The sequence below is a fragment of the Mesocryomonas lacus genome (genome assembly GCF_055730135.2).
In genome coordinates this window covers 1-113,461 of sequence record NZ_JBUZWE020000004.1, presented here as the reverse complement: position 1 = coordinate 113,461, position 113,461 = coordinate 1, and the positions used below count along the sequence as shown (strand labels likewise).

At 64.3% G+C, this 113,461-nt stretch carries 109 protein-coding genes (1 of these 109 cut by a window edge); 49 read left to right on the top strand and 60 right to left on the bottom strand.

From position 1 onward, the window contains the following. The 3 genes from ACZLZY_RS07850 to ACZLZY_RS07840 all read left to right on the top strand — a co-directional run. Window positions 1-233: the 3' end of a sterol desaturase family protein gene (locus ACZLZY_RS07850; protein WP_472933677.1), read on the top strand. Its footprint begins 757 nt before the window's first position; 233 of the gene's 990 nt are visible here — the last part of the coding sequence; its start codon lies beyond the left edge, outside the window; the stop codon is at window positions 231-233. Beyond that, complete coding sequence (locus tag ACZLZY_RS07845) at window positions 230-1,387, top strand: GNAT family N-acetyltransferase (RefSeq protein WP_472933676.1); 1,158 nt, start codon at window positions 230-232, stop codon at window positions 1,385-1,387. Before ACZLZY_RS07850 ends, ACZLZY_RS07845 begins: the two co-directional genes overlap by 4 nt. A 280-nt stretch (window positions 1,388-1,667) precedes the next feature. Then, window positions 1,668-3,200, top strand: coding sequence for a glucosamine inositolphosphorylceramide transferase family protein (locus ACZLZY_RS07840; protein ID WP_472933675.1), 1,533 nt, complete (start codon window positions 1,668-1,670; stop codon window positions 3,198-3,200). Between the two features lie 61 nt (window positions 3,201-3,261). Here ACZLZY_RS07840 and ACZLZY_RS07835 read toward each other — a convergent pair whose 3' ends face one another. Together ACZLZY_RS07835 and ACZLZY_RS07830 are read right to left on the bottom strand one after the other, a co-directional pair. Further along, entirely contained in the window at window positions 3,262-4,530 is a 1,269-nt protein-coding gene (locus ACZLZY_RS07835; RefSeq protein WP_472933674.1) for a polysaccharide biosynthesis protein, read from the bottom strand. Then, a complete protein-coding gene (locus ACZLZY_RS07830; protein ID WP_472933673.1) occupies window positions 4,527-5,684 on the bottom strand; it encodes a glycosyltransferase family 4 protein in 1,158 nt (385 codons plus the stop codon). The genes ACZLZY_RS07835 and ACZLZY_RS07830 overlap by 4 nt, the downstream gene beginning before the upstream one ends. Before the next feature lie 158 nt (window positions 5,685-5,842). Here ACZLZY_RS07830 and ACZLZY_RS07825 point away from each other — a divergent pair, with 158 nt between their 5' ends. Both ACZLZY_RS07825 and ACZLZY_RS07820 read left to right on the top strand, forming a co-directional pair. After that, window positions 5,843-7,123 carry a DUF1972 domain-containing protein gene (locus ACZLZY_RS07825; protein ID WP_472933672.1) on the top strand — a complete coding sequence of 427 codons (1,281 nt, stop codon included), beginning with the start codon at window positions 5,843-5,845 and terminating at the stop codon, window positions 7,121-7,123. Continuing rightward, a complete protein-coding gene (locus ACZLZY_RS07820; RefSeq protein WP_472933671.1) occupies window positions 7,120-8,403 on the top strand; it encodes a glycoside hydrolase family 5 protein in 1,284 nt (427 codons plus the stop codon). Before ACZLZY_RS07825 ends, ACZLZY_RS07820 begins: the two co-directional genes overlap by 4 nt. Here ACZLZY_RS07820 and ACZLZY_RS07815 read toward each other — a convergent pair. From ACZLZY_RS07815 to bluB, 3 genes are all read right to left on the bottom strand, one after another. Next, window positions 8,369-9,610, bottom strand: a complete 1,242-nt coding sequence (locus tag ACZLZY_RS07815) for a VpsF family polysaccharide biosynthesis protein (RefSeq protein ID WP_472933670.1) — start codon at window positions 9,608-9,610, stop codon at window positions 8,369-8,371. The two genes, ACZLZY_RS07820 and ACZLZY_RS07815, sit on opposite strands and share 35 nt — an antisense overlap. Before the next feature lie 94 nt (window positions 9,611-9,704). Continuing rightward, window positions 9,705-11,810 carry a GumC family protein gene (locus tag ACZLZY_RS07810; RefSeq protein WP_472933669.1) on the bottom strand — a complete coding sequence of 702 codons (2,106 nt, stop codon included), beginning with the start codon at window positions 11,808-11,810 and terminating at the stop codon, window positions 9,705-9,707. Window positions 11,811-12,096: 286 nt separating this feature from the next. Continuing rightward, window positions 12,097-12,744, bottom strand: a complete 648-nt coding sequence (bluB, locus tag ACZLZY_RS07805) for a 5,6-dimethylbenzimidazole synthase (RefSeq protein WP_472933668.1) — start codon at window positions 12,742-12,744, stop codon at window positions 12,097-12,099. Window positions 12,745-13,067: 323 nt separating this feature from the next. Here bluB and ACZLZY_RS07800 point away from each other — a divergent pair, with 323 nt between their 5' ends. The 3 genes from ACZLZY_RS07800 (at window position 13,068) to ACZLZY_RS07790 (ending at window position 14,243) form a co-directional block, all read left to right on the top strand. Next, window positions 13,068-13,562, top strand: coding sequence for a DUF3597 domain-containing protein (locus ACZLZY_RS07800; protein ID WP_472933667.1), 495 nt, complete (start codon window positions 13,068-13,070; stop codon window positions 13,560-13,562). Between the two features lie 93 nt (window positions 13,563-13,655). Continuing rightward, window positions 13,656-13,910 (top strand): hypothetical protein, encoded by a 255-nt coding sequence (locus tag ACZLZY_RS07795; protein ID WP_472933666.1) that lies wholly within the window; start codon window positions 13,656-13,658, stop codon window positions 13,908-13,910. A gap of 3 nt (window positions 13,911-13,913) precedes the next feature. Further along, on the top strand, window positions 13,914-14,243 hold the full coding sequence (locus ACZLZY_RS07790; protein WP_472933665.1) for a hypothetical protein: 330 nt from the start codon (window positions 13,914-13,916) through the stop codon (window positions 14,241-14,243). Between the two features lie 144 nt (window positions 14,244-14,387). Here the strand turns inward: ACZLZY_RS07790 and ACZLZY_RS07785 are convergent, their stop codons facing one another. Then, window positions 14,388-14,582: a hypothetical protein gene (locus ACZLZY_RS07785; protein WP_472933664.1), complete on the bottom strand. Its 195-nt coding sequence runs from the start codon at window positions 14,580-14,582 to the stop codon at window positions 14,388-14,390. Window positions 14,583-14,672: 90 nt separating this feature from the next. On the opposite strand from ACZLZY_RS07785, the gene ACZLZY_RS07780 reads away from it, so the two are divergent. After that, a complete protein-coding gene (locus ACZLZY_RS07780) occupies window positions 14,673-14,852 on the top strand; it encodes a DUF2934 domain-containing protein (protein WP_472933663.1) in 180 nt (59 codons plus the stop codon). A gap of 126 nt (window positions 14,853-14,978) precedes the next feature. On the opposite strand, the gene ACZLZY_RS07775 is transcribed toward ACZLZY_RS07780, so the two are convergent. The 6 genes from ACZLZY_RS07775 to ACZLZY_RS07750 all read right to left on the bottom strand — a co-directional run bounded on the left by ACZLZY_RS07775 (window position 14,979) and on the right by ACZLZY_RS07750 (window position 21,077). After that, window positions 14,979-16,019: an ABC transporter substrate-binding protein gene (locus tag ACZLZY_RS07775; RefSeq protein WP_472933662.1), complete on the bottom strand. Its 1,041-nt coding sequence runs from the start codon at window positions 16,017-16,019 to the stop codon at window positions 14,979-14,981. A gap of 53 nt (window positions 16,020-16,072) precedes the next feature. Then, complete coding sequence (locus tag ACZLZY_RS07770; protein ID WP_472933661.1) at window positions 16,073-16,861, bottom strand: ABC transporter permease; 789 nt, start codon at window positions 16,859-16,861, stop codon at window positions 16,073-16,075. Further along, window positions 16,858-17,700: an ABC transporter ATP-binding protein gene (locus ACZLZY_RS07765; RefSeq protein ID WP_472933903.1), complete on the bottom strand. Its 843-nt coding sequence runs from the start codon at window positions 17,698-17,700 to the stop codon at window positions 16,858-16,860. The genes ACZLZY_RS07770 and ACZLZY_RS07765 overlap by 4 nt, the downstream gene beginning before the upstream one ends. A gap of 187 nt (window positions 17,701-17,887) precedes the next feature. Then, entirely contained in the window at window positions 17,888-18,817 is a 930-nt protein-coding gene (locus ACZLZY_RS07760; RefSeq protein WP_472933660.1) for a hydroxymethylglutaryl-CoA lyase, read from the bottom strand. Further along, window positions 18,814-20,061: a CaiB/BaiF CoA transferase family protein gene (locus ACZLZY_RS07755; RefSeq protein WP_472933659.1), complete on the bottom strand. Its 1,248-nt coding sequence runs from the start codon at window positions 20,059-20,061 to the stop codon at window positions 18,814-18,816. The genes ACZLZY_RS07760 and ACZLZY_RS07755 overlap by 4 nt, the downstream gene beginning before the upstream one ends. An 83-nt stretch (window positions 20,062-20,144) precedes the next feature. Further along, entirely contained in the window at window positions 20,145-21,077 is a 933-nt protein-coding gene (locus ACZLZY_RS07750; protein ID WP_472933658.1) for a LysR family transcriptional regulator, read from the bottom strand. Window positions 21,078-21,688: 611 nt separating this feature from the next. On the opposite strand from ACZLZY_RS07750, the gene bcsA reads away from it, so the two are divergent. The 5 genes from bcsA (at window position 21,689) to ACZLZY_RS07725 (ending at window position 29,987) form a co-directional block, all read left to right on the top strand. Beyond that, window positions 21,689-23,902 carry a UDP-forming cellulose synthase catalytic subunit gene (gene bcsA / locus ACZLZY_RS07745; RefSeq protein ID WP_472933657.1) on the top strand — a complete coding sequence of 738 codons (2,214 nt, stop codon included), beginning with the start codon at window positions 21,689-21,691 and terminating at the stop codon, window positions 23,900-23,902. Between the two features lie 14 nt (window positions 23,903-23,916). Then, window positions 23,917-26,274, top strand: coding sequence for a cellulose biosynthesis cyclic di-GMP-binding regulatory protein BcsB (locus ACZLZY_RS07740; RefSeq protein WP_472933656.1), 2,358 nt, complete (start codon window positions 23,917-23,919; stop codon window positions 26,272-26,274). Then, window positions 26,271-27,338: a family 8 glycosyl hydrolase gene (locus ACZLZY_RS07735; RefSeq protein WP_472933655.1), complete on the top strand. Its 1,068-nt coding sequence runs from the start codon at window positions 26,271-26,273 to the stop codon at window positions 27,336-27,338. Before ACZLZY_RS07740 ends, ACZLZY_RS07735 begins: the two co-directional genes overlap by 4 nt. Further along, window positions 27,329-29,401 carry a tetratricopeptide repeat protein gene (locus ACZLZY_RS07730; protein WP_472933654.1) on the top strand — a complete coding sequence of 691 codons (2,073 nt, stop codon included), beginning with the start codon at window positions 27,329-27,331 and terminating at the stop codon, window positions 29,399-29,401. The genes ACZLZY_RS07735 and ACZLZY_RS07730 overlap by 10 nt, the downstream gene beginning before the upstream one ends. Window positions 29,402-29,525: 124 nt before the next feature. Further along, window positions 29,526-29,987 carry a hypothetical protein gene (locus ACZLZY_RS07725; RefSeq protein WP_472933653.1) on the top strand — a complete coding sequence of 154 codons (462 nt, stop codon included), beginning with the start codon at window positions 29,526-29,528 and terminating at the stop codon, window positions 29,985-29,987. A gap of 249 nt (window positions 29,988-30,236) precedes the next feature. Here ACZLZY_RS07725 and ACZLZY_RS07720 read toward each other — a convergent pair whose 3' ends face one another. Beyond that, the gene (locus tag ACZLZY_RS07720) at window positions 30,237-30,950 is read right to left on the bottom strand and encodes a L,D-transpeptidase (protein WP_472933652.1); all 714 of its coding nucleotides are present in this window, start codon (window positions 30,948-30,950) and stop codon (window positions 30,237-30,239) included. Window positions 30,951-30,994: 44 nt separating this feature from the next. Beyond that, on the bottom strand, window positions 30,995-32,041 hold the full coding sequence (locus ACZLZY_RS07715) for an EscU/YscU/HrcU family type III secretion system export apparatus switch protein (protein WP_472933651.1): 1,047 nt from the start codon (window positions 32,039-32,041) through the stop codon (window positions 30,995-30,997). Window positions 32,042-32,184: 143 nt separating this feature from the next. Here ACZLZY_RS07715 and ACZLZY_RS07710 point away from each other — a divergent pair, with 143 nt between their 5' ends. After that, window positions 32,185-32,985: a tetratricopeptide repeat protein gene (locus ACZLZY_RS07710; protein WP_472933650.1), complete on the top strand. Its 801-nt coding sequence runs from the start codon at window positions 32,185-32,187 to the stop codon at window positions 32,983-32,985. Between the two features lie 20 nt (window positions 32,986-33,005). Here the strand turns inward: ACZLZY_RS07710 and ACZLZY_RS07705 are convergent, their stop codons facing one another. From ACZLZY_RS07705 to ACZLZY_RS07675, 7 genes are all read right to left on the bottom strand, one after another. Beyond that, a complete protein-coding gene (locus tag ACZLZY_RS07705) occupies window positions 33,006-33,434 on the bottom strand; it encodes a hypothetical protein (RefSeq protein WP_472933649.1) in 429 nt (142 codons plus the stop codon). A gap of 19 nt (window positions 33,435-33,453) precedes the next feature. Then, window positions 33,454-34,794, bottom strand: coding sequence for a type II and III secretion system protein family protein (locus ACZLZY_RS07700; RefSeq protein ID WP_472933648.1), 1,341 nt, complete (start codon window positions 34,792-34,794; stop codon window positions 33,454-33,456). A 97-nt stretch (window positions 34,795-34,891) separates the two neighbouring features. Then, window positions 34,892-37,060, bottom strand: coding sequence for a type III secretion system export apparatus subunit SctV (gene sctV, locus ACZLZY_RS07695; RefSeq protein ID WP_472933902.1), 2,169 nt, complete (start codon window positions 37,058-37,060; stop codon window positions 34,892-34,894). A gap of 5 nt (window positions 37,061-37,065) precedes the next feature. Then, window positions 37,066-37,401, bottom strand: coding sequence for a type III secretion apparatus assembly chaperone SctY (sctY, locus tag ACZLZY_RS07690; RefSeq protein WP_472933647.1), 336 nt, complete (start codon window positions 37,399-37,401; stop codon window positions 37,066-37,068). Continuing rightward, complete coding sequence (locus tag ACZLZY_RS07685; RefSeq protein ID WP_472933646.1) at window positions 37,398-37,769, bottom strand: hypothetical protein; 372 nt, start codon at window positions 37,767-37,769, stop codon at window positions 37,398-37,400. The genes sctY and ACZLZY_RS07685 overlap by 4 nt, the downstream gene beginning before the upstream one ends. 34 nt (window positions 37,770-37,803) lie before the next feature. Then, window positions 37,804-38,745, bottom strand: coding sequence for a SctD/MshK family protein (locus ACZLZY_RS07680; RefSeq protein ID WP_472933645.1), 942 nt, complete (start codon window positions 38,743-38,745; stop codon window positions 37,804-37,806). A gap of 156 nt (window positions 38,746-38,901) precedes the next feature. After that, complete coding sequence (locus ACZLZY_RS07675) at window positions 38,902-39,066, bottom strand: hypothetical protein (protein WP_472933644.1); 165 nt, start codon at window positions 39,064-39,066, stop codon at window positions 38,902-38,904. Window positions 39,067-39,430: 364 nt separating this feature from the next. Between ACZLZY_RS07675 and ACZLZY_RS07670 the strand changes: the two genes are divergently transcribed. The 13 genes from ACZLZY_RS07670 to ACZLZY_RS07610 all read left to right on the top strand — a co-directional run bounded on the left by ACZLZY_RS07670 (window position 39,431) and on the right by ACZLZY_RS07610 (window position 49,248). Beyond that, on the top strand, window positions 39,431-40,075 hold the full coding sequence (locus ACZLZY_RS07670; protein WP_472933643.1) for a secretin N-terminal domain-containing protein: 645 nt from the start codon (window positions 39,431-39,433) through the stop codon (window positions 40,073-40,075). Window positions 40,076-40,242: 167 nt separating this feature from the next. Then, window positions 40,243-40,458, top strand: a complete 216-nt coding sequence (locus tag ACZLZY_RS07665) for a hypothetical protein (RefSeq protein WP_472933642.1) — start codon at window positions 40,243-40,245, stop codon at window positions 40,456-40,458. A gap of 141 nt (window positions 40,459-40,599) precedes the next feature. Then, window positions 40,600-41,043 (top strand): hypothetical protein, encoded by a 444-nt coding sequence (locus tag ACZLZY_RS07660; RefSeq protein ID WP_472933641.1) that lies wholly within the window; start codon window positions 40,600-40,602, stop codon window positions 41,041-41,043. 44 nt (window positions 41,044-41,087) lie between these two features. Then, entirely contained in the window at window positions 41,088-41,864 is a 777-nt protein-coding gene (gene sctJ, locus ACZLZY_RS07655; protein ID WP_496253574.1) for a type III secretion system inner membrane ring lipoprotein SctJ, read from the top strand. Then, complete coding sequence (locus tag ACZLZY_RS07650; RefSeq protein ID WP_472933639.1) at window positions 41,864-42,541, top strand: hypothetical protein; 678 nt, start codon at window positions 41,864-41,866, stop codon at window positions 42,539-42,541. The genes sctJ and ACZLZY_RS07650 overlap by 1 nt, the downstream gene beginning before the upstream one ends. Then, window positions 42,538-43,119, top strand: a complete 582-nt coding sequence (locus ACZLZY_RS07645; RefSeq protein ID WP_472933638.1) for a FliH/SctL family protein — start codon at window positions 42,538-42,540, stop codon at window positions 43,117-43,119. The genes ACZLZY_RS07650 and ACZLZY_RS07645 overlap by 4 nt, the downstream gene beginning before the upstream one ends. After that, a complete protein-coding gene (locus ACZLZY_RS07640; protein WP_472933637.1) occupies window positions 43,116-44,450 on the top strand; it encodes a FliI/YscN family ATPase in 1,335 nt (444 codons plus the stop codon). Before ACZLZY_RS07645 ends, ACZLZY_RS07640 begins: the two co-directional genes overlap by 4 nt. Next, window positions 44,447-44,932, top strand: a complete 486-nt coding sequence (locus ACZLZY_RS07635; protein ID WP_472933636.1) for a hypothetical protein — start codon at window positions 44,447-44,449, stop codon at window positions 44,930-44,932. Before ACZLZY_RS07640 ends, ACZLZY_RS07635 begins: the two co-directional genes overlap by 4 nt. Beyond that, window positions 44,932-45,990: a type III secretion system cytoplasmic ring protein SctQ gene (gene sctQ, locus ACZLZY_RS07630; RefSeq protein WP_472933635.1), complete on the top strand. Its 1,059-nt coding sequence runs from the start codon at window positions 44,932-44,934 to the stop codon at window positions 45,988-45,990. Before ACZLZY_RS07635 ends, sctQ begins: the two co-directional genes overlap by 1 nt. After that, window positions 45,983-46,639, top strand: coding sequence for a type III secretion system export apparatus subunit SctR (sctR, locus tag ACZLZY_RS07625; RefSeq protein WP_472933634.1), 657 nt, complete (start codon window positions 45,983-45,985; stop codon window positions 46,637-46,639). Before sctQ ends, sctR begins: the two co-directional genes overlap by 8 nt. 4 nt (window positions 46,640-46,643) lie before the next feature. After that, a complete protein-coding gene (locus ACZLZY_RS07620; RefSeq protein WP_472933633.1) occupies window positions 46,644-46,913 on the top strand; it encodes an EscS/YscS/HrcS family type III secretion system export apparatus protein in 270 nt (89 codons plus the stop codon). Between the two features lie 8 nt (window positions 46,914-46,921). Next, window positions 46,922-47,746: a type III secretion system export apparatus subunit SctT gene (gene sctT, locus ACZLZY_RS07615; RefSeq protein WP_472933632.1), complete on the top strand. Its 825-nt coding sequence runs from the start codon at window positions 46,922-46,924 to the stop codon at window positions 47,744-47,746. Further along, window positions 47,743-49,248 carry a hypothetical protein gene (locus tag ACZLZY_RS07610; protein ID WP_472933631.1) on the top strand — a complete coding sequence of 502 codons (1,506 nt, stop codon included), beginning with the start codon at window positions 47,743-47,745 and terminating at the stop codon, window positions 49,246-49,248. The genes sctT and ACZLZY_RS07610 overlap by 4 nt, the downstream gene beginning before the upstream one ends. Window positions 49,249-49,370: 122 nt before the next feature. Here ACZLZY_RS07610 and ACZLZY_RS07605 read toward each other — a convergent pair whose 3' ends face one another. The 9 genes from ACZLZY_RS07605 to ACZLZY_RS07565 all read right to left on the bottom strand — a co-directional run bounded on the left by ACZLZY_RS07605 (window position 49,371) and on the right by ACZLZY_RS07565 (window position 60,570). Then, window positions 49,371-52,754 carry a type III effector HrpK domain-containing protein gene (locus tag ACZLZY_RS07605; protein WP_472933630.1) on the bottom strand — a complete coding sequence of 1,128 codons (3,384 nt, stop codon included), beginning with the start codon at window positions 52,752-52,754 and terminating at the stop codon, window positions 49,371-49,373. Window positions 52,755-52,919: 165 nt separating this feature from the next. After that, the gene (locus ACZLZY_RS07600; protein WP_472933629.1) at window positions 52,920-53,651 is read right to left on the bottom strand and encodes an SH3 domain-containing protein; all 732 of its coding nucleotides are present in this window, start codon (window positions 53,649-53,651) and stop codon (window positions 52,920-52,922) included. A 40-nt stretch (window positions 53,652-53,691) separates the two neighbouring features. Beyond that, window positions 53,692-54,060: a curli-like amyloid fiber formation chaperone CsgH gene (gene csgH, locus ACZLZY_RS07595; protein ID WP_472933628.1), complete on the bottom strand. Its 369-nt coding sequence runs from the start codon at window positions 54,058-54,060 to the stop codon at window positions 53,692-53,694. Between the two features lie 7 nt (window positions 54,061-54,067). Continuing rightward, on the bottom strand, window positions 54,068-54,754 hold the full coding sequence (locus ACZLZY_RS07590) for a hypothetical protein (RefSeq protein ID WP_472933627.1): 687 nt from the start codon (window positions 54,752-54,754) through the stop codon (window positions 54,068-54,070). Between the two features lie 51 nt (window positions 54,755-54,805). Beyond that, window positions 54,806-55,306 (bottom strand): hypothetical protein, encoded by a 501-nt coding sequence (locus ACZLZY_RS07585; RefSeq protein ID WP_472933626.1) that lies wholly within the window; start codon window positions 55,304-55,306, stop codon window positions 54,806-54,808. A gap of 117 nt (window positions 55,307-55,423) precedes the next feature. Further along, entirely contained in the window at window positions 55,424-56,947 is a 1,524-nt protein-coding gene (locus ACZLZY_RS07580) for a hypothetical protein (protein ID WP_472933625.1), read from the bottom strand. 195 nt (window positions 56,948-57,142) lie between these two features. Beyond that, window positions 57,143-58,336, bottom strand: a complete 1,194-nt coding sequence (locus ACZLZY_RS07575) for a hypothetical protein (protein ID WP_472933624.1) — start codon at window positions 58,334-58,336, stop codon at window positions 57,143-57,145. 560 nt (window positions 58,337-58,896) lie between these two features. Further along, window positions 58,897-60,054, bottom strand: coding sequence for a CsgG/HfaB family protein (locus ACZLZY_RS07570; protein WP_472933623.1), 1,158 nt, complete (start codon window positions 60,052-60,054; stop codon window positions 58,897-58,899). A 42-nt stretch (window positions 60,055-60,096) separates the two neighbouring features. Beyond that, window positions 60,097-60,570 carry a curli assembly protein CsgF gene (locus ACZLZY_RS07565; protein WP_472933622.1) on the bottom strand — a complete coding sequence of 158 codons (474 nt, stop codon included), beginning with the start codon at window positions 60,568-60,570 and terminating at the stop codon, window positions 60,097-60,099. A gap of 670 nt (window positions 60,571-61,240) precedes the next feature. Between ACZLZY_RS07565 and ACZLZY_RS07560 the strand changes: the two genes are divergently transcribed. From ACZLZY_RS07560 to ACZLZY_RS07545, 4 genes are all read left to right on the top strand, one after another. Then, window positions 61,241-62,488: a glycosyltransferase family 2 protein gene (locus ACZLZY_RS07560; RefSeq protein WP_472933621.1), complete on the top strand. Its 1,248-nt coding sequence runs from the start codon at window positions 61,241-61,243 to the stop codon at window positions 62,486-62,488. Then, window positions 62,485-63,198: a class I SAM-dependent methyltransferase gene (locus tag ACZLZY_RS07555; protein WP_472933620.1), complete on the top strand. Its 714-nt coding sequence runs from the start codon at window positions 62,485-62,487 to the stop codon at window positions 63,196-63,198. The genes ACZLZY_RS07560 and ACZLZY_RS07555 overlap by 4 nt, the downstream gene beginning before the upstream one ends. 2 nt (window positions 63,199-63,200) lie before the next feature. Beyond that, window positions 63,201-63,635 carry a GtrA family protein gene (locus ACZLZY_RS07550; protein WP_472933619.1) on the top strand — a complete coding sequence of 145 codons (435 nt, stop codon included), beginning with the start codon at window positions 63,201-63,203 and terminating at the stop codon, window positions 63,633-63,635. Between the two features lie 169 nt (window positions 63,636-63,804). Further along, on the top strand, window positions 63,805-64,953 hold the full coding sequence (locus ACZLZY_RS07545; RefSeq protein WP_472933618.1) for a glycosyltransferase family 4 protein: 1,149 nt from the start codon (window positions 63,805-63,807) through the stop codon (window positions 64,951-64,953). On the opposite strand, the gene ACZLZY_RS07540 is transcribed toward ACZLZY_RS07545, so the two are convergent. Next, a complete protein-coding gene (locus tag ACZLZY_RS07540) occupies window positions 64,886-66,616 on the bottom strand; it encodes a hypothetical protein (protein ID WP_472933617.1) in 1,731 nt (576 codons plus the stop codon). The genes ACZLZY_RS07545 and ACZLZY_RS07540 overlap by 68 nt on opposite strands. Window positions 66,617-67,047: 431 nt before the next feature. Here ACZLZY_RS07540 and ACZLZY_RS07535 point away from each other — a divergent pair, with 431 nt between their 5' ends. From ACZLZY_RS07535 to ACZLZY_RS07485, 11 genes are all read left to right on the top strand, one after another. Beyond that, entirely contained in the window at window positions 67,048-68,397 is a 1,350-nt protein-coding gene (locus tag ACZLZY_RS07535; RefSeq protein WP_472933616.1) for a tyrosine-type recombinase/integrase, read from the top strand. Between the two features lie 75 nt (window positions 68,398-68,472). Beyond that, a complete protein-coding gene (locus ACZLZY_RS07530) occupies window positions 68,473-68,808 on the top strand; it encodes a hypothetical protein (RefSeq protein WP_472933615.1) in 336 nt (111 codons plus the stop codon). 104 nt (window positions 68,809-68,912) lie between these two features. Then, window positions 68,913-71,012: an AAA family ATPase gene (locus ACZLZY_RS07525; protein ID WP_472933614.1), complete on the top strand. Its 2,100-nt coding sequence runs from the start codon at window positions 68,913-68,915 to the stop codon at window positions 71,010-71,012. Window positions 71,013-71,014: 2 nt separating this feature from the next. Then, complete coding sequence (locus ACZLZY_RS07520) at window positions 71,015-71,203, top strand: hypothetical protein (protein ID WP_472933613.1); 189 nt, start codon at window positions 71,015-71,017, stop codon at window positions 71,201-71,203. Next, complete coding sequence (locus tag ACZLZY_RS07515; RefSeq protein ID WP_472933612.1) at window positions 71,200-71,442, top strand: hypothetical protein; 243 nt, start codon at window positions 71,200-71,202, stop codon at window positions 71,440-71,442. The genes ACZLZY_RS07520 and ACZLZY_RS07515 overlap by 4 nt, the downstream gene beginning before the upstream one ends. A gap of 87 nt (window positions 71,443-71,529) precedes the next feature. Then, complete coding sequence (locus ACZLZY_RS07510; protein WP_472933611.1) at window positions 71,530-72,477, top strand: metallophosphoesterase; 948 nt, start codon at window positions 71,530-71,532, stop codon at window positions 72,475-72,477. A gap of 17 nt (window positions 72,478-72,494) precedes the next feature. Next, window positions 72,495-73,454, top strand: a complete 960-nt coding sequence (locus tag ACZLZY_RS07505; RefSeq protein ID WP_472933610.1) for a metallophosphoesterase — start codon at window positions 72,495-72,497, stop codon at window positions 73,452-73,454. A 64-nt stretch (window positions 73,455-73,518) separates the two neighbouring features. Next, window positions 73,519-73,755 carry a hypothetical protein gene (locus tag ACZLZY_RS07500; RefSeq protein ID WP_472933609.1) on the top strand — a complete coding sequence of 79 codons (237 nt, stop codon included), beginning with the start codon at window positions 73,519-73,521 and terminating at the stop codon, window positions 73,753-73,755. 48 nt (window positions 73,756-73,803) lie between these two features. After that, window positions 73,804-74,469 (top strand): SOS response-associated peptidase, encoded by a 666-nt coding sequence (locus ACZLZY_RS07495; RefSeq protein ID WP_472933608.1) that lies wholly within the window; start codon window positions 73,804-73,806, stop codon window positions 74,467-74,469. Between the two features lie 20 nt (window positions 74,470-74,489). Next, entirely contained in the window at window positions 74,490-75,344 is an 855-nt protein-coding gene (locus ACZLZY_RS07490) for a hypothetical protein (protein ID WP_472933607.1), read from the top strand. 25 nt (window positions 75,345-75,369) lie between these two features. Next, window positions 75,370-76,023, top strand: coding sequence for a hypothetical protein (locus tag ACZLZY_RS07485; RefSeq protein WP_472933606.1), 654 nt, complete (start codon window positions 75,370-75,372; stop codon window positions 76,021-76,023). A gap of 66 nt (window positions 76,024-76,089) precedes the next feature. Here the strand turns inward: ACZLZY_RS07485 and ACZLZY_RS07480 are convergent, their stop codons facing one another. Beyond that, on the bottom strand, window positions 76,090-76,281 hold the full coding sequence (locus ACZLZY_RS07480; protein WP_472933605.1) for a hypothetical protein: 192 nt from the start codon (window positions 76,279-76,281) through the stop codon (window positions 76,090-76,092). A gap of 334 nt (window positions 76,282-76,615) precedes the next feature. On the opposite strand from ACZLZY_RS07480, the gene ACZLZY_RS07475 reads away from it, so the two are divergent. Further along, window positions 76,616-77,221, top strand: a complete 606-nt coding sequence (locus ACZLZY_RS07475; RefSeq protein WP_472933604.1) for a cyclic nucleotide-binding domain-containing protein — start codon at window positions 76,616-76,618, stop codon at window positions 77,219-77,221. A 3-nt stretch (window positions 77,222-77,224) separates the two neighbouring features. Here the strand turns inward: ACZLZY_RS07475 and ACZLZY_RS07470 are convergent, their stop codons facing one another. Further along, window positions 77,225-80,404 carry a type ISP restriction/modification enzyme gene (locus ACZLZY_RS07470; RefSeq protein ID WP_472933603.1) on the bottom strand — a complete coding sequence of 1,060 codons (3,180 nt, stop codon included), beginning with the start codon at window positions 80,402-80,404 and terminating at the stop codon, window positions 77,225-77,227. Between the two features lie 191 nt (window positions 80,405-80,595). Between ACZLZY_RS07470 and ACZLZY_RS07465 the strand changes: the two genes are divergently transcribed. Then, window positions 80,596-82,014 carry an SIR2 family protein gene (locus tag ACZLZY_RS07465; RefSeq protein WP_472933602.1) on the top strand — a complete coding sequence of 473 codons (1,419 nt, stop codon included), beginning with the start codon at window positions 80,596-80,598 and terminating at the stop codon, window positions 82,012-82,014. Beyond that, window positions 82,014-82,802 carry a DUF6508 domain-containing protein gene (locus ACZLZY_RS07460; RefSeq protein ID WP_472933601.1) on the top strand — a complete coding sequence of 263 codons (789 nt, stop codon included), beginning with the start codon at window positions 82,014-82,016 and terminating at the stop codon, window positions 82,800-82,802. Before ACZLZY_RS07465 ends, ACZLZY_RS07460 begins: the two co-directional genes overlap by 1 nt. A 576-nt stretch (window positions 82,803-83,378) precedes the next feature. Here ACZLZY_RS07460 and ACZLZY_RS07455 read toward each other — a convergent pair. Then, window positions 83,379-83,708, bottom strand: a complete 330-nt coding sequence (locus ACZLZY_RS07455) for a hypothetical protein (RefSeq protein WP_472933600.1) — start codon at window positions 83,706-83,708, stop codon at window positions 83,379-83,381. Window positions 83,709-83,883: 175 nt separating this feature from the next. Here ACZLZY_RS07455 and ACZLZY_RS07450 point away from each other — a divergent pair, with 175 nt between their 5' ends. Further along, window positions 83,884-84,432 (top strand): SspB family protein, encoded by a 549-nt coding sequence (locus tag ACZLZY_RS07450; protein ID WP_472933599.1) that lies wholly within the window; start codon window positions 83,884-83,886, stop codon window positions 84,430-84,432. Window positions 84,433-84,458: 26 nt separating this feature from the next. On the opposite strand, the gene ACZLZY_RS07445 is transcribed toward ACZLZY_RS07450, so the two are convergent. From ACZLZY_RS07445 to ACZLZY_RS07395, 11 genes are all read right to left on the bottom strand, one after another. Continuing rightward, window positions 84,459-84,977 carry a hypothetical protein gene (locus ACZLZY_RS07445; RefSeq protein WP_472933598.1) on the bottom strand — a complete coding sequence of 173 codons (519 nt, stop codon included), beginning with the start codon at window positions 84,975-84,977 and terminating at the stop codon, window positions 84,459-84,461. 59 nt (window positions 84,978-85,036) lie between these two features. Beyond that, window positions 85,037-85,603 (bottom strand): hypothetical protein, encoded by a 567-nt coding sequence (locus ACZLZY_RS07440; RefSeq protein ID WP_472933597.1) that lies wholly within the window; start codon window positions 85,601-85,603, stop codon window positions 85,037-85,039. Then, window positions 85,600-85,776: a hypothetical protein gene (locus ACZLZY_RS07435; RefSeq protein WP_472933596.1), complete on the bottom strand. Its 177-nt coding sequence runs from the start codon at window positions 85,774-85,776 to the stop codon at window positions 85,600-85,602. Before ACZLZY_RS07435 ends, ACZLZY_RS07440 begins: the two co-directional genes overlap by 4 nt. Before the next feature lie 24 nt (window positions 85,777-85,800). Next, window positions 85,801-86,013 (bottom strand): hypothetical protein, encoded by a 213-nt coding sequence (locus ACZLZY_RS07430; protein WP_472933595.1) that lies wholly within the window; start codon window positions 86,011-86,013, stop codon window positions 85,801-85,803. A gap of 229 nt (window positions 86,014-86,242) precedes the next feature. Continuing rightward, a complete protein-coding gene (locus ACZLZY_RS07425) occupies window positions 86,243-86,380 on the bottom strand; it encodes a hypothetical protein (protein WP_472933593.1) in 138 nt (45 codons plus the stop codon). Then, window positions 86,377-86,688 carry a hypothetical protein gene (locus ACZLZY_RS07420; protein ID WP_472933592.1) on the bottom strand — a complete coding sequence of 104 codons (312 nt, stop codon included), beginning with the start codon at window positions 86,686-86,688 and terminating at the stop codon, window positions 86,377-86,379. The genes ACZLZY_RS07425 and ACZLZY_RS07420 overlap by 4 nt, the downstream gene beginning before the upstream one ends. Then, on the bottom strand, window positions 86,685-87,044 hold the full coding sequence (locus ACZLZY_RS07415) for a hypothetical protein (RefSeq protein WP_472933591.1): 360 nt from the start codon (window positions 87,042-87,044) through the stop codon (window positions 86,685-86,687). The genes ACZLZY_RS07420 and ACZLZY_RS07415 overlap by 4 nt, the downstream gene beginning before the upstream one ends. After that, complete coding sequence (locus tag ACZLZY_RS07410; RefSeq protein ID WP_472933590.1) at window positions 87,041-87,280, bottom strand: hypothetical protein; 240 nt, start codon at window positions 87,278-87,280, stop codon at window positions 87,041-87,043. Before ACZLZY_RS07410 ends, ACZLZY_RS07415 begins: the two co-directional genes overlap by 4 nt. Continuing rightward, window positions 87,280-87,801 carry a lysozyme gene (locus tag ACZLZY_RS07405; protein ID WP_472933589.1) on the bottom strand — a complete coding sequence of 174 codons (522 nt, stop codon included), beginning with the start codon at window positions 87,799-87,801 and terminating at the stop codon, window positions 87,280-87,282. The genes ACZLZY_RS07410 and ACZLZY_RS07405 overlap by 1 nt, the downstream gene beginning before the upstream one ends. Continuing rightward, on the bottom strand, window positions 87,798-88,022 hold the full coding sequence (locus ACZLZY_RS07400) for a DUF7940 domain-containing protein (RefSeq protein ID WP_472933588.1): 225 nt from the start codon (window positions 88,020-88,022) through the stop codon (window positions 87,798-87,800). Before ACZLZY_RS07400 ends, ACZLZY_RS07405 begins: the two co-directional genes overlap by 4 nt. Next, the gene (locus ACZLZY_RS07395; protein WP_472933587.1) at window positions 88,019-88,357 is read right to left on the bottom strand and encodes a hypothetical protein; all 339 of its coding nucleotides are present in this window, start codon (window positions 88,355-88,357) and stop codon (window positions 88,019-88,021) included. Before ACZLZY_RS07395 ends, ACZLZY_RS07400 begins: the two co-directional genes overlap by 4 nt. 378 nt (window positions 88,358-88,735) lie before the next feature. Here ACZLZY_RS07395 and ACZLZY_RS07390 point away from each other — a divergent pair, with 378 nt between their 5' ends. After that, the gene (locus ACZLZY_RS07390) at window positions 88,736-92,779 is read left to right on the top strand and encodes a bifunctional DNA primase/polymerase (RefSeq protein WP_472933586.1); all 4,044 of its coding nucleotides are present in this window, start codon (window positions 88,736-88,738) and stop codon (window positions 92,777-92,779) included. Window positions 92,780-93,759: 980 nt separating this feature from the next. Here ACZLZY_RS07390 and ACZLZY_RS07385 read toward each other — a convergent pair. The 12 genes from ACZLZY_RS07385 to ACZLZY_RS07330 all read right to left on the bottom strand — a co-directional run bounded on the left by ACZLZY_RS07385 (window position 93,760) and on the right by ACZLZY_RS07330 (window position 106,785). Continuing rightward, window positions 93,760-94,287 (bottom strand): hypothetical protein, encoded by a 528-nt coding sequence (locus tag ACZLZY_RS07385; RefSeq protein ID WP_472933585.1) that lies wholly within the window; start codon window positions 94,285-94,287, stop codon window positions 93,760-93,762. 276 nt (window positions 94,288-94,563) lie between these two features. Beyond that, window positions 94,564-95,307: a hypothetical protein gene (locus ACZLZY_RS07380; protein WP_472933584.1), complete on the bottom strand. Its 744-nt coding sequence runs from the start codon at window positions 95,305-95,307 to the stop codon at window positions 94,564-94,566. A 6-nt stretch (window positions 95,308-95,313) separates the two neighbouring features. Beyond that, entirely contained in the window at window positions 95,314-96,105 is a 792-nt protein-coding gene (locus tag ACZLZY_RS07375; protein ID WP_472933583.1) for a GGDEF domain-containing protein, read from the bottom strand. Beyond that, window positions 96,102-97,859: a putative bifunctional diguanylate cyclase/phosphodiesterase gene (locus ACZLZY_RS07370; RefSeq protein ID WP_472933582.1), complete on the bottom strand. Its 1,758-nt coding sequence runs from the start codon at window positions 97,857-97,859 to the stop codon at window positions 96,102-96,104. Before ACZLZY_RS07370 ends, ACZLZY_RS07375 begins: the two co-directional genes overlap by 4 nt. Window positions 97,860-98,049: 190 nt before the next feature. Further along, the gene (locus tag ACZLZY_RS07365; protein WP_472933581.1) at window positions 98,050-98,847 is read right to left on the bottom strand and encodes a (S)-acetoin forming diacetyl reductase; all 798 of its coding nucleotides are present in this window, start codon (window positions 98,845-98,847) and stop codon (window positions 98,050-98,052) included. 197 nt (window positions 98,848-99,044) lie between these two features. Further along, a complete protein-coding gene (locus tag ACZLZY_RS07360; RefSeq protein ID WP_472933580.1) occupies window positions 99,045-100,640 on the bottom strand; it encodes a bifunctional aspartate transaminase/aspartate 4-decarboxylase in 1,596 nt (531 codons plus the stop codon). 42 nt (window positions 100,641-100,682) lie between these two features. Next, on the bottom strand, window positions 100,683-102,392 hold the full coding sequence (gene aspT, locus ACZLZY_RS07355) for an aspartate-alanine antiporter (protein ID WP_472933579.1): 1,710 nt from the start codon (window positions 102,390-102,392) through the stop codon (window positions 100,683-100,685). 114 nt (window positions 102,393-102,506) lie between these two features. After that, entirely contained in the window at window positions 102,507-103,427 is a 921-nt protein-coding gene (locus ACZLZY_RS07350) for a universal stress protein (protein ID WP_472933578.1), read from the bottom strand. Between the two features lie 125 nt (window positions 103,428-103,552). Next, window positions 103,553-103,777, bottom strand: a complete 225-nt coding sequence (locus tag ACZLZY_RS07345) for a c-type cytochrome (RefSeq protein ID WP_472933577.1) — start codon at window positions 103,775-103,777, stop codon at window positions 103,553-103,555. A gap of 83 nt (window positions 103,778-103,860) precedes the next feature. Beyond that, window positions 103,861-105,477, bottom strand: coding sequence for an oleate hydratase (locus ACZLZY_RS07340; RefSeq protein WP_472933576.1), 1,617 nt, complete (start codon window positions 105,475-105,477; stop codon window positions 103,861-103,863). Between the two features lie 374 nt (window positions 105,478-105,851). After that, entirely contained in the window at window positions 105,852-106,043 is a 192-nt protein-coding gene (locus ACZLZY_RS07335) for a hypothetical protein (RefSeq protein WP_472933575.1), read from the bottom strand. A 94-nt stretch (window positions 106,044-106,137) separates the two neighbouring features. Beyond that, on the bottom strand, window positions 106,138-106,785 hold the full coding sequence (locus ACZLZY_RS07330; protein ID WP_472933574.1) for a BON domain-containing protein: 648 nt from the start codon (window positions 106,783-106,785) through the stop codon (window positions 106,138-106,140). 321 nt (window positions 106,786-107,106) lie between these two features. Here ACZLZY_RS07330 and ACZLZY_RS07325 point away from each other — a divergent pair, with 321 nt between their 5' ends. Further along, window positions 107,107-107,718 (top strand): hypothetical protein, encoded by a 612-nt coding sequence (locus ACZLZY_RS07325; protein ID WP_472933573.1) that lies wholly within the window; start codon window positions 107,107-107,109, stop codon window positions 107,716-107,718. A 42-nt stretch (window positions 107,719-107,760) separates the two neighbouring features. On the opposite strand, the gene ACZLZY_RS07320 is transcribed toward ACZLZY_RS07325, so the two are convergent. The 3 genes from ACZLZY_RS07320 to ACZLZY_RS07310 form a co-directional block, all read right to left on the bottom strand. Next, entirely contained in the window at window positions 107,761-108,408 is a 648-nt protein-coding gene (locus tag ACZLZY_RS07320; protein ID WP_472933572.1) for a BON domain-containing protein, read from the bottom strand. A gap of 112 nt (window positions 108,409-108,520) precedes the next feature. Continuing rightward, on the bottom strand, window positions 108,521-112,891 hold the full coding sequence (locus ACZLZY_RS07315) for a chemotaxis protein CheB (RefSeq protein WP_472933571.1): 4,371 nt from the start codon (window positions 112,889-112,891) through the stop codon (window positions 108,521-108,523). A 185-nt stretch (window positions 112,892-113,076) separates the two neighbouring features. After that, window positions 113,077-113,461, bottom strand: a 385-nt coding sequence (locus tag ACZLZY_RS07310) for a hypothetical protein (RefSeq protein WP_472933570.1), incomplete at its 5' end; no start/stop codon positions are given.

Sequence of the window (113,461 nt, the reverse complement as noted above, 5' to 3'; positions counted from 1 at the left end):
ACTACGACAAGAATTTCGGCCTCCTGTTCTCGTTCTGGGACCGGCTGTTCGGCACGCTCTGCGTTCCCGAGCGCGACGAGGACTTCAAGTTCGGATTGGTGGACCGGGACGTCAGGGACTACCAGTCGCTGTCCGGGCTCTACCTCCTGCCGCTGAAGAAGATGGGACGCCTGATCGCCAAGGGGTACCGCCGCCGCGTCAAGCCGGCCGCGCAGCCCGAAACCCTCTCGTGAACGGCGCGGCGCCGGCAGTCTTTGCAGACTCCGGGCCTGCACCGGAGCGGCTGGAGATCGTCCGCACCGCCGATCGCCTCACGGCGGTCGCCGACGCCTGGCACGGGCTCTGGTCCGAGGCCGGGGCGCTGATTTTCCAGAGCCCGCACTGGATCGGCGCCTGGTGGCGGACGCTGCCGGACCCCGAGCGGCGCAAGCTCATGATCGTCCTCGCCTGGCAGAACGAGCGGCTCATCGCCGTGCTGCCGCTCGCGACCTGCCGCCGGCGCGGCTTGCGCCTCCTGGAATGGGCGGCGAAGGACCATACCGACTACGGCGACGCGCTTCTCGCGCCCGGCGCCGATGCGGCCGTCCTGTCGCGGATGTGGGATCACCTCTCGGCGGCCGGTGGCTTCGATCTCGTCTACCTCAACCGCCTCCTGCCGAGCGCCACGGCCCGCGCGCTGCTGGCGCCGGGGCGCCGCAGCCGGCTGCGGCCGCATCACCGGGCCGAGACCAGCTACCGCGTCGCAGGCCCCTTAACCAATGGTGCCGCCTGGCTGCAGGGACATTCCAAGAAGACCCGGCAGAACTATCGCCGCGGCCAGAAATCCCTCGGCGAGACCGGCACGCTGGCGTTTCGCTTGCTGCCGCTAGACGCGCCGCGCGGCCCCATCCTGGAGCGCCTCGGCGTGTTCAAGCGGCAATGGCTCGCCACCACCGGCAACCGCTCCGACCTCTACGACGACGGCGCGCAGACGCTGTCGGCGCTCGTCGACGTCCTCGCCGAGGCCGGAATCCTGCGGATCTTCGTGCTCGAATGCGAGGGCGCCGTCATCGCCATCTCCATCAACTTCGAACAGGCCGGCACGATGATGGCCTTCGTCACCAGCTACGACCCGGCGGTCGAGCGCGGCTCGCCCGGCATGGTGTTGATGATGGACTACATCCAGTGGTCCATCGACCACGGGATCGGCATGGTCGACTTCCTCTGCGGCGCCGAGCCGTTCAAGCAGCGTTTCGCCAATACCAGCGTCCGGCTGGATTCGGTCATCGGCCAACGGACCTTGCCGGGCGCGCTGGCCGTGATCGCCGAGCGCTCGGCCGAGACCCTCCGCGTTCTGCGGGCACGGCAGGCGCGTCCGGTCTCGGTGTCGGTGGCTGAAGATGCTTAGGGTGAATGCGGGGGTGCCGGTACAGTTCTATCGCGCCAGCTTCGCGCATTCTGCCGAAGCCACACTCGCCTAGATTGTGCGGGCGTGTCGACCTTGGCGATGAATTTGGAGCAATTCGGCACTGGTATGCTTTGGATTGCGGCTGGTATCGCGGCAAAGGGCTCGCCTTTGCTGCATTCTTCAGCGGGACTGAGCGTTTCGTTTCACCTTCCTCGTCTGCGGGAAAGGGCGTGAGCGACGCAGGCGGCCGGACCGCCCACCTCTGCGCTTGGGAAAAAGCATGGTGAGAGAACAGGCGCTCCGGGTGCGGGTCTTGCTGCAGGCGCAGGCGCTGCGGCAATGGCAGCTCGACCTGCTCGAGCGGATGTCGGCCGCGTGCGGGCTGGCGGTGGAAGCGGTGCTCGTGGACGACGGATCGGGTCTGCCGGCCGGGGCCGAGCGGATCTTCCGCCTTGAGGCCGCCGCCTACGGCCTTTCGCCGCCCGCCGCCAGCGCGTGTGTCCTGCCCGGCGCCTTCGCCGAATTCGATAAGGGCGCGGCAAGGCCGGACCTCATCCTCGACCTTACCGATGGCGGGTCTCGCTCACCCGAAGACGCCGCCGAGGCATTGGACCGCACGCGCCGCTGGCGTCTGACCTATGACGGCGTCGCGGGCGAGGGCGGACTTCTCGCCTCCGTCCTCGCGCATCACGCCCCGGTCGCCGAAATCCGCGAGGGCGCCGATCTCGTCATCGCCGCCCGGCTCGGAACGGAGAACCCGGGTGTGACGCGCGAGGCTTTCGAGGACGGGCTGTCGCGCGTCATCACCGTGATCCTCTCGGCCGTTGCCACGCTGCGGGCGCCAGCAAGGACACCGGCTCCGGCGATCGCCTATGCCACGCCCTGCCACCACAACTTGCAGCCCGGGCGCCTCGCGGTGCGGGCCGCCAAGACCGTCGCGCGCGCCGCGGTCCGCCACAGCTACAGACTGTGCTTCGCCTCGCCGCACTGGCGAGTCGGCTGGCGCCGGATCGACGGCCCGGATCTCATCGACCGGCCGCAGCATCCCGCCGGCGGGTGGACGGACCTTCCCGACGACGGAAAGCGGTTCTATGCCGATCCCTTCGCCATCGAGCACCAGGGCCGGACCTTCCTCTTCGTCGAGGATTTCCAGCATGCCCTCGGCCGGGGCATCATCTCCGTGGTGGAAATGGGCGCGGAGGGTCCGATCGGCCGGCCCGAGCCTGTGCTCGAGCAGCCTTGCCATCTCTCCTATCCCTTCGTCTTCGCGGCCGAGGGCGAGATGTGGATGATTCCGGAAAGCAGCGGCGCGGGCACCGTCGATCTCTACCGCGCGACCGCCTTTCCCGGCGGCTGGGTCAAGGAGGTGACGCTGCTCTCCGGGATCATCGCGAGCGACGCCACGCTCATCGAGCGCGACGGGCGCTTCTGGATGTTCGCGACCGTCCGTGACGGCAATGCCGGGGCGTTCTCCGACGTGCTGCACCTCTGGTCGGCGGAGAGCTTCCGCGGCCCTTTCCGCCCGCATGCCGGCAACCCGGTGCTGATCGACATCGCCGCGGCGCGGCCTGCCGGCCGCATGGTCGAGCGCGACGGCGTCCTCTGGCGCCCGGTGCAGGACTGCCGCAACGGCTATGGCGCGGCGCTCGGGCTGGCGCGGGTCGAGCGGCTCGACGATGGCGGCTTCGCCCAGACGGTGGAGACGATCTTGAGGCCTGGTCCCGGCTGGCCCGGCCGGCGCCTGCACACCCTCAACCGCTCGGGCTCCTTCGAGTTCATCGATGGTTCCGCCCCGGCACCGCGGCGCTTCTGACTTCGGCCGATAGGCTTTGTTTCAGAGGCCTTCGGTCTGCGACGGCATCTTGCGCACTGTGTCAGGAAGAGGCGGGGGCGGACCGTCCGGCGGGCTGCCAGTCCGCCCGGGAGCGGTTGACCGCTGCCCAGCAGCACACGAGGACAAGGATCTCCGAGGCAAGGCTTCCGGCCAGCGAATAGACCGGCGTTGTCAGCACCAGCAGCACGGCCACCAGCGCCATGCCGAGGACCGCGCTGACAGCGCTGATCGCCGCCAAGGTGCGAAAGCGGTGGCGGACCTCCAGAAGGATCTTCGGCATGACGTACAGGAGCGGCGCCATGGAGATGCACCAGGCAAGGCCCGCGATCAGCGTTCGCGGCTGGCCGTCGAAGATCGGCGTCGCCAGCATCGGCATGCCCACGGCTACCGCGAGGCCGTAGACGACGCCGATGCCACCGGTCGCCACCGTCCAGCGGCGCGTCAGGGCGGCGGCCCGCCCCCCTTCGCCGCGGGCGGTGAGGGCGGAGAGCTCCGGCTGGATCATGTTCGCGAGCGCCGAGGAGACCAGCCGTAAGGGGGCGAAGAACACCAGCATCGCGGCCACCGGCGCATAGGCGGCCGGACCGGCGATCGCGGCGATCAGCAGCACCTGGCCTTGCGCCTGGATGTTGCCCATCGTCGTTCCCGCCGTCGACCAGGCGATCTGCCGCGACATCCGGGCGTAGTGGCGCAGCCGTTGCCGGCGGTAGGTGAGGCGCGGCCGCTGGCGCTGCAGCAGCAGCGCGGCGAGGATGGCGATGGCATTGGCCAGCGCCAGCACCAGGAACACGCCCTGCAGCGGGTCGACGGCCGGCAGCCCTGTCAACAGGACGGCCGACAACAGGGCGCCGCTGGCGGTGAAGGCCATGTCGCTGAGGCTGGCGAGCCCCTGGTTGTTCTTGGCGAACATCGTGCTGCGCAGTGAGCTGCGGAGAGACCAGAGCCCGACGAACAAGCCGCCCGCCACCGCATCGGCCTGCAGCCAGAAATGCAGAACCAGCGCGACGATCAGCCCGATCAGCACGGCATAGGCGAGTGCTGCGGAGCCGAGCGCCACCTCGTGCGGCAAGGTGCGGCGCGTGCCGGCATGCGGCGGGATCAGGAGCGCCGCGGGCATGCCGACCAGCGAGCGCATGTAGGTCAAGGACAGCCCGCCCATTAGGAGGACGATGGCGAAGACGCCGTAATCGTTCGGCGAGAGGGCATGCATCAGGACGATGCTGAGCCCGAAATGAAACGCGCTCTGCATGATCTCGCCGCCCAGCATGATGGCCGAGCGCTTGCCGAGGTGGATCAGTTTGGAGATCATGCCGCTGAAGTCTCGCCCGTCGCCGGCTGAGAGTTCTCGGCTTGCGCCGCCATCTCCGAGATCAGCGACGCGATGGCCGCCGAGACCGCCTCGGCGCTGAATACCGTCTCGTAGCGCCGGCGACCGGCGGCGGCAAAGCTTGACCAGGCCGCCGGGTTCTCGATTATGTCGGCAAGGTTTGCCGACAGCGCGGCCGCATCGTCCGGCGGGACCAGCCAGCCGGTGACGCCGTCCTCGACGATCTCCGCCAGTCCGCCGATGGCGGAAGCCAGTGGCGGCCGCCCGTAGGCCATCGCCTCGATGGCGACGCGCCCAAGCGATTCCGGTCGGCGCGACGGGATGGCGAGAATGTCCGCCCACTCGAAATGCGCCGAGGGGTCGGGCGTGAAGGGGGAGAAGGCGATGGTGCGGGTGAGGTCCTTTGCCGCGACGAGATCCCGCAGCGCCTGCTCGCGCGCCGGGTCCTCGAACGCATCGCCGACGACGCGCACCGCGAGCCGCGCCTTGAGGTCGGCCGGCAGACGGTCGACGGCGTCGATCAGCACTTCCTGCCCCTTGATCCGATTGATCCGGCCGAGCATCAGCACGTTCAGCCCCTGTCCGGCGTCGCGCGGAGCGCGAGGCGGCTGCGCGGGGATCGGGATGCCGTTGTAGATGATGCGCGTCGGCGTTGCCGGCGGAAGGGCGTAGGCATCGCGCGTCGCGCGGGAGTTGAAGACGATCCGTGCACGGCTCCAGAGCAGGAGCCGGCGAAACACCGCCATCGCCCGCCCTTCCGGGATCTCGTGCACGTGGAGCGCCGCCTTGCCGGGAAATAGCCGCGACGCCAATGTGTAGTCGATTACTACCGTCGTATTGATGTAAATGATATCGGCGTGCCGGAAGCGGCGGACCGCGCGCGCCACGGCCAGCGGAAGCCGTACCGACGCGGTGACGAGCATGCGGACGAGGCCGCGCCGACGAAGGATGAAGAGCGGTTCGAAGGTGATGCGGGTCGCCAGCTTACGCAGCGGTTCCACGATGGGGCCGTCGCGTGGCAGGACGACCTCGATGTCTTCAGCAGGATAGGCCGCGCGCATGGCCGCAACGCTTTCGATAAAGCTGCGGTCGGAGCCGTAGAGTTCATAGCCTTGATGAACGCAGACAATTTTCATACAATTCTCAAGTTCTTGAGCGGCGTGAGCTAACGGTGCGCTTATTAATGAGTATTGATGCCCGTGATGAGGCGTATTTAAGGATGATGACGGAAGCTTTTATAGCTTATGTACTCGTGCGGTGATAGGCGGGATGCCTGCATGAAGGAATTTCAATCGTGCCCATTGATAAACACTCCGTGCTCATTTTGGGAACGCGCGGCGTGCCGGCATCGCACGGCGGCTTCGAGACGTTTGCCGAAAACCTCGCGCTGTTTCTAGCCCGGCGCGGCTGGGATGTCGGCGTCTATTGCCAGGAGGAGGTTCTGGCCGGCGAGGATGAGAGCATCGTCTCGCATCGCTGGAACGGCGTCGAGCAGATCGTCGTCAAGGTCGCGGCCAAGGGGCCGGCGGCGACGCTGCTGTTCGACTGGCGCTGCATCCGGCATGCCGCAGGTCGGTCCGCCGTCTGCCTCGTCCTCGGCTATAACGGCGCCGTCTTCCTGCCCTACCTTCGGATCCGCGGCCGGCGCCTCCTCACCAACATGGATGGCATCGAATGGCGCCGCGAGAAATGGGGCCCGCTGGTCAAGGCCTGGTTCTGGGTCAACGAGTGGATCGCCGCCTGGACGTCGAACCGTCTCATCGCCGATCATCCGGCGATCCAGGACCATCTGGCGCGCCGCCGCCCGCGCAGCGCCAGCGTGATGATCCCCTACGGCGCCGACGTGTTTCACGAGGCCCCGACCGAGCCTGTCGAGGCCCTTGGCCTGACCCCCGGGCGCTATCTGGTCTCGATCGCCCGCCTTGAGCCCGACAACAGCATCCTCACCATGGTCGAGGCCTTCTCGCGCCAGCGGCGCGGGGCAAGGCTGGTAGTGCTCGGCACGCTCGACGAGGCCAATGCCTATCACCGCGCCATTCAGGCCGCGGCCAGCGACGAGGTGCTGTTCCCCGGCGCGATCTACGAGGCCGAGACCGTGCGCGCGCTGCGCTTCCATGCCGCCGCCTATCTGCACGGCCACATGGTCGGCGGCACCAATCCCTCGCTCGTCGAGGCGCTGGCGGCCGGCAATGCGGTGATCGCGCATGACAACCCCTTCAACCGGTGGACGGCCGGCCAGGCCGGGTCCTTCTTCGCCGATGCCGACAGCTGCGAGCGGTTGATGCAGGCCGCCCTCGAAGGCGGGCGTTCCCAAGGCGAAACCCGTGCGATCGCCCATGCCGAGGCGGCCCGCTTCGACTGGACGGAGATCCTCGAGACCTATGAGCGCGAGATCATCGCGCAGGAGCGGCCCTTGCGGCGCGGTGCGGCCCGGCGCCCGACCGAGGTCATGCAACGCGACGCTCCCCGCATCGTGGTGCCCGAGGTGCGCGCGCCGCTGGCTGTCGCGGGCAAGGCTGCGGCCGCGCCGGACGAAGAAAAGCGCGTCGCCAGCGGATCGCTTCGGCCGCGATGAGCGCCGGCGGGACGGGGTGGAGCCGCCGCCGCTTCCTCGCCGCCGCCGGCACCGCGGCGGCGCTGCTGCCGCTCGCCGTTCCCGCGAAGGCTGCCCCGCCGGCGCCTTCCACCGCGGCGCCCGCGGTCTTTCGGCGCGGGATCAGCACCTGGCCCTGGTTCTCGCTGACCACCGAATACCCGGCGCCTCGCACCGACTATGCCTGGCCACCGTTCCAGGCGGATCGTCCGGTGCCGACCTCGGCCGATCTTATGGCTCTGCGGTCGGCGGGCTTCGATTTCATCCGCTTGCCGGTCGATCCCGGGCCGTTTCTCGCCTTTTCCGGCCGCCGCCGCGCCGCGCTCCTCGCCGAGCTCTTCGACGCAGTGCGCCTCGGCCTGTCGGCCGGCCTTAGCGTCATCATCAACCTGCAGGCGAATGCCGCGACGCACTATTGGCGGCCCGAGCAGATGTTTGCGAGCGTCGACGCGCCGGCCTTCGACGCGTTCCGCCGTCTGGTCGGCGATGTCGCTGCCGGCCTTGCCGGGTTCCCACAGGACCGCGTTGCGCTGGAGCCGGTGAACGAGCCTTTCCAGGCCTGCGGTGCGCGGGAATGGCAGGCGGTGCAGCGCTCGCTTGTCAGGGCGTCGCGGGGGGCGGCGCCGGACCTCACCTACGTCGCGACCGGCGCCTGCGGCAGCATGGTGTCGGGTTTTGCTGAGGGGCAGCCGCAGGCGGCGACCGATGGCGGGCCGATGCTCTTCACCTTCCACTTCTACGAGCCCTACCTCTTCACCCACCAGGGCGCGCCGTGGATGTCGGAACCGGTCTACCGCGCGCTCAACGCCGTGCCCTGGCCGGGATCGGCCGGCAACCTCGAGGGCACGCTCGCCGCTGTGCGCCGGCAGATGGCCGCCGATCGCGACACCCCGGCGGCGGAAAAGGCCAGCGCCTATGCCGAGACCGAGGCCGTGCTCCGGCAATATTTCGAGGCGCGGCCGGACCGCGGCTTCATCGATGGCTTCTTCGCCGACATGCGCGCCTTCGCCGACCGCAACGCCATTCCGCGCGACCAGGTCCTGCTCGGCGAGTTCGGAGCGTTGAAGAGTGGCGGGCGCTACGTCGCGGCGGATCCGGACGACCGCGCGCGCTACGTCGGCGATGTCCGCCGCGCGGCCGAGGAGAGCGGCTTCGGCTGGGCGTTCTGGAACCTTTTCGACGGGCTCGGCATGATGGACGAGACCACCCGCCGGCTGGATCCCGCCATCACGTCGGCGCTGGGTCTCGCGGCGCCGGGCTGAGCGCCCGAGAGGGTGGGTAGAAGCACAGCATCATCACCGCGAACTTCGTCAGCAGCGTCGTCTTGGCGCCGATGCTCTCGGCGGTGTTGAGGAGGATGACGAAGCCCAGCATCGGCAGGAAGATGCCGCGGCGGGTGAACTTCGCGATCTCGAACAGGAACCACGTCACCGCAATGGTCTGCAGCACGGTGATCAGCGCGCCCTGGTAGAGGAGGGTTCTGACGATCGGGTTCTCGATGCCCCATTCCAGCCCGTTGATCCGCCGGACGCTGTCGACGAAGGCGGCGTCCGGGCCGAAGATGATGTCGCTCGCCGGCAGGTAGCCGAAGATGTCGAACATCTTCACCCGCGCATTGGCGCTGCCGCCGTCCTCGACGAAGCGGTCGGTCAGCGTCGAGAAGAAGCCGGAGACGGCGAGGCCGCCGAGCGCGATCGGCAGCATGGTGAGGATCAACGCTACCGCAGCGACCGCGAGCAGCGGAATGCGCCCGCTCGACAGCGCCCGGTGCGCGGCGACGACGAGGTAGCCCCCGCCGAGCACCAGCGTCACCACCATGCCCGAGCGCCCGCCGAAGGCGACGAGGGCGAGGCACTGCAAGGCGAAGAGGACGAGGCGCGTCGGCCCGGACAGCGTGCCGCCGCCGCTGATCACCGCCAGCGCATAGGGCGCGGTGATCAGCGCATTGGCGAGCGGATGGCCCTGCAGCGCCGAGGAGCGGAGGTCCGTCTCGAACACCGCGCCGTCGAAGCGGTAGGGAAAGAACAGGTGCCCGCTCGCCAGTTCGACCAGCGCCATCACTGCGTTCACCGTCATGACGACGTGGATGAGAAGCTCGGCGTCGCGAAAACTGCGGTCGGTGAAGCGCGCCATCATCATCACGACGAGGGCGGCCGGCAGGAAGGTATCGAGGAGGCCGGCCATGCCCGGCCCGTGGCGGAGTACCGTCTGCACGAAGGTGATGAGGGTCGCGACCACGAGGAAGACGCTGGCCGGCCGGCGGGCCGCAACGTCGAGGATATAAGCGACAATATTGCCGGAGGTGAGGGTCATCCAGCCGAACAGGAGGATCATCAAATAAGTCGACGGGTGGATCTTCGAGGCGCCGCTGCCGCTGAGGCCTTCGTAATTGATGCCGAGGTCCCAGAGCAGGCCGCCGGAGACCGCGAACAGCACCGCCAGCGTGACGATCACCAGAAGGCGCGTCACCGGGCGGCGAGGGGACTTCGTTGTCGACAGCCCGATGCTTCCGGCCGGCGGCAGGTGGCTCCGCGGCGGGAAAGGACGGGCCGCTGGCGTCATCTCAGACGAGCGACGCCGGCTTGATCAACAGCGTCGCCGAAATCCGCCGGCCGAGCGTCGACAGGACGTCGGCTGCCATCGTGACCTCCTCGCGGCGCGTGGCGCCAAGCCGCGCCACGAACACCACCTCGTCGGCGCCGCCGGCGATCGGCAAGGCGCCGAGATCCTCGGTGATGACGCAGCCGTCGATGAGCACGAGGTCGAACCGGCTGCAGGCTTCCGCGAGCACGCGTTCGAACCCGTTGCCGCCGCCGCCGGGGATCACGCCTTGGCCGCGGCCGAGCACGGCAAGGCCGGTCGCGTGGTCGATGGTGATCGCCGAGGCCAGCGACTGCTCGCCGCGCAGAATCTCCAGAAGCCCCGGCGATTGCGGGTTCGACAGCTCGACCGAGCTGCCGTCGATGAACAGCACGCGCTTCGACAGCCGCAGCGCGATCGTCGCCAGCATCAGCACGATGGTGACGCGCTCCTCGTTCTCGCCGTCGCCCGAGGTGAGGAAGATGCTGCGGCCGCCGCCGGACGCGCCTTGCAGCAGCTGCAGTGCGCGGGCCATCGCGACGTCCGTTTCGCGGTGGAACGAGCGCCGGGCCCGCGACCGCGGCCAGGACCAGCGGCGGCGACGGGCCCGGTCGAGCGAGATCAGCCCGAGTTCGGACGCCCCTGAAATGCGGCGCATGTCGATGCGCGAGACGATGGTCGGCGCGCGGTATTCCGCCAGCAGCGCGGCAAAGACGCCGAGGCCGAGCCCGGCGGCGGCGGCCGCGACGACGAACAGCGTTGTTTTCGGCCAGCTCTTGTCGAGCGGCGGCAAGGCCCAGGAGATGACCCGCGCATTGGTGGAATCGATGCCGGACTGGTCCCCGGTCTCCTGCGCGCGCTGCGAGAAGGAGGCATAGACCGTGCGGTTCACGTCGAGGTCGCGCTCCAGCGCCCGCATGCCGATCAGCAGCTGGTCGCTCTCGGCCTTCTTCACCTTGGCGGCGGCGAGAGCGTCGGCGAGCGACTTTTCGTAGGCGAGCGCCCGCGCATAGTCGTTCGAGCTCGACCGCTTCAGCCGCGCCAGCTCGCCGGCGATCAGCTGGCGGAGGTCCGACAGCTGCAAAGCGGCATTGCGCAGCGATGGGTGCCGCGGGCCGAACTGGCGCTGCAAGGCGGACATCTGCTGCACCAGCGTCGCCTCCTGGCTGCGCAGCTGGGAGATGGTCGCCGAGGTCATCGCCTCGGCGGTCGCCGCATCGTCGCTGGACCGGCGGATGCGCGTGCGCAGGAGAGCCGTGCTCGCTTCCGCCGCACTCAGCTGCGAGGCGAGCCGCGCCAGTTCCTGGTCGCTGACGAGGAGGTTGTTCGCCTCGACGATGCCATTCTCGGCCTTGTAGCGCTCGAGCGCGCTTTCCGCCTCGCGCACCTTGTCGCGCTGCCTTTCAAGGCCGCCCGTCAGCGACTGCGATGCCTCGACCGCTGCGTCGGTGCGCGCCTGCGCCTGGTCCGCGAGGTAACTTTTCAGAATGGCGTTGACGATCTCGGCGGCCTTGTCGGGATCGCGGGCGGTCATCGCGACATCGATGACGAAGACCTTGTCGGCGCGCTGGATGCCGAGCTTCTGGCGGATCGCCCGCAGCACGATGGCGCTCGCCTCGCCCTTCGGCGCCGCGGCCGGCGGCAGGCCGAGGAGGCTGCGCAGGGTGCCGCCGAGCGAGGCGATGGTGCTGGGGCGGACGCCGAACTCGTCGTCCTCCTCGAGGTTCAGCATCTCGATGGCGCGCAAGAGGACGCCCGAGGATTCCAGCACCTTGGTCTGGCTCTCGACCTGCGCCACGCCGCCATCCGGCGACATCGCCGCCGGGTTGACGTCGTTGGCGACGACCACGCGGTCGCGCGGGTCGATCAGGATCTGTCCGTGCGCGGAATACTGCGCCGGCGTCAGCAGGCCGTAGGCGGCAGCCAGAGCGACGAGGACGGCAGCGACGGCCGCGACCAGCAGGCGGCGGCGCCAGATGATCCACCAGATATCGGCGACCTCGACGGAGGCGTCCGGCGCCTCGCGCGGTCGCGGCAAGGCCGACATCGGAAGCGCCGGTTCACTTTGGGTCAGGGCAGAACGCGTCATGACATTCCGACCGGTAACCGCCGCGGCGCATTTCGGGCGGACGCCATGCTACACCTCTGCCGCGGAAAAGGACGAACAGGCTCGACCTTAGTATCCCTAGGTTAACATTCTGCACAAACCCGGGCCGAGCGCCATGCCCAGCAGGCTTTGCGATCGAGTGTTTGACGTAGCCGGCGCTTATTTGTCGACCGGCGTCGCCTCTTCTGCCTCCACTCCATTGAAGCGCCCCGAAGCTTGGGCCTTTCGTCGAGGGCCAGGCCTAGCTGGCGGGAGTTCCCAGCGACAATCACCGTTTGAAAATGCGGCTGGCCACAGGCTGCCGGGCCTCCCAGCCTTCGGTCTCGAGTTCGGGAATGTCGGCAGGGCGCCGGGGATAACCGAGGCAGAAATAGCCGATCAGAGTCCAGCCTTCTGGCACGTCGAGCGTCGCAGCGACGGCGCGGGGGTCGAGGATCGAGACCCAGCCGAGGCCGATGCCGACGGCGCGCGCGGCGAGCCACAGCGTATGCGCCGCCATCGCCGCGGAGTAGCGGATCGTTTCCGGCATGGTCGCCTTGCCGAGGCCGGCGCCCTGGCGCGTCGTTTCCTCGGCGAAGATCGCGAGGTGGCACGGCGCCTGGCTCAGCCCTTCGAGCTTCAGCCGGGCGTAGAGGCTTGCCTGTCCGCCGTCGTACTCGGCCAGCGCGGCGGCGTTGCACGCCTCGAAGTTTTCCCGGATGGCGGTCCGGCGCGCGGCGTCGTCCACCAGCACAAAGCGCCAAGGCTGGCTGAGGCCGACCGAGGGCGCGAGATCCGCAAGTTCCAGCAGGCGCACGAGGATCTCCGGTGCCACCTTGTCCGGCCGGAAATGACGGACGTCGCGACGCCACCGCAGGAGGAGTTCGATCTGCGCAAGGAACGCCTCGTCGAAGATCGGTCCACCGTCATCCGTCACGCTTTTGCCCGCCTCAGAAAATCTTCTCGCGCCGTCAGAGCATATCTCGCCGCCCGGGTCCCGCGGAAATCCGGTGCGGGGGCGCTGGTATCCGCCTGGTTGCGGCCGCCGGCCGGGCAAGCCGCACGCTGTCATCTCGATCCTCGCCGTCCCGGAAGAGGCAGGGAGATGGACCGACCCGGCGGACAGGTCAGCCGTCGCTATCTCGCCCGCGAGACTGGAGCACGGCAGGGCTAAGTCTCGACGGTTTTGCCGAGATGGGGCGGAACGGGGGCGGTTGGCTGCCGTTCAGACTGCACCCTCAAACGGACGGACATTTCAAAATGAGCATTTTCGACAAGATCAAGAACGCCCTGTTTCACCGCCATGCAGAGGCTGCCGAGACCCCGGCTGCCGCAACGCCCCCGACGGCAGGAGCAGCACCTGCCCCGACACAGGCCGTCTCGCCGTCGTCGCCGAACGCGCCGACGAGCGTCGTTGCCGAAGCTGCCCCGACGCCCGCACCCGCCGTGGGCGCACCTTCGACGCCGGCGGCCTCTGCGCCCGCCGCAGTGCCGGCGGACGTCGACGTTGCCGCCATCATGGATGCCGCGGTGAAGAAGTCCGGCCAGACGCTGAACTGGCGCACCTCGATCGTCGACACGCTGAAGGCGCTGGGCCTCGACAGCGACATCGCCGCTCGCAAGGAGCTGGCGAAGGAGCTGAACTACACCGGTGACACCGGCGACAGCGCCACGATGAACGTCTGGCTGCAGAAGGCGGTCATGAAGAAGCTCTCGGAGAACGGCGGCAAGGTGCCCGCCGACCTGATGGACTGAGCTTCAGGGCTCGCCTTGGCGGGCCCTCTTACACCGGCATCGGCGACGACCGCCGATGCCGCAACCGACCCAACCACCGCGAAAGTGACCGAGATGTCCCAGACTGATCACTCCGACAAGGCGTTGTCGATCCTGACCTTTGCTGCCTACCACGCGCTGTCGAGCGGCGAGACCGTCGGTCAAGTCGTCATCGATGACGGCAACGGTCATGTCGCCGATCCCGACGGCCTGAGCGAACTCGCAGACGCTGACCTTATCGAGATCGATGGCACGAGGGCTCGCTTCACGAGCGCCGGCGAAGCCAAGCTCGCGGCTGTCATCGCCGCGATCCGCGCGGCAAAGGGCTGACTGATGCCCGATTATCCCGGCACGCCGGACGGGCGATACTTCGTCGTCCGCGGCCGGCTCTGGCGCTGCAGCAATCCCGGTCTTGCGCCAGAGCACCGACAGGATCTGGTCAAGGACCTGATGAAGGCGCGCCGCGCCGTTAGGGATGCCAAGGGTGACGCCGCAGCCGTTGCTGCTGCGCGCCAGCATGTGGACGAGGCCAAGACGGCCCTCGGCGAGCGTGGGCCGGTGTGGTGGGCGAATGGGGCGCCCGATTACAACCGGCACATGGTGAAGAATACCCCCTATGCCGACTGGTTTGCGGCGCTCACTCCCTCTGCAATAGCGGCGTGAGAGGCTGTATTGGCAAGGTAAGCCAACGCGGCGAATTGGCCTTTGCCAAAGGGGATGATGCTGGTCCCGTTTGTTGGCAGAGGCCGATGCTCCCTCGCGGTCCGGCGTGCCGGTGCCGCGAAGATAGTGAAGTCGTAGCGTTTTCTAAAGGCTTGGAAAAAACTTGCCGAGATCGACAGGAGATACGCCGTCGGGCGTCTCCATCACAGCGAAGCGGCCGTCCGGGTCGTCCTTCCACTGGGCGATGTTTTCCTCGGTGATGGTGAGGGTCAGATCCCCGAAACTCGCGGGGCCGGGGGTCTCGGTGGAGGCTACGTCTTTCCAACTGACAGTCGACATTGAGGCTCGTCCTTGCTGCGCTAATTCAACAGCTTAACACCGCGAGCCGGTTAAGGCTCCGGTCGGAACGTAGTAATTGGGATGGTGATGATGACGATTGATAACACCCCGAAAGTTCGCGACAGGGCGTACCACCTCTGGGAGGAGGCCGGCAGGCCGCAGGGCCGTGAGCATGAGTTCTGGGCGCATGCCGCGCAGGAGATCGAGGGAGAGAGCGACCTGCAGCACAGGACTTCGGATGGCAACCCCGCCGGCGGCGAGCGGCGCTAGTCCATCCGGTGATCTGAAGGGCTCGGCCCGCAAGGGGAGTTCAAGGCTTTACCGCCGGTGCCCATCAAGGCGCCGGCGGTCTCACGCGGTTGGTGGCGGCTGCGAAAGTGCTTCGGCCTTTCGCCTTCAACCTTTCGCCGCCTTCACAAAGCGGTCGTCGAAGGTCTGTGCGAACGTCAACTCGGCATTGCCGAACTCGGCAGGCTCCAGCGTCTTCAGCATGGCCAGCATGGAGGTGAAGCCGTCCTCGGTGATCAGGCCATCGGGCGAATACATCGGCCGGGCCTTCTCGAACGCGGTTTTGTAGAATTCGCGGTCGCCGAAGAGATAGTCCTCAGGGACGGTGTCCGCGACCTCGTCGGGCGTCGCCGACTGCAGCCAGGCCAGCGACTTCAGGAAGGCATTGACGATGCGCTGCGTCGTCACCGGATTGGCTTCGACGAAGTCGTGGCGGAGGTAGACGGTCGCTGCCGGGTTGGTGCCGCCGAACAGCTGGCGGGTGCCTTCTTCGGTCCGCGTATCGATGAGCGGCACGATGGCGCCGTCAGCCTCAAGCCGCGACGTCACAGGATCAAGGTGCGACAGGCCGGCGATCTCCCCGCGCTTGACCGCCGCCACCGCGCTGGTGCCGCCGCCGATGCCGACGATCGAGACGTCGTCTGGCTTCAGGCCGGCCTTGACCAGCGCGTATTGCAGCATCAGGGCCGTGGAAGAGCCCGGCGCCGTGACGCCCATGGCGCGACCCTTCAAGTCGGCGATCGACTTGATCTCGCCGGCGAGCTCCTTGCGGATGGCGATGGTGATGCCGGGAAAGCGGCCAAGGTCAGCGACGGCGCGGATGTCCTGGCTGCGGTGCTGCATGCGCAGCGTGTGCTCATAGGCACCGGTGACGACATCGACCGATCCGCCGACCAGCGCCTGCAGGGATTTCGCCCCGCCGCCGAAATCATTGATCGCGACCGTCAGGCCTTGCTCCTCGAAGAAGCCACGCCGCTCGGCGATCGTCAGCGGCAGATAGTAGAGCAGCGGCTTGCCGCCGACGCCGAGCGTCAGCGAGGGCTTTTCGATCGCCGCGCCCGCATCCTGCGCGTAGGCAGGCAGTCGGGCGGACAGGGCGGCGAAGGCCGCGGCGCTGGCGCCAGCGGCCAGGAATTCTCTGCGTTTCATGTTGAAAGCCCCTCCCAAGGCCATGTTTTAGTTCTGGATCGAACGGCGATAGCTCAGCTGGTCGACACCTGCGCCTGCGGGCGCCAGACCAGCAGCCGGTCCTCGACGACCGTCACGAGGGCATCGATGACCAGCACGAAGCCCATCAGCACGAACATGCCGGCAAAGACGCCGGTGACGTCGAACACGCCCTCGGCCTGCTGGATGAGGTAGCCGAGGCCCGCCGAAGAGCCGAGATACTCGCCGACCACCGCACCGACCATGGCAAAGCCAACCGCCGTGTGCAGCGACGAGAACATCCAGGACAGGGCGGAGGGCAAATAGACGTGGCGCAGCAGCTGGCGCTCCGTCATGCCAAGCATGCGGGCGTTCGACAGCACTGTCTGGTTCACTTCCTTCACGCCCTGGTAGACGTTGAAGAACACGATGAAGAAAACGAGGGTGACGCCGAGCGCGACCTTCGACCAGATCCCAAGACCGAGCCAGAGCGCGAAAATCGGCGCAAGGACCACGCGCGGCAAGGCGTTCGCTGCTTTCACATAGGGATCGAAGACCATCGCGAGGAGCGGCTTTCTGGCGAACCAGAAGCCGATCGCGACGCCGCCGAGCGAGCCGATCGCAAACGCCAGCGTCGACTCCGTCAGCGTGATGCCAAGATGATACCAGATCGATCCGGAGACGAACCACTCGACGATGCGCGCGCCAACGTCGATCGGCGTGGCGAAGAAGAAGCGGGCATCGGCAGGGTTGCCGAAGAGGCTCGTCGCGGTGAACAGGTGCCAGACCAGCAGCACCGCCACGCCCACCGAGATCTGCAGCAGAAGAAGAATCGGCCTCGTCATGCCGGCAGTCCGTTTGTCTGGCGATAGCCCTTCACGACCTCTTCCTTCAAGGCGTTCCAGATCTCGCGGTGGATGTCGTGGAAGAGCGGGTCGAGACGCACATCGGCGATCTCGCGCGGCCGGCTGATCGGGATCTCGTAATCGCCGATGATGCGCGCCCGCGGACCGGCCGACATGATGACGACGCGGTCCGAAAGCGCGATGGCCTCCTCGAGGTCGTGCGTCACGAACATCACCGCCTTGCGCTCCGCCGACCAGAGGTCGAGCAGCAGCCCGCCCATGATGACGCGCGTCTGCGCGTCGAGCGGGCCGAAAGGCTCATCCATCAGAAGGATGCGCGGGTTGCGGATCAGCACCTGGGCAAGCCCGACGCGCTTGCGCTGTCCGCCCGAGAGCATGTGCGGATAGCGGTCGGCGAAAGCCGAGAGGCCGACGCGGGCCAGCCATTCGCGGGCGCGTTCCTCGGCCTCGCGCTTTGCGGTCCCCGCGATGGTCAGCGGGATCGCCACATTGTCGAGCACCGTCTTCCAGGGCATCAGGGCGTCCTGCTGGAAGAGATAGCCGGCCTCGCCGTTGAGGCCGGAAAGGCCTTGCCCGTAGATTTTCACGGCGCCGGCGGAGGGTTTTAGCAAGCCCGCCGCGGCGTTGAGCAGCGTGGACTTGCCGCAGCCGGTCGGGCCGACGACGGCAACGAACTCGCCCTCGCGCACTTCGAGATCGGTCGGGGCGACGGCCTCGAAGCGGCTGCCATTGGCAAGCCGGAACGCGATCTCGACCTGCGACAGGCCGATCGCCTGCGCCCGGCCCGGCGCCACGGATGCGGCCGAGTGCGCGCGCATAGTGTCGGCAGTGCTCAGCATGCCGCCGAACTCCGCAATTTTTCGAGATGCCACGGCCTCCCGGCGCGTGACGCGTAGAAATAATTCATCGCCGTCCTCCCGACGTCGTCAGATGTTCAGCCTAGATGATCGTCGGGCTTAAGGAACATGCGTTTGGGCGGAACGCGCGTTTCCCACCGGAGAATGCTCAGGCGGCGCAGGCCTCGGGCCGCGAGCGCAGCGCATCGCGCACCCGTCCGCCGGACTGGGCGCCCGGCAGCCGGGCAGCGTCCTCGGCAACGCGACGCAAGGCCTCGATATCGACCCCCGTCGAGACGCCCATCCGTTCGAACATCCAGGCGACATCTTCGGTCGCGACATTGCCCGTCGCCCCCGGCGCGAACGGACAGCCGCCGAGCCCGCCGGCAGCGGCATCGAAGACGCGCACGCCTTCCTCATAGGCGGCAAAGACGTTGGCAAGGCCCAGCCCATAGGTGTCGTGGCCATGCATGGCCCAGTGCCGGACGCCGGGAAAGCGGGCCATGGCCTCGCCGAACAGGCGGCGCATCATGTCCGGCGATGCGCGTCCCGTCGTGTCGCAGAGGCAGATCTCTGCATCCGGGCTCACCGGCACCAGCCGGTCGAGAAGCGCCAGCACCGCCGCCGGATCGACGCGGCCGTCGAACGGGCAGTCGAAGGCGGTGGCAAGACTGAGCCGCAGCGGCACCTCGGGCGGCACGCGGGCCGCGAGACGCTCGTAGTCCTCCGCGGACTCGGTCGGCGACCGCCGCACATTGTTGCGGTTGTGGGCTTCGGAAACCGACAGCACGTAGGCGATCATCGGCGCGCCGGCGGCGAGCGCATCCGTGCCGCGCCGCTCGGTCGGCACCAGAAGCTGGGGCAGGAGGCTTGCCGTGCCGCGCACCGCGCCGAGCACCGCCGGCGTGTCCGCCATCTGCGGCACGGCCGAAGCGCTGACGAAGGACCCGATCTCCATCCGGCGCAAGCCCGCCGCGTTGAGGCGCCGGACAAAGTCGACCTTCACGCTGGTCTCGATGAACGGGCCGATCGGCTGGAAACCGTCGCGCGGCGCGACTTCCACGATCTCCACGTCGGTCTTGCGGTCGAGAAGGTTCATCGCACCACGCCTTGCTCTCTCAGTTCCTGGATCTCGCTGGCGCCGAAACCGGCCTCGCCGAGCACCTCGTCGGTATGTGCGCCGATCGCCGGGCCGGTCCAGCGCACGGTGCCGGGCGCCTCGGGAACGTGCGGCACGATGCCGGCCTGCAGGACCTTGCCGATCAGCGGGTCCTCCACCTCGCGTACCATGCCGCGCGCGCGGTACTGCTCGTCGCTGGCGATCTCGGCGGCATTGAAGCAGAGCGTCGAGGGAATGTCGGCCTCGCGCAGGATCCGGTCGGCCTCGGCGGCATCGAAGCCGCGCGACCAGTCCGCGATGATGCCGTCGAGACGCTCGACATGCCGCAAGCGACCGGGATTGCCGGCAAAGTCCGGATCGTCGGCGAGTTCGGGGCGGCCGATCGTCCGGGCGAAGCGCCGGAACAGCGGGTCCGAGTTCGCCGCGATCAGCAGCCATTTGCCGTCGCGCGTCGGATAGGCGTTGGTCGGCGCCGCGGTCTTGATCCGCGACCCCTGCGGCTGGCGCACCGTGCCGAACACGCCGTATTCGGGCAGCGTGCCCTCCATCATCGAGAGCATCGCTTCGGTCAGCGCGACGTCGAGCGTGAACGGGCCCGGCGCCCCGCCGGCGCGGTCGCGCTGCCAGAGCGCGGCCATGACCCCGAAAGCGGCATAGAGGCCGGCGATCGAGTCGCCTATCGAGATGCCGACGCGGGACGGCGGCAGGTCGGTCTCCTCCGGCGGATGGTTGGTGAGGTAGCGCAGCCCGCCCATCGCCTCGCCGATGACCCCGAAAGAGGCACGGTCGCGATAGGGGCCGTCCTGGCCGAAGCCGGAGATGCGGGCGATCACGAGGTTCGGACGGGCTTCGCGCAGGACCGCCTCGCCAAGGCCCAGCCGGTCGAGTTGCCCCGGCCGGAAATTCTCGACCAGCGCGTCCGCGCTGCCCGCAAGCCGGAGGACGACGCTGCGCGCGCCGGGATGCTTGAGGTCCAGCGACAGGCACCGCTTGTTGCGCGCGTGCATCGACCACCAGGGCGACTGGCCGTTGGCTTGCTCGCCCCATTGCCGGACCGGGTCGCCACCCGGCGGCTCGATCTTGATGACGTCGGCGCCGAGGTCGGCCAGCAGCCGCGTCGCGAAGGGGGCGGCGACGAAATGGCCGAGTTCCAGGATCTTCAGCCCCGCAAGGGGGCCGGTTGCCGCCGTGGACGGCGTGCTCTCATGGTTCGATGCGGTCATGGCTGCTCTCTCCCGTCGCACCCGGTCGGCATGGTGAGCGTCATCTTCCGCGCGGAGCGGGGGAGGGGTCCAGTCGTCTCCGGTCAACCGTCGTTCGCGGCCTGCGAACTGCCGCGCTGGATAAGGTGCGCGCGCAGGAGGCGCGTCGCCTCCGGCAGGCCGGCGGGATCGCGCGAGACGAGCTTCAGCTCGCGCGACGTCCAGGGGTCGGACAGCGGGATCGCCACGAGGTCCATGCCCCGGGCCACCACGGCGAAGGCCCGGTCCGGAATGAGTCCGACGCCGAGGCCGCTCTCCACCATGCGCAGGACGGCGTCGAACCCAGGCACGTGGATGCGCAGCTTCACGTCCCGCCCGGCATGCGCCGCCTCGACGGCCGAGCGGCGGTAGATCGCGCTGTCCTGGTGCAGGCCGATGTGCTCGTAGTCGAGCGTCTCGAGAAAGCCGACGCGGGCGCGGCCGGCGAGCGGATGGTCGCGCCGGACGGCCAGCACCAGCCTATCGCGCCGGTAGGGAGCCGCCACCAGGTCGCGGCTGTCGACGGTGGAGACGCAGAGGCCGATGTCGCCCACGCCCTCCTCGATGCCCTTCACCACGGCGTAGCTGGTGCGCTCTTCCAACTCGATGCGCACGCGCCCGTTCGCCTGGTAGAAGTCGGAGAGGTCCTCGGGCAGAAACTGCACGATCGACGAGATGTTGGCGAGGATGCGGACATGGCCGAGGAGGCCTTGTGCATGGTCGGCCAGTTCTGCCGCCATCTTGTCGACCGAGCGCAGGATCGAGCGCGCATGGTGCAGCAAGGTCTCGCCCGACGCCGTCACCGTCATGCCGCGGGCATGGCGCTGGAAGAGTTCGCTCCCGAGCGTCGCCTCGAGCTCCGCCACGCGCTTGGAAAGCGCCGACGGGGCGATGCCGGCGCGGTCGGCGGCCCGCGTCAGGTGCTCCTCCTCGCAGACCGTCACGAAGAGCTGCAGCGTGACGAGATCGATCCGGCGAGCCAGGGAGGATGAGATCATGGGCGGTTCACAGGCCATACTCGGTGCTCCCTGCTTGTGCGTCGCGCGGACGGCGAGAGCAAGGGGCGAACGCCGATCCGCGCATCGGGGAGGAAGGGAGCCGGCCCTTTCGGCGAAGCGCGCGAACTGGCTTGCCGCCGGCCAGATGGCGCCGGAGGCCGGCCTGCTGCGGCGTCGGCGCAGGCCCGGTCGCGCGGCAGGGCGGCGACCAGAAGACATCGGCCTTGGTCCTCTGATCGACAAGCCGCCTCCCGTCTCCGCTTCCGTATCCATCCGCGCAGTATCGGCTTCTGGTGCTTCCGCACAAACGAGAAGGTGTATTGCTCAATGGTTTCGCGAGGTGGGAGTAAATATAAACCACGGACTTCGTAATCATTAAAAATCTAGAGTAAAAATACAAAGGCCTACGTATCAAAATACAATATTCTAACGCAGTCGATGACCGAGCATAAAATTTGAATGACCTTAAGACATTAACCTTCGGCCGAGTTTGGGAAGAAGATAACGCGTTTTCATTTGCCTGATAGCGATCCAAGATGCTCAGTAGCCAGATACCGAACGGACCTTTCGAGGCCGCGGGAAAAAGCTGCAATCTTGATGAGGTGGATGACATGCGCGTCGTGCTGCTCGGAATTCTATGGCTTGCTTCGGCCCTCGTCGGCCTGTTGCTGATCACGCAGCCGGTCAGTGTTCAGGCGCAGCTCGGCATCGCGCTTTCCGCTATTGCCATCTGTCTGACGATCTATCTCCTCCGGCTGCGCGGGCCCTGGCGCTATGTCTTCCTGGCGACGGCAACCGCGGTGATCCTGCGCTACGCCTACTGGCGGACGACGTCGACCTTGCCGTCGCCGGACCACCTGCTCTACTTCGTCCCGGCGGTCCTCCTCTACGTCGCGGAGATGTACTGCCTGCTGATGCTGGCGATGAGCCTCTTCGTCATCGCCGATCCGATCGAGCGGCCGCGCGCCCGGCAGCTGAGCGACGACGAGCTGCCGACCGTCGACATCTTCGTTCCTTCCTATAACGAGGGCGCCGACATCCTGTCGCTGACGCTCGCCTCCGCCAAGGCGCTGGATTACCCGGCGGACAAGTTCAACGTCTATCTGCTCGACGATGGCGGCACCGACCAGAAGCGCAATTCGCGCGATCCGGCGGTGTCCGGTGCCGCCCACCGCCGCCGCGCCGAGCTGACCGAGCTCTGCCGCCAGCTCGGCGTGCACTACCGGACCCGCGCCGCCAACTTGCGCGCCAAGGCCGGCAACCTCAACAGCGGGCTGTCGGGCACCAGCGGCGACCTCGTCGTCGTGTTCGACGCCGACCATGCGCCGGCCCGCGAATTCCTGCGCGAGACCGTCGGCTACTTCGTCGACGAGGCGAAGCTCTTCCTCGTCCAGACGCCGCACTTCTTCTCCAACCCCGATCCGCTCGAGCGCAACCTCGGCACGTTCGACCGGATGCCGTCGGAGAACGAGATGTTCTACGGCACCATCCAGAAGGGCCTGGACAAGTGGAACGCCGCCTTCTTCTGCGGTTCGGCGGCGGTGCTGCGCCGTGCCGCGCTGGAAGAGGTCGGGGGCTTCTCCGGCGTCTCGATCACCGAGGACTGCGAGACCGCGCTCGACCTGCATTCGCGCGGCTGGAAGAGCCTCTACGTCAACCGCCCGATGATCTCCGGCCTGCAGCCCGATACCTTCTCCAGCTTCATAGGCCAGCGCTCCCGCTGGTGTCGCGGCATGATCCAGATCCTGCTCTTGAAAAACCCGCTGCTGCGCAAGGGTCTCAGCCTGCCGCAGCGCATCTGCTACCTCTCCAGCGCGCTGTTCTGGTTCTTCCCGTTCATGCGCATGGTGTTCATGGCGGCGCCGCTCCTGTTCATCCTCTTCAACCTCAAGATCTACGACGCCTCGGTCGAAGAGTTCGTCGCCTACACCATCACCTACCTCGTCATCGGCGAGATCCTGCGCAACTACCTCTTCGGACAGGTGCGCTGGCCCTGGGTGTCCGAGGTCTACGAGTACGTCCAGTCGGTCTACCTGTTCCGGGCGATCATCAGCGTGCTGATCAACCCGCGCCGCCCGACCTTCACCGTGACGGCCAAGGGTGAGACGCTGCAGGAAACGCGGCTCTCCGAGCTTGCCTGGCCCTATTTCGCGATCGTCGGCGTACTGCTCTTCGCGCTCGGCGTTACCGTCTACCGCTACAACACGGAGCCACAGGTCGGCGGCCTGCTGCTCGTGGTCGGTGCCTGGAACGTCTTGAACCTGTTCGTTGCCGCCGCCGCGCTCGGCGTCGTCACGGAACGCCGCGAGCGCCGGACGTCGCCCCGCCTCGTCTGCCTGCGCGACGCCGTGCTGATGATCGACGGCGTCGAGACGCCGGTCCTCGTCGACGACATCTCGCTCGGCGGTGCCAAGGTCGTCGCAGCGCCCGGAATGGCGGTCCCCTTCGGCGGCTCGCAGCAAAGCCTGATGGTGCTGTCGGCGCGCGACGGCGGTGTCTTCGGCAGCATTCCGGTAACGGTCCAGGACAGTGCCGGCGACGGCGTCATCGGCCTGCGCTTCGATGCGCAAGCGGAGCACTATCCGATCATTGCCGAACTGATGCTGGCCGACATCGGCGCGGTCCGGGCGCAGCGCTCGGCCCGCCAGCGGCGGCAAGGCATCATCGCGGGAACCCTTGGCTTGCTGAAATGGAGCCTTCTCTACCCGCTGGTCGCCACCCATCACCTGATCTTCGACCGCGATGTCCCGGCGCAGGACGCCGATCCCGTCGCGCCCGAAAAGCTGGAGCCGGGCAAGAACCCGCTCGCCACGCCGCTTGCCTGACCTTGGAGAGTGAGATGTCCCGTTATTCTTCGTACTTGAGCAAGAGCCTGGCCGGTCTGTCGCTTGTCGCCCTGACGGCGGTGACCCTCTCGAACGCCGAGGCCGGCGCGCCGTTCGCCATCGCGGGGCCGGCTGCCGTCACCCCCGCCGCGCCGGTGGCGACCAGGCGGCTGGCAACGCTGTCCAGCAGTGCCGAACAGCTGATGATCACCGGCGAGAATGCGACACGCCAGTTTGCGGTCTTCGTGCGGCCCGGCGAGACCACGAAAGCGTCGAAGCTCTCTCTGTCGTACCAGAGCACGGTGTCGATCATGCCGGAGTCCTCGTCGCTGCAGGTCTTTGTCAACGATCGCCCGGTGGCCGAGACCCGCCTGGGGCTCGGCGGCGTCCGCAGCCTGACGGCCGACCTCTCGCCCGGCACCTTGCAGCCCGGCTTCAACCAGGTCCGCATCGTCGTCGATCAGCATCACCGCGTCGACTGCTCCATCGCTGGCACCTATGAGCTTTGGACGGCGATCGACCCGGCGCAGAGCGGCCTCCAGTTCGACGGCGACATCGGGCCGGTCTCGGCGATCGAGGACTTCCCCGCCCTCGCTCGGCTCGATACCGACGGCGTCACGCGGATCCACGGCGTGCTGCCGGAAGGTGCGACGTCGAAGGATATCGAGCGGACCTTGTCGGCGGTCCAGTCGGCCGTGCTGCTCGGCGGCTTCCGCCACCCCTCGGTCGATTTCGGGACAAGCGCCGACGGCGCGGCGCTCGCTGTCGAGGTCGGCATCGACGCCAACCGCCCTGTCGGCAACACCACCATTCCGGCCGTCAGCTTCGAGCCGGGGGCCGCCGGGGGCCCCCCCCGCCTGATCGTCACCGGCACCAGCCCGGACGAGATCGACCGGGGCGTCGCAGGTCTTGCGGCCGCCTCGCAAAGCCACGCGCCGGTCGGCACGCCCGAAGGCCTGCAGGCGCTGCGCGATGCCGGCGGACGGCTGCTCACCGGCGGGGAGGTGGTGACACTGCACGATCTCGGCCTTGCCGACCGGCAGTTCGCCGGCCGGTTCTTCCGCGACAGCGTGCGCTTCCGGCTCCCGGCGGATTTCTACCCGGCCGATTATGCCGAGGGCAGCCTGACGCTGGATGCGAGCTATGCCGCCGGTCTCGACCGGCATGCGCAGCTGGTGATCCGGGCCAATGACCGCGTCATCTCCACTATTCCGCTGAGCTCGAGCAAGCGCGGCCTCATCGATCGACAGAAGATGCGGCTGCCGCTTGGCGCCCTGCAGCCGGGCAGCAACGTGCTGACGTTTGAAGCAATCGTCTCGAACGAAAGCGATGCCGCCTGCGACCCGGCGGCACAGGCGAACCCGCCGACACGGCTGTTCGTCTCCGGCACCTCCGCGCTGACCTTGCCCGTGCTCGCGCGGGTCGGCCACACCCCGGATCTCGCCGCGATGGCGATGGGCGGCAGCAACGGATCGTCCGATCTGTCGCTGCTCGTCGGAGACCTCTCGCCTCAAAGCCTCGGCACAGCGGCGACCTTCACCGCCAAGCTCTCCGCTTCGTCCGGCAAGACCTTCGACACGCATGTCCTCACCGCGATGCCGCGCGAGGCGACCGGCAATCTCGTCGCTTTCGGTACCTTTGCCGGCCTGCCGCGGGAATTGCTGCAGACCGTTCGCCTGGCGCCCGCCGGCCTCGAAAGGAAGGCTGCGCGCGATGGCCTTCTTGTTTCTCCCGCGGATGCAGCGGAGGCCGGCAACGGCTGGAAGCTCCTGTTCAAAGGCGGCGCCGATGAGCCGGCGGCGCGCGGAGCCTCCCCTGCGCCCTCCGACGAGACTAAATTCGATCGTTTCCTCCCAGCCTCCTCCGGGAGCGAAGGTCTCGCCGACACGCTGATGTCGATGGGATCGGCTGCGGCCGACGGCTTCTTCGACTTGATCGGCTTCCAGCAGAACCCGGGCTCCGACACCGGCGATCCCGCAAACTTCTTCCAGCCGGCCGCGGACACGTCGCTGGTGGTCGCCCAGGGATCGGCGCCGGAGCAGCGGGGTGCCGCCTGGACGGTCGTCGCGGCCCGGGATGCGGCGACCCTGTCGGAGGATGTCGGCTTGCTGACGTCGACGGGCCGCTGGGATCGGCTGGCCGGCGCCGTGACCAGCATGAGCGGCGAAGGCAAGGTCATGACGAGCGTTGCCGCCCGCGACGAAGAGCTGTTCGAGACCCAGGCGACCTCGCTCGCCAATGGTCGCCTCGTCATCGCCGGCTGGTTCTCGCGCCATTCCGAAAGCTACATCGTGGCGCTGCTGCTCGCGTGCCTGGCGCTCGGGCTGACCACCAACCTGTTCCTGCGCAACATCGGCGAGAAGCGCCGGTGAGGGCGTTGATTGCGGCAATGGCGACCGTGCTTCTGGTCCTTGGAGGGCCGGCATCGGCGAACGACGCACCGCTGGCGGTGCAGCCGGAGGACTATGTCGTCGGCTCCTGGGAGCTCTACCGCGCCAAGTTCGTCACCGCGGAGGGCCGCATCACCGACGACGACAATGGCATGATCAGCCACAGCGAGGGACAAGGCTACGGACTCCTCTTCGCCGCGGCCGCAGGCGACCGCCCGTCGTTCGACCGGATCTGGAAGTGGACCGAGTCGGAACTCTTGGTGCGCGACGATGCGCTGGCCGCCTGGCGCTGGGATCCCAACGCCTCTCCGCATGTCACCGACAGGAACGACGCGACGGACGGCGACCTTCTGATCGCCTGGGCGCTGCTGCGCGCCTCGGAACGGTGGGGCGTCAGCGCCTTTCGGCGCGAGGCCCGCTCGATCGTCGACGATGTCGTCGACCTCGCGGTCATCGACAGCCGCTACGGCAAGATCCTTTTGCCGGCCGTGGCAGGCTTCGACGCGGCCGCGCAGCCGGACGGCCCGGTGGTCAATCTGTCCTATTGGGTGTTTCCGGCGATCGAGGAACTCAGCGCCATCTCGCCGAAACTCGCGAAGGCCAAACTCCTGGAGAGTGGCCTCGCCCTCACGAAAGCCGCCCGTTTCGGTCCGGCGGCCTTGCCGAGCGACTGGATCGCGCTTGGCGGCGGCACCGCGGCGCCGGCGAAGAACTTCCCCGCCCAGTATGCCTACAACGCGGTGCGCGTGCCGCTCTACCTCGCCTGGACTTCACGCGTTGACGACGCCTTGCTGATGCCCTTCGCCGACGCCTGGACGGCGACCGGCACGATCGCCCCGCGCGTCGTCGACGTCGCCAATGGCGAGACCGTCAACCCGATGGCTGGACCCGGCTATCTCGCCATCGCCGACCTGATGGCCTGCAGCCTGAAGCGAAAGGCGCATGCGGCCGCCGCCGCGGCCTTCGTGCCGACCAGCTACTATCCCAGCACTCTCCACATCCTCAGCCTGATGGCGCTTTCGGAAAGGTATCCGCAATGTTTGTGAGGAAGACGCTTCTTCTCGCCTCGATCGCCGCCATCGGCGTCTCGGTCGCCACGGCGCAGCAGGCCGGGAGCAACAGCCAGATCGCGGGGCTCGCCCTGTCGGATCCCTTCAGCGCGCCGCCGCTGCCGCCCGTTGCCGTTGCCGCGCCGGCCGCGCAGTCCGATGCCGCGGCGCTGGCTTTCGGCGCCGCGCCGGCGCCCGGCGCCGCCGCCTTCTTGCCGGCACCCGGCCTCGGGGCTGCGCCGAGCCCTGGTCTCCCAACGCCCGTCGCCATCGCGCCGGCACCGGTCCCCGTGGCGAAGGGCTTTGCCATCGGCACCGCGCCCCCGCCGGCCGCCGCAACGCCCATGGCCAACCCCTTCGCTCCGGTCCGCGCGGCGACAACGCCCGCCACCAGCGGCGGCGCCGGGGACGCTCCCGCCGCCGCCTCGGCCAATGATGCCGACGATACCGCGCTTCGCTATTACGCCGCGCAGCGCGATCTCGTTCGGGTCGGCGCCGAAATCCGGCGGCTGAAGACCCTCTACCCGAACTGGGCCCCGCCGAGCGATCTCTTCGCCCCGCGCGGCGGCGCCGACGAGCAGCCCTTGTGGGCGCTGTTCGCCAAGGGCGAGTTTGCTGCGATCGAGGCCGAGATCGAGCGGATCAAGACGGAAAAGCCTGGTTGGGCGCCGACCGACGACCTCGCGCAGAAGCTCGCGGACGGCAAGGCCCGTCAGGCGGTGGCGCGCGCTGCCGCCGCCGGCGACTGGACGGGGGCGATCGCGGTGGCGCAGTCGCGTCCGAGCCTTCTCGTCTGCAGCAGCATCGACGTTCTCTGGACCGTCGGCGAAAGCTTCGCGCGGATGTCCGACATGGCCCGCGCCTACGATCTCTACGCCTATGTTCTGGCCAATTGCGACGGCGCGCCGGAGCGCCTCGCCACGTTCCAAAAGGCCAGCGCCTTGCTGCCGGCGGAAGGCGTCACCGCGCTCCTGTCCTATTCGCGGGTTCTGCCGAACGGCCAAGGCGAGTTCGACAGCCTGCGCTTCGACAGCCTGCGCCAGCGCATGGGGGAGATCAGCTCCGGCAAGACGGCGCAGCTTCCGCCCACCGAGGAACTGCTAGCCTATGCCGACTATGTCCGCCGCTCCCGCTCGGCGTCCGACATGGGACTGATCGGCTGGTACCTCTTCGGGCAGGAGAACTGGCAGCGGGCGGCGGAGTGGTTCCAGGCCGGCATGGCGGCAGGTGGCGACGCCAAGCTGACCGAAGGCTACATTCTTGCGCTGCGCAATGGCGACCACGTTGCCGAGGCGCAGGACATCGCGGCAGAGAACTACAGAAACTCGCCCGAGATCGCCAAGATCTACGTCGAGATGGTGTCCGACGACCTGACGGCCGACGACGGCGCGAAGAAGATGCCGGACGCGGCGGTGGCGCGCTTCGAGACGATCGTCGAGGACCTGCGATCGCCCTTGGGGGCACAGTCGCTCGGCTGGCATCTCGTCTATGCCAAGGACTATCAAGGCGCCCGGGAATGGTTCCAGCGCTCGGTCGACTGGAAACCGACGGAGGAAGCCGTGATCGGCCTTGCCGTCGTCGCGACGCGGCTGAAGCAGCCAAGCGAACTGAAGAAGATCAAGGCCGCGTACGCGGCGGACTTCCCGGCCGTCGCCGAGTTCAAGGACGCCGTCAGGCAAGCCTCGCGGACGGCATCCGGGGCGAAGGGGGGGCGGTCTTCCGCCGCGAACGGTCGCGGCAGCGGCAAGGAACGGGGCGGGTCCGGCGACCCGCTGATGGCGGAGGCCAACCGTCTCTACCAAGAGGGCGACTTCCAGGGCACGCTGCAGGCGCTCGACCAGCGGGAGGCCCGCAGCGGCAAGGAATATGGCGCCGAGCTCCTGCGCGGCTGGGCCAATCACCGGCTCGGCCGCTGGACGGAAGCGCGAAAGGTCTTCCTCGCCCAGGACAAGCAGCGCTCCACCAAGGATACCCGCTTCGGCATCGGCGCGACCAGCAATTCGCAGTACCGGATGTGGTCCGACAGCGAGAACAAATGCAAAGTTTGGTCGAAATGCTAGAGCGGAGAATAAAACATCAGCCGGCTGACGGAAGAGCCGTTCGCTGGTGGCAGCCACTTCACACGGGCGTCACGCGATTGGTTGATAAATCGTTGCGTGTCTTTGCACAGGAAGAAAGAGCCCCATGTCGATCACGCCGCCAGCTGCCGTTGCGACGACCTCTCCCCGGAACGCCGCCGCTTCGGCGTTCGAGCAAAATCTGAACGCGGCGAAGTCCAGCCAGATTCTGGTCGACTACATGAAGCAGAGCGGCAAATCCGCGATCAACGCGGGCGAGTTGACGCGGCTCGCCAACGCCAGCGGCAACGTCCCGTCCGATGTCTCCGCAGCAGCGTCCTACATGACCCGCCACAGCGACGTCTTCACCGCGATCGAAACCCACGACGTTGCCGGCAAGGACGGCCTTTCCGGCGTCTGGAACTTCGAATGGGCGGCTGGCGGCGGCCTGCAGAACAGCTCGGTCGAGGCGATGGCGGCCATGACCGACGCCTTCGACCGCGCCATCTCGGCCTCGGCGGAGATCACGGAAGTCACCACGGGCAAGAAGACCGAAATCGACGCCACCAAGCAGCGTCCGCAGAACTAAGGGGCTCGCCGTCCGGAAGGACGCAGAAGCGCGCCTCTGACATCATGGCCGGCTGGCTGCAGCCGGCCCGCGGCCACTGCGTCTTCCCCGCGAGGAAGTCGGTTCATCTCGCAGACCGCATGGTGTCCGCGAAAGCCGCGGGTGACGCCGGGGTGCTGAGCGCTCTGGACTGGCCGTTCCCCCGATCCGAGCGGCACCCCCGCTGTAACGCCGCCGCCATGCGACGGCCGGTCGGATACCCCTCTCTCGTCAGAAGACGACGACCTTCGCGCCGATCCCGACCCTCGCATAGAGATCGATGACGTCGGTATTGGTCATGCGGAAGCAGCCGGAAGAGCTGGCCTGTCCGACCGATTCCGGCTCGTTGGAGCCGTGAATGCGATAGAGGGTGCTTCCGAGATATAGCGCACGGGCGCCGAGCGGATTGGCCGGGCCGCCGGCCATGTGCCGTGGCAAGTCGGGACGGCGGGCCAGCATGTCCGCCGGCGGGCGCCATTCCGGCCATGGCCGCTTGGCGCTGACCTTCTCCGTTCCACGCCAGCCGAAGCCTTCGCGGCCAACGCCGACGGCATAGGACTGCGCCCAACCGCCGCCCTCGACGAAATAAAGCCGGCGCGCCGCGGTGTCGATCAGCACCGTTCCCGCCGGCTCGCGGGTATCGTAGGCCACGCGCTGCCGCGACGTTACGCCGGACACCGAGGATGCCGGCATTTCCGGCGCACGGTCCCCCGCGGCAGCTCCATTGCGGCGGCCAGGATGGAGGAGAAAGCCGACATAGCCATCTCCCACGGCGACGCCGCCGTCTTCGGTCAGCGCGGGCGCCGCGATGTCCGCCCCGACGCGGGCTGTCTGCGCCACAACCATCGGTCCCGGCAGGAAGAGGAACAGACCGAGCGTCGCCGCCAGCGGGCGGGCAATGCGACAGCGGCGGGCCAGCCGGCGGAGGGCAGAGGAAGACGGCATCGACAGTCCTGGGGAAGGGGAGGAAAAGGACGAAAGGCGGCGCATCAGATCAGCCTTGCGGCGACGAGCAGATCGGCGACCGGCTGGAAGCAGGCTTCCGGCACGGGCTCGCCGGTGCGGGCCGCGCGCGAGATGGCGGTCGCCAGCCCATCGTCGCGCACCACCGGAATGCCGGCGAGCAGCGCCTCGGTAATCATCGTGCGCGCCTGGTCCGGCATGGCGCGGCACACCAGCATCGGCACCGGCGTCTCGCCGCGGACATAGCGGATGCCGACGGTCCAGCCTTCGGGCGTGCCGATCAGCAGCGAAGCCTGCATCAAACCGGTCTTGGTCGCGAGCGCCTGCATCTCGCGGCGCTGGCGCTGGCGCTGCTGTCGCACCATCGGGTCGCCATCGGCATCGCGGGTCTCGCGCTTGCGCTCGGTCTTGGTCATCTTCATGTCGCGGCCGAACAGCCAGTTCTGCAGGAGCACGTCGACGATGCCGACGATGAGGAAGCCCACCACGGCGGTGATCACCAGCGGCTGCAGGATGGAGAAGAAGCTACCGGAGATGCAGGAAGGGCCGCAGGCCGAGGATTGCATCAAGGCTTGCAGGCCGACGCGGAACACGAGGACGAAGGCAGCGCCGAGCGCGACGATCTTGAACAGCGCCTTGAAGAACTCGACGACGCCGCGCATCGAGAAGATCCGCTTGAAGCCGGCGATCGGACTGATGTGCTCGGGGTTCGGGGTGATCGGCTCGACCGAAAACACCAGGCCGCGCATCGCGCCGATATTGGTGAGGATGATGGCGGCGACGCTGACCAGCAGCATGGGCACGCTGAGGTCGACGAGGATCTTCAAGCCGATCGCCACGACCCTCGGCCAGACCTCGGCGAACGGGTCCTCGTAGATCCGCGAGACCAGGTCGATCAGCGCCGCGACCTTGTCCTGGACGTCGCCGCCGACCATGGCGAGGAAGATCGTTGAGGCGAGGATGACGACGCCCGAGACGAGGTCCTGGCTCTTCGAGACCTGGCCTTTCCTGCGGGCGTCGCGGAGCTTCTTGTCGGAGGCCGGAAGGCTTTTCTCTTCGCTCGTCTGGCTCATGCGGCCGTCCGCGTCAAAGACCTGGGGGAAAGGAGGTTTTGCCGCAACACGAGCCCTGCCGAATGCCCCGCCGGCCGGCCCCTTGCGTTGTCAGCCCCGGCCCGACCGACTAGGAACAGGGGGCGCCACGGGAGAACGACGCGATGAACCTCCGCACTTTGTCCTTGCTTCTCCTCGTCAGCGCTGGCGCTGCCGGCTGCACCACCACGTCGCACCAGACAGCCGCCGGCAAGGCGCCGAGCGGTGAGGAGGCGCGGCTCGTCCGGCTGGCGGCCGACGTCGAGCGGCGCGGCGACCGCAAGACGGCGCTGGCGCTCTACGAGCGGGCGGTGAAGGTCTCGTCGAACGTTCCCGCCGCCAATGTCCGGCTCGGCAATGCCCGGCTTGCGGCGGGCGAACCGGATTCGGCGGCGGTCGCCTTCCGCGGTGCTCTCGACGCCGAGGCGCAGAACCCGGCGGCTCTCCTCGGCCTCGGCACGGCACAGCTGCGCGCCGGCCAGTTGGAAAGCGCGGCGCGCACGCTCGCCGTCGCGAGCCCCTTGGTGAAGACGCCGTCGGCCTATAACCGGCTGGGCACGGCGCTCGTGCTCACGGGTGACGGCAACGGCGCCTTCAAGGCCTTCAGCGCAGCGTCGAGCCTCGATCCCGGCAATCTCGACACCCGATCGAACCTCGCGCTTGCCGAGGTTCTGGCCGGCCGCAACGACGAGGCGATCGCCGGCATGCGCCAGGTCACGGCCTCGCCGCGCGCCGAGGCCCGGCATTTCCGCAATCTGATGCTGGTGATGACGCTGGCCGGCCGCGATGCGGATGCTGCGGCCGTCGCCGTACCGGACTATCCGGAGGCGGAGAAGCGCAAGTTCCTCGCCGATGCCGGCAAGGTGCGCAAGATCAAGGCGCCGGCGGACCGCGCCCGCGCCATCGGCCTCCTCGCCGCCGCCTGAGCACGCCGTCGGCAGCGACATCAGTCGGTCGATCCGCGGGTGTCGAGCCCCTCGGGCACCTTCGCGCCGCCGGCCGTCGGCGCGCCGTCGATCATCCGCCGGGCCGCCCGCGCCACCGGCGCTGCCATCGCCGGGCCGCTGCGGCGGCCGTGCAGCAGATCGCTCTCGCGTTCCACCATCATTTGCAGGTTCAAATTGTTGGCGCAGCCCGGCGGCAGGAACATCGGCTGTTCCGCAACGTCCGGGGTGATGCAGGCGTCCGGCACCAGCGCGCCGCCCTCTGCCGCGGCGCTGACGTCATAGCCCTTGCGCACCACGCGGCTGCGGCCATTGCCGTCATCGAGCCGCGTATAGTTCGGCGAATAGGGCAGCGGATCACGCTGCGGCGTCTCGCACGCCGAGACGGCCAAGACGAGGGCGACGGCGCACAGCGAACGGGACCAGGCCATCACGGACATTCCTTTGCGATCAATCGACATAGAAGCCGAAGCCGGTATTGGTCTTCATGCGGTTGCTGGCGGTCGGACCCGACAGGGCGCCTTTCGGGCTGTCGAGCGGCGTCTTCAGGCTGCGCGCCGCCACCGGCTCGACGAGATAGGGGGTGATGAGGATCACCAGTTCGGTCTCGTTGCGCTGGAATCGCTTCGACTTGAACAGATTGCCGATCACCGGCATGTCGCCGAGCACCGGCAGCTTCTCGACGTCCTGTGAGGCGTTGCGCTGGAAGAGGCCAGCGATGGCGAAGGTCTGGCCGCTGCCGACCTCCACCGTCGTGTCGGCACGGCGCACCTGCAGCGAGGGGATCGACATGTTGGCGATGCTGACCATGCCGGCGGCCGACAGGCTGCTGACCTCCGGCCGGACCCGCATCGAGATCCGCTCGTTCGGCAGCACCGTCGGCGTGAACAGCAGCGACACGCCGAACTGCTTGTACTCGATGCCGATCTGATCGCCGCTGACCGGCACCGGTATCGGAATTTCGCCGCCGGCGAGGAAGCTTGCGGTCTGGCCGGTCAAAGCGGTGATGTTGGGCTCGGCCAGAATGGTGAGGATGCCGTTCGCCTGCAGCGCCTCGAGGAGGACGTCGACGCTGCTGCCGCCGGAGGACAAGCCGCCGCTGATGGCGTTCGAGCCGCCGCCTGCCGCTTCTGCCGCCAGCGCGCCGCCGCTGACGAAACCGAAGGAGAACGAGCCGGCGTTGACGAAGGCGTCCCAGCTGATCCCGTAGCGCATCAGCTGGTTGCGCGACACCTCGGCAAAGCGCACGCGGATGTTGACCTGGCTCGAGCCGGCAATCGTCGTGTTGTTGATCGCCGGAACGCTCGGGGTGGCGTAGGTGTCGAGGACCGCTGCGGTGTCGACGGCCTCCTGGACGTTGGCGACTTGGCCCTTGGCGACCGGGCGGTCGCCGAACAGGGCGATATCGATGGTGCTGTTGGGCTGCAGCGCCTTCTGGCTCTCCTGCACCGGCCGCGGATCGGCGACGACCCAGAAGTCCACCGTGCCGCGGGTGGTCTCGTCCGGGCTCAGCGCCACGAGATTGGTGCGGCCGATTTTCAGCCCGTAGACATAGACGACGCCGGGCGAGACGACGCGGACGTCGGCGACCTTCGCATCGGCGACGAAGACCGATTCCACCGGCTGGTCGAAGCGCAGGATGCGGCCCTGGCCAGCCGGCAGCATGACGGCCTCGCCCGCCTTGCCGTCGACCTTCATGCCTTCTGCCGTCGCCGCCTGCGGCATGAGGGCAATGGCAAAGCACAGGACCGCCACCCGAAGGGCGGTCCACTGGAAGCGGTATTGATTCATGCTGGAAATGTCCCGGCTGCCGTCACGCCGATGGCGCGGAGTTGTCCGATGATTCTTGGTGGACCGGCCGAGCACCACCGACACCCGCCAGCTTGGCTCAAGCTGTCTTTTCGACGAGCGGCGTCGCTTCTCGGTCGGGGGTACGGTTCTGTCCAATCGGCCGCTGCCGGCGGCTGTTGCCGTCGGTCGGCAGGCTGATCGAGGCGAGGGCCTGCACGCTGAATTCCGGTGCGATCTCCTGGTAGGAGAGAACGGGGATATCGATGTCGTTGCGGATCAGAAGGTTGCGCAGCACGCGGCGGATCTCCATCGACACGACGACGGTCGGCGACGCCTCCGGTCCGGCGGCATCGATCTCCCGCCGGAGCTGTGTGACGATCGAGCGCGAGGCGTCCTCCGGGAGCGCCAGGAGCAAGCCGACCCCGGTCTGCTTCATCGCGCCGCGCACCAGGTCCTCGGTGCTTCGCGCCAGCACATAGGCGGTCAGCACCCGGTTCATCTCGGCATAGCGGTGGCAGATCTGGCGCCCGAGCGAAGCGCGCACCCTTTCGGTGAGCACCGTGGTGTCGCCCTCGCGCGGCGCCCATTCGACCAGCGCCTCCAGCACCGCGCGCAGGTTGCGGACGGGGACGTCCTCTTCCACCAGCCGCCGGAGGATGTCGGAAAGCTTTTGCAGCGGCACGACGCGCACGGCTTCCTTGACCAGCTCGGCGTAGTCGCCTTCCATCTCCGTCAGGAGTTCGCGGGTTTCCTGGATGCCGACGAAATGCGCGGCGTAGCGGCGCAGCGTCTGCCCGCAGCATTCGCCGAGCGTGCCCGCGGTGTCGACATAGCCGATGCCGGCCTCCCGCATCGCTCCCGCATGCTCGCCGTCGATCCAGACCGAGCGGCGACGTCGGAGCAAAGGCGGGCCGTTGCGGAACGGAATCTGCAGCAGCTCCAGATGCATCGGGTCGTCGTGCAGCATCAGGCCGCCGGCCGGCAGTTCGCCCTCCATCACCGGCACGCCCTCCAGGTCGATGCGGAACCGGTCGGGCGCCATCGCCCGGTCGAGCCGCATCTCCACGGCCGGCACTTCTACGCCGAGATCGGCATTCAGCGCTTGCCGGGCATGGTCCGCCTCGGTGCGGAAACGCTCGGCGGGAATCGCCTCGAACAAGCCGGCGCCGACAAAGGCGATGACCCGGTGGCGGGTCTGTCCGCCCGAGAGAATGACGGTCTCCGCCTCGATCTCGTCTTCGGCCGCAGTCGAAGTTGCCGGGACCAGAGCCGTCACGGGCGGCCGCGTGCGCATCTTGCTGCGGTGCAGGCGCCAGGCGAAGCCGCCGAGAATGGCGGCAAGCGCGAAGAACACCAGCATCGGGAAGCCCGGAACGAAACCGGTCATGAAGAGGATCACCGCCGCCAGCGCCAGCGCCTTCTCGTTGGCGCCAAGCTGGCGCACGATCTCGCTGCCGAGATCGCCCTCGACGTCGGAGGCGACGCGCGTCACCACCGTGCCGGCGGCGATGGCGATCAGCAGGGCCGGGATCTGGGCGATCAGTCCGTCGCCGACGGTGAGCAGCGAATAGGTGTGGGCGGCATCGGCAAACGTCATGCCGCGCTGCATGATGCCGATCAGCAGGCCGCCGATCAGGTTGACGAAGACGATGACGAGGCCGGCGATGGCATCGCCCTTCACGAATTTCATGGCGCCGTCCATGGCGCCGTAGAGCTGGCTTTCGCGCTCCAGCCGCGAGCGGCGGCGCCGTGCCTCGGCCTGCTCGATGTCGCCATTGCGCAGGTCGTTGTCGATGCTCATCTGCTTGCCCGGCATGGCGTCGAGCGTGAAGCGGGCGGCGACCTCGGCGACGCGCTCGGCGCCCTTGGTGATCACGATGAACTGCGCCGTGGTGATGATCAGGAAGATCACCAGACCGACCACGACCTCGCCGCCGATGACGAAGTCGCCGAAGGTCGCGACGATCTGGCCGGCATCGGCATGCAAGAGGATCAGCCGCGTCGTGGTGATCGACAGCGCCAGGCGAAACAGCGTGCCGAGAAGGATGATCGGCGGCAAGGCGGAGAATTCGACGGGATGGCTGACGTAGAAGGCGACGATCAGCGTCAGCAGGCTGAGGGCGATGTTGATGGCGATCAGCACGTCGACCATCGCCGTCGGCAGCGGGATGACCATCATCACCACCGACAGCATCATGAAGATGGCGACGACGACGTCTGACCGCTGCGCGGCAAGACGCGCCAGCCAGCTCAGCCGTCCGAGCATTCCGGTCAAGGCAGCCTCCGCAGTTCGACATAGTCCCTGAAGCAGCCGCGGGCTTCGACCGGCCGGCCGGCGACGAAGAGGGCGCGGGCCCTCAGCAGCATGGCCGCCGGCGCCATGCCGCCTTCCAGCACCGCCAGCCGGTCGATCGCCACCAGCGCACGTTCGCCCGCGCCATTGGCGACGAAGGCGGCCGCCAGCGTGCGCAGGACGCCGGGGTGGTCGGGCTCGATCCGGTAGGCGATCAGCAGGAAGATCAGCGCGCGGCTTTCCTGGCCGTTGCGCATGTAGAGATAGCCCAGCGAATGCAGGAGCTCCGCCGCGGCGGCGTCGGGCGTGGTCAAGACAGGTCGGCCTCTTTCATCCGCTCCTCGATCTCGCGGCGCCGGGCGATCTCCTCCTCGAGCACGGCGCCGGCAAGGGCGGAGATTTCCTCGTCCGCGCCGAGGCGCGGCAGGACGACATCGACGACATGGGCGAGGAGGTCGAGCGAGCGCCCGGCATTGAAGATGCCGGGATCGACGATCTCGGGCATGACCAGCTGCTCGATCTCCTCGCGCAGCGACGTCTGCCGGGCCGGCGCCCGGCGGCCGCGCAGCATGACCTCGAAGGCCTCGATCTGGACGCGTGTCGCCGGATCGGCCTTGCGGCCGGCATCGACGAGGGCGCGGTCGAGCCGTTGCCGTTCGATCGGGCGAGCGATGTCGCTCATTCGGCCGGTCCGGCGGAGGAGGAGATGGCGTGCCTCATAGCGTCAGGGCGAACTCTTCGCCGCCGCGCGTGAGCAGGATATGGCCCTTCCGGATCGACTTGATCGCCCAGCCGTCCCGCAGCGCGGCGCCGGGATAACGGCGCTCGCCCTTGGCATCGATGACATAGGGGTCCTTGCCGAACCACACGGCCTGGAAGTCGAACTGCGGCGCCTTGGCGATCGCGGCAGCGCCCACCGTGCTGGTCAGGACGTAGCGCTGTCCGAGCTGGCCGTCGAACCAGCGCTGGACGCCTTCCCAGGCGGTGCGACCGGCGGGCGGCAGCGCGCCACTGACCTGGAAGTGTCGGCCATCCTGCAGCACCTTAAGCTGCCCGAGCCCCGCGGCTTCGATCTTCTGCTGCAACAGCGTGGCGACATCGGCGTCGCTCGGCGTAACGGCTGCGGCGGCCGGCTCCGGTCCGAGAGAGGCGCGCAGGTCGGCTGCCGGTGTCGGCGGCTCGGCCATCGTCGCCGCCTCGGGCGCCGTCAGGATATTGGCTTGCACCGCGACGATCGGTACGACCACGAGGGTCAGCAACCCGATCCAGGTGAGCAACCGGCGCACGACGGGGGCGGAAAGACGGGCCTGGCCGATGCTGATGCGGGCGTCGCCGAGACCGATCTCCGCCGGCAGCAATGCCTTGCAGCCCTGGCCGCGGCGAAGCAGCACGCCGCCCTTCACCATGACGTCGCCGCCGACGGCGTCGATGGCGACGGTCTTTCCATAGAAGCGAAGCCGGACATGGTCGTCGGCAACCGCGTCGTCGGCAAGAATGAGGTCTGAATTGCGCGAGTGGCCGATCGTGCAGCTGCTGCCGTCGATGGGAACCCTGACGCCGCTGTGGACGCCGGCGATCACCTGCAGCACCGGTCCGGCGAAAGCGGGTTCGCGAAGGGCAAGCGGCATGCGCGAGGGGGAGGTGAGGGTCGAAGACATGGTGAACAGGACCTCGCTTCGCGCGGACGGCTTCGACGAGATGGCGGTTCGCGGAAGACGGGCAGGCGCTGTCGAAAGCCGCGGACCGGAAGGCCGGCGACGGGAACGCAGACACGTAGGAAAGACGCGGGCGCCGAACGCCCGCGTCTCAAGGTTTTAGTTCTGCGGACGCTGCTTGGTGGCGTCGAGCTCGGTCTTCTTCTCGGTGGTCACCTTGGTGATTTCGGCCGACTTCATGATGGCCGAGTCGAAAGCGTCGGTCATGGCTTTGATCGCCGAGTCAGCACCGGTGGAGGTGGAAACTGCAGGGGTGTTGGACATGGTTCGGCTCCAGAATTGACTGTTGGTCGCAATCCGCCCTCCCGAAGCGGAGACGGTTGCTATCGTCGGTCCGCACGTTTTCGGCGCCGTCGATGGCCCCAAATTGTACGATCAACTGAATAAATCAACGACTAATTTATGAAATCTGAGATTGTCTATGCTGATAATCGTCATAAACCTGTAACAAAAACTTCACAAAATATGCGCTCGTCTGGATTGCGAATAAATATACAGAACGTGCTGGACTTGTACTGAACCTATTGGATAGGTTCCGGCGCAAATCGGCATTGGCAAGAGCGTTTGGTTGGTAATGGTAGCAAGCAATAGTCTTCGACTGAGCGGCTTGCTGGTCGTAAGGCACGGTGTGCCCAACAGCGCGTCGGCACCGCTTGCCCGCCGGCGGGTGCAAGGCGCCTTGCGCCATCTCCTGGCCATCGCCGTTCTCGGTCTGGCGCTGCCGGCCGCTGCCGAAACCGCCTGGTTCGACAAGCCCTATGGTTACGTCGTCATCGACCAGGACGTGCGCGCCGCGCTGACCGAGTTCGGGCGCAACCTGCACTTGCCGGTTGTGATGTCCGATGCGGTCAAGGGGCGGATCCGCGGCGAGGTCAGCGCGGAGAAGGCGGGCCCGTTTCTCGACCGGCTGGCTGCTGCCAATGGCTTGACCTGGTATTTCGATGGCGCCGTCCTGAACGTCAGCGCCGAGTCCGAGTTCGCGACGCGCGTCCTCAACACCGGGCGGCTGGGCAGCAAGGCGGTTGCCGCCGAGATGCGCCAGCTCGGGCTGTTCGACGAACGCTTCACCCTTCGCGCCTCGCCCGACGGCCGCGTCCTCACGGTGTCGGGGCCGCCGGCCTACGTCGCGGCGGTCGATCAGCTGGTCCAGCGGATGCAGCCGCCGCCGATGGTCGCCGGTGACGATCCGCGGGTGCGGGTGTTTCGCGGCGGTATGGCCACCGAAGTGGTGGCGGCGCCCGGTGCCGCAACTTCTGCGCCGCCACCGCGATAGCCGGCGCCGAGACGGCGCGGCCGGACTGGCTGCGCCGACCAAGCGTCAGGGGCAAAAGCTCCGGGCGTCGTTCGAACGAAGACTTCGACCAACGAACACTTTGAACCACGAAGCCTTCGAACCACGAAGACTTTGAACCACGAAGATTTTGAACAAGGAGAAGACCCATGGCCATCTCGTCGATTTCCGGTTCCGATTCCGTTGCTGCGACCGCCGGGCCGGACGAAGCCAAGTTCAATGCCGCCGTCGAGACCGCCGAGGGCGGCATGACGCCCGAACTGCTCGACGTCATGGTCACGGGTGCGATCACCGTCGGCGGCCAGATGATCATCATGCCCCAGGCGAACGAGATCCTGAAGGAAGCGATGGCCGACGACGAATAGGGCGCCGCCCGTACGAGAGGACGCGGACAAAGCGCTCTGTCTTGCCGGGCCTGAAGCATCCTTCTGCGACCGGGTGCGACCACCCCTCGCGGAAGGCCCCCGCTGCCGCCCGTTTCACCGCACTCGCCTGGAGGATGCGTCATGACCCCGACAGTTCCCGCCGCCGGACTGGCGCCCGCCCCGCCGGCGGCCCCGGACATGGTGCCGCAGGCATCGCAGAACCTGTTCGAGCACATTGCTGCCAATGCCCGCGGACTGCCGGAGGGGGCCAATCCCAGCCAGCTCGGCCAGGACATCATGCAGCACCTGCAAGGCTTCTTCGAGCGCTCCTCGAGCTTTGCCGAACGCGCCGGCAAGCTGGTCCAGGGCGCGCCGGAGGCTTCAAGCAGCGGCCAGTTCGCCAGCCTCGGCTCCCAGCCTGTCGCCAATGCCGACCCTGGCAAGCCAGGCGTCGACGGCCAGCAGATGTCGCGGGTGGTCGAGTCGCTCAGCATGATGTTCGACCATTCGATCGAAACGCAGATGGTGGTGCGCGGCGCCACCCAGGTCTCGGGCGCGGCGAACACGCTCCTGCGCGGCCAATGAGACCTCGGCCCACCCGCGCCCCCCGGCCCGTGCCCAGTCCGGGCGTGCTGCGCCATCTCGGCAAGGCGGCGGCGATCCTTGCCGCCGCGCTTTTCCTTCAGGCCTGCGACGTCAACCTCTACACCAACCTCGCCGAGCGCGAGGCGAACGGCATGGTCGCGGCACTTCTTCACCGCGGCATTCCGGCGAGCCGCGTGCTGCAGCCGGATGGGCGGATCACCGTGGTCGTCGACGAAGGCCGTCTCGCCGACGCGGTGCAGACGCTGGAGGAGGCGGGCCTGCCCAAGCCGGAATTCGCCTCGATGGGAAAGGTCTTCGAGCGCGATGGCCTGGTCGCCTCGCCCGTCCAGGAGCGCGCGCAGATGATCTACGCCCTGTCCGAGGAACTCTCGCGCACGGTGTCGGAGATCGACGGCGTGCTCTCGGCCCGGGTGCATGTCGTCCTGCCCGACAACGATCCGCTGCGCCGGGACTCCGCGCCGTCTTCGGCCTCCGTCTTCATCCGCCACGAGGCCAGCCTCGACATCAACCCGCTGATTCCGCAGATCAAGACGCTGGTGGCGAACGGCATTGCCGGGCTGTCCTACGAGAAGGTCTCGGTGATCCCCATCGCCGCCCCGGCGCGGGCGGCGGGCAGCGCCGGCAGCCTGCCGCCGCTGGTGCCGGTGTTCGGGGTCTGGATGCTCGAGGCGAGCGTTGGCCGCGCCGGCTGGATCGTCGGCACGCTGTCCCTTCTGGTGCTCGGCCTTGCAGGCACGCTGGCGGCGCTCGTCTGGCGCCAGCGCCAGCGCCGCACCTATGACTTGGTCCCGCAGAAATGATGCCGACAGTCATAAACGCAGCTGATGGGACGCAGAGCCGCGCCGCCGAGGGGTGGGACGCCTATCTCGCCGAGCCCGTGCGCGATGCCGATCCTCAGCGCTTTGCCGCCTGCTTCCGCGCGCCGGGTCTTTCGCCAACGCTTGAGGCAATGGCGGCCGAGCCGCGGTTCTCGGCGCGGCTGGCGAGCCTGCTTTCGGCTCGTCTTGCCGTGTCCGGCCCTGCCGGGGCGATGCCGGTGCCGGTGCAGGCCGACCTCCTCGTCGCCCGCCTCGGACGTGTGGATTTCGAGGCGCTGGCGCTGCCTTGCGGGGCCGTCTTCTGGTCCGGCGCCTTCGTGCGCGAGATCCGCAAGGCCGTGGTCACCGCAATGGCCGAAAGGTTTGGCGAGGCGGCGTTCGACGCCGCCCTGTCGCACCGCGAGCTTGGCGGCAACCGTCCGGTCCCTGCCGACCTCGATGCGCTGGAAAAGGTGATCCTTGCCGATGGCCGCGCTTGCCTTGCCGCCTGGATCCAGTCGCTGCCCGAGCCGATCGGCCGCCGCGTCCGGCTGAAATGGCCGGATGACGCGGCCGTCCCGGCGACGGCCGATGCGCAGCTCCTGGCGCGCGGCCCCTTGATCGTGCGCCGGGTCGCCGCCGACATCCATGCTGCCGCTTCCGAAAGGGCCGCGTCGTGAACGGATTGCCCGCCCGTCCCGGCGGCAAGATCCTGCGTTCTGCCGAGGCGGCGAGCTGGATCGATGGCTATGCCTTCCGCGACAGCGCGCGGGCCGAGGCGGAGGCGCTGCTGTCGACGACCCGCGACGTCGTCGAGCGTGCGCGCGCCGAGGGTGAGGCCGCCGGCCGCAAGGCCGGCGAGGCAGCGGCCGCCGCGCTGCTGATGCAGACCCAGGTCGACGTCTCCAGCTATCTCGCCGGCCTCGAAGGCCGGTTGGCCGACCTTGCGCTGTCGATCGTGCGCCAGATGCTGGCGAGCTTCGACCAGGCCGAATTCGTCCGGGCGGTCGCCGCAGAGGCGATCGCGGCGTTTCGCGATGCCGAGGAGGTCGTGGTGCGCGTGGCGCCAGGCCTCGCCGCGTCGGTCGAGGCGCTGTTGACGGCGTCGACGGCCGCCGGACCGCGCGTCCGCGTGGAAGCCGATCCGCACCTCACGGATTTCCAGTGCATCGTCACCAGCCCGGTCGCCAGCATCGACGTCGGGCTCGACGCGCAGCTTGGCGCGATCCGCTCCGCGATGATCGGCGGCGGCGCATGACTGCCGCCCGCTTCGATTTCGATGCGCTGTTGCCGCGCCTGTCGGCGGCGGCGGCGGGCGCCGAGCCGCGGCCGGTCTACGGCCGGGTGCGGCAGATTCGCGGCGTCATCGTTCATGCGAACCTGCCGATGGCCCGGATCGGCGAGCTTTGCTATCTCCGCGACCCCGTCACCGGGCGGCAGGTGCCGGCCGAGGTCATCGGCTTCGAGGACGAGGAGACGATCCTCACCCCGATCGGCGGGCTGGACGGCATGTCGACCAGAGCCGAGGTGATCCCGACCGGCCGCGCCCTCAGCGTTCCCGTCGGCGATGGCCTGCTCGGCCGCGTCATCAGCCCGCTCGGTGCCTTCCTCGATGAGGGGCCGTCCGTCCTCTCGGCCGCTGAGGATTATCCGGTGAATGCCGAGCCGCCTTTGGCGATGCAGCGCGACCTGATCGAGCATCCGCTGCGCCTCGGGGTGCGCGCCATCGATGGCCTTCTCACCGTCGCGCGCGGCCAGCGCGTCGGCATCTTCGGCGAGCCGGGTGTCGGCAAGTCGTCCCTGCTGGCGTCGATCATCGGCGGCACCGAGGCCGACGTCATCGTCGTCGGGCTGATCGGCGAGCGCGGGCGGGAAGTGCGTGAATTCGTCGACGTGCAGCTCGGCGCAGAGGCGCGCCACAAAGCCGTGACGGTCGTCGCCACCTCGGACCGTCCGGCGATCGAGCGCGTCAAGGCGGCCTATGTCGCCACCGCCATCGCCGAGTATTTCCGCGATCAAGGCCGCCACGTGCTGCTGTTGATGGACAGCGTCACCCGGTTTGCGCGGGCGCAGCGCGAGATCGGCCTGGCCGCTGGCGAGCCGCCGACCCGGCGCGGTTTCCCGCCGTCCTTCTTCGCCGCCTTGCCGCGCCTCCTGGAGCGGGCGGGACCCGGCCGCGGCGGCTCGATCACCGCGCTCTACACCGTCCTGACCGAAGGCGAGGGCGGGCTCGATCCCGTCGCCGAGGAGACCAAGGCGATCCTCGACGGCCACATCGTCCTCAGCGCCGAACTCGCCCAGCGCAACCACTTTCCGGCGATCGACGTCCTGAAGAGCCGCAGCCGCCTGATGGACACGGTGGCGGGTGCCGATCACCGGCGCGATGCCGGCCGGGTGCGCGACCTGATGGCGCGCTACCAGGATGTCGAACTGCTGCTCAGGATCGGCGAATACGCCGCCGGCCATGACGCGCTCGCCGACGAGGCGGTCGCCCGGCATGCCGCCATCGAGGCCTTCCTGCGCCAGGACGCGCGGGACCGCTCGTCCATGCCCGAGACGCTGCGGCGCCTGCAGGGGCTGCTGGCGTGATCCGGCGGGCCGATATCGACCGGCTGGTCGCCTTGCGCCGGATGCGCGAAGAGCGGGCCGAGCGCGCCGTCGCGCGCCAGACGGACGTCTGCCGGAAGACGGCAGGTCTCGTGGCCGTGGCCGACATCGCCCTCGACGACCATGCCACGGCCGCCGAAGCGCGCGAGCGCCTCTTCTTCGAGGCGATCCTCGGGCGGCCGATGCCGCAGACCGCGCTCGGACGCTCGACCGATACGGCGCTGGCCTCCGAGCATCGCCGGACCGAGCTGGAAGCGGCCCGGGCCGCGGTCCTCGCGCTGGCCGTGGCAGCCGACGACATGCTGGGCCAGCGCCAGGCGGAACGCCTCGAGCGGCGGCGCGACGCCGACCGTCTTTCGGAAGTCGCCCACCACCTTCGCCGGGCCGAGACGCTGCAAGAGGAAGTCCTCGCCGAGCTGTCGGCGGAAGACGACGCCACCTTCCGGCGCAGACGGGAATGCTGATGCTGCCCGAGTTACCGGACCTGCCGCCGGCGCCTTCATCGCCGGCACGGCACGCCTTGCCGACCCTGCCGCGCGTCCTGCCGGAGGCGGTCGTCGTGATCAACCGGCTGAGCCGGACACGCCCGGCGCTGCGCCTGACGGTGCTCGGCCGCCCGGCGACCGTCCGGTTGTCCCTGCTGGGGGCGTCGGATCCCACTGTAATGTCCGTCGCTCTTCGCATCGGCGAGTCGACCGGACGGATCTCCCTGCCGCAGCATCTCGTCGGACGCGCCGAGGCGCAGCTGGCAATCGGGGCGACACTCCTCGCCGAAGAACCGGCACAGCGGGCCATCCTGGTCGAGTTTGCCCTTCTAAGTCTTCTCGGGCCGATCGAGCAGAGGCTCGGCCAGCCGATCCGCATCCTTCCCGAGGATCCGGCCGGGCTCGGCGTCTTGCCGCTGGCTCTCACCGTGACGCTCGGCTTCGAGGATGGCACCAGGACCGCCTGCCGATTGGAGCTGTCGGTCGACCTCGCGGCACGGCTCGCCGTCGAACTCGACCGGCTGGCGCCGCCGGCATCCCTCGACGCCGCCGCCATTCCGGTGGAACTGGTGCTGTCAGCCGGATGGCAGGACCTCAGCCTGTCCGAGCTCGGCAGCCTGTCGCCGGGCGATGTCGTGATGCTGGAGGGGACCACAACTGAGGCCGTGGTCGGCGGCCGGTTGCGCGGGCAGGTGGATGACGCCGATGCCCGTTTTCGCCTTCGGACCGCGCTGCAGGCGGTTTCTCCTCCCCTCCAGAAAGACCGCGATATGAGCGACAAGGACGACGAGAGCGGGATCGGCGCCCTGCCGGTGCGGCTGTTGATGGAGTTCGGACGGGTCGAGATGACCATCGCCGAACTGCGGGCGCTGGCACCGGGCAGCCTGTTGCCGCTCTCGCGTCCGGTCGGGGATGCCGTCGACATCGTTGCCCACGGCCGCCGCATAGGCCGCGGCAGCCTCGTGACCATCGGGGAGGGGCTCGGCGTGCGCATCACCCGTCTCGCCAATGATGCCGGTGCCGCACAGGATGAATGAGTTCCAGCCGAACCTCGTCGCCATTATCCTGCTCGTTTCGACGATCGGGCTGCTGCCGCTCGCCGTGGTGACGATGACCGGCTTCCTGAAAATCTCGGTGGTGCTGTTCCTGATCCGCAATGCGCTCGGCATCCAGCAGTCGCCGCCGAACCTCGTGCTCTACGGCATCGCCTTGATCCTCACCGTCTATGTGACGACGCCGCTCGTCGGCAACATGTACCGCGAGCTCGAAAACCGGACGATCGACATCCAGACCGTCGAGGGCCTCAAGGAGGCGGCCGAGGCGGTGCGCGTGCCGCTGCAGACCTATCTCGCGCGCTTCGCCAATGAGCGGGAGCGGGACTTTTTCATCCAGGCGACGGAGACCGTGTGGTCGGAGGAGGCGCGGGCCGAGCTCAAGAGCGACAATCTCCTCGTGCTGATCCCGGCCTTCGTCAGCTCCGAGCTGACGCGCGCCTTCGAGATCGGCTTCCTCCTCTACATCCCCTTCCTGGTGATCGATCTCATCGTCGCCAACGTCCTGATGGCGATGGGCATGATGATGGTCTCGCCGACGCTGATCTCGATCCCGCTGAAGATCTTCCTCTTCGTCGCCATCGAGGGCTGGTCGCGGCTGATGCACGGCCTGATCCTCAGTTACGGCGGGTAGGCGCATGGGACAGGATGTCTTTCTCGCCGAGATGAACCGCGGCCTCCTCACGGTTCTCCTGGTCTCGGCGCCGGCGCTTGGCGTCGCCATCCTTATCGGCGTCAGCGTCGGCCTGCTGCAGGCCCTGACGCAGATCCAGGACCAGACGCTGCCGCAAGCGGTCAAGCTCGTCGCGGTGATGCTGGTGCTGATCTTCCTCGGGCCGCTGCTGGCGAGCCAGGTCGGCAGCATCGCCATCCAGTCCTTCGACAGTTTTCCGGCTCTGACGCGCTAGGGGATGCCGTGAACGCCGCTGTGACCAACGCTTTCCTGGAATTGGCCTACCCGCTGCTGGTGGCCGTTTCCGTCGCGGTGTCGCGTGCGCTGGGCATGGTGATGCTGACGCCGGCCTTCACCCGGCTCGGCCTCACCGGCCTGTTGCGATCGGCGGTGGCGATCGCGATTTCGCTGCCGGTGGTGCCCGCGGTGTTCCAGAGCCTCCAGCTGGCGGGGACGCCGACGAGTCTCAGCCTGACCGGCCTCGTGATCAAGGAAATGGCGGTCGGCGGGGTGATCGGCCTCGCCTTCGGCATTCCGTTCTGGGCGGCCGAGGTGGCCGGCGATCTCGTCGATCTGCAGCGTGGCTCGACCATGGCGCAGCTGGTCGACCCGCTGTCCACCGGCGAATCCAGCATCACGGCGACGCTGCTCAGCCTCTCGCTGATCACCCTTTTCTTCATGTCCGGCGGCTTCCTGATCCTGCTCGACGGCTATTACCGCAGCTATGATCTCTGGCCGGCGACGAGCTTCGTGCCGGTGATTGAAGCGCATTCGGTGATGGCGCTGCTCGGCGTGCTCGACCGCGTGATGCTGATCGGCGTGGTGCTGATCGCGCCGGTCGTCATCGCCATGCTGATCGCCGACTTCATGCTCGCCTATCTCTCGCGCATGGCCCCGCAGTTCCACGTCTTCGACCTGTCCCTGGCGGTGAAAAACCTCCTCTTCTCCTTCCTGATGGTGGTTTATGCGGTCTTCCTGGTGCCGCTGATGCTCGACCGGATCGGCGACCTGAAAGGGACTGTCGGCCTGCTGCAGGGGCTGGTGGGGCCGGAGGCCGCGGCGCCATGATCCCGATCGTCACGGTCATCCGCGATCTTGCGTCGTCCGTCGCAAAGGACGCGTTTCGGCGGGCCTTTGAGGAATGGCAGCGGATCGAGACCCCGCCGGGGGACGCGCCGCCAACGCTCGGGCCCGCCGATCGGGAAGCAACGGCAAAGCCGACCGTCGACCCCCGGGCGGGGTTGCCGGATCGCCGCGATCCCGCCCGGCAGGCCCACTTCCGCCCCTCGGCCGAGACGCCCGAGCGACGGGCCGCCCCGTCCCCCGCGGCCAGCGCGGGGCAGCCAGTCTCCCAGCCTGCAGGACCAGATGCCGGGGCGCATCCGCGGACGTTGTTCGCCACGCGGACCGCAGTAGTCGAGCGGATGCTGGCCGCCGAAAACCCCCACGCCGCCGCGCAGGAACTCTATACCGTGCTGCGGACCCTTCCACCGGGCCTCGCCGGCGCGTTTGTGGCGGGCGTCCAGCCGCAACTCGCCGCGATCGTCGCGGGTCTCTGCGACAGGTCGGTTGCCGGTGCCCCCAGTTCTGCAGGGATGGCGGTCACCATCGACCTCCCCGCGAGAACAGCGGGTGTTGCGGCCTCGCCGGGGGCGTCTCCGGGCTTCGGGTCCGCCGCGACGACCCGGGCGCTGGCCAATGTCGCGTCGATCCTCGATGCCGGGGCGGGGACTGCCGAAGTAAGGACCTTCGCCCGCGATCTCGGCGCCATCGTGCTGGCCGGCAAGAACGTCAATGATGCCGCCATCTTCTTCGGGCTGGCACAGGCCGTGGCCGTCGGGACCGGGCTGCTCTTGCCTTTGACCCTTGCCGCCCAGCTCGAGGAACGCGGCGACCGGCGCCGGCGCCAGAGCCTGATCGCGCTGCTCGCCGCCAGCATCCGTCGCCTCGGCGGGCGGATCGATGGCGTCGATGCCGACATCCTCGCGATCGCCAGACCGCTGCTGATGGAGTGGACCGGCTGGCGATCGAAGCTCGACGGCGAGAACCTCACGGCCATGCTCCAGGCCTTTCTCACCGCCTATCCCGACGTGCTCCCGAACCTTGCAGAGGGGCTGGCCCGCTTCGAGCGCGCCGGCCGGGATGCGGTGCGGGTGCTCGATGATCTCAGCCGGGGACCGCCGGACCCTGAGCTCCGCGACGCCCGCTCCTTGCTCCTCGCCAGCGACGCCGCGCAACGGACGATCGCCGGCAGCCTCGCGGCGCATCGGCACGTCCGGACCTTGGCGCTGCAGCGCGAGGGGGAAAGCGGGCTGACGCTCGAGGCGGTGCAGCTGGTGTTCACCAATATCGGCTTTCCGCTCGACCGAGCCGCTTTTCTCGCCGAACAGGCCTGGCTGACCCAGCCGGAGCTGCCGCTCGGGAGCGGCTGGACAGGGATTGAGAGTCTCGAGGCGATCCGCGGGGGCGGGGAGGCCTTCCAGCGTTTGCTGGCCTATCTCAACGGACGCTTCGTCGTGCCCGCCCGGATCGATCTCGTGGACTTTTCCGACATCGACCCGATCGGCTAGGTTCGCTTCGCCGCACCTGCCTCGGGACGGCGACAGAGGCCGTTCCCGGCCTCCGAGCAGTGTGGAGCTCCTCAGCCCCGAATGACAGCTGGTCGGCGCTCAGCCTGCTGGCGAAGCCGACGTCAGCTGCTTTCCGGCCAGTCGCTCTCCGGGATGTCGAACTGGTCGCCCTTGGGAACGCCGTCGATCTCGTATTTCGTCATGGTCTCACCCAGCAGGTCGCCGAAATTGTCCTGCTGCGTCTGCTGCTTGCCCTCCGCGATCAGGCCCGGCAGGAGCATAGCGATGGCGCCGACGCCGGCAGCCGCCATGCCGAGGACGCCGGCGATCGGCGCCAGTGCCGCCCGTAGGCCCATCTGGCCGAGCAGGAAGGCGCCGCCCTCTCCGGCCGAAGCAAGGCTCGCGAGCCCGCCGAGGGAACCCGCGGTGATGCTGATGCCGCCCGAGACCAGGTCGCCCTTGCGGATCGACTGCACGCCGTCGAAAATGCCGTAGGCGCCCGCGGCGGCCCCGGCGAGGCCGCCCAGTCCCTTGGCCGCGTTTTCCCATTTTTCGAGGGTCTTGCCGAGCTCCTTGGCAAGGTTCGACTCCTGCTTGAGGTCGCTGGCCTCCGGCTTGACGTCGTCGAGCAGCGTATCGAAGTGGCTGTAGAGCGAGTCGTCGACCTTCGAGACCACACCCTTCAGGTAATCCCGGTAGTTCTTGATGCCGCCTTCGGCCAGAAGCGTCACGGTTTGAACCGATCCCGTCGTGATGTCGACGATCTGTCTGTCGGTCAGGTTGCCGCCGCTGTTGGCGCCCTTCGAAATCGTGACGCCGGCCATGAAGAGACCGCTGACCCCGTGCAGCAGGCCCTTGTCGGATGCCGTCTTGGCGTCCGGGCTCAACCATTCGGGCTTCATTTCCGCCAGCGACTTCGTGCCCTGGCGCAGGACGTCCCAGCTGCCGCGGAAACCAGAAAGGATCTGGTCCGGCGTCGTCACCTTGCCGTCGGGGTTGACGAAGAATTCGGGGTTGGTCTTGGTAATCTCCTCGATGATCGCCTTGACCTTGGTCTCATCCAGATTGTCGCTGCCGTCGGTGCCGAAAGCCTTCTTCAGATCCTCGAAACTGGCGTCCTTGAAGACGTTGTCCTGGGTGATCCGGGTGTAGTTGTCGTTCAGTTGCGTATCGAACTGGCCGGTGAATTCAGGGCTGAGGGCCGCGTTGTAGACCGCGACTTCCGCACTATAGGTGCCGGCCGCCTCGGCGAAGGGCTGATCCACCAGCAGGTCGTTCAGCCGGTCGCCGGAAGCGAGCTTGTCCTTGTAGAAGGTCTCGAACTCGGCATTGTGCTTCGATTTTCCGACAGCGCTCTGGATCTCCGGCAGATCCTTGATGCCGAGCGCGGTCTGGTGCATCTGCGCGCTGCCGAAGAATTCGGCGAGGGCCGCCTGCTGGTCGGTCTTGCCGTCCTTGGTCTTCGCGTCCCACATCGCGTCGAGCGCGCCGCCGGACTTGATGTCGTCGTAGTTCGACTGGACGGCGTCCTTCAGGCCCTTGTTGTCATCCAGCAGCTTGGTCAGTTCCCTGGTGCCGCTCTCGTTGAGGAAGGTCACGACCTCGGGATCGTTTTCGAGGATCTTGATGTGGTCGTTGACGTCGCTGAGCAGCTTGGCGGGGTCGGGATGGCCCTGGACGGCGTTGGCGATGCTGACCTTGCCGTAGTCGGTGCTCCACATGCCGGCGGCCGCCCCGTCGGTGATGAGGTTTTGCGTCGTCAGGAGTTCCTGCAGGACGGCGGCCTTCTCCTCGGTGGTGTAATTGCCGGGATTGGCGAACACGTCCGCGCCGAGCTTGCTGGTGTCGACGCCGGCGACGACATTCGCATTGCTGACGCCGGCGAGGAAGGTGATCGCGGCGTTCGCATCCTTCGGCGTGTGCGTGGTGAGAAAGGCGTCCGCGTCCTTCTTGCTGAACTTGCCGTCGGCACCGAATTTCAGCGGATCCTGCGCCGTTTCGAGCTTGGCGAAAGCCCCCGGCTGTGACCAGAAGTTCAGCGCCTCCTTCAACTCGTCGCTGCTCTGCGGATTCTGCGCCAGGTAATCCTTCAGGGAATTCTCCGTCAGGAAGTCGCCGTCGCCGGTCTTGCCGCGGATCAGGTCGAAATTATCGTTGAGGACCGAACTGTACTCGGCGATCTGCTGGGAGGCGGCGTCGGCATCTGGATTGGCCTTGAGGAACGCCTTGTAGCCGGCGCTGTCCTCCGGCTTGGTGACCCCTGGAAGCGCCTCGAAGCCGCCCTTGCCGAAATCCTGCAGGCGACCGGCTTCGGTCCCGTTGTGGGCCTCGTCGCCCTTGGTGAAGCCGTCGATGCTGGAATTGGCGACATCGCCGCCGGCCTGGATCTCGCCCTTTTCATTGTAGGACACGACGCGGTCTATAACCTGCATCGCCCGATAGGCGGCGTCCGCGTCCTTCTCATAATCGCCGACGCGCTCCTTCAGCATGTCCTTCACGCCGCTCTGGTTGCCGAGGTGCGCGAGCGCGGGATTGTCGTCGATGACGTCCTGCGCCGAGCGCTCGTCGCCCTCAGGCAGTTCCCACTTGATCCCAGCCTTTTCGGCGGCCGCGCGGGCTTCGGCGTTGTCGCCGACGCTGTCCGGGTTGGACATCTCGCCCTTCAGGCTGGTGAAGCCATCCTTGCCGAAGTCCTGCAGGCGCCCGGCCTCGGTGCCGTTATAGGCCTCGCCACCCTTGCTGAAGCCGTTGATCTCGCCATTGCCGACATCGCTGCCGACGATCTCCTGGCCCTCGCCGTCGAAGCGCTCGATGTGCTGAAGCACCTGGTTGGCGCGGTAGGCGGCGTCCGCATCGCTTTCGAAATCGCCGACACGCTCCTTCAGCATGTCCTTGACGTCGCTCTGATCACCGAGGTTCTTCAGGAGGTCGCTGCCGTCGATGATCTCCTCGGCCGAGCGCTCGTCACCGGCCGGGCGCTCCCATCGGATTCCGAGATCCTCGGCCTGGCTGCGCGCCTCCGGATCCTCGCTGGCCGACGGGACGTCGCGCAACTCGCCCTTGAGGAACCCAAAGCCGTTCTCGCCAAAATCCTTCAGGCGGCCCGCTTCCGTCCCGTGATAGGCATCGCCGCCCTTGGAGAAGCCGTTGACCTCGCCATTGTCGATGTCGCCGCCCGCGATCCGGTTGCCACTCTCGTCGAGCTTTTCGATGTGCTCAAGAACCTGCGCCGCGCGGTAGGCGGCATCGGCATTGGTCTCGATGTCGCCGCCAACCCGGTCCTCCAGATTGGACCGGACGTCCTCCTGGTTGCCGAGGTTCCGCAGGATCGGCGTATCGTCGATGATCTGCTGCGCCGACCGCGTGTCACCCGCCGGCCGCTCCCAGAGAATGCCCGCATCCTTGGCCTGATCCTTCGCCTTCTCCCAAGCCTGGACAGCATCCGCATTGCCGGACGTCGGATTATACTCGCCGTAGACGCTGGTCGACGCGCTGACTTTGGACATGGTTGTTCCCCCCGATCGACATGGCGCCAGATGCTCTGGGGAGTAACTACGCGATACCGGAGAGGCTTTTGATGAATTTGCTATGACAAACGAACTGAACCGCTGTCACCCATGCCTCAAGGCGGCGATCTCGCGTGATGGCAGGCCAAGCGCGCCTTTACCGTCTCAGCTGCAGCTACCGTGAAACGTCAGCACCTGCCACCGGTTGGCTCTGACCGATATCTGAGGGATCCAGGCCGAGAAATTGCCGATCTTCGCCTTGCACCACAGACCGTCCGAGGCGCTGCTGCACTGCTCGACGGCCACGCACGTGTTTGCCGGGATGGTTGCAAGGACGGGCGCATCTGGGCGGGCTTCCGACCGCGCATTGAGGCGGACCAGCGTGGCAGCGCTGGCGAAGGAACCTGCCGGTTTGGTCGCGGGCGCGACCATGTCCGCGGGGAGGGCACAGGTGGCGGTATAGCCGTAATAGATGCAGCCGGCCTTCAAGGGCTTGTTCGGTTTGCTCCCGGCAGCAAGGTTTGCCGGCAGACGCTCGAACACCAGAGCAACCCCGGTCGTCAGGTCGCCGCTCATGCGATTCTGGTTGCCGCCGAGCCGCGCCGCGATCTTCATGTCCGGGCCCAGCAGGGCCAGCTGCTTGTCGACGATGCTCCACTGCGAGATGGCGGCGAGCTCGGCCGCGCAATGCTGCGTCGACACGGCATAGGACTGGCCGACCTTCGCGGAACTCAGCTCGATCTGGCAGGCCCCCTTGTCGGCAAAGACGGGGTCTAGCGTCTGCCAGCGTCCGGCGAACGCCGTCACGAAATCACTTTCGCTCTGCGCGAAAGTTTCCTCGGCATGGAAGGCGAGGCCAAAGAGCAAGGCGAGGAGAAGCAGCGGGAACCTGTTCAATGAAGCACTCCGGTAAGGGTCGCCCGAGCCGGGCGGACTGCTAGTCGCGGGAAGGGGAGCCCAGCTGGATCGTGCTTTTGGCCAGGTCGCGGCCGCCGGATGACACCGACAGTTCGACCTCCAGGTCGTCCCCAGGCTGGAAAGACAGGCCCATTGTCGCCACCGTCGCGGTTTGACCGTTTGAAAGGGTGAAGGTGCTGCCCTGCTGCGTGCTGGTCCTGCCGGACGGTCCTGACTTCTTGACCGTCATGCGGCCCTCAAAATCCCCCGCCGACAGCGCCACGATGCTGGCGATCAGCGACAGTCCGTTATCCGTGGGCCTGACCTCGATCGAGGGGACGGCCGAGGCCGCGTCCTCGGCGGCGACCGTGGCGCTCATGGCGAGGAGCAGAGAAGCGGTGGCGAGCATCCGCATCTCATTTCACGCCCTGAAACTGCGTCTGGGTAATCTGGACGGTGGCGCCGTTCGATATCACCTGGGCCGGGACGACAGCTGTCATGCCGCTGCCGATCTGGGTGGCCACGACATTGGTGCCGATGGCGTTGACCTGCATCGTGTTACGGCTGCCGAGTTGCACCAGCACGCCGCTCCCCCCGTTCGACGCATTCACCGTCCCGTTGTTGCGGTTGCCAACCTGAACCACGGTCCCTGCGCTATCGAGGCCGGCGCTGAGCGGTGTCACCGCGAGAACGTTGGTGTTGAGATTGATGGCGGCGATATTGCCTGAACCCAGCTGGCTGACCATCGCGTTGCCGCCGCCGAGCGCTTTGATGTCGGCGCTGTTGCCGTTGCCGGCCGTCCCGACATTGCTCTGAAACAGGCCGATCTGGCCGCCTTTGCCGGTCACGTCGATCGTCGCCCGGTTGCCCTCGCCGCGCTGCAGTGCCGTCTGAGTGATTTCCAGGCTCCGGGAAGCCAAGGGACTGATCCCCGCGCTGTCGATGACGAGGCCCGAGACGATACTGCCGCTGGCCTTCGACTGGTCGACGTCCAGCGTGTTGCCGAGCACGCTGGTGCTCAGCGATTGCTGCTGGATGTAGAGTGTATTCTCGTCGGCCTGAGCCGAGAGCGGCACGGCGGCAACAAGCCCGAACAGAAGCATGGTCTTATATCGCATCGCTGTCTCGCTCGCTGCCTGTTACCGGGGTCGTGGCTACCACGACGTCTGCGTTATACTGACCATGTTGCCATTCCCCACTTGGGAGAAGTTGGCGATATTGCCATTCCCGGTCTGCTTCACAGCCGACTGGTTGCCGTGGCCGACGATCGAGGCGGCGAGCTGGTTTGCCGAGCCCGTCTGCGACGCCGCGAAAAGGTTGTCCGAGCCGTCGACAGAAATATCCATGAGATTGCCCAGGCCCGACTGGGTCAGATGTCCGGGAAGGAGCCCGGTTGCGAGCGCCGCGCCCCCGAAGGATCGTCCGGCTGCCCCGCCATTGCGGTCGCCCGTCAGCCGCACCCGGACGCTGTTGAAGGCATCGGCGCCAAGCGGCGCCTCCTGCAGGATCGTCAGCACGTTGTCGTTGCCGACCATCACCAAATCGGTTCCATTTCCCACAAGGCTGCCAGCGATGGTCAGCGGCTCCGCGGCCGACGCCGGAGAGGCGCATACCAAAACGGCCGAGACCATCGCCAGTCTTGAAAAAGAAAGCATCTGAGAACTCCCGATCAACAATCGAGAGAACTATACGACGCCTATCCTTCCAATCCGTTACATGGTCAGCCAATACTGTAAAGTCTAAATCATGTATTTCCGCTGTGGTAAACAACATTATTGTTCGACGACTAAAATGTTAGCGGATCCGCTCTGGGTGAAGCCGATAAGATTGTCATTCCCCAGTTGGCTGAGAGAAGCCTGATTGCTGGCGCCCGAGATGGAGCCGGTAACGGTGTTGCTCGACCCGGACTGGAAGACCGCGAAGATGTTGCGGCTGCCCTCGACGGCGAGATCGACGACATTGCTGTCGCCGATCTGCTGGAACTTGCCGGGCTGCAGGCCGCGTAGGTTCAGGGATTGCCCGGTAAAAGCCGAACCGAGACTGTTGTTGTCGTCTCCGCGAACGGCCATCGTCAGCTGATTGCCATCGCCTTGCTGCACCGCATCGGCCCGGTTGCGTTCGCCGATCTGTCGAGCGGACAGGGCGTTGCCGATGCCGACCTGCTGAAAGTCGAAACCGTTGCCGTCGCCTTGCTGCCGGGCGGCGGCCTGATTTTGCGCGCCGGTGACCGTGCCGGACAGGCCATTGCCACTGCCGTCCTGAACGAAGCCGAAGAGGTTCAGCATGGCATCCTGGCGACGTTCCGGCGGTTGGACGCCCTTTGCGGAAGAGACGGTGTAGGAGAGGACATTGCCGTCGCCGAACTGCTCGACCGTGGCCTGCATCACCTCGGCACTGGCGGAAATGCCGGTGAACGAGCCGACGAGGCCGAGGCCGTTGCCGCCATTGTCATTGCCCGACAGCGTCAGGCGCATCGTGTTGCCGGAGAACGCGATGCCCTGATTGTTCTGGCTGGCCCGCGCGATGAAGTTGCGGGCGCCGCTCTCGGCAATCTCCATCCGGTTTCGCTCGCCCGCCTGATCGAGCCGCTCGATCACATTGCCGGCGCCGTCGGCCTGGTCGATCCACATTTCGTTGGCGCTGCCGGTCTGGGACGTGCCGCCAATCGCATTCTCACTGGCGGACTGGCGGCTGGCGAGGCTATTGCCGGCGCCGGACTGCAAGGCGCCGCGCAGACTGTTGCCAAGGCCGCGCTCGCCGCCGGTCTGCAGGATGTCGACGACATTCGTGGCGCCGTCGGAAGCCTCCGTCTTCTGGACAACCTGGCCGACGCGGTGCGCGCCGCCCACCTCGTCCTGTACGATCGAGGCAGCATTGGCGGCGGTCGCCCGCGCCAGGGGGCCGAGGTCCGGCGCCACCTGCAGCACGCTGCCGATGCGGTTGCCGCTGCCTGCGCGCCCCGTCGTCTGGTCGATGGAAATCTGGTTGCGGGTGCCGACCTGGTTGGTGCCGTGCACGATAGCGGGCTTGCTGCTGCTGCGCGGATCGCTGCCAACCTGGTTGAACAGCCCGATCTGGTCGATCTCGAGCGTGTTGTCGCGGCCGAGCTGGTTCAGCCGCAGCGCCGCGGCATCGGCGCCGGCAACATTGCCATTGCCGGCCTGATCGATGCGCACGGTGTTGGTGTCACCGGTCTGGCCGAGAAACACGAGATTGTCGCCCGGGCTCTGCGCAAAGGCCGGCGCCGCAGAGCCGAGCAGAAGCAGGATTGCGGAAAGCCGGACGGGTTCGATCACATGTCACCTCACGCGGCGGGAGTGGCGGGCCGATGCCCGGATCCGGTCGCTGCGGCGAGACCTACCCGCCGCAGCTTGCTTCGTTTCAAAGCCACCCATCAGCAGGTGTCTGTCCTGGAACTGTCGTTGGTCCCGGGGCTAGAATACCCGCTTGCCTCGACGTCAGAGCGATGAGCAAAGCTTCAGTCTGGCAGCTCACTGACTGATGGAAACAACGTTAAAGCTTCCATTCTGGCTAAACGTCGCAGCGTTTAAATTGCCTGACTGTACAACTGCAGACTGATTAGAGTTTCCTGATACGGTGCCCGTTATCTTATTGTTGTCGCCATCCTGATTTGCCGCCAACACGTTGTCATTGCCGGTAACCGTGCCGGTAATCTGGTTACCGAAGCCCTGCTGAACAAAAAGACCAGCGGTCAAGTTGAGGGCGCCGGCAGCGTTAGAGCCGAAACTGTTATATCCGCCGTTACGGTCGCCAGTTACAGTCAAAGTGAATTCATCGCGTGCCGCGAAGCCATTCAAGTTCTGCTGGACACCAATAATATTGTCACTGCCGGTTATGTTGACAGTCGAACGGTTGTCGTCTCCGATCTGGGCAATACCAACATTGTTTCTATCGCCGTTGTGACTGATCGTGGCCCGATTGCCCGTATTTCCAGCCACGCCCTGTGAAACAGCGATCTGATTATTATTGCCATAAATGGAGTTGCTGGTAATCGTATGATGTCTGCCGACCTGTTTGAAGCCGAAGGAATTGTTGTCATTGCTACGGATAGCATATGAGATTTTGTTGTCTACGCCGTCTTGCTTGGCTGTTCCCTGTGCAACGCCGACTGCGGCAGCGCGGCTTCCCGCCGTGAAAGACGATGTTCCATTGTAATTACCGAACTGTTCAATCTCGATGACATTCTGGGAACCATTCTGACCGACACTGCCAACGGAATTCCCCTGACCCATCTGTGTAATGCTGATCTGGTTGAATTTATCGGTATTCTGGAAGCCTTCATTAACATTTGAAATTTGATCAGTCGTGCGGCGCTGAATTGACTCGCCTACGGTGTTGCTTCCGCCGGTCTGCTCGATTGTGAGATGATTTGCTGTGCCGTATTGCTCGACGCCATCGCCCTGCAGGCCAATCTTATTGAAGCCGCCTGCCTGGGTCGTCGAAAGAGTGTTCGACTTGCCGTTCTGAAGCATATTCTGGTCTGCATTGCCGGCCTCATTATCACCGGCACCGCTCTGTTTGACGGTCGCCGAGTTGCCGCTTGATGGGCCGCTGCCGTCAACGGTGCCCTGGTAAACGAAGGCCTTGTTTTTATCCGCCATCGCGGCGCCGGTCATCATGGTGAGCGCGGTGGCGGCGAGAAGCAGCTGCTTGAAATTGGTCATGTTAGTCCCCTCAATATGCATCGGCCCGGCCTCCCGGCTGCGGACGCGGTTGATCATTCGGTGCCAGGCGGATGGCCGCGCGGCATCGTTCAGCTTGCCTTAGGCAGGCTGCGAAGATTTCGAACTGGATGCAGGGTGGGCTGGCGCCTGTCCCGCTGAAGCAACCCTTGCGGCAGGCCGCAAAGGGTCGTGTCATCCCGTCTGGCGGCGGTTGCCTCTCCCAGTCGGGTCAGTGCCTTTCGGAGTGAGATTCCTCCGACCAGTCTTTGGTGCGGCCTCTTGGCCTGCCCGTTAACCGGTTGTTAATTGAATAGCCGGACAGCTGCCCCTACGTCAACAATAAACGGTATCCAGTGAGCTATTAAGGCGGCTTAGGGATAATTGATATGGTTAATTTGGTTTAATCATTTGCGCTGTTTAGATTTTGCCAGCTAATATATATTTGGTCGTTGATCAAGGTTTGATAGAGATAGTTGAAAACGCAGAAAAGACGGCACAGGGCCGCCTTTTGTATTTTAAATGATAAGGACGATATCTTTACTGCTGCTTTTGTTGGACGGCTACCCAACGGGTTCCTCGTTTGGAGACGGCGCCGGTGGAAGCTCCGGGGGCGGTACCTGCTCGCGCAACTGGCGCTGAATGGGCGCGTTCGATGGAACGCCGGGCAAGGTCTGGCCAGGCTTTGCGCGTGACGGACTGGCGGCCGGCGCGCTCGAGCGCCCCGTCCTCACCCCCGGCAAGGCGTCCCGGCTGGCGACGGCAACAGGCACTGCCGCCAAGGGCGTCGTCTCGGTGATGTCGGCAGCCCCCGTGGTTTTCGGCGCGGGGAGGGTTTCCGCTTGCGCGGTCAGCCGGCTGCCATACTTCTCGCTGCGATAGGCATCGACATAGGTCTGCCCCGCCTTCTGGTCCTGAAAATTCCAGATGCCGAGCTCGGAACCTTCGACGATCAGGCTTTCGACGGCCTTTTCGATGGCCGACTGGACGGCAATCTGCTTCGGCTCGTTGTAGGTGACGCCCGCTTCCGCCTCGAGGATCTCGTCGAGCTTCACATAGCGGAAGGCGTTGCCTTGCAGCGCGTAGGACGCCACTGCCTTGCGCGCCGAAACCGTCGTCAGGACTTCGCCGGTCTTGATCGACACCGCCCGCAAGGCGACGGTCACGACGTCCTGCAGGTATTTGGCATCGGCGCCAATGCCCAGAAAGCGGGCGCCGGCCCCGCCGGTCATGATGTTGGTGTCGTAGCCGATAATCCCGCCCTCGATGATGATGCTGGCACTCAGGAGAGGTGGCAACACATTGGGGTCCAGCTGCGTCTCGTTGCGATAGAGGCGGCGCATTTCCGTCAGGATCTGTCGCTCTTTCAGAAGGTTATCGAGTTGGCTGCGTTCGAGGACCGTAAACCAGCGACGCTCTCCGGCATCCTGCAGTGCCTTGATCAGCATCGGGGTGCCGCCTTGCGTGACCGCACGCGAGAGCGACTGGACATTGTCCCGCTCCTTGAACTGCCCGGTCAGGTCTTCATAGCCGTAGACGGCGACGACCGTCTTCAACTGCGGTGCTGGCATCTGGCGCAGGCTGCTGCTGGGTGCGCTCACCTTTTCGACCACGGGCATCTGGTCAAACGCCCCCTCCTGCGTCACGCAGCCGGAAAGCGAGACCAGCGTCAGCAGGCTGACGGCGTATTTGAATGAAAGGCAGGACATGGCTGCGGTCACGTCGGCTCCGGTAACAGGATGATGGGCGTAACGGCGGTGGTTTTAGCCAGACTTGCTGGACAGCAATTGCGGCACGACGATTTCTGTCACCGTACCGTCGAGGTTGTTGTTGATCGTCAGGCGAATGGAATCGAGCGTTCTTTCGAAGGCAACTGTCGTCGATCCAAAGGTGATGTTGCCGCTGTCCTGCGGGTTCTCGCCAAAGATCGCCTCGGTGACTTGGCCTGCCAGGGCCGACAACAGGCGGCCTTGCAATTGGCGCACGAAAAGATCTGCGTCCGAGTCTGCAACAGTGCCTGTCCCGCCACCCGACGCGCCATCGCCGCCCAGGCCGTCATCGGCATCTTTGGCCGTCGCATCGCGCTGCGCATTGGCAAGGCCGAGGAGATGGGATGAGTTGAGAGGATTGCCGCCAAAGGACGGATTGATCGGCGTATAGACCAGATCGCCTGCCAGAGCAGTGCTTATCGAACCTATTCCTGCAATGGCACAAATGACAGTGATCAATCTTGGCATGTATGCCCTCCATCAACACTTGTTGTTTGAACGGCCTTTTTCTTTGATTAGCAAGTGGGCATTGCTGAGGTTTAGCTAGAATCAGCAGGAGCTACATTTATGCAACAATCCTGTAATTATCCAGATATTGAAATTATGAAAGTAAATAATATACATTATCCTCATGCGTGGACGCGGCGAAAACTTATTGATCTGATTATTTATTTGGAAAAAGCTTTGAAATTTATGGTTAAGATAAAGCGTCGACTTTCTACAAAAAGTACGGGCGATGCCGCCGCGGTCAAATTTTAGTTGGTCCTAGAAGCGTCTTGAGCATCAATAGAATTAAAAGACGGAAATAAATCCGAAAGTGTTGCGCGCGGTCTTGTTCGGTCATGCGGCGCCAACCGTCAGCTTTTGTGTCTGAACTTTGCCGGGCAGCGTTTGACGCCGCTATGTCGGATCCTCGGTTGCGCGACGTGAACCGACCGAAGGGAGCCGGTTTTGACCGGATGGGCGACACGGCCGCATGCGGGACACGGTGGGGTGTCGCTGGCCTTGTGACCGGAGCGCGATCTGACCGTCGAGTCAGTCCTGTCGAGCGCCTGTCGACCGTGATCGCTGGGGCGGGCGGCAAAGTCGTTAACCGGCTGCGTTTATGACTGTCTGGCGCCATTTTGCGAGGACAGGGATGTTCGTTGATACCAGCCGGGGACTGAGTGTTTCGCATCATCCGGCAAGGGTGATCGCCGTCTCCATCGTCATGCCCTGTCTCGACGAAGCGGTCAGCCTGCCGCACTGCATCGCCAATGCCAGCCAAGCCCTCGCGCTGATCGAAGCAAAGCACGGTCTGCGCGGCGAGATCGTGATCGCCGATAACGGCTCGGCCGATGGAAGCCGGGAACTGGCGATCCGGCTTGGAGCCCGTGTCGTCTCGGTCGACAGACGCGGCTACGGCGCGGCGCTGATCGGCGGCTGCAGCAGCGCATACGGACGCTACCTGCTGATGGGCGATTGCGACGGCAGCTACGACTTCACCGACGGCGTCGCGATGATCGGTCGCCTGAGGGCCGGCGCGGATCTCTGCATGGGGTCGCGGTTCAAGGGCGGGATCCAGCGCGGTGCTATGCCGTGGAAGAACCGCTACATCGGCAATCCCGTGCTGACCGGCATTCTCAACCTGTTCTTCCGGGCCGGCGTCAGCGATGCGCATTGCGGGCTGCGGGCGATCACCCGGGAATGTTTCCTGTCGCTCGGCCTTTCCGGCAGCGGCATGGAGTTTGCGAGCGAAATGGTCATCAAGGCCACTCTTCGGGGCTGCGCTATCACCGAGGTGCCCGCCCGCCTCTCGGTCGATCTTCGAGAGCGCAGGCCGCATCTGAGGCCTTGGCGCGACGGCTGGCGTCATCTGCGCTATCTCTTGATGCTGAGCCCGACCTGGGTCTTCGGCGTCCCCGCGGCGCTGGCCATGGGCATAGCGAGCTTCATCCTCCTGTTCGCGCTCGGCCATATCCTCGCACCGGCGCTGTTGCCGCCGACCTTCGGCACCAGCTGGTCAATCGTCGCGGGCTTTCTGTTCACCACCGGCCATCTCGCCGCCATCCTGGCGCTGGCAACCCATCTCCACGGCTACCGCGAGGGCTATCGCCCGCTGCGACCCGTGCTGCGCCGCCATTCAGGCCGGCTGACGCTGGAGACGACGCTGGCGGCGGGCGCCTTGCTGGTGGTGCTGGGGGGCGCTGGCCTGCTGGCGATCGGCATCTACTGGGCAAAGACCAGCTTCGGGGCCCTCGACAACATCCTGCCGCTGGTCGTCGCGACCGTTCTGACGACGGTCGGGGTGCAGACCATGCTTGGCAGCTTTATGCTGGCCATCATGGCCGGGCATGACGCCAACTTCGCCACGGACTTTGCCATCGCCAGGATGCCGTCGCCATGACCGTGCCTACGATAACCGATACCGAAGCGCTCCGCCGGCGGGCTCCGGCCATCTGGAACACCGACTGGCTGCTGCTTCGGGGCCTTGCCGCACAGCTCGACCGAATGCTGGGCCGGATCGGCTCCGGCAGCGTGCTCGACTTCGGCTGCGGCACCCAGCCCTATCGCGACCTCGCGGTCAGTCATGGCCTGAGCTACCGCGGCGCTGACTTCGGAACCGCCGCCGAGGTTACGATTGCGCCGGACGGGACCCTGCCGTCCGATCTCGAACCCGTGGACATCGTGATGTCCATGCAGGTGCTCGAGCATGTCGGCGACCTCGACCTCTATTTCAGCGAGATCGCCCGCGTGCTCGATGATGACGGGGTGCTCTTGCTGTCGACGCACGGCACTTGGCTCTACCATCCCCATCCGCAGGATTATCGCCGCTGGACCCGGCCAGGCCTGCAGCGCGACATCGAGACCCGCGGTTTCGTCGTCGAGGATATCGTCTCGATCGTCGGCCCGCTCGCGACGACCACGATGATCCGCCTGACCAGTTTTGCCTGGGTTCTCCGGCAGGTGCCGGTGGTCGGCCGGGCCATCGCGAATACGCTCGCGGTGGTCATGAACCTGCGGGCCTTGTTGGAGGATCGCATCACCCCCCGCCAGGTGAAAGACGACAATGGCTGCGTCTACCTCGTGAGCTGCCGCGAGGCGGTGGCCCTGTGACAATGTTGCCGAGCCTTCTGCGTTTTGGCGGTGTGTCAGCCGTTTGCTTTCTTCTGCACAACCTGATCATGATCGCCGCAGATGCCTCCGGTTTGAACTACGTCGTGGCAACGCTCATAAGCTATGCCGTCGTCGGGGTGGTGGGATACCGACTGCATTCTGCCTACAGCTTCCGGACGACCCATAACCGCCTTGGCTTTGCTCGCTATGCGCTGGCCATGGCGGGCAATCTTCCCGCACAGTGGATATTGCTGTGGTTGCTGATCGGGCGCTTTGGACTGTCAATGCCGATCGCCGCACCGCTGTCGACATTGGCCCTGACGGCGTACAATTTCCTGGTCAGCCGCTGGGCCTTGCTGAGAACGCATCGCCATCCGGCGATAGGGCAGAAGAGCGAAGGACCGCCCGACGTGCCGGTCCGCGCGAGCCGGTTCTGACGATGGACTCGTTGCCGAAAGTCCTTGCGTCCGATTGGGACCGCCTGGCATCGGCGAGCGGCGTTCGAATCTCCGCCGAGACCTGTGGCCGCTATCAGCACGGGCTCTACAGCGCGTTGTGTCCCAACCGGCTGGAAACGACGATGCGGTGGGAGCCCGCCTGATCTCGATGAGAATCCTGACGGTAACGCATTTCTTCGAGCCGCATGGCGGCGGAATCGAGCGGGTTGCCGGCCATCTCTGCCGCGCCTTTGAGGCCGGGGGTCATCACGCAGCCTGGGCCGCCAGCGGCTCGCCAGCGTCGGGCGTCGCCGCAATCGGCTTGCCGTCGTGGAACGGCATCGAGCGCGCCACCGGTCTGCCGATGCCGGTTCCGGGGCCCCGGGCGCTGACGCGACTTTGGCGCGCGGTCGGCGGTTGCGATGGCGTCGTTATCCATGACGCGCTTTACCTCACCTCCGTCGCGGCCATGCTCGCCTGTTGGCTGCGGCGAAGGCCCGTCCTGCTGGTGCAGCACGTTGGAGACCTGCCTTTCCGCAACCGTCTTCTGCGGGGTCTGGCCGCGCTCGGCAACCGCGTGGTCGGCCGGGCCATGCTAGCGGCAGCGGACCGTGTGGTGTTCATCAGCGCGACCACCGCCGCCCATTTTGCCGATGTGCGGCTGCGTGCCCCGGCCCGGCTGCTGTTCAACGGCGTCGACACGACGGTCTTTTGTGCCCCGTCCGAAAGCCGGGACGCCATGCGCCGGCGCCTCGGCCTTCCGGCCGGGCAGAAGATGATCCTGTTCGTCGGCCGCTTCGTCGAGAAGAAGGGACTGGCGACGATCGAGGCGCTCGCGAGAGCCCGCCCGGACCTCTCCATCGTTCTCGCCGGCAAGGGGCCGATCGATCCGGCCGCCTGGCAACTCGGCAATGTCCTTGTGGTGCGGGGCACGAGTGGCCGTGCGCTGGCCGAACTCTACCAGGCGGCCGATCAATTGTTGCTGCCGAGCGTCGGTGAAGGTTTTCCGCTGGTGATCCAGGAGGCGATGGCCTGCGGGCTGCCGGTCATCTGCGGTCTCGACAGCAGCCGGGCCGATCCCGGCGCACAGGGCTTCCTCACGGGCGTGCCGATCGATCCCGACCGTCCCGAGATCAATGTGCAAGCGGTGATGCGGGCCCTCGATGCGGCCCTGATGGCCGCTGACGACCGCCGCCGGATGGCGGCATATGCCGAGGACACCTACCGCTGGACGGCAATGGCGGAGGCGATCAGCGCGATGCTGGCGGAGCAGCTGCCGGCTGCGCGCCCTGGCGACAGGTCTGCTCGAGCGCCCTGAAATGGCTGTCGTCGCCGGGAGACATGGCGATCCGCTGGTGGATGCCCGTCAGCTCGGCCCGGCCGACGAAGGCGACGTCCTGGCCTGAGCACAGCCCGGCGACCTGTTCTGTCGTCAGACTGCCTGCGAGGAGCCGGATCGGGCGGTTGGAGAGGTCCGGCCGGTTGATCACCAGATCGGATGCGAAGGCCGCGGCTCCCTCGTCGATCACCGCGATCGGTGCCGGCAGGCGGGCGATCGCCGCGGCGGCATCGGCATAAGGCGTGGTGAACAGGGATGCCATGACGAGGTGGAGTGGCAGCAGCAACAGGAAGGTCGCCGCGTTGGCGAAGGCCCACAGCCTTCGCCCGGGCCAGACACCGCGCAAGGCGCGCCAGCCATGGCCGCCGATCAGGCATGCGCTGCCGATCAGGCCGTGCAGGTAGCGGTAGCCCCAGCCATCGCCTTGATAAGCCAGGAGCACGCCGACGACGACGATGGTGGCGAGGATGCCGGCCGCGAGCGGCCGCATCAGCGGCGCGCGCCAGGAAAGGCAGAGGCCCGCCGTGAGCAAGGGCAGCAGCAGCAGATGCTGCCAGGCGACGAAGCGCAGAAGGTTCATCGCCATCACGGGGAGGCCGACAAGACCTGTTTGCTGGAGCATCCCGGCGACGCGATCGATGTAGCCGAAGCGATCGCCGGTGGCCGAGAGGGTTTCCATCGCGCCGCCGGCCGTCTGCGCGACGAGCTGCGGCCAGCTCAGCCAGAACAGGCCGATGGCGAGGTAGGCGCCGGCATAGAGGATCGTCAGCGCCCAGCGTTTCCCGATCAGCAGGCCGACGAGAAACGGCAGCGCGAAGAGCGGGTGGAACAGCGGCTGGTGCAGGCCCGTGGCAAGGAAGCCGATCGCGATCGCGCCCGCATGCCACCAGCCGCCGCCGAGAAACAAAGCGAGCCAGACGAGGTTGACGGCCAGATGCCCGGCCATCGCATAAGATGTCATGCCGAGAAGGATGACCTGCGAGGATCCGGCATAGAGGAGAAGGGCAACGGCCCGCGCGCCGGCATCGTCCGGCCAGAGCCGGACCGTGATGCGCCACAGCGCCAGGGCACCGATCGCGGTGAAGGCGGGGCTGGCGAGGTTGGGGTCGCCGATCCAGCCTGCCAGCACACGGGCGGCGGCATTGACCGGAAGATAGGCCGAAACCCAGGCCTGACGCTCGGCGATCGGCAGAATGAAGGACTGGTTCAGCGCCTCGGCCATCGGCTGCCAGGCCTGTGCAACCGGGAAGGCCAACCGGCCGCCGGCGAAGACGAGCGTATCGAAGCTCGCCATCTGTTCGTCGCGCGTCAGGTCGTAGCCGGAAAGCACCGAGCTATGGCCGCCCCAGCCGAGAAGGCCGAGGCTAACCGCCAGCATCCACGGGTGACGCGACACGGCTGTCGTCCAGGCGATCTCGCCTGCCGACCTGTCGGCATGCAGGCTGAAACGCAGGATTATCCCGAGGATCAGCAGGACAGCGAGATCCTGCCGCAGGAACAGCCAGAGGGTGAACTGCTCTTTCCCGACGATCAGCCCGCCGAGCCCCCCTGCAACAATGATCGCCCAGAGCCCGCAAAGCGCCAGCGGTAGTGCAAGACGGGCGTGCGCCAGGAAAGTAACGGCAGCTGCGTCATTCCCCATCCGCCAGGTCCCTTGCTGCAAGTCTGAGCTGTTCTCCGCCCATCGACCACGCGCGCGGCCCGATCACAAGGGCGGCCGGGAATGACCGCCGGCGCGTCAAGTCTCGCAGCGCCCGACATGCCGTCACAGCCCACAGTCGTGCGCGAACCGACGACGAAGCTGGTCAGCTCCCAGCGATGGCGTCGCACCGAATGTTGTCTCTGAAAATATTGTTTGGTAGCGGGAGAGGGACTTGAACCCCCGACACGCGGATTATGATGCCGCGTGTCTAGATCGAATTTGGTCTCACCAGTAATGAATTTCTGTTAACCATATACCTGATTTTACTGCAATTTTGGCCGATTTGTAGTGCTGCTACGATAGCATTCCCAGTCAGGCACCTGCAAGTTCGTCAGGACAGAGCCAGGACAGAATTGGGCGGGGCAAACATCATGTCGGCAACGGCGAGAGCGGACACTTCGCCGGCGCGGAAGGTGATCGGCCTGCCGCCTTCGGACGGCTTCAACGTCCGCTGGGTGAGCGATTTAGCGGCCTCTGGCCAGGAACTCGACATCGCCGATGGCAGGCAGCCATTCCTCCGCCTACGGTCGGGACCCCGGAAGTCGACTTATTACGTCCAGTGGGTGAGGAATGGCAGGAAGTCTCGGCTGACATTGGGTCTGGTGCCCGAACTCAGCCTTGCAGACGCTCGGAAACTGACCCGCAAGGCACTCGACCTGCTCGAACAGGGCCTGATCCCGGATGACGATTGGGTGCGGGCCGAGCGCAATCCGGCGATGCCGGCGCTCGTCGTGGAACGGAAGACCTGGACGTATCGCCGGGCGCTGGAGGTCTATCTCGCCGAGGTCTTGGCGACAAAGAAGATCGCGACGTATCACGACTATCGAAAGGCGCTAAACCACGACTGCCTCGAGCCGCTGCAGGGTGTGGCCGTACGGGACATCACCGAGGAGCGCATTTCGGAGATCCTCGCGGCCTACCAGAGACAGCAGGGCGGAAGTGCCGCGGCGAAGCTGAAGAGGACGCTTTCTCCATTCTGGAGTTTTCTAGCGAAGGCCCACAACAGAGTGGAATCAGGCGTTACACGGCGCCTTCAAATCGACCTTCCGCCCATGGCTGTCCGACCGCCGAAGCAGCTGCGCTTCCCTCATCCGGGAGAGGTGGCCCGTCTGTACATGGCTGCGTCGGAATCAAAACTCGGGTGGGCGAGCGAGGCGGTCGCCTGGCTGTGCCTGACCGCGCAGCGACGGGAAACCATCGTCACGGCATTGCACCGGCATGTCGCAGGATCCGTCTGGAGCGTTCCGCCCCTGCATCGCAAGACCGCCGCCAAGCGTCAGGACAACCGCAATCACACGATCCCTTTGCCCTTCGACAAGCCGGAAGGGTCCAACGTCGATCCCGACCACTGGCTTTTCCCGGCGAAGAGACCGCGCCGAAAGGGTATGCCCTTGAGCCATATATCCGGAGCGACCCTGTCACACGCGCTTCTAGACTTCGGCTGTTCGTTCTCACCGCACGACGTCCGCCGGTCGTTCGCCACGACGATGATGATCGAAGGGTTCACCGAGGCCGACGTGAAGCTCATCCTCGATCACAACGAAAAGAAGGTCATCAACACGGCTGACATCCACTACATCAATCACCGGCGGCTGATCAGGAAGCGGGAGATGATGACCGCCTGGTGGTCGTTGGTCACGGGGGAAAGGAAGTTGGCTGACGGCGTGTGGGAGGAGGCGACGGGCATCAAGGCGATCGTGGCGGAATTCGTCGTAGACTGACGGTGTCCGGTTGCCACGCAGTTCGCATCGGGCCAAAAGGATTCCCTTAATCCACCGGCGGTAAGGCCCTTACAAATGTCCGACCACGACGACGAACAGCCGCACGATCCGACACCCGCGTCCATCCTCATCGAATCCCTGTTCCCCGTAGATTCTGCGACATGGTGCGCCCGCCTTCTCGGTCTCCAGAAACGCTCCGTCGACCGAATGATGTCAGGTTACTCGACCGTCTCGCCGGCGCTCCTTGAGAAGCTCGCGCACCAAGCTGACATTCGCGACAGGATGATGTCGGAGATCGAAGCGACGATCGCCAAGGCGGAGGCGGAAGGCGGGCACATGACGGTGCTGAGGTATGCGCTGACCAATCTGATCCGGGGTACGAAATTGGAGCGAGACCACGAGCCTCTTTGAGGTTTCCAGCAATTTTAAGGGAATTCCTGGTGGTATCGTAATCGCGATCGGGTAGGTTCCTTGAAGGACAGGCGTTCGGCCAGTCGGCTTCAAGGATAACGAAAATGTCGCAGGACATTCATGCAGCGGGCTCTGCTCGCGTTGCACATCTTCATCGCCGCCCGATCATCGATGACGACGACCTGAGCGATCCATCGATCGAATTTGGCGACGACGGTCCGACTGTCATCGACATTTCCGATGAGGCCGAGCGCCTGGCGCGTCTGAAGGATGAGTTCGCCGGCGAACTCGACCGCGCCCGGCCTTCCACGGTGATCACCTTCGAAGCGATCGTCGAAGCGTTGGCTCCACATCGCGAGAAGATCGCCCGGCGCGTGAACGGCGACGGAAATCTGCTCTTGGCGATCTCGATGCCATCCGAGGCTTGGCTGTCGCGTGCCGCGAAGGCGGTCACGCTGCTCGCTCACGCGATGGCGACGGAGTCCTCCGCGCCCGTCCGTACGACCGTCGTCCACCACGTCGCCAGCGGAGGCGTGAAGAGCCGAATGGGGCGATCGGTTTGGCAGACGGACCGCATCTTTTCGCAAGCGCAGTTGGCGCACTCCGTTCTTCTGGTCAGCGAGGACGACATTCTCCCGTTATACCTTCACCTCGCATGCGATGCCGTGATCGAAATCCCCGAGATCAGCCAGCTGATCTTCCAGCGTGTCGTCGAGCACAGCTGGCCGGGGATGGATGTGTGCTGGCCTGAAGGCACGGGCGCCAAGATGCTCGACCCGGAAATGTTCGACGTCGCATTGAAGCGCGCCGACAGTGCCTCGGAATTCATCGAGCTTGTGGTCGCGTTCTCCGATGCCGTCCGCATCGAGAAGTCGGTCGAGGCTGAGGCGACGGACGCCGACGCGAAGCCCAAGGTGTCCAAGGGCGGCACGGAAATCCTCCGCCCTTCGGCGCCGAAGTTGGGCGATCTGCATGGGTATGGCGCGGCCCAGGTGTGGGCGCAGCAGCTAGCCGACGACATCGGAATGTACTCCCGAGGCGAGCTCGAATGGCGCGACGTCGACGGAGGTGCCCTTCTGTTCGGCCCGCCGGGCACGGGCAAGACGCTGTTCGCATCGGCGCTGGCAGCCAGCTGCAGCCTGCCGTTTATCGCCACTAGCTTCGCTGCATGGCAGGCGAGCAAGGGCGGGCATTTGGGAGATGTGGTCAAGTCGATGCGCGACCTCTTCGTCGCAGCGAACAATGCTGCACCCTGCATCGTCTTCATCGACGAGATCGACGCGATTCCTTCACGCAACAGCAGCCGTGAACATGACGACTACTGGCGCGCCATCGTCGTGGCGCTGCTCGAATGCCTTGATGGCAGCAGCCGACGCGAGGGCGTGATCGTGCTCGCAGCGTGCAACGATCCCAGTGGCCTGGATCCGGCACTTGTTCGCTCCGGTCGGCTGGATCGTCGCTTCGAGATCGGGCTTCCGGGAGAGGAGGACCTCGTTCGAATCTTCCAGCATCACCTGCCTGACCTCGATGCCGCGGTGATCGCGCCCGTCGCGACGGCGCTGGCTGGCATGACGTCTGGTGCGGATGTGGCGCGGATCGCTCGGGAGGCCCGACGCTCGGCTCGTCGTGCCAAGCGCGATCTCCAGGCGGGCGACCTGCTGGCGATTGCGCTGCCGGATGACGACCGCTCGCCTGAGCTCCGGCGCCTGGTAGCCGTTCATGAAGCCGGGCATGCAGTCGCTGCGATGTCGTTTGGGCAGATCCCGCGATCCCTTACGACGATCCGTGCTAATGGCGCCATGGGCGGTGTCTCCCTCGATGCACCGGCGGACGGCGGACGGCTCGGCGATATCAACCGGCGCACGATGATTCTGCTGGCCGGTCGGGCAGCGGAGGAGGTCTTGCTCGGTCAAGTGTCCGCAGGTGCCGGCGGCCCGAGCGGCAGCGACCTCGAGCTCGCAACGCAGATCCTCGCGCAATCGTCCGGGCTGATGGGAATGGCCGGGTCGCTCGTCTACTCGACGACGATGGATGGGGCGGTGATCGATGCCCGGCTCCAGCGCCTATACGCCGAGACCGTTCTCCTGTGTGTCCGCCGCCGGGCCGAAATCATGGCGCTGTCCGAACTGGCTTTGGAGAAGCGTGTCCTTGGGAAGCGTGCGTTGGCGGATTTCGCGGCTGAGTTCGGAATGGGGGGAGCATGATGATGGTGGTCTTCGACGAGTCCACCAAGAACCGCCTATCGCAAATCGAGGCGTCCGAGGGCATGCCGCCCGAGGAACTGATCCGGGAAGCGGTCGGGGTCTGGTCCCACATGACGAGCGTCGAACGGCGGATCATGGGTATCCAGGTGATGACGATCGTGATCATGCGCCATGCGGGAGCCCGGGCGTGAGCCCGGCGGAGCGAAGCCGGCGACTGGCTGACATCGAACGGCCGGCATCGCGGGCACTTGCCGTGCACGCTGGCCTCGTCACCGCAGTCAGCATCTCGCCGGAAGCACGACGGCATCTGACGATGATCTCAGAGGATCTTCTCGACTGGGAAGAGGAGTGGGCTTTCCAGGCTATCGGAGATGCCGTGACAAACGTGCTGCATGACATCCTTCAGCAGCGGGTCGATCAACACGCATAATCGTAGTCACTTTCGCGACCGCAGGGGAAAATCGCGTTTGCCGACCCTCATCGGCTGGAGCCGACACGCATGAAGCGAATTTGGATCATGTCCGACATCCACGACGACGCGTCCCGGCGCCACGTCGGAAACTTTGCGTTGCCCCGGGACGTCGAGGCAGACGTCATTGTGATCGCTGGTGACATCGCAGGCCGCCTCAGTCGGATGGGCCGTAGCTGGCTCGAAGCCCAGGACCGTGGCATCCCGATCGTCATAGTCGCCGGAAATCACGACTTTTGGCGCGGCGATCTGGACGCCGAGATCGGCCGCTTTCGGGAAAAGTGTGCGGTCGACTGGATCCATGTCCTCGACGGCGAGGCGCAGGAAGTCGCAGGCATCCGGTTCGTCGGCGGCACGCTGTGGACTGACTACCGGATCTGGAACGGCAAGACCGAGGACGGCTATTCCGCGGCACAGTCCGCGATGTCTGATTTCCGTTACATGAGGACGGACCGCTATGGGCGCCGCGTCCACCCGCAGCATATGGCTGCGATCCACGCTCGGCATCGACGCGCCATCGAAGAGACGCTGGCGATCCCCTTTGCGGGACCGTCAGTGGTCGTCACGCACCATGCACCGAGCGCCAGATCATTGCTAGCGGGCAAGGTCACGGAACCATCGGACGCCGCGTACGCATCCGATTTGGAGGACCTTATCATCCGAACGCAGCCAGACATGTGGATCCACGGGCATGTGCACCAAGCGCAGGACTACATTATCGGTGAGACCAGGATCGTGTGCAATCCTCGAGGTTACGTCGGTCTCCAGCCCGGCTTCGGACACAAGTCTCGGAAGCCGCATGCGGAGGTGTCGGAGTTCAATCCGCGGCTAGTCGTAGAGGTCAGCCGGAAGCCGCGGATTGATCCCTACGGGATGCCGATGAGCTATCAGGACGAACTGGACATGTGGAAGGCGAACATGACGATCGCCGCGGCGACGGACGACGAGCTGCTCGACAACGACGAGACGCTGGCCGCCAGCTGGAAGCATGGCTGATGGCGCGGATCTGGATCATGAGCGACCTCCACCTCGAGGAGACGTACACCAACAGAAGCTACACGAACGTCGTTGACCATGACGTCGTCGTGCTCGCCGGCGACGTCATGCACGTGCCCTCCGAAAGCATGACGTGGGCCGAAAGGAAGTTCCTGAAGCCCGTCGTGATGGTCGCCGGCAACCATGAGTATTTTGACCAGGACATCGGTCGCGAGCTTCAGAATGCGGCCTGGAAGAAAGCCTCCGGCGTCCATTTCCTCGAAAACCGTGCCGTGGTCATCGCCGACGTGCGCTTCCTTGGATGCACCTTGTGGACGGACTATGAGTTGATGGGGGATCGGGCGCTCGGCATGCATGTCGCCGGCACGTCCCTAGATGACCACCGACGCATCAGGATCGGCGACCGCTGGTTCACGTCGACAGATGCCCTGGCCCGGCATATCGAATCTATCGCCTTCCTCGAACGAGAGTTCGCAAGAGAGTTCAATGGCCCGACAGTCGTGGTCAGCCACCATGGCCCGTCTGGGCAGTCGGTCTCTCCGGAATTTCTGGGCGATGCGCTGAATCCGGCATTCTGCAGCAATCTCGAAGACCGAATTTTTCGCTGGCAGCCTGATCTGTGGATTCATGGCCACGTCCACTCCAGCCATAACTACTCGATCGGCAGGACGCGGGTCGTCTGCAATCCAGCGGGCTACCACGGCTCCAACCTCGCGTTCGACCGCGACCTGGTCGTCGAAGTCGGGCAACCGAAGCCTCGGTTCGAGGGCGGCGTCGAGGTTGACTCATACGGTTACCCCGTGCCGCAGCGGACGCCCGAGCAGAAGCTCGAAGACGAGGCCGACAGGATCATCCGGGACGGCGCCATGGGTTGGCTGCAGGAGATGGCGGACCAGGCTGACGAAGCGGACGAGCCGAATTCGGTGATCGGCGAAAACGTTCGTGGCGTGCCGGCAGTGGTCAGGAAGCGGCCGTAAATTCGTGCGATGAAAGAGACGTTATGTGCCAAATCGTTCTTTTCGCTGATTCAAGGATCATTCGATGACCGATATCGCCCGTCCCCGCCGCCCGGTCGGCGATCCCGATCGGGCGATAGCTCTCGAATTTGCCTTGGAGGAAGGCTTCCACGAACTGCTCCGGAGCGCTGTCGACGCGGGCTGGACCGAACGCGAGGCTACCCGCACGATGCTGGACATCCTGCATGAGCATTTGATCGACATCGCGGAAGAGGCCGCGATGGGCACGGATCTCGAAGCCCTGGCACGATCCACTCCGTGATGTCTGCCGCTCTCGACTGATTACCTGACGCCGGGTTATCGTTTCGACATGTGCAATCTCTATTCGATCACGAAGGGCCAGTCGGCCATCTTGGAGTTCACGCGAGCGATGCGTGACCTGACTGGCAACCTGCCATCGCTGCCGGGTGTCTTCCCCGACATTATAGCGCCCATCGTCCGAAACGCCACTGACGGAGAGCGCGAACTGACGATGGCAAGATGGGGCATGCCGTCGCCGCAATTCGTCCTCGAAGGTCGGAAGACGGATCCCGGCGTCACCAACATCAGGAACGTGAAGTCGCCGCACTGGAGACGTTGGCTCGGACCCGAGCACCGCTGCGTCGTTCCGCTGACGAGCTTCAGCGAGTACGACACCATAGATGGCGTGAAGGTGCCGACGTGGTTTGCCTTGGACGACAGTAGACCCTTAGCAGTGTTCGCGGGCATCTGGACGAATTGGACATCGACGAGGAAAGTGAAAGAGGGACCGGTGAATGCCGATCTCTTCGGCTTCCTGACGACAAACGCGAATGCGCTGGTTGGCGCGATCCATCCCAAGGCAATGCCGGCGATCCTAACGACCGCTGAGGAGATGGACGTGTGGATGCGGGCAGACTGGTCTGAGGCAAAGGAACTGCAGAGGCCGCTGCCGGAGGGAGTGCTGAAAGTGGTGGCACGAGGGACCCGCAGCGACGGCATCGAAGAGACGGAATGAAACCTATCGAGGGTAGGTGCATGCTGAGGATGTTATTCGTCGTTGCGGTGCTATCGGGGGTCGTCGCTTCTGCACAAGCCGCTTCCCCAGACATAAGCCAAAACGGTTATCTGCTCGGCTTCCGGACTAAGGCCGCGGCCAACACGGCACGGGTCGCTCAGTTCTTCGATCAACTTAAGCTGTCGGACGAGATCCGTACGTCGACAATCACGACGAGTTTCGGAATCAACGAAGAGTTCGAATACCCGTTTCTGCGTTTTGAGGACTATGTCGCTACAGTCGCGGCCACGATGGCCCCTGAGCGTCTGCTCTCGTTCAACGGATCGGACCCGAGCGTCTTCGGCATAAAGGTGATCCTCTCCGACAAGTCGGAATTTGACGTCTTCTTCAAGCGCGAAGTCGGGATTGCCAAGGTCTACGCAGCCTCTGTCACGACGTTCGGGCGGAGCCAGAATGTTTCCCCGGACGAGGCACGCGGTGTGATGTTGATGCTGGCAGGCTTTCGGCCGGCAATGCTCGTTGGCAGTCTGAACGCAGGGGAAGGAACTCCGGAGGAGCCGAAGGCCGACACCAGCGACCTGCTCTCAATGTTCGCCGGGCGTTGGAAGGTCGAGGAAGGGGGCTCCTGCTTCGTGCGTAGCGACGACATCGGCACGAACATCATCGGAAACACCATCACCGAGTACGAGTCCGGATGCGCGATATCCGAGCCGACGAGGGACGGCTACGATGTTGTGGCCAAGCTCTCATGCAGCGGAGAGGGAGAAGAATGGCCTGCGTCGTTGCGGATGAAATCCAGAGACACCTTTCACATGACGTGGACCCGGCCGGACGCGAGCGGAACCAAGGCATTCAGTATGTCGCGCTGCTTCTAAAGACCATCGCTCAGGAGAACCTTCAATGTTCGAACCTTGGATCGGAAAGCGCTTCCGAGATGTCGAGAACATCCTGGGCGGAACCAGCCTGCTGATCCTCGGGGAATCACACTACACGCCGGACGTGGAGAGGATTGGCAAGCCGGAGGCGGGGTGCACCCCTTACGTTGTCCAGCGCTACGGCATCGACACCCGTCACCAGTTCTTCGCGAAGCTCGCGGCAATCACGCTGGGGCGGCCCGTGAAGGGTATATCACGAGAGTATGCTGACCTGTTTTGGAACTCGGTTGCCTTTTACAACTACGTGCCGGTCTACTGCGACGGCAGGTCGATTGCCAACGGCGGCAAAGCAAGGCGTCCGGAAGAGTGGATGTTCCGAGCCGGCGCCGAGCCTTTCCGCGAGATCATCGATCGTGTTGAGCCTGAAGCCGTGATCGTATGCGGTCTGGAGCTATGGAACTGGGTCTCTCCTAACATCAGCGGACTGGAAGGTAACGATCGCGACGTCGTTTTCTACGACGACGGGCGCACGGTCTTCTGCCGGATCCATCATCCCAGTTCTCCGGGCTTCAAGGCCGACACCTGGGAACAGCGCATTCATTACCTGCTGGAATTGGTCGCGCAGCCTCGTTCCCGTCGCAAGATCATGTGGTCGGAATACTCGGCTGAGACCGTGTGATCAATGCGGCCAGGCCGGCCCACGGCGCTCTCTTGTCCCTCGACCCCGCATCAGTTCGCCGACCGATCACGACCGGAGCCCCCTTCGCACGTAGCCCGCGGACGTCCGCGCCATGGCCTCGGCTTCCATCTCATGCTGCCCCCGGATCAGACCCATGATCGCCGCCCGGTAATCGCCGCCAGCAGCGCGGATCGCGTCGTCGACGACACCATCCAGATCGTCGTCCTGCACTAAGGTCTTCAACTGCGCCTGAGCCATTGTCCGTCTCCATCTTCCGATGTGGATGATGCGCCGAGTCCCTCTTGCCGACAAGCCAGTGTTCCTATTCTGTTCTCGAAGCCGGGAAGGGATTCACAGAAATGGTGCAGGGCATCAAGAACTTCGCGGACGGCCTCCGGAAAGGGCTCGGCATCATCGTGAAATGCAAACCGTGCGGGAAGAGCGTCACGTACAGGGCGCTGGACTTCCAGAGCGTCCTAAAGCCCGGCGATGACATCGAGCAACGACTTTGGCGGTGCCGGCATTGCGGCACGTATTCTGAGTGGATTCGGTACGTGCCGCTCGAGGGTCGCGAGCGGGAGTCGCTCGCGCAGTGGACGCCTGCGTACACAGGGCGAAAAAGACCTTAGTCCAGGTCGGCAAATGGAGCGTCCGATTTCCCAGATGGTTATTGGCAGGTAATGGTCTGCGAGCCGCCAGCGTGCAAAGCGTTCTAAAAGTCATGTGTGAGGAGAACGTGCCTGGTGAGTCTCGAGAGCTATATGTTGGTTCTAAAGAAAGTCCCCTGCTGACCGGTTTCACGGAAGATCAGCTTCGGCTTCTGGCTTTCGGAAGCGCACATCGCAGACTAACGTCAGGCGAAGTTTTGTTCCGAGCTTCCGCCCGCTCCGACGCCGGTTTCGTCATTGTCAGCGGTGATGTCGAGCTGCTGCAGGGGAAGACTGGGCTGGAAAGAGCGGTCGCTCAGCTCGGACCCGGTGCACTCCTCGGCGAGATGGCGCTTATCACCGAGGCCCCCCGCTTTGTCACGGCGCGCACGTTATCCGACTGTGACCTGATCCGCATACCGCGGGCCTTCTTTCGACGCATGCTCGATGAGTATCCGGATCTTGCCATCACCCTGCATAGGAGGCTGGCAGGCGAGCTCGGGATCATGATGGCGAGTATTTCCGAGTTCGAAGGTCCATTCGACTACTGACCGTCACTCGGTCGGCAACGAGATCGTCTCCATTATGCGACCAGTGTCGGTCAGGATGTGGATAATCCGTTGGTAGTGCCTGACATCGTCGAAGGACAGCTCGCCCCCGCGTCGATCCTTCAGCCACTTCTGAGCCGGCTGGTAGCCGCCGATCCGGAATTCCCATGCCGTCAAAGTCACGTTCGCGAAATGCTGCGTGGCGTTGATCCAGATGCATCCGTCCTCGAACCTCGGGGCGTCGACTAGGCCGTCGCCACTGCCGATAAGTGGGTAGGGGTAGGCGGCCGCCGTCGACGGATCCATCAAGTGCAGCAGTCGCAACTCGCGCCCGGCGTTCGCAAGCGACCAGAAGCTTTCGGCATCGACCGGCCACGGTATCTTTGGAAAATCTCTTCGAAGCAGCTCCTTGTACATCGAACGATATGCCGGGCTATGAAGCGTGCCGTATATGTAGTCGAAGGCGTCCTCGCCGGTCGCAGTCCGATTTTTTTCGGTCGACGAGATCCCTACCAGGCGCTCGAGGATGGTCGGATCCACATTAAGCCGCCGCTGCGCTCCCAGCTTCTCATAGATGTAGAGCGGGAAATTCATGGCGTTGGAGCCGGTCGTCCCGGACAGGAAGATCGCCTCGGAGGGTTTGTCGGTTACGAAGACGTGCGCGAAGGCATTGTCACAAAGGGCCTTCGGCGCCAGTAGGCCGAAGTTCTGTCCGAGAACGTAATTCTCCATGACCTGCTGCACCGGCCAGCCTACGAACCCGCGGGCGTTGCCTGAGTAGAACATGTGCCTGCTGTCGAACGGGCGGTAGTTCACCTCCACGATCGGAGCCGTGTTCCGGTGCTCGATCACATCGTTCCTTGCCCATTCGTAACGCCAGTCCCGGACGTCGTCCGGCAAGGCATACCGCCGGCGGAAGTCGGCCTCGGACTGGTTGACGATGTCGTCCAGCGTGGCTGCGACGGACTGTGGGGAAGGCCGCATGCATAGCGAGTCGCGCTTGGTGACTATGCCGTTCCCGGAAAGCAGGAAGAACTCGTTGAGGGCGAAGCCTTCGTTAAACGCGTCTTCGGCGATCAGGTCCACCGGGCGGAAGTAATAGCGGGGCGAGCGGGGCTCGAGCTCGGTGAAGATGTCATCGGAAATCCTGGCCGTCTCCAGCCGGGCGTTCTTCGAGGCGCGGGTGCCCCAGAAATCGGCATGGTAGATCTTCGCCAGCGGAACGTTCGATCTGTTCTTCGTCTTGTCCGGCACGACCGTCGCAGTCGTCTTGACCGCGATGATGATGGAAACTCCCTGGAGGATGTCGAAGACGTTCTTGTCCGGGGCTCCGTCGGGAGCCGCTTCCTTGCGCCGGGAATTGCCGTGCAGGTCGAGCACGTAGATCTTGTCGAACGTTTTCAGAAGATGCCAGCGCATGCCCCGCAGCGTCGGATTGTCCAGGTATCCGTGATCGGTGATGAAGCCGAAGACGCCTTCACCATTCTTTTCGATCATGTTCTCCGAGAATCGGGTGAACTTGATGTAGTCGTTGTTGATCCACTTGGTGGTCTTTTCCTTAAGGCGGTGCGTGCCTCCAGGCTCGAACTTGTAGGCATTCATGAGCCCGGTGATCCAGTCACCCTTGTTCTGGCTCTCGCCGGAGTAGGGAGGATTCCCGATCACGCACATGATCGGCATCTCGCGCTTGATCAGGTTCGCATCCCGGGCCTCGTTCGAGAGCCATCTGGCGAACTGGAGCGTCTGGTTCGTCGCGTCGCCTTCCTCGAGACTGTTCGTCAGGTAGACGCTGAGGCGCGGCGGCGTGTTCGTGGGGACGTAGCCGAGCTCGCTGAAGATCATGTCGAGCTTCATGTGGCACATGGCATAGGACGCCATTAGCAGCTCGAAGCCGTGCAGGCGGGGGATCAGGCTCTTCTCGATGTACTGGGACCACATGCCCTCGGCGACGCCCTTCACCTTCGGCGCGATCTGCTTCACGACTTCCGCCAGGAAGGTTCCGGTGCCCGTCGCCGGATCGAGGATCTGGACGCGATGGACTTCCTTACGCTCCATCATGTGCTTGCCGGATTTGGCGAGCGTGCCCTTCTGCGTCATCCGGCGCTGGCCGGTATCCCAATCGAGCGTGACCTTGGACGTGTCGGCAAGACCGTCTGCCAGGCCGAAGTCGGCCTTCAATACATCGTCGACGGCTCGCACGATGAAGTTGACGACGGCCTCCGGCGTGTACCAGACGCCACGCGATTTCCGCTTGGTCGGATTGTAGGCCGCCAGAAATGTCTCGTAGAAGTGCAGGAAGGGATCCGAGCGTCCTGTCAGCCGTCCGAAGTCCTCCATGATACGGCGGACGTCGCAGGCCTGGAAGACATTCGCCAGGTCGTCGATGATCCACCGGATCCGCTCGTCGAGATCAGGTCCGGCGATGTAGCCGAAGAGCGCCCGGAGGAAAGGATTCGACTTGGGCAGGAGCTCGAGCGCCTCGAAGCGGCTGAACGTCTCCAAGGTCGTGTCGTGGAGACGAGCTGCGAACATGCCGTAAGCGAGCGTCTCCGCATAGATGTCGGAGAAGTCCTCCGGGGTGATGTCGTGGATCAAATGGAGCTGGAACGCCTTGTACTGCTCCGCTAGCTCCGTCTGCAGGTCCTTGTCGGCTTTCAGTGCCTTCGCGAGCACATCTTTGATAAGGAGTGCCTTGCCGGCCATGATACCGGCCAGGGTGCGCGGCGAAGTGATCGTTTGCGGCCGCTGGCTAATGAAGTCCCGCAAGAGGTTCAGCAGGACTTCGAACTGCTCCGCATCCGGTCGGATGCCGTTTCGCAGCTCGGCGATGGAGACGGCGCTGACAAGGGCGCCGTCCCGATAGAATTCGAAATCCAAGCAGTTGGTGTAGATGAGGTTCTGGAGGCCCTTTCGGTATCGGTCCTTCTGCTCCTTGTTCGTCCCTTTCATGTCTTCGAGGACGACGCCGAGATCCTTCGCCTCGACATGGCCGACGACGATGGCGCCACTCTGGATGATGAAGTCCGGAGCGCCGACAGCGACCCGCTTGGGCTCGTTCAAGGCCTGCACCTGGTCGTCCAGCGATTCGAACAGGAACTCCAAGGCCGACCGGTAGGAATGCTCCGTCGCCGCGCCGGTCCGGCGTGTCCGCTCGACCCGTGCGAGGTAGTCTGCCACCAGATTCATGCCGAATGCCGTCCCTCGATCAATGGGCGCAATCTATCGATGGGTGAATTTCGTGCAAGGGACCCTGCAACCTGCGATGAAAGACGACATCGCCACCGCCGGTGCCGAAAAACTTTGATCCCCGACAGATTGCCTGTGACTGGCCAGATCCTTCCGATAGTCTGGGCGGGCTTGGACCTGGGAGGAATCGTATGTCGGAAGTTGCAGGCGAAGAGCCGAAGCCGGAAGCTGTCGTTGCCGATCCAAAGCCTTCGAAATACGAGCGCTATATCGACGAGATTTCCGAAGACATTGCAGAGACTATTCAGCAGTTTGGCTGCCAGCCGATCCTTTTCATCGGATCAGGACTTTCGAAGCGATACACGGGGACCCCGAACTGGGAGGAGTTGCTCGGCCTGCTGGCGGCAAACTGCACCGCAATCGAGAAAGGGCTCGGCTTTTACAAACAGTCCTTCCAGACATCTCAGAAGATCGGCGAGGAGTTCGCAAGGGTGTACCAGGAGTGGGCATGGTCGACGGGCCATAACGAGTTCCCGGAGGCGATGTTCGAGAAGGGCGTAGGGAAGCAGGCGTACATTAAATTCAAGATCGCCCAACACCTGCAATCAATCGCGCCGGCAAACGTCGAAGATATGATCGCTGCCGGATATGGCGACGAGATCAAGTTGCTGCAGGCAATCAAGCCCCATGCTGTGATCACCACAAACTATGACCGCATGATCGAGACGGTCTTCCCGGACCACCATCCGATCATCGGTCAGCAGATTCTGAAGGGCGCTCAGTTCTCAATCGGCGAGATCTACAAAATCCACGGGTGCATCAGTGACCATGAATCCCTCGTCTTCACAGAATCGGACTACGAGGAGTTTACTAAGAAAAAGAAGTTCCTCAGCGCCAAGCTGCTGACTTTCTTTAACGAGCACCCGTTGATTTTCATCGGCTACAGCGCCACGGATCCCAATATCCGCGCCATCCTGTCCGATATCGACGAGGCCCTCCCTGAGAAGGGTGGGATTATCCCGAACGTCTACATCCTGGAATGGAAGGATGATCTCGACGAGACGTCGTCGCCGGCCCGCGACAAGCTGATCCCGACCGAGGACGATCGCAGTGTGCGGGTGAAGCTGATCCAGGCCAAAGACTTCGGATGGGTCTTCGAGACATTCGCTGCAAACCCGGCACTCAACGACGTCAACGTCAAAGCGCTCCGAGCCCTGATTGCGAGGTCCTATACGCTGGTCCGGCATGACATTCCGAAGATGACGGTGCATGCCGATTTCAAGATGCTGAATGGCGCCGTCGAGGATTCCGAGTCATTCGCCAAGCTATTTGGCCTCGCCAACGTCAGCGACTATTCGCTGGCATCGGCGCAACATCCCTACAGCGCAACGGAACTCGGCGGAAAGATCGGCGGCCTGACTTATCACCCCGCAAACAAGGTGATCGACAAGATCCGGATGGCGACCGGGATCGATATCAAGGCTTCCGACAACCGATATCATCGGACGGAGAAGGTCCATAAAACCCGCTACCACAAGTACTCGGAGGAGGCCGTCACGCTCATTCGGGCGGCACATGCTGGAGAGCCTTACGAACTGAATATGACCTGATGGCGAACCGCATCGAGATACAGCCTCCGCCGAACCTCCAACTCCTTGCACCGTTCGCGAAAATTTTCGCAGGCTCGGGTTTCACAATTGGCTCCTGGGGCGGAGGCCAGGTCAATGACGGCGCCATGCAGGTCCCGTATTTCAGCTTCTCCGATGTTGGAACGCAATTCATCCAGGCCGCATATGACGGAGACTGGATTCGCGGTGCTTTCCGCTGGCCTGAATGGGCCGGTAGCGCCGAGGCACAGCGTCTCAGGAAAGATCGGGGCTACGTCGAAGTCGCAGACATCCTTCAGCTTGCCAGACTTCTGACGACGTTGCTCAGAGGAGATCGGTTCAACGAAGGACTTCTCGCTGAGGCCGTGGGGAACGGCCTCGTTGCCCGAGTGCTGCAACGGATCTCAGAACTCCAGGAGGCGTCGCTGACAAAGATCGTGTTGCCCAAGGACTGGTTCTTGCTGACCCTACGCGAAGGCGCATCGATCGATCTGCCCGGCATTTACGAATGGCATATCGGAGACGATATTTACGTCGGAAAGTTCAAGCGGGCCCGTCGACCAATGAGGGAATACGGACTGAACGTGCAGCGGTTGCTGACGGGCGGGGTGTATCGGAAAGCAAAACCCGGCAGCTTCCGCCGGATTCACGTCGCTCTCGCAGACGCAGTTTGGAATTGCCAGGAAATTAGGCTCGATATTGTGGAGAACCCGACGCCTGAGACGATAGATGCGCGCGAACAGAAACTGATTAAAGAGAGGGGTACCTTGAACGGGTCTGGGCTTGTCTAATTAGCTTCGTCCGCATTCGTGACTGGTAAATCAACGTCCTCCAAATCCGTTGGATCGAGATCGCCGATCAGTCGGATGACGAGTCCCTCTAAGCCTGTCAGTCGGTCGTAGGCGCTTCTGAGGACCTGCACGTGATTCCGCCGTTCGGGGGCGTTCGCCGGCGCTGTTGCGACCAATGCGCCGCGATTTAGTCAAACCCTCAAGGCCTGGGAGAGGCGCCCCAGGCTCAGCGCCATAGTACCAGTATTCTCTGACGAGCAGGTCGTCGCCGACATCCAGCCAGATTACGCAGCCTGACGGCTTCTCCGCAAGGCGGACGGAGATCGCCGCACTCTTCGGCCCGTCGATCCGGCCTGCCTTCACCTGCACATGTCGGATGATTGGCCCGCGTGAGATCACCAAGTCGTAGCCGTATGCGTCAATCTCGGACTTGAGGATCTCGACGTCGACCACTCCACGGATCCAAAGAAGACGCCAGATGTCAGCGATGAGGGAATGTTCAAGAATCCGTTCGCGGAGGCTCGATGACACGGCGTGCTGCTGGCGGAACGGATCATCGACGTGCGTCATGAGCTACTACCTTGGCTTCCGGCATTTTGCCTCCATGATGACTTCACCATAGGCAGCCTGGATTTGTAGGTCACCGTTGGTGTCGAACACGAATACCTGCTGAAGGTTCGCTTCCTGGCAGACGATGCGACCTGTCGCCAACTCTCGGCATGGAAGCATCAGCTTATTTGTAACCATCAACGTGTTGTCGTCGCTCAGCCGGATATCATAGAGCTGGCCGGTCATATCGACCGGCAATTTAGGCGATCCGCGCTGATCGTAAACGACGCATTCGAGGTCCTTTGCCGAAGCTAAGGCTGTCAACATTAGAATTGCCAGCACCAGATAAATTCGCATGGGGTCTCCGGCAAAGCGGTTCGCCCACGTAACACGCTCCGGTTAGCGCGAGGAGCGGAACGAAAGCCCTTCCCCGGATATTCAACGAAATGCGGCACCTAGTCTGCCATGCTTGTGTCGAATGCCATACTGTCCGCCCAGCGAACTAAAAATATCAACATGCGACCGAGGCCGAATGTCTCAAGATAAGCTGCGGTACGATCTGCTTGCACAGGAGGCGCTGCGCGGCGTCATAATCAAAGTGATGGACCAGGTTGCGAAAACCGGGCTGCCCGGCGAGCACCATTTCTTCGTCACTTTCCGGACCGCTGCGCCCGAAGTAATCATTTCACCCAGACTACGTAAGAAATACCCAGAGATGATGACGATCGTCATCCAGCATCAGTTCTGGGACTTCTCGGTCTCGGACGTGCGTTTCCAGATCGGCCTTTCATTCGGAGATGTTCCGGAGTTGCTCTCGGTGCCATTTACAGCAATCAAGACCTTTTACGATCCGGCTGCGAACTTTGAGCTGGAGTTCGATGTGTCTGGCATTGTGGCCCACAACGAAGCGCCTGAAGTCGCAGAGACCCAGAACTCTGTTTCCGTAAAGACCGCGCCGGTGGAGGTCTCGAAACCTATATCCGACGGCGTGAAACCTATATCCGACGGCGTGAAGCCGGTTCCTAGAGAGAAGAAGCCGGCGGACGTCGTGTCACTCGATGCTTTCAGGAAGAAGCCCTGAACCGAAGGGCATACCATTCAACCAGATCAGCGAAGGCGCTCCAAGGCAACCAATAGCTCGAGTGGAATGACGTCGCCGTCGAAGGAAGCCGCCTTTCGCTTTTTTGCCTTGTCGACCAATCGGTTCAGTTCGGCTTCTAGGTCGAAGGCTGGTGACACGGACGGCACTTTGAATTTCCAGTAAGGTGTCTCGTCGGCTTCGGCCAGCGCCGTCTTCTTGGCGCGATGGAAGGAAGGGTTTCCCGTCTCGAAGGAAATGGGATCGAACTTTGAAAACCAGGACTTGAGAAGGACACGGTCGCCCGCGGCAACGATGTCGAGCAGCTTCGGCACAATCCGCACATCGCCATGAAGGGCGACTGCTTTCAGAATCTCCATAGCGCAGGCATGGACTGCACTCCGATAAGGCGAACGGGTCGAGCGATCCGTGACCAATCTTACCATCTTGCTGGTCTTGGCGCCCGCGACCGGGGTAGGGTCAATCCGTGACTTCTTCAGGTCATCGATGAGACGTAGTATATCGCGCTGGTAGTTGAGCTTGGTCATGGCACCTGTGTCGGTGATATTCGATGCGGACGCAAGTCTGCGCGAACGGACCGGAGGGGCTACTTCAAAGCTTTCCGATCCGCGCCTCCCGATGCGGAACTGGCTGTTTGGGTGATGGTCCTGCCCGGCATAGGGATCGGCACCGGACCCCACTGGCCGATGACCTGATCACCGAAGACCTTTTCCTTCGTCGCCGGATCCAGCACCCAGAGCTGGCAGGGAATTCTGACGATCAGCGTGCCGGGTCGCGCCCGGAGCATGTTCGGCGCGATCGTTGAATACCCTTTCATGCTGAGGTGAGCGCCAGCATCCCCTCGGGTGTTGCCTGACGGAAATCCATCGGGTCGATACAGGCCGCTTGTCGGCAGGATGGACTCCCCGTCGTCGTCGAAGAAGTCGACCCATGGCGGGCCGTTCCCGCTTTCCAGATCGCAATTTTTGAGTTTGGTGGCTGTCGCGGTGATGAAGATCCTATCGTTGCCATCCGCATCGCGCCGGCGCTCGACGGTGTAGCCGGCGACCGGGGAATAAATGTCCGCCGGCGCCGCGGCGTCATAGAACCCGAACGCCAGGATGCCGACGATCAGCGCCAGGCCGCCACAGATGAATGATGCCTTTGCGTTCATTTTCCCCGACGCTCCTTCAATGTCCTGATTTCGCCGGCCAACTCGACGAGCTTTAGTTCGACCTGGCGCAGGCGCTCCTCGAGGCGGTCGACATCCTGACCAAGGCGGTGCGCCTCCTCGATCCTGCGCTTCAGTTCGCTCGCCAGGTTCGCGGCCTCGATGGCTTCCACCATGACGCTCTTCAGCCGCTCCTTCTCCTAGACCTCGAGCAGGCCCACACGTTCGGCGATGGCGGAGATCTGCGAGGTCGTCTGGTCGCCGGAGTGCATCCAGTCATAGGCGGACTTCACGAATCCACCGGTGGTCGCCAGTCCGGCGGCCGCGATGGCGCCGATGACGCTCAATGCGGTCGCCGTGCCGCCGATTTTATCGAGGCGTTCCTTCCAGGTAAGCGGTGTAGGCGTCGTCACTGTCGTTTCTCCATTCCGACTGGCGCCGGCATCGTGTGTCTGTGCAGCCGGTCGACCCCCATCGAGCCCGGCTGGATGCGCTATCGGCGGGAAGACCGCCATTCCGGCGCGCCGACTTCATCGATGATGATGGCCGCCCCCTGAGGAACCGGAACGAGCATCCATCGACCGTCGACGCGTATGTATTGAGTGCCGACGTCAGTGGTCGGCATGTCCTTGGGCTTACCCGTCATCGCCCGTTCTCCTGCTTGGCAAGCAGCTGGCGGATCTGCAGGACGGCCTCATCCCGGGAGATTGCGCCAGCCTTCTGCGCGGCGACGATGCCAGCGCACCGCGCCATGTTCAGCCTCTGCTGCGTCACGGTCATTCGATCGCTCCTTCGGTCTTCCAGCGGAGATCGTCCGCGACGACGAGCTCGTTGATTCCGACGACCTTCCGCTCGCAGTCGGCCCGCGCACCGTCGAGGCGGACGATGAACCGGGCGACCTTGGACTGGAGCTCGAGCGTGCCCGGCGCCGGCCGCTGCGCGCATGACAGCAGAGCCGCCGGAATCCGTTCGGACAGCGGGCGCTCGACATAGACGACCTTTGCTGCGCAGCCGAGCAGGGCGAGCGCCAGGAACATCATCATTGCGCAGAGGGAGAACCAGGCACAGGAACGGTAGAAGATCTTCATGGCGCACCCGCCGGCGTCTCGAAGCGTCTGAGTACGGGCGCGGTTGCCGCGTCGTTCGAGGTGCCTTCGTCCCTTGTGATCGCATCCATAATCTCGGAGGCCGCCTTCGCCGCGGCGACGGATTCCGCCATCGTCCGGGAGAGCACGTTGATCTGCTCTTTCGTAGATGCCAGCGTGCGCTCGACCTTGGCCGACGCTTCCACCAGCTTCTCCGTCGACGCCGCGAGCTCCTTCGTCTTCACCTGCAGATCGGCCGATGTCTGTGCCGACGAGTAGGAGAGGTAGGCCGTGGTCGAAAGTGGGCCGGCCGTCACGAATGCGAGGCCGGCGATCAGCCACAGAGAAATATCCTTCATCGCCGCACCGGGTCGTTCGCTGCGGTCGGCGTGGGGCGGCGGCGAATGCGCCTGGTGAAAGCCTGCAGGAATAGGACAAGCAGGCCGACGAGCCAGAGCCCGATGATCGGCACGACCAACGCAAGGAGCACGCCGATCGCTGGCGCGATTGCATAGATCATGATCCATCCGAACACCGCCCAGATCATCAGGGCGGTGCCTGCAGCCGTCGAGCAAAAGGAGAGGACGAGTTCCATCACAGGGCGGCCAGGCACTGCTCACGCTCTGCCTGCCTCCTTTTCGTCAGGCCCTTCACGACCTTGCCGCCAGCCCTGTTCCAATTGAGCAGCTGGTCGCAGGCGCCATGCAGATCGCCGGCATTCGCCTTGCGGACCAAGGTGGACTTGCAGAACGCCCCGTTGCCGATGTTGTAGGCGAGCGACAGGAACGGGACATAGACGCCATCAGGGAGCCGGTCAGGCGCGACCAGGCACTTTCGCATCTGTCCCTCGAACTCGACGAGGGCGGTACCGAGCATCTCCTGACACTCCGCCTTCGTATAGCTGTCACCCATTTCGACGCCTCGGGTCTCGCCGAAGCACACGGTCGGGACGCCGACGATGTCGCGGTAGGCGACCAGGCTCAGCCCCTCGAAGCCACCGATCAGGAGGACCGCCGCGGCGACGGCGGTCGCACCCTTCTTGAAGGGTGACGTCTTGCCGGCGGCAGCGGGCTGGCTAGCGGCAGCAGGGCGCTTGAACATCTGGAAGAACTTCATGTCCGGGTCTCCGGCATCGAGGATTGGGCGAGGAGGCGCGCAACGAATGCGCCGGCGACACAGAGGCCGGTCGCGGCGGAAAGGATGCGGGGATCGATGTCGAGGAAGCCGTCGAGCATCGGCAGCGCTACTTCCATGCCCGACAGGATTCCTGCGAGGACGAGGAGGCGGATGCTCCATGCCCGCTGGATGATGGATTTCCAGTCCGAGACGAGCCTCATGCCGCAACTGCCTGTGCAGCGGGCGCCGTGTTGGAGTTTTTGGCCGCCTGCCAGGCATGAATTTCCCGCACCTCCGCGCCGATCAGGAGCAACATCGGGATGCCGAGATCCTCTGCCGTCCGGATTGCCGGTATGTGCCCGACTGCATGGCCCGTCCCGCGGAGGTAGGCGGCGATCTGCTTCGCACGCGTCTTTCGGATGCCGAGGGTGCCCTTGATGTCGTGGATGGTGACGTCACGGCGGCGAAGCTCACCGTCGATCTCGACCGCGAGATCATCGCGCCAGTCGTCAAGGATGCTCGGACGGCGGCGGTGGCCGGATAGTTCTGTACTCAAGGTCTGATCCCCTCCGTCGCCCCCGCGACGGCCTGCGAATCAGATTGTCCCTGCTGACAACGAAACCAAAAAAGCAAAAAATTATCGAAAATTAGGAAAATTCTTCCGACGTAAAGGCCGTCTGTTGCTCTGGCAATGACTTATATCAGCCATCCGATATCAAGAAGAAGGTTTTGCAACCTCATTGAACGCCTCTCGATAGTCTTGATCGTCATTATTACTTCACGGATAAGCGATATCACGAAAGATTACGTTATTCTTTTAAAAAAAATCACAGGGATAATTCGATGATGGCTTGTGGATCGCGATTTTTTCTGAGATCTTTGTATGGAGACCAGCTGGCGACTTTACGACCGGAGGCTCGAGAGTCGCTCACGCATGTCAATCCACGCTGAAATCGCGTCATCAGTCCGCCACCATCCGCCGTCCGGCTCCGACGAAGCGGTGCAGGGCGTTGTCCTTGTGACGAGCAACTTTTTCGATTTTCCGGTCGCACCGACGACTTCCGTCACCGAGGAATATTTCGGGACGCTCGGCCCTCTGTCGAGGAGGAACGGCTGGGCCGCGATGCCGCAAGAGCGGACCGGCAAGCGCATGCCGGGGAAATACAACGGTCAGGTCATCAAATGGGGCCAGTACCAAGACGAGCCCCCGCCGATCGAGCTGACCGAGCTCTGGGCGGAGCAGCACTTCAATTCGAACGTCGCCGTTATCCTCGGCAAGGCATCCGGTCTGGTCTGGGTTGTCGACATCGACGTCAGCGAGCGCAAGTTCTGCCAAGCGATCGAGCGCATCGCCTTTGCGACGCTGGGGTACACGACGTTCCGGCGCAAGGGAAACAAGCCGAAACTGATGCTCTTCTACCGCGCCGAACGCGAGGAAGATCTACCCCGAAACTTGGCACGCTCCTTCATGAACGAGGATGGCGCCGGTGTTTCCTCACACGCCATGGAGATCCTGGGCCAGGGCAAGGTCGTCACCGTCTACGGCCGCCATCACGTCACGCTGAAGGATATCGGCTGGAACGACTTCGGGCAGCCAGGCCTGAACAAGGTGACGGACGTTCCGACAGTCACGAAGGCGAAGTTCGAAAAGTTCATGGCGGCGGTGCAGGAACTCCGGGCCTTCGACAACCCCTGGGCCCCGCCTGTCTCCAGGCGCGAGGTCGAAGGTTTCCACGACGCCGTCGTGCCGACCGTCCATATCGCTAACCCGCGCCCCCGCCTGGTCAGCCTGGGTCGGTGGACGACCGTGGACAATCTCATCGTCAATGGCCGCGAAGCATATCTAACCGCGCTTACATGGAAACTCGTCTGCGACAATCCCGGCGCAGCACTGACAGATGCCGGCATCGACGAACTGTGTGCCGAAACGGAGGCGACATTCCGCGAAAAGGCGTCGATGACCGGGTGGGAGTCCCGTCTCACGAAGGACGCCAGGGACAAGATCGACGCCCTTGTCCGACAGGTCCTCGACGGGACCATCAAGGGGACATTTCGTCGTGGCACGACGATCACTCCTCCGCTCCCTGTCGCAAAGTCTGCCGACGCGCCGGTCAAGCTCGCGGTCAACCGGACCTACGGCGACGACCCGATGCGCGGCACGGCATGGCTCGAACACGTCGTCCGCCATGGGCAGGAGAAGTTCGACGGATTGTGGTGGTCGGGCGTCGTGCTCCCCGAAATCCCGGAACACCTTCGGATCGCCAAGACGTCGGAAGCCGCACAGAAGCAGGTCGCCGAGGTCCTTGAGAAGCAGATGGACGTCATTTTCCGTGCGCACCACGACAGACTTGCGAGGGAAAAGGCGTCAACGGAAGCGCATGCCGAACGTGCGGACGCTGTCGCACGTGGCGAGAAGCGTCCGCTGATCTACGATGTGCGAGAGGAGAAGGAATCCGGGAGAACATGGCTCGTCCAGGCGCCGGCCGGCGGTGGAAAGTCCTTCGTCGCCTTGAAGAAGGTCAAGGAATTCGCGTGCGAAGAGATACCGTCACCGGTGCTCTACCTAGTGCCGTCGTATCTCCTTGCTCAGCAGGTCTACGACGACGCCCTCAAGTATTTCCGTCCCGATCAGATCGTCATGTACGAAGGCAAGGTGCGTACCGGCCGCCACAAGCCGCAGGACGACGGTTGCATCCGCCCGGACGACATCGCCGCCTTGCAGAAGGTCGGGAAATCTTCGGCGCACCTCTGTCGCTACATCGACCCCGAGACGGAAAAGGAAACGCTGTGCCGGGCACTCGAAGCTGGAAAATGCAGGCACTTCCGCAAGCGTAGCCAGATCGCCGGAGCGCAGCTGGTCATCGCCGTGCACGCGTATTTTTCGATCTCGATTCCCTCGGAGTTCGAAGCTTGCAAGCTTGTCGTGGTCGACGAATCCATCTCGTCGCAGGTGGTGAAGTCGATCATCCTCAACGAGAAATCCTTGGTATTGCCCAGAAAGCTCGCCTCGATGACGCGAGACGAGATCAACCTGGGCCTCGAGCCGCACGACTTCTATGAAGCCCGCGCCGACATCGTCGAGGCTGTGGTGAAGGAACTTAAAGCCGGTCGCGATCCATCATTGTGGTTCGCGATGGAGTCGCTGACGGCCGCTCAGATCAAGCTGCGTGAGAAGCCGATCTCGAAGAAGGGAATGATCCGCGGCAAACCGGCGATGGTAGCGGCGCTGACGATGGAGGAACGGCGCGATCGTCCGATAACGCGGGAGGACAAGCTCGCGATGGCGATCGCGCTGTGCAGCAGGAAGTTCGAGTCCGCGCCGGTGACGCCCGGCTTTACGTCGGAAGGAATTCAGAAGCTTTGTAAGGTCGCCGAAAACGTGGATGTCATGTCCGAGGATAAGTTCTGGAGGATCATTCAGGAGCGAATCCCGCTCGTCCGCCAGGACAGGATCAACAAGGCGCTGATCACGCCGGGTAGCAATATCAAATGGGTCCCGAGCGCGAAGGGCGAACAGGATCGACGCATCCGGTACTACAAAGGCGCACTGGCGAACCAGGGCACGATCTCTCTGAGCTGGATCTCGGAGGGCAATTTCCTCGATAAGGATCTGCTCATCCTCGACGCCTCGGCCAATCCGCTGCTGCTTGCCAAGGCCCTGCGTCGCGGCAAGATCGTGTGCGAACCGATCACGGCGCCATACAGGGTCAGGGCGGTCTTCGCGACCGGTCGCACTCTGTCGAAGTCCTCGATCTTGCCGCACCCGGATGACACCGAGGAAACGGAGATCAAGAAAGCGGAAATTCTCATCGAGATCAGGACGTCCATCACCACGATTGCGGCGATGCATGCCGGCGGCGTTGTCGTCTGCGGGTGCATGGAAGTGAACGAGTATGTTAAGAGAGATTGGACGCCGCCGGCGAACACGTCGTGGGTCTACTTCTCGAACACCCGGGGCCTCAATTTTGCAAAGGGTTACAGCGCTGCGATTGCGATCGGGAACCTGAATCCATCGGCCGCACAGATCGACGCCGACGTCGGCGCCTATATTTACGACGAAGGCGATCAAGAGCCGATGCTCGATGCCGCCGGTCGCCACAGGACGGAGGGTGATCCGGACGAGAATTGGCTCAAGGACGGGTCAGTGCAAGTTCAGATGCGCAACGGAACGACGCTGACCGTCAAGCAGCGGCAGTGCGCCGGACGGTTTGCGCAGGCGGTATACGACCAGGTGAGGCGCGAGGAATATCTGCAGTTCCTGTGCCGGCTGCGGGTCATTTTCCGTGATGACGTCCCGACGTTCTACGGACTTGGATCATACATCCCGGAGGGAATCGTCGTAGACGAGATCCTGCGTATCAGCGACTTGGTGCAATTCGGCGCAGCGCTCGAGACTTCCCGGCGGATACAGCAGAGCATCCTCAAGGTCGGCGCCAAGGACGGCGACGAAGAGAAGCAGGCGGAGGGGCAGACCTTCCACGACCTCGCGATGGCAACCCCTGCAATCAAGCGGAACCTGTTCCATTACCGTGACGACGAAGGCGGAGACTACCTGGTCCCGCCGTTCTTCGCCGACGAGCTGGAGAGCTATGAAAAATCGGGCATGCAACTCGTCCATATGCCGGATCTGCAACCGATTGTGCGTCCGGCGGGCTGGAGCCGGCAGACCGAGGTCCTCGATAGACGTGCGCGCGAACGTCAGGCTGCCCTATCGGCGCTCAAGCCTGCCAGGCGCGACGGCTGGAAGAAGGATCCGAAGTCGAACGACTACCGTCGCAAGCGCGACGGCCTGAGTCTTAAGACGACCATCGTGCTGCACCTGTACAAGCGCCCGCCTCGGGAGCGAGCCCTGACGATCAGGCTATACCGGCGGCCGCCGACCGCTGCTCGAGCGCATGTATCCTCGTCTGAAATTCGTTCAAGATTGCCGCGGCGTTGCTCGTCGTGGACCGTGAGGCCACGTAGAACCGGAGGTTGAAGCGCTCGAGCGGCGCGTTCGGGCTGGTATCGTCGGTCGGAATTCCGATAGGCTGCCAGTATCCGCCACGGGTGAAGTCGGGGGCAGGAGCGCCACCCGGACCGTAGGTCGCCCGGGCGCGCCAGAACATGCCATTGCGCTCATACATGCCGTCCACGATGATATCGGCGGTCGATGTCCAGTTTCCCTTGAACACAAGGGCACCATCGCCGGCGCCTCCACCTCCTGCGGCGGCTTCAGCCCAGTTGCCGTTCTTGCGGACGTATGCCTTGCCGTCTTCCGGCGCTTCGGCGAGGCCGGAGTCGTTCTCGATCCAGACACGGCTCCTCCGGACATAGGACCGGTCGTCCTCGGGAGCTTCAGCGACATCGGCGACCAATTCGGACCAGGCCTCGTCCTTGCGGCCATAGACCTTGCCGTCCACTGGAGCCTCATCGATCTCGGCAAGGACTTCTGACCAAACCTGGTCCTTGCGACCGTAGATCTTCCCGTCGACCGGGGCTTCGAAAACATCCGGAGCGATGGGCTCGGGTATGACGAGCTCGGTCCAGGCGCCGGCCTGCTGGCCATGAAGCTTCCTGTCCGTCGGCGCGCCGACATCGCCATCCAGGCCGTCGTTCACCAGCAGCATAATCCGTCCCGCTGCGAGATCGGCCGCGAACGTTCCGGACTGGTGGTCGACGGCGACGACGTACGCGGCCCTGCCCTGCCGGATGATGTCGCCGGCCTGGTAGAGGCGCGTCGTAACCCATGCGCCCCGCGGCACGACCGGCTTGGTGGGTAGGACGATGGGGCCGAGCACGGTGCCGTCCGAGTATGTGATCGACAGTGCGTGCGTGACCGGATCCTGGGACCAGTCGACCGCGAAGACGCCGCCCTCGAGATTTTCGACGGCTTTCTTTAGATTGATGAGCGACTGATCCTGTTCGGCCCAGGAGAGCTGCGAGACCTTGGCCGCCCGGGTGAAAATGGTGACCATGTCAGACTCCTGGAAATGGCGATGCGCCGGGTGCGACGGGCGACGTGAATGTATTGCCGGGCGTGGCGACGAATCTCCCGCCGAACAGCTTGTCGATGACGGACACCTCGGAGGTCGTCGGTTTCTCAGCGACCTTCCGCTGCGCGATGTCCGAGATCACGTCGTTCGAGTTGCTCAGCAGTTCCGGGTAGTCGATGCCGGCCGTCAGCTTCAGGATGACCTCCTGCGACTGGTAGACCCCCATATCGCCTGAAACGGCGACCCCCGGATCGCCTGCCGATCCGGTCGATGTCAGCGTGATGTAGTCGAGCCCGGTGCCGAAGCGGTTGGCCTCCGGGATCGATGAGAGGACGTTGAAACCGGCGAACTTCGCTTCCGAGCCCTGCGCGTCCGGAGCCTCGAGCACGTTCGTGGTGTAGGTCTTAGCCAGCTTCGGCCTGTGCGATACGGCCGATCGACCACGGGCGACACGCTCCTCGGCAATCCGGGCAACCAGGCGCGAAAGGCGCGCCGAAGACGAGATGCTCATAGGGTGACACCCTGGCTGGCGGTCAGCAGGATGCCGACGACGTCGATCTGACGGACGAGTACGTCCTACTGGGGCAGGGGACGCATCCGGAGCTCGCACCATGACGGCCGCTCGACGCAGGCCTGGCGGACGTCTTTGCCGCGGGATGCGAGGGCCGCCGCCATCGCGAGCTGCTCCAAAGCTTTTCCGCCGATGCGCGTCGAGAGGATCGCCCGGAGCCGCCGAGGCCAGCGACATCGGCCGGCTTCCGGATTGGATCGGCTTCGACCCAATAGATCAGGTCTGATCCGGACGTCGTGATGCTGCCGAATCCTCCGACATCGCTGTAGTCGGCTTCGCCATAACCGCGTTCCCCGTAGCGGTCGCCATCACCGATCGGGACCTGGCCGGCGTCGAACCCGAACGAGACGCCGACCTCGATCGTGACCGTCGCGCCAGCATCTCCGGACCAACGCTTCCGGGACGCGACGACAATCCCGACGATCTCGCACAGGCCATCGCCATCGGGGCAAGGAAACGGATGCTTTCGCCAAGCTTGATGTGCACGGCATCCTGCCAGCGGTAGACAAGCAAGATTCGGCGCGCACGAAGGCGCCGAATGCCTTCTTTCCGAAGCCCGAGCATAATGTGCTCGAGAACCCGCTTGCCCCGCGTCGTGTCAAGGAACGAGTACATCGACGGCCTCACCGGCCAGTCGGCGGTGACCTTGGTCCAGTAGGTCTGGCTGGCGCCGTATTTCGCGCAGTACCAGGACGCATATGCTGCGCCCGCATTGACGGGTAGATCGGGAACGCCCTCGCGCTTCTGGCGGAAATCCTCGGAGTAGTGGTCGGTGACGGCGCGATAGGTTTTGCCGTTGTATCTGCGAAGATCGCCGGCCTTGTAGTCGACGTTCGGCTCATAGTCCATGGCGCTCGAATCGCTGAAGATGTCATTGAGCGTCAGCTCGAGGACGTCCTCCTCGTCCTCTTCGATGCCTGTCTCCTGGATCGGGAGATCGAGGGCTGCGGAAAGGGTCATGCGATTTCAAGTCGCCACGATGTCGGCATCCATGCGCTCGAAGCAGACCCGATTCTTCCCGCTTGCCTTGGCAACATAGAGCTGGCGGTCGGCTCGCACGAAAAGGCGATCGTAGCTGATTGCACTTCGGAAGCTGACCCCGCCGACACTGATCGTAAGTGGCCAGACGACACTGCCTGACTTGAAGACGGAGTCGCTGACGCCCTTACGAATACGCTCCGCTGCGGCGAGTGCCTGGGTGACACCCACGTCTCGAAGGAGCACAGCGAACTCCTCTCCGCCGATCCGCCCGACCGTATCACGGTCGCGGGCATTCTTCTTGATCGCGTTCGCGATGATCTTCAACGCCAGATCTCCTCGCTCATGACCAAGCCGGTCGTTGATCATCTTGAAGTTGTCAGCATCGATAACGAGGAGAGCTCCGCTGGATGATCTCTCCGATGACTGTTCGATGAACGTCTCGACCAGAGCGGTAAAGGCTCGGCGATTCAAGACATCGGTCAGCGCATCGGTCGTGGCGATGACCATCAGCCTCTCGTATGAAATCGCAAGCTCTCGCAGGAGGTACATCGCGAAGAAGAGCAGCGGCGCGGCAAGCGCGGTCGGCAGCGTCAGATCGACGATGAGCGCGTGGTGATGCTGTTCCGGCGTCAGGCCGGGAATGTTCACCGATCCGACGAGCAGGGTCGTGCCGACGCAAAGCAACGTTCCGAGGATAGTGAAGGCGATGACCCGAGGCCAGCCGGTTGCGGAAAGCCCGAACCATCTCAAGTTCCGGCGAACGGGATCCGCGTTCACTGTAACGCTCTCTGGCGTTCCTCTAGCCAAGTGCGGAAGGCTGCGGAGAGCATCGGTCTGCCGAAATAGTAGCCCTGGCCCTCGTCGCATCCCGCTCTTACGAGCAGGTCGCTTGTCGCCTTGTCCTCGATTCCTTCCGCGACCACCCGGTAGCCGAGGTCGTGACATAGGGTGATCATAGCTCGGACGAGCGTCAGGGCCTTCTCGTCCTTCGTGATGTTCGTAAGGAATGATCGGTCTATCTTCACCACGTCGACCGGCAGCTTCTGCAGATATGAAAGGCTGCTGTGGCCCGTTCCGAAGTCGTCGATGGCGAGCGTCAGCCCCATCGCGGAAATCGCATCGAGCTTGTCGAAGCCCTTGCCGCCTTCTCGCATCACGGCACCTTCGGTCAGCTCCAACTCGATCTGTTCGGAGGAAATTCCGTGCTTCAGCAACCTTGCTTCCAGCATCGGTAGAAAATCCGCGTCCTCGAGATTGTTGGGAGAGATGTTGACCGACATGCGAACCATGGTGCCCTGGCGCCGCCATGCCGATATCTGCGCGAGACTCGCATCGATGACCCAGGTAGTCAGCGAGCGGATGTCTCCGGTCGACTCGATGATCGGGACGAATTCAGCCGGTGAGACAGCTCCGGCTTCGGGATGCGTCCAGCGGACCAGAGCTTCGGTACCCTTGCACTCGCCGCTCCACAGGTCGACCCGCGGCTGGTAGACCAGATGCAGTTGTCCAAGAGCTATAGCCGATTTGAATTCACTGAGAATCCAGTAGCGTCGGGTGTCAGCCTCGTCTTCGTCCCTCGAATAGAAATTGACCGTCTTGCCAGCAATGCGCGCACCCTGGGCTGCGACATGCGCAGTCCGGAGGACCTCCCGTGGCTCGATGTCGCCGAGGCGAAATTCGCTGACGCCGATGCGGGGACTGAGCAGGAACCCCGATCTCAGCGTCCTGTGCTGCGCCTGGGTCCTGCTTCGGAGCAGCACTGCGTAGCTTGCAGTCTCGACGCCAGCCGGCGCGAGGAAGGCGAAGTGCGTCGATCCGACGTGGTAGAGCGGGCGGTGTGGGCCGATGATAGCCTGTATGGTCGCCGCGGCGGCCTGCACGACTTCGTCGAAGTAGCTCGTCCCCATCACGCGGGCCGCCTGATCCATTTCCAGTGTGCTCGCGATCTCCACGAGCACGACCATCCTGGTAGCCCCGGGCTGGTCGAGCGCCAGGTCCGCCAGGTCGTCGAGAAACTGGTTTCGATTAGGCATACCACTGATCGCGTCGATCCGACCAACCGCATGCAGCATCTCGACCTGAGACATCACTATCTCTGCAAGATCGCCAAGCGCACGAAGTTCGTCCGCCGATGCCTTGCGTGGTGCATTTCCAAGGACGCACAACGAACCCAGGCCATGGCCCTGCGGGGTCACGAGAGGCGCGCCGGCATAGAAGCGAATGCCGGTTCTGGCGAAAGCGCCGACTCGGTATTCCTCGCTCTCCAGCAGATCCTCGACGACAACCACCTTGCCCGTCGCGACGACATCGGCACATGGAGCACCGCGCCGTGGCACGGACTCCGCGGTAACCCCTATTCGGGACTTGAACCACTGGCGGTCGGCATCCGTCAGCGAGATAAGCGCCATCGGGAGGTCGAATATCTGTGCAGCAAGACGGGTGACGCGGTCGAATCCGCGGTGTGGAACGGTATCGAGGAGATCAAGCTGCCGCAGCGCATCTAGGCGCAGACTTTCCGTCGACGAAGACATGTAAACCTCTTTTGCGGCGCGACAGTCATTAGCTTCCCCATAGGACATCTGTCGATCGATGACCTATCATCGTATCCCGCGGACGCTCTTCAAGCGGTCCCTCATGGCTGCAGGCGATGCCGCCGGCACCTCGTGGCGCGTGATGGACACTCTGTCCAGCGGTGGACGCTGACCACGCGTCCACCGACTGTCAGTTGAACACCATCCCACCATCGATAATGATCGATTGGCCAGTGACGTAATCCGAGTCAGGACCGGCAAGGTATGAGACGCTGGCGGCCACGTCTTCCGGCTCAGAGATGCGTCCGAGCAGAACGGTCTTGGCCCACTGCTCGAGGCCCCATTCCAGCGACTTGCCGTTCTGATCGGCGACCTTCTGCGCGATGCCCTGCATCATCTCCGTCCGCACGATGCCGGGGCAGTATGCGTTAACAGTTACCCCAAGGAGTGCCAGATCCTTAGCGGCAGTCTGGGTGATGCCGCGGATCGCGAACTTGGTTGCTCCGTAGACCGCCAGGTCCGGATTTCCCACCTGGCCTGCCTGCGAGGAGGCATTGATTATCTTGCCGATGATCTCGCCTTTCCTCGCCGGTTTACGCGCCTTGAAATGCTTCAAGGCTGCCTGGAGGCCCCAGTAAGTCCCGCCCACGTTCACGTCGAACACCTTGCGATATATATCCGGAGTGATGTCCTCGATTGGCGTCGTCGGGCCGAGGCCGGCATTGTTGATCATCACGTCCACGCGGCCGAAGCGGCCGACTATTTCGTCGACAGCCTTGAAGACGTCTTCACGCTGCGAGACGTCGACCCGGGCTGCCATCGCCCGCCCGCCGAAGGTTGCGATCTCTTCGGCGCAAGCCTGGGCCGTATCCAAGTTAAGGTCCAGGCAGCCGATGGCGAAACCGTCTTTGGCCAAACGATTCGCAATGGCTCTGCCGATGCCCTGTCCCGCGCCCGTGATGATCGCGACCTTTCCGTTGTCCGTCATGGTCGTATTCCTTCGCCAATTGTCTCGTTGGATGGATATTATTTCCGATGGCCAAGCCTCAGAAGCCTCGGAAACTACTCAAGCGACAAGTCGTCGTCGCGAAGCACCTGGCACAGCAACCTGGACCGGTGGCGAGAGAAACACTCTGCTCGCCGCCGGTGAAGTCAGTCACTCAGATGCCCGGTGTCAAAAGGAGTTCAGCCGGCTTGCGCCTTGAGGAAGTCCTCATGGCATTCGTCGAGGACCTGCCGGGTGAAGCGTCCGATCGAGGCGTATTCGATCTCAGTCAGGTTCGCGAGCGAGATGCGGGCGGACGTGTCGACGACTTCGAACCCCTTTCCGGGCAAGAGGACGACACCCGTCTCTTCCGCCAGTCGGAACAGGAAGCTGACGCCGAGATCTCCGGCGATGAACCAGGACTCGAATTCCTCGCCGTAGAGCGTCGCACCGATCTCCTGGAGATCGATCAGCGAATAGTAGTTCGCGTCGGCGATCTGCCTTGGCATGACGACGCCCATGTGCCGGTAAAGCGTTTCGTACCGCTGACGGATCAACTGCTTGGCGGCATTCTTGTAGCGGTGCTCCCGATCCATCAGGCCACTCAGGGCGAAGAGGGTCATCTGCGCCTGCTGCGGCACCGACAGGCCGGCGGTGTGGTTCAGCGCTACCGCACGACTGTCGGCGACCAGCCGATCGATGAACGGCACATCCCGGGGGGTGATGGTCAGCGACGAGTATCGGGCGTCTAGCCGCACCTTCTCGCCCTCGGGGAGGGCTGCAAGCGCGACATCGAAGGCGTTGTCGTGGTGCAGAGCCATGGCGCCGAGGCGCCAGCCCGTGGCGCCGAAGAACTTCGAGAAGGAATAGACGCAGAGGGTGTTGTGCGGGCATCTGGCGAACAGCGAAACGAAGTCGTCGGCGAACGTGCCGTAGACGTCGTCGGTGACGATGAAGAGGTCCGGCCGCTTGACGACGAGAGCGGCGAGCTGGTCTAGAACCGCGTCCGAAAGCTTGGAGGAGGGCGGATTGCTGGGGTTGACCAGGCAGAAGATCTTGACCGCCGGATCGAGAAGCTTTTCGATTTCCGACTGTGGCAGCTGCCAGTCATCCAGCCGGTCCATCCGGACGTCGACGACCTCGAGGCCGTATTCTTCGAGAAGCGGGATTTCCAGGTAGGGCGAGAAGATCGGGGTCGCGATGGCGATCCGGTCACCCGGACGGACAAGGCCGTTCATTTTCAGGCTCTGGAAGACGTATGTCATCGCCGCCGTGCCGCCCTCCGTGGCAAAGACGGAGAAGTCGCCCTGCGGCGGCAAGGGCCCGAACATCTCCTCCGCGAGATAGGCCTTCACGATCTCCTCGCAATGCTGAAGCATCCGGGGCGGTGTCGGATAGTTGCAGCCCAGGAATGCTCCGACCATCTCATGGAGGAAGCTTTCGGCATCGAGTCCGAGCTGGTCCTTGATGTACGACAGGGCCGACCTCAGGAACCGAACACCATCGGCGTCACGATGGTGATTGGCATAGGCGTCAAAGCGCTGGACGATGCCCTCGCGCTCGGGAAGCCCGCCGAAGCCGCTGTCGAGGTAGGAATAGGAGCGTTCGGCCTCGCGGAGCGAGAAGTCGCCAAGGCTGAGGAAGGCCCACCGCGGGAGGGTCGCAAGGAAGTTCGGATTGCCGCGACCGGCATTCAGCATAAGGCGCTGAGCATCCGATGTTGCGACCGCGATCAGCTGGTCCTTCAGCTCGAAGGGGCTGAGATTGGCATATTTGTCGAAGTTCTTCGTAAGCATTGCTGTTCACCTTGAAGAGAAGGAGGAGACGCGGGAACGGCGCTAGATGGTGGCGTTGCGCGTGATGATGCCGATGATGATCGGGCCCCACAGGGTGAGGAAGACGTTGGCCACGGCGTAGGTGACGGTGAAGGACGCGACCGGGGTCGCGTTGCCCGCCTTGTCCAGGAGTGCCGCGAAGGCCGGATTGGCGCTCCGTCCGCCGGCGACGCAGGCGAGCGCCTCGATCGGGTTGCGGATCCGCAGGACGAAGTAGGAGAAAAGGAAGGTGACGATTTGCGGGATCAGCGTGACGCCGACGCCGAGGAAGAGGAGAGTCAAACCGTATTCGCGAATGGCGACCAGCGCCTGGGGGCCGGCGGAGATGCCGACGATGCCGACGAAGACGGCGAGCCCGAAATCGCGCAGGAAGGTCGAGGCGCCTATCGGCAAAGCGGCAAAACGGGGATGGACGCTGCGGAGCCAGCCGAAGGCAAGGCCCGAAAGTAGGCAGCCGCCGCCGTTTCCGATGGAGATGGGAATTCCCCAGATCCTGAACTCGATCATGCCGATCAGCATGCCCACCAGCATACCGAGGCCGAAGAAGATGAAGTCGGTGGCGACTGCAGCCGAGATCCGGTAGCCGATCTTAGGCTCGACGCGGTCGAGGTCGGTCGGGCTGCCGATGAAGCGGAGTTCGTCGCCGCGCTTCAGCTCGAGCTTGTCGAGAAGCGGCAGCTTCAGCCCCATGCGCCGCACTTCCGTCAGGAAGACGCCGTGACGGGTCTCGACGTTGACCTCGTCATGGATGGTGCCGATCGCCCGATTGCGGAGGTTCGGATTGGTCAGGATGATGTCGCGGTTTTCCTGGACCAGCATCAGGCCGTTCGGTGCGGACACTTCACGCCCTAGCCTGCCAGGCAGCCCTTCCATCACGTCGGTCGTTCCCGTGACGGCGACGCGGTCGCCTTCCTGCAGGATGATGGTATCGGAAAGTTCGAGCGCGACGCCTTCGCGGTAGACCGCTTCGACCGAGCCGTCGTTCAGGTCGCGATCGACGTCGATGACGGTCCGACCGGCGAAGCGTCCATCGACGGCGATCTGGTAGAGCCGGGTGGAGACCTGCGTGGCGGCATTGAATTCGCCCGGATCAAGCTCGGCATTGCCACCCGAAAGCAGCTTGGCCAGCTTGACCGCCTCCTGCCGGATGTTCCACTTCATCACAAGCGGGATCAGCCAGGAGACCATCAGGATCGGCCCGAGCGAGCCGAAGATGTAGCAGATGGCATATCCCACGGCGACGTTGGTCTGCATCGCCTGGGTAAGGTCCGCCGGCAGGCCTAGCTTGGCGATCGCGTCGCCCGCGGTTCCGATGATCGCCGACTGCGTCAGTCCGCCGGCGGCAAGGCCAGCGGCCATTCCGCGATCCAGTCCGAACATCCAGGCGGCACCCAGCACGCAAAGCAGGCCGGTCAGGCACATGACGAAGGCGGAGATCAGCTGGTTCAGCGAACGGCGGTTGAGGGAGTGGAAGAATTGCGGGCCTCCCTGGAAGCCCACGGCGTAGATGAAGAGCGCGAAGAAGACGTTCTTGATTCCGCTGTCGATGTTGACGCCGAGCTGGCCGATGACCACGCCGACCAGCAGCGTGCCAGCGATGCCACCGAGGACGAAACTGCCGATCCTGATCTTTCCGACGAGGTAGCCGAGCGAGATCGTCGCAAACAGCGCAAGCAGCGGCTGCGCGTCGAACAGACGATGTAGATATTCCATGCGCACGGTCTTTCGCTGGCAGGGACGAAGACGCCGCATGCCTCGGTTCAGGATATGTCTGGAGAAGGGTAGAAGCGCCGCCGACCGCCGAAGCCGGTCGAACGGGCTTTCTGATCAGTGCGAAAGAAGCAGTGGTATCGTGCTGCGTGTCAGGAGGTGTCGCGTGACGCTGCCGAGGACGATCTCTCGGATGCGGGAGCGACCATATGCACCGACGACCAGGAGATCGGCGCCGACGTTGCGTGCCTCCCGAAGCAGGCAATCGGCCGTGTCACCGCAGTCGAGCACGGACATCCTCTCGGCGCAGATGCCGTGATGAGACAGATGAGCCGTCATCTCCGTCACCGACGCTTCATCCATTCCGTCTTCCGACCCGTCCGACACGGTTGCGAGGTAGACCTTCGAAGCCTGCTTGAGGAAGGGCAGGGAAGATGCGACCGCCCGCGAGCAACCCGGGGTATCCTTCCAACCGACAACGATCGTCCCGAGATCCAGGAGGCGAGGAAGCTCCGGTGGGACGACGACGACAGTTGCGGCAGCGTCGACCAGGAGGGTTTCGACGAACTGGGGCGATTGCGATGCCTGCCCATACGGTCGACCCAGGACGAAGAGATCCATGGTCCTCGCCCGGCGAGCCAGCGAAAACGCAAGCTCGAACTCGACACCGTCGTAACGACGGAAAGTGGTCTGCGCGCCGATGCCGGACACTCTCCGACGCAGACGCAACTCGTCGCTTCCGTCCGGCGCAAGATCCGGACTACCGTAAGGCTCGTCCTGCCATCCACCCACCATGACGCCGGCTATAGGTGCCACCGTCACGCAGTTCGTCAGGCACGCTTCGATCCGGGCGCCGAACTTCAGTGCGAGCATTTCGGAGTAGGCGATCCGGGTTTCGTCGTGCGCCGAACCGTCGAGATGGACTGCCAGATCGCAGATTTCCCTCGATATAGCCGCAGGCAGAGATGCGTCGTCTTCCATGAGAGAGCGACGGCGCATCGCCAAGTTCACGTTTCTTGTATTGCCCAGTCCATTCATGACCATTTCCTTCGGGAATATCGGAACTGTTCCGTTGCATGATGGATAACAAGGCGCAGGGTACGACGTGAGGGACGGAAACTACTCACCACCGCCTTCTGCTTTGTTCGGGAAAACTGGCGTGCCTATTCCAAGGTCTTCAAGTACGCGATGAGATCGGCCGTCTCGGTCGGTGAGAAGACGAAGTCCGGCATCGGCGAGTGACCGACCATGATACCCTCCGTCAGAGCCTCCTCCAGATCCGCGACGGGGTACCTTTCGTGAAGCCGTCTGAAGGGCGGGGCGGCGGGAAGGGGGCTCGATCCCTTAGCCTCCACCGAATGGCAGCGAGAGCACTTCGCCAACGCCATGTCGTGTCCTGCCGAAGGGTCCGCAGCCCAGGCCGGCGGGGCACCTGACAGGATGGCGGCCGCCAGGATCAGTCCGCGGATCATCACGCCTTCACATCGTGAAGTGCGAGGAATGCGCGGAGCAGCACTCGCGGATCGAACTTTCCCTTGTAGACTGCTGGCGGAGTCCGATCGAGACCAAGCAGTCCATAGGTCGCAAGCTGTGCCGAGCGGATGGAATATTCCACCGTGAACACGACGTCTTCCGGAATCTCGCAGAACTGCCCGACGAACGCGAAATTCTCTGCGCCCTTCGGAATCACCTGCGGTCGGTCGCCGGTTTTTCTCGTCAGGAACTGGCTCGTCACATAGGGCATCATGCAGGGAATGCAGTTCGTCGTTTCCAGGATGGCCTTCGCCTTGGTGCCGGCATGAAGGTGCCCGAGGATTTCGATCATGATCTCCCTGCCCGTGCATGCGGACATCGGCTTCCTGACGAAATCTCCCGGCGCATCGATCGTCAGGCCGTATCCCCAGAAGACGAACGTTCCTTCCGGCTGGCCGATGAAGTGCGGCTGGTGGGGAATGACGATCGAAGCCAGCCACGCGGACTCCGGGAAGGTAACCAATCCGCCTTCTCCAGGGACGTTGCCTGTGAGGTCGCGGACCATATGAAGAAAGGCTTCGTCGGTCTGAGTGACAGTGAAGGACAGCCACTTCGATTGCTCGATCCGTTTGTCGAAAGCGGAGGGATTGCCGAACTCCGGTCGACCTCGGGCGATCTTTTCCCACAGCGAGAACGATGGCCCAGGCGCGGTGCCGGCGAGGGCCGCGGGCATCTCCATCGTTCCGAGAGCGGAGGCTTCTGTCATCGATCCGAGAGTGACGATGACCAAGTCATCTTCGGCTACGGCGATCGCCTCGAACTTCCCATCTCGTTCCAGGTAGATCTCGCGAGCGTACAGGTAGCCGTCGTCGTCCCTGATCCGGACGTCGTCCACCCTGGCGCCGGTCGAGAAGACCACGCCGCGATCGAGCAGCCACTTCTGCAAAGGCCGGACTAGAGAGTCGTACTGGTTGTAGGTGGTGCGCATTATGCCTTCGAGCCTGTCGAAGCCGCCGACCATATGACTGAAACGTAGCAGGTACCTGCGGAACTCGGCGGCGCTGTGCCATGGCTGGAAGGCGAAGGTCGTGCACCACATGAACCAGAAATCGGTCCCGAAGAATGCAGGGCCGAAGTGGTCGGCGATGGAACTGTCGCCGAGCAGCGTTTCCGGTTCGAGGACCAGCGCTTCCAGCGCGAGGATCTGCCATTCGTCGAGTCCGAATTCGGGCGCGACCTGGCGAACGCCCTTGCGAACCAGCCGGGACTTCGACGTGGTCTTCATCGTCTTGTTCCACGCGAAGATCTCCTGCGTCACCGTGCGGCTCTCGTCGAGCGTCGGGATGGAGTCGAAGAGCCCGAAGGTGCAGAGGTACTTGGACTCCAGCATCCGGCCGCCACGCAGCACATATCCTTCCACCGGCGAACCGGCCGCATCGAGGCTGCCGCCGACGACATCCAGATTCTCGTAAATGGTGATGTTCGGACCGAGGCAGTCGCCGTCCCGGATCATGAAGGCCGCGGCGGACATCGACGCGATGCCGCCACCGACTAGATGTATCTTGCGTGTGGACGGGCTGGACGTCCGTCCGTTGGCAGAAGTGCGAAGTGTCATGATGGATTCCTGAGATCTGTCGGCTAGGGCCGCAAGATCAGGGCGGACGATGTCTCGTCGTGCTGTCGGTCGGCTGCGGTCGCTGTATGCAGACCTTGGAACCTGTTCGGGTACCCTTGATAGGCTCGGAAACTACCCATCCCGCCGAATTGTCCGTGTCCGGCTTCCGCTTCATGCAGCCAGGACATTGAGCCTGCAGTCCAAGCAGAAACAGTCTGGGTTTTTCCGGGCCCGAAGCGCATCGGCCATGGGAAGCCCTTGCGTATCGATCGGCTGATCCGGCGATGTGGCCCATCAGAGAACGGAAAGGGGCCGGGCGCGAGCCCAGCCCCTTCGGCTGACGAACAAGACATGCAGGGACGACCAACCGGTCTCTATTCGGCCTCGTCCTCGATCGTCGTCGAGGAACACCGGTGCAGTTCGGCAGCAGCAGACCTCACACCCGCCTGATCGAACCCCTCCTGCCACTCGCGGTGATGGGCCGTCACCACCTTGTAGGGATTGGTGCCTCTGCCGGCACCGTTCTTGTTGGCATGCCAGCCTTCGATCGTCGCATTCCTGTCCACCGCAGCGCTCCATCGTTCAGATCTCGACGTAATCCACATCGCAGGATGCGGTTCGTCATTCGCAAATGCCGAGCATTTGCCATCGTAGTCCCGGTCAGACGATCGAGATGTTGTTCTTGACGGTCGTCGTGCCTGGCGAAGCCCATGCCGTGGACGATGCGATGTCGTAGTCGTGCCACGACCCGACCTTGCCGCTCAGCGTCACGGTGCCGCCGGTCGCGGAGACGAAGATGCCCCTCGGATCGAACCAGGAGCGATGCAGGGCGCTCTTGATGTTCTCGCTGATGTGAGCGGAATCGGCTTTCACCTTGACCGTGGTCTGATCGCTGACGCCGAGGACGCCAAGCAATGCACGAACTTCCTCGCGTGCCGCGACCTTCTGGAAATGCCACTCGACTTCGCCGGTCAACGTCACCCAGCCCTTCTCGACCTTGACCTTCACGGCGTCCTTGGGGATCGAGGCATTCCAGGAGATCCGGCTGATGGCAGCCGACGCGATGTCGTCGTCGCCGCGCACGGACTCGAACGGCAGGCGGACCTCGATTTCTTCCGCGATGGCCTTCACGCCCCGAACCTTGCGGGTAGCCACCTCGGCGGCGAACTTCTCCGCATAGCTATCGACATGGCCGAGCAGGGTAACCACGCCGCCTTTCGCCGTTACGCCGATGTGAGCTTCCGAGATGCTCGGTTCCCACTTCAGCTCGGCCAGGACGTCATCCTTCAACTGCAGATCGTCGTTCATCTTGTTCACCTGATTGGGAAAACCGCAGGACTTGCGGCGCTCCGGATACGGGACTGACGACCGACGTCTCGAGCCTCAGCCCGAGTGGTCCAGTCCAGTCTGGCAACCTAACAACGGCGAAGGCACCGCCGGCAGCCTCGGAAACTACGCATCTGCGATGACCATGATCGCGCTCTGCGGTTTGCGGCCTGAGGATCTCGGCATATCGGGGTCGATCTGGTGTACGCTCCATGGGAAGATGCCACTTCCAACGCGCTGGGGCATCGATACATGGTGCCGTAAGTCGGAACTCCATGGCCCAGCGACGGAATCCAGATCGACATGACATTGCGGATGCAGGAGCTGGCGACCGAGATGGTCCGCCTTCAGACCGAACTCGACAGGGAGATCGAGGCACACCGGGTGAAGCTCGGATGGCGGGTCCGCAAATGCATGGTGGAGTTCGAACACGGGATCGCCGCCGAGCATCGGATGCTGCGCAAGAGGATTGCCGGCTTCCAGGCCCGGGCGTCGTTCGGAAGAGTCATCACCGCGCCTGTGATCTACTCCCTGATCGTGCCGATGCTGATCATCGACTGCTGGGTGACGGTCTATCAGTCGATCTGCTTCCGGGCCTATCGGATACCCCGGGTGGAAAGGGCGAAGTACATCATCCTGGACAGGCGTCATCTCGCCTACCTGAACTGGATCGAGGCGCTGAACTGTCTGTTCTGCGCCTATGCGAACGGCTTGGTGGCATACGTCAGGGAGATCGGGAGCCGGACCGAGCAATATTGGTGCCCGATCAAACATGCGTTGCGCGTCTACGACCCACACCGCCGGTACTACGAATTTCTCGAATATGGTGACGCCGAAGGCTACCGAGCGAGACTGGAAGCGTTCCGAGAGAAGCTGAGAGTGGATACGGAAGAGACAGGCGTCCCTCCCGCGTAACGGCCCGTCGACGACGACCGGATGTCGACGAGCACGGTCTGATCAATTGACGGAGATGTCGTTCTTCACGGATGTAGTCCCAGGCGCCGACCATGCCGTCATTCCGGCTTCGTCGCGCTCATACCAAGACCTCACCACGCCTGTGAGTTTCACCTTCCCGCCTTCAGCGGCGACATCGATCGTAGCCGGGTCGAACCAGGAGCGATCAAGGGCGGCCATGATATCGTCACGTATGGCCGACGTGTCCGGCTTGGGACGGACGACGACTTGGTTCGTAACGCCGACGACACCCCAGAGGCCATGGACGGCAGTGGTCGCAGCGTGCTTCTGGTACCCCCAGTCGACTTCGCCGGTCAGGGTCATCCAACCTTTTTCCACCGTCACCTTGATGGAGTCCGTCGGGATCATCGTGTCCCACCCAAGACGGGTGATCGCCGCCAAAGCGATATCTTCGTCGCCATGCTTCATTCCGAAGGGCAGACGCACGTCGATCTCCTCGGCGACCGCCTTGATGCCATTTACCCGCCGTGCCGCTTTTTCCGCGGCAAGTTTTTCGACGTAGGTTTCGACATGCCCCGTCAGCGTAGCGATGCCGTCGTGTACCGTCACGCCGATGTTCGCCTGATCCACACTAGGCTCCCACTCGAGTTCATCGACGACGGCTTTCTTCAACTTGCTGTCGCTGGTCATCACTCTGTCCGATCCCGAGATTTTCGATGTCGAACCTAAGGTCGGGCCAGCGGTACTTTCCAGCATCGGAAATCACCTACTTCCAAATTCAGACTGAACGTCGGAACCGGGGTCACTGCTGCCGAAACGCTTCCCGACTGGAAGCCGTGACCGCCAGTCTGGCGAGATCCGGCAATGATTTCGAACCTGTCTTCGTCATGATGGCCGCCCGGTGATTTTCGACCGTCCGCTGGCTGATGCCGAGGTCAGCAGCGATGTTCTTACTCGGATGGCCGGCCAGGACCAGGTCCATTATCTCATGCTGACGGGTGGTCAGTCCCTTGATCTGAAGCCTTGCCGCGTCACGCCGCGTCGCCACTTTTCCGGCATCTTGCGAATGAGCTAGGGCACGATCGATGCTGGCTAGCAGTTCATCGCTGCCGATGGGCTTCTCTATCAGATCGAGTGCACCCGCTTTCATTGCCGCCACTGCCGTGGATACCTCGCCGTGACCGGTAATCATGATCGTGGGCAGATGTATCTTGCGGTCCTGTAGGATGCTCAGGATCTCCATTCCGCCGAGGCCAGGCATCCGGGCGTCCAGCAGAAGGCAATTTCCTTCGCCAGGCTTCAAGTCCGCCAGGAATGCCGTCCCGTCATCAAAGATCCGAACCGTGCGTCCGTCGGCCTCCAAGACCAATTCTATGGTTTCCAGGATATCGCGGTCGTCGTCGACGACGTAGACGATACCGGGTTTCAGCTCGCCTTCTGCACGGGGTCGAAGCTCTGGAGGCGAAGCCGGCTGGAGCAGCGCCTCGATCAGCTTCGTGAGTGCATCGGCGTCGACGGGCTTGTTCAGCTGAACACAGTCCTGACCAGAAATCACCTGCAGGGTCTTGGTCGAGATGTCGCCTGTCAGCACGACGACCGGGATATGACGTCCGGTTATCTTCCGGATCGCCGTCGCGGCTTCGATCCCGTTCATGCCACCAGGGAGATTGTAGTCGGTCAAGATGACGTCGGGACCACGCTTGTTCTTTCCCAACCATTCGAGAGCGTCGATCCCGTCGCTGACGGATTCGGTGCGCCGTCCCTCGCAGACCAGAAGCAGTTCCAGCAGATCTCTTACCTCGGGGTCGTCCTCAATGATCAGCACTGTACCAGCCGAGCATGCGTCTGCACTGACCACCGGCGGAGTTTCGGCTTCTCGTTGCGGAGCCGTATCCCGGACCATGGAGCTTCTGTCGTTCAACGAAATCGGTACGTCGATGCTGAATACAGAACCTTTACCCAAGACCGACTGTACTCGAACCTTGTGGTCAAGCAGCGTCGCAAGACGGCGGACAATGGGAAGACCCAACCCGAGCCCCAGGCTCCGTTCACGGGCTACGTTCTCGATCTGGTGATATTCTTCGAAGATGGGTTCAAGCTCATGGTCGGCGATGCCGACACCGGTATCCAGGACCTCGATCCTCAAGACATCGCCACGCCGCCGACAACCGATGAGCACTTCGCCTCGCTTCGTGTACTTGAGCGCATTGGAGATGAAGTTACGTAGTATCTGCCCCAGGAGCCCCGCGTCGCTTTTGACGTGCAGGCTGCAGGCCGCCCGCCGCAACGTCAGCTTCTGATGAAGAGCCTGGTAGACGAACTCCTCCTCGAGCTGGCCGAGCAGATCGCCGATCGGGAAATCGCCGATTTCCGGATGAACGACGCCGGCCTCGATCTGCTTGATGTCGAGGAGCGTGTTCAGCATGCCAGCCATGGAGCCGAGCGTCTTGTTCATCCGACTGACCAGACGTCGCGCATCGTCCCCCTGGACGGCTTTCGCCAACAACCCCTGCAGCAAGACGAGCGACTGAAGGGGCTGGCGCAGATCGTGGCTCGCCGCGGCCAGGAACCGTGATTTCGCCAAGCTCGCCTGTTCCGCCTGTCGCTTGGCGGCTTCCAGCGCATTGGCGATACACTTTGCTTCGGTGATTTCGGTGAACGTGATGACGACGCCTTCGACGCCGCCATCATGGGTGCGGTAAGGCAGGATCTTCCTTTTGAACCATGCGCCGCCGGCCTGAATCTCTCGTTCTATCGCGGCGGACCGGCCAAGCACCGCCTTCGCGTCGTCCATCAACGCCGCATCGGAGGCGAGAGAGTTCAGATCGGACAGGGGGCGCCCGATATCTCCCGGGATGACCCTGAACAATGACTGGGTCGCCGGCGTGAAGAATCGGATGTTGAGGTCGGCGTCCAGGAAGATGGTCGCGACGTCCGTGGAATACAGAACGTTCTGAAGGTCGTTGGAGGTCGTACGCTGGCGGGACAAGGTCTCCTGCAACTGGCTGTTCAGTGCCGTCAGCTCCTCGTTGAGTGACTGCAGCTCCTCCTTCGACGTCAACAGCTCTTCGTTGGTGGACTGATACTCCTCGTTGACCGAGAGAGCCTCTTCGTTGATCGTCCGCTGCTCCTCGTTCGCGACGTCGAGATCCCTGAGGGCATCCTGAAGCTCGGCCCGTGTCGCCTCAAGCTCCTTCTCGACTTCGTCGAGATGGACGCTCCGTGCCTTTCCAATGGGGCGTTCGGCACTTGTCGGCGCTGCCGCTTCCTCGATGAACGAGACCAGCAGAAGTTCCTCGTCGTGGAGTAGGACTCTCCGGACTTCGAGGCGGACGGCTACCGTCTTGCCCGAACGTACCAGCCTGCTGGCGGGCGTAGCGACCATGGGTTCGGCGCGGCCTACCTGACGTATAGCACCTGCCAGCCTGGTCCGCAGCTCGGGTGCGACCATCGAGACAAGATCCTGAGTCGCGAAGCCTGCGGCCACTTTCAGATAGCGGTCCGTGGGACCGAGGGAAAAAAGGCAGTCCTGGTTACGGTTGATCAGGACCGCAGCCGGAGCATAGGTGTCCATGACGGTCCGGCGGGCCAGTTCCGCAATGGCGACGTTACGCGTCTGGCGCGCTACGCCTTGCACCGGTGGCTCGACGGCCTCTTTCATATCGGCTTTCTTCTGATCGTCGATCTCGGATGGGCGGTTACGCCCGATCCTGCGGTAGAGCCGCTGCGGCTTCGAGATGACTTCGAAGTTGCCAAGCAATTCCCCGACCGTCTCGGAACTGCCCAGCAAAAGAACTCCGCCCGGACGCAACGAAAAATGGAAGGTCTGGACGACTCGTCTCTGTGCTTCCGGTTCAAGATAGATGAGAAGGTTCCGGCAGGAGATCAAGTCGATGCGGGAAAACGGAGGATCGGTCAGAACGTTCTGGACTGTGAAGATCACGGCTCCACGAAGTGCCGGCAGCATGCGATAGCCGTCTTCCTGTCTCTCGAAGAAGCGGGCCAGCCGCTCGGGCGAAACATCGACGGATATCGAGTTTGGGTAGGCAGCCTCGCGGGCCTCGGTGACCGCATCTTCGTCCAAGTCAGAAGCGAAGACCTGAAGCTTCACGTCGCTGCCTGCACGTGCGATCGCCTCCGTCGCGACGATGGCGATCGAGTACGCCTCCTCGCCCGAGCTGCAACCGGCGACCCAGATTCGAAGGGATTTGTCCGCTGGGCAGTCGCGGATCAAGTCTGGAAGAATCTTGTCCCTCAACATGTCGTAGACGTCGGGGTCGCGGAAAAACCCCGTGACATTGATCAGCAGATCTTTGGCAAGAAGTTCAAGCTCGCCTGGTTCCCGTCGCAACGTCGAGAGATAGACCTCCATACCATCAGCGCCCGGTTCCCCGACACCGATGCGCCTCTGTATGCGCCGATGAAGCGTTCCGGTCTTGTATTGGCGAAAGTCGTAATGGGTGTTGGTCCGGATCAGCTCGATTATCTCGGCAAGTTTTTCACTCTCGGAGGAGGACGACTTGCTCACTTCGCTCGCACCATCCGACAGTTCGGCGCTTTCCGAAAAGGCGGAAAGGGCTGCCGACATTTCTCCGACCGCCAGAACATGATCGACGACTCCGGTGCCGACGGCACTGTTGGGCATACCGTCGAAGCCTGCCTCATCCGGATCCTGCGCGATAACGAGCCCGCCAGCAGCGTGAATATCCGCGATGCCGAGACTTCCGTCCGATCCTGTTCCGGAAAGGACGATGCATGCGGCGCGATCTCCATAATTTTTCGCCAGCGATTTCAACAGGAAGTCAAAGGGCATCCGTGCCCCTCGATGTTCGGTAGGCTCACTCAAGTGCAGAACGCGATCCCCGACCGTCAGATAATGACCCGGTGGTATGATGTAGATGTTTCCAGCTTTGACGATCATGCCCTCGGCGGCTTCGCTGACCGCCATGCCCGTGCTCGTCGCCAGGAGATCGACAAGGAGGTTCTCTTGGTCCGGCTCCATGTGCTGGACCAGGATGTAGCTGAAGTCGCTGTCATCGGGCAGCGCTTCCAACAGCTTCCTGCAGGCTTCCAGGCCGCCGGCGGATGCCCCGATCGCAACGACCAGCCCTCGTCTTTCCGGGCTTCCGGAAGCCGGCTTCGACAGTTCCGTGATTTTTTCGACAGCGTTCAAGTCGAACTCCCGGATAGGGGCCGCCGTGCGGCCGCTTCCGAGGACATAGCACAATTGCTTGATAGATGTGGATTAAATCAACACGAAGGAAAGTAGCATTTAGACGAAATTACCCAAACGCTCCTTTTGCAAGGATCATGAATTAGCGATATTCTATATCTAAAATCATTCATGAACGAAGAAATTTATGATTTTCTGTTGGAATTCGTCTTTCGGACCTTCAGACCTTGATGACTGACACCTCGGTCGTCTGACCGCGAGGAAAGAGGGTAATGGAGAAGGGTGCAGCTGCCGATGGGGGAGCACTCTACGAAAGCGGCATCCGCAATCGCCTCCTCTGCCCAACAGCCCGAGCAGTCGAGCGGATATGCCGGCGTAAGAGCAGTGACGATGGCGCGATGCAATTGGAATTCGGATATCGGTACCGAGGCGGCCTCCTCTGGCATCAGGGTCGATTGTCCGCTTCCGTCCCAGTTGCGGACGAAGATGGCAGTCCGTTTGCCGTCCTCCTTCGATACCGATGATTTGACGGGAATCTCCCGTGGAACGGCGCTGTCGTTTCTGATGGGG

Coding starts and splice junctions, on each gene's coding strand:
- ACZLZY_RS07840 (WP_472933675.1), top strand. CDS start 1,668: ATGGTGAGAGAACAGGCGCTCCGGGTGCGGGTCTTGCTGCAGGCGCAG.
- ACZLZY_RS07835 (WP_472933674.1), bottom strand. CDS start 4,530: ATGATCTCCAAACTGATCCACCTCGGCAAGCGCTCGGCCATCATGCTG.
- ACZLZY_RS07830 (WP_472933673.1), bottom strand. CDS start 5,684: ATGAAAATTGTCTGCGTTCATCAAGGCTATGAACTCTACGGCTCCGAC.
- ACZLZY_RS07820 (WP_472933671.1), top strand. CDS start 7,120: ATGAGCGCCGGCGGGACGGGGTGGAGCCGCCGCCGCTTCCTCGCCGCC.
- ACZLZY_RS07810 (WP_472933669.1), bottom strand. CDS start 11,810: ATGACGCGTTCTGCCCTGACCCAAAGTGAACCGGCGCTTCCGATGTCG.
- ACZLZY_RS07800 (WP_472933667.1), top strand. CDS start 13,068: ATGAGCATTTTCGACAAGATCAAGAACGCCCTGTTTCACCGCCATGCA.
- ACZLZY_RS07795 (WP_472933666.1), top strand. CDS start 13,656: ATGTCCCAGACTGATCACTCCGACAAGGCGTTGTCGATCCTGACCTTT.
- ACZLZY_RS07790 (WP_472933665.1), top strand. CDS start 13,914: ATGCCCGATTATCCCGGCACGCCGGACGGGCGATACTTCGTCGTCCGC.
- ACZLZY_RS07785 (WP_472933664.1), bottom strand. CDS start 14,582: ATGTCGACTGTCAGTTGGAAAGACGTAGCCTCCACCGAGACCCCCGGC.
- ACZLZY_RS07780 (WP_472933663.1), top strand. CDS start 14,673: ATGACGATTGATAACACCCCGAAAGTTCGCGACAGGGCGTACCACCTC.
- ACZLZY_RS07775 (WP_472933662.1), bottom strand. CDS start 16,019: ATGAAACGCAGAGAATTCCTGGCCGCTGGCGCCAGCGCCGCGGCCTTC.
- ACZLZY_RS07770 (WP_472933661.1), bottom strand. CDS start 16,861: ATGACGAGGCCGATTCTTCTTCTGCTGCAGATCTCGGTGGGCGTGGCG.
- ACZLZY_RS07765 (WP_472933903.1), bottom strand. CDS start 17,700: ATGCGCGCGCACTCGGCCGCATCCGTGGCGCCGGGCCGGGCGCAGGCG.
- ACZLZY_RS07760 (WP_472933660.1), bottom strand. CDS start 18,817: ATGAACCTTCTCGACCGCAAGACCGACGTGGAGATCGTGGAAGTCGCG.
- ACZLZY_RS07755 (WP_472933659.1), bottom strand. CDS start 20,061: ATGACCGCATCGAACCATGAGAGCACGCCGTCCACGGCGGCAACCGGC.
- ACZLZY_RS07750 (WP_472933658.1), bottom strand. CDS start 21,077: ATGATCTCATCCTCCCTGGCTCGCCGGATCGATCTCGTCACGCTGCAG.
- bcsA (WP_472933657.1), top strand. CDS start 21,689: ATGCGCGTCGTGCTGCTCGGAATTCTATGGCTTGCTTCGGCCCTCGTC.
- ACZLZY_RS07740 (WP_472933656.1), top strand. CDS start 23,917: ATGTCCCGTTATTCTTCGTACTTGAGCAAGAGCCTGGCCGGTCTGTCG.
- ACZLZY_RS07730 (WP_472933654.1), top strand. CDS start 27,329: ATGTTTGTGAGGAAGACGCTTCTTCTCGCCTCGATCGCCGCCATCGGC.
- ACZLZY_RS07725 (WP_472933653.1), top strand. CDS start 29,526: ATGTCGATCACGCCGCCAGCTGCCGTTGCGACGACCTCTCCCCGGAAC.
- ACZLZY_RS07720 (WP_472933652.1), bottom strand. CDS start 30,950: ATGCCGTCTTCCTCTGCCCTCCGCCGGCTGGCCCGCCGCTGTCGCATT.
- ACZLZY_RS07715 (WP_472933651.1), bottom strand. CDS start 32,041: ATGAGCCAGACGAGCGAAGAGAAAAGCCTTCCGGCCTCCGACAAGAAG.
- ACZLZY_RS07710 (WP_472933650.1), top strand. CDS start 32,185: ATGAACCTCCGCACTTTGTCCTTGCTTCTCCTCGTCAGCGCTGGCGCT.
- ACZLZY_RS07705 (WP_472933649.1), bottom strand. CDS start 33,434: ATGGCCTGGTCCCGTTCGCTGTGCGCCGTCGCCCTCGTCTTGGCCGTC.
- ACZLZY_RS07700 (WP_472933648.1), bottom strand. CDS start 34,794: ATGAATCAATACCGCTTCCAGTGGACCGCCCTTCGGGTGGCGGTCCTG.
- sctV (WP_472933902.1), bottom strand. CDS start 37,060: ATGCTCGGACGGCTGAGCTGGCTGGCGCGTCTTGCCGCGCAGCGGTCA.
- ACZLZY_RS07685 (WP_472933646.1), bottom strand. CDS start 37,769: ATGAGCGACATCGCTCGCCCGATCGAACGGCAACGGCTCGACCGCGCC.
- ACZLZY_RS07680 (WP_472933645.1), bottom strand. CDS start 38,745: ATGTCTTCGACCCTCACCTCCCCCTCGCGCATGCCGCTTGCCCTTCGC.
- ACZLZY_RS07675 (WP_472933644.1), bottom strand. CDS start 39,066: ATGTCCAACACCCCTGCAGTTTCCACCTCCACCGGTGCTGACTCGGCG.
- ACZLZY_RS07665 (WP_472933642.1), top strand. CDS start 40,243: ATGGCCATCTCGTCGATTTCCGGTTCCGATTCCGTTGCTGCGACCGCC.
- ACZLZY_RS07660 (WP_472933641.1), top strand. CDS start 40,600: ATGACCCCGACAGTTCCCGCCGCCGGACTGGCGCCCGCCCCGCCGGCG.
- ACZLZY_RS07650 (WP_472933639.1), top strand. CDS start 41,864: ATGCCGACAGTCATAAACGCAGCTGATGGGACGCAGAGCCGCGCCGCC.
- ACZLZY_RS07640 (WP_472933637.1), top strand. CDS start 43,116: ATGACTGCCGCCCGCTTCGATTTCGATGCGCTGTTGCCGCGCCTGTCG.
- sctQ (WP_472933635.1), top strand. CDS start 44,932: ATGCTGCCCGAGTTACCGGACCTGCCGCCGGCGCCTTCATCGCCGGCA.
- sctR (WP_472933634.1), top strand. CDS start 45,983: ATGAATGAGTTCCAGCCGAACCTCGTCGCCATTATCCTGCTCGTTTCG.
- ACZLZY_RS07620 (WP_472933633.1), top strand. CDS start 46,644: ATGGGACAGGATGTCTTTCTCGCCGAGATGAACCGCGGCCTCCTCACG.
- ACZLZY_RS07610 (WP_472933631.1), top strand. CDS start 47,743: ATGATCCCGATCGTCACGGTCATCCGCGATCTTGCGTCGTCCGTCGCA.
- ACZLZY_RS07605 (WP_472933630.1), bottom strand. CDS start 52,754: ATGTCCAAAGTCAGCGCGTCGACCAGCGTCTACGGCGAGTATAATCCG.
- csgH (WP_472933628.1), bottom strand. CDS start 54,060: ATGCTCGCCACCGCTTCTCTGCTCCTCGCCATGAGCGCCACGGTCGCC.
- ACZLZY_RS07590 (WP_472933627.1), bottom strand. CDS start 54,754: ATGCTTCTGTTCGGGCTTGTTGCCGCCGTGCCGCTCTCGGCTCAGGCC.
- ACZLZY_RS07585 (WP_472933626.1), bottom strand. CDS start 55,306: ATGCTTTCTTTTTCAAGACTGGCGATGGTCTCGGCCGTTTTGGTATGC.
- ACZLZY_RS07575 (WP_472933624.1), bottom strand. CDS start 58,336: ATGACCAATTTCAAGCAGCTGCTTCTCGCCGCCACCGCGCTCACCATG.
- ACZLZY_RS07565 (WP_472933622.1), bottom strand. CDS start 60,570: ATGCCAAGATTGATCACTGTCATTTGTGCCATTGCAGGAATAGGTTCG.
- ACZLZY_RS07560 (WP_472933621.1), top strand. CDS start 61,241: ATGTTCGTTGATACCAGCCGGGGACTGAGTGTTTCGCATCATCCGGCA.
- ACZLZY_RS07555 (WP_472933620.1), top strand. CDS start 62,485: ATGACCGTGCCTACGATAACCGATACCGAAGCGCTCCGCCGGCGGGCT.
- ACZLZY_RS07550 (WP_472933619.1), top strand. CDS start 63,201: ATGTTGCCGAGCCTTCTGCGTTTTGGCGGTGTGTCAGCCGTTTGCTTT.
- ACZLZY_RS07545 (WP_472933618.1), top strand. CDS start 63,805: ATGAGAATCCTGACGGTAACGCATTTCTTCGAGCCGCATGGCGGCGGA.
- ACZLZY_RS07540 (WP_472933617.1), bottom strand. CDS start 66,616: ATGGGGAATGACGCAGCTGCCGTTACTTTCCTGGCGCACGCCCGTCTT.
- ACZLZY_RS07535 (WP_472933616.1), top strand. CDS start 67,048: ATGTCGGCAACGGCGAGAGCGGACACTTCGCCGGCGCGGAAGGTGATC.
- ACZLZY_RS07530 (WP_472933615.1), top strand. CDS start 68,473: ATGTCCGACCACGACGACGAACAGCCGCACGATCCGACACCCGCGTCC.
- ACZLZY_RS07525 (WP_472933614.1), top strand. CDS start 68,913: ATGTCGCAGGACATTCATGCAGCGGGCTCTGCTCGCGTTGCACATCTT.
- ACZLZY_RS07520 (WP_472933613.1), top strand. CDS start 71,015: ATGGTGGTCTTCGACGAGTCCACCAAGAACCGCCTATCGCAAATCGAG.
- ACZLZY_RS07510 (WP_472933611.1), top strand. CDS start 71,530: ATGTCCGACATCCACGACGACGCGTCCCGGCGCCACGTCGGAAACTTT.
- ACZLZY_RS07505 (WP_472933610.1), top strand. CDS start 72,495: ATGAGCGACCTCCACCTCGAGGAGACGTACACCAACAGAAGCTACACG.
- ACZLZY_RS07500 (WP_472933609.1), top strand. CDS start 73,519: ATGACCGATATCGCCCGTCCCCGCCGCCCGGTCGGCGATCCCGATCGG.
- ACZLZY_RS07495 (WP_472933608.1), top strand. CDS start 73,804: ATGTGCAATCTCTATTCGATCACGAAGGGCCAGTCGGCCATCTTGGAG.
- ACZLZY_RS07490 (WP_472933607.1), top strand. CDS start 74,490: ATGCTGAGGATGTTATTCGTCGTTGCGGTGCTATCGGGGGTCGTCGCT.
- ACZLZY_RS07485 (WP_472933606.1), top strand. CDS start 75,370: ATGTTCGAACCTTGGATCGGAAAGCGCTTCCGAGATGTCGAGAACATC.
- ACZLZY_RS07480 (WP_472933605.1), bottom strand. CDS start 76,281: ATGGCTCAGGCGCAGTTGAAGACCTTAGTGCAGGACGACGATCTGGAT.
- ACZLZY_RS07470 (WP_472933603.1), bottom strand. CDS start 80,404: ATGAATCTGGTGGCAGACTACCTCGCACGGGTCGAGCGGACACGCCGG.
- ACZLZY_RS07465 (WP_472933602.1), top strand. CDS start 80,596: ATGTCGGAAGTTGCAGGCGAAGAGCCGAAGCCGGAAGCTGTCGTTGCC.
- ACZLZY_RS07460 (WP_472933601.1), top strand. CDS start 82,014: ATGGCGAACCGCATCGAGATACAGCCTCCGCCGAACCTCCAACTCCTT.
- ACZLZY_RS07455 (WP_472933600.1), bottom strand. CDS start 83,708: ATGCGAATTTATCTGGTGCTGGCAATTCTAATGTTGACAGCCTTAGCT.
- ACZLZY_RS07450 (WP_472933599.1), top strand. CDS start 83,884: ATGTCTCAAGATAAGCTGCGGTACGATCTGCTTGCACAGGAGGCGCTG.
- ACZLZY_RS07445 (WP_472933598.1), bottom strand. CDS start 84,977: ATGACCAAGCTCAACTACCAGCGCGATATACTACGTCTCATCGATGAC.
- ACZLZY_RS07440 (WP_472933597.1), bottom strand. CDS start 85,603: ATGAACGCAAAGGCATCATTCATCTGTGGCGGCCTGGCGCTGATCGTC.
- ACZLZY_RS07435 (WP_472933596.1), bottom strand. CDS start 85,776: ATGGTGGAAGCCATCGAGGCCGCGAACCTGGCGAGCGAACTGAAGCGC.
- ACZLZY_RS07425 (WP_472933593.1), bottom strand. CDS start 86,380: ATGACCGTGACGCAGCAGAGGCTGAACATGGCGCGGTGCGCTGGCATC.
- ACZLZY_RS07420 (WP_472933592.1), bottom strand. CDS start 86,688: ATGAAGATCTTCTACCGTTCCTGTGCCTGGTTCTCCCTCTGCGCAATG.
- ACZLZY_RS07415 (WP_472933591.1), bottom strand. CDS start 87,044: ATGAAGGATATTTCTCTGTGGCTGATCGCCGGCCTCGCATTCGTGACG.
- ACZLZY_RS07410 (WP_472933590.1), bottom strand. CDS start 87,280: ATGGAACTCGTCCTCTCCTTTTGCTCGACGGCTGCAGGCACCGCCCTG.
- ACZLZY_RS07405 (WP_472933589.1), bottom strand. CDS start 87,801: ATGAAGTTCTTCCAGATGTTCAAGCGCCCTGCTGCCGCTAGCCAGCCC.
- ACZLZY_RS07400 (WP_472933588.1), bottom strand. CDS start 88,022: ATGAGGCTCGTCTCGGACTGGAAATCCATCATCCAGCGGGCATGGAGC.
- ACZLZY_RS07390 (WP_472933586.1), top strand. CDS start 88,736: ATGTCAATCCACGCTGAAATCGCGTCATCAGTCCGCCACCATCCGCCG.
- ACZLZY_RS07385 (WP_472933585.1), bottom strand. CDS start 94,287: ATGAGCATCTCGTCTTCGGCGCGCCTTTCGCGCCTGGTTGCCCGGATT.
- ACZLZY_RS07380 (WP_472933584.1), bottom strand. CDS start 95,307: ATGACCCTTTCCGCAGCCCTCGATCTCCCGATCCAGGAGACAGGCATC.
- ACZLZY_RS07370 (WP_472933582.1), bottom strand. CDS start 97,859: ATGTCTTCGTCGACGGAAAGTCTGCGCCTAGATGCGCTGCGGCAGCTT.
- ACZLZY_RS07365 (WP_472933581.1), bottom strand. CDS start 98,847: ATGACGGACAACGGAAAGGTCGCGATCATCACGGGCGCGGGACAGGGC.
- ACZLZY_RS07360 (WP_472933580.1), bottom strand. CDS start 100,640: ATGCTTACGAAGAACTTCGACAAATATGCCAATCTCAGCCCCTTCGAG.
- aspT (WP_472933579.1), bottom strand. CDS start 102,392: ATGGAATATCTACATCGTCTGTTCGACGCGCAGCCGCTGCTTGCGCTG.
- ACZLZY_RS07350 (WP_472933578.1), bottom strand. CDS start 103,427: ATGAATGGACTGGGCAATACAAGAAACGTGAACTTGGCGATGCGCCGT.
- ACZLZY_RS07345 (WP_472933577.1), bottom strand. CDS start 103,777: ATGGCGTTGGCGAAGTGCTCTCGCTGCCATTCGGTGGAGGCTAAGGGA.
- ACZLZY_RS07340 (WP_472933576.1), bottom strand. CDS start 105,477: ATGACACTTCGCACTTCTGCCAACGGACGGACGTCCAGCCCGTCCACA.
- ACZLZY_RS07330 (WP_472933574.1), bottom strand. CDS start 106,785: ATGAACGACGATCTGCAGTTGAAGGATGACGTCCTGGCCGAGCTGAAG.
- ACZLZY_RS07325 (WP_472933573.1), top strand. CDS start 107,107: ATGACATTGCGGATGCAGGAGCTGGCGACCGAGATGGTCCGCCTTCAG.
- ACZLZY_RS07320 (WP_472933572.1), bottom strand. CDS start 108,408: ATGACCAGCGACAGCAAGTTGAAGAAAGCCGTCGTCGATGAACTCGAG.